The organism is Rhodoferax sp. GW822-FHT04A08, from assembly GCF_058801025.1.
In genome coordinates this window covers 397,843-509,090 of the sequence record NZ_JBXAMW010000003.1, presented here as the reverse complement: position 1 = coordinate 509,090, position 111,248 = coordinate 397,843, and the positions used below count along the sequence as shown (strand labels likewise).

Genomic DNA, 111,248 nt, shown 5'->3' with positions numbered 1-111,248 from the left:
CTAAACTACAAAACACCTGCTGGTCGATTCAGCCAACTTGTTGCATCGACCGGTTGAATCCGCCCGGCATAACTGCAATTGGCCAGCCAAATTGAAAACCAGTCTTTTCAAATGCTAACTTCTCGCACAAATGGACCAATGCACGTATCGAGATCCTCAGCCTCGCACATCAGGAATTTCACACCAGAAGGATGCAGGCGAATGTAGTTCGTTGCAACATGTCCCACCTCCATGAGCTCCCCCATGCAGTCGGGCTTGCCGTTGTCCTTGACGATCTTGTCGACCCACTTGTAAAACCCTTTGACACTTGGCCGCACCGACATCACAAACTCGGACTCCGCTTGCTGCGATCCGCTGGTAACGTACGTGGTGCCATCAGCACGAACACTGTAAATCTCGTGGCAATTGGTACCTGGAACATCGATGCGCCAGCTTCCGACTAGCGGATGATCAGCTGGAATTGGAGTCTTCACAACGGCCTGTGACCACGCCGAGCTAGCCAAAAACAATGCAATGGCGGACATAAAGAAAGCAGTCAAGGCGCGCAATTTGAATCCCTAGTTGTTCAGGTATGCGAAAATTTTCACCCATGCACTGAACTCACACCATCCTCCACTTGGGGGAAATTGTTCCATGTTTAGATGCCCTTCACGCCGCCGAGGTCTGCGTCCCCCGCACCAACGGCAACGTCACCGTAAACAGCGCCCCACCTTGCGGCAAATTCTCTGCACTGAGCTTGCCCCCGTGCTGCTCCACGATGCCGTAGCTGATGGACAGCCCCAGGCCCGTGCCTTTGCCCACGCTCTTGGTGGTGAAGAACGGGTCGAAGATATGCGGCAGGTGTTCGGGCGCAATGCCGCTGCCGTTGTCGGCAAAGGTGATGTGCACCAGCTCGCCATCGCTGTGCATGTGGATGCCGAGCTGGGCGGGTTTGCCACTGCCAGGGGCGCAGGCGTCATACGCGTTCTGGATCAGGTTCATCATCACCTGTAGCAGTTGCCCGGCGTTACCGTGCACATGGCAGTCTTCCCGCTGCTCCCACTGGATATCGAACTGCGGCGCTGTGCCTTTCTTGACCCAGTGGATGGCGCGCTCCACTACGTTGCCCACTTCCACCAGCGTGACCTCTTCGGCCGATCCGGTGGAGAAGCGCTTGAGGCCGTTGACGATGTCGGTGGTGCGTTGTGCGCCCTCGATGGTGCCTTCCATCAGCGAGGGCAGGTCCTGCATCAGGTGGTCTATGCGCAGGTCCTTGCGCAGCTCCTGCACTTCCGGCGGCAGTTCCAGTTCGTGGACGGCTTCCAGGTAGCGCCCCAGGCGGTTGCCGTAGCGCTGCAGCACATGCACATTGCTGAGCACAAAGCTGATGGGGTTGTTGAGTTCATGTGCCACTCCCGCCACCAGCCGGCCCAGCGAGGCCATCTTGGCTGAGTGCATGAGCTGCTGCTGCGCGCGCTTGAGCGCCTCGTGCACTTCGCGCAGCTGGTGGTAGGCGCGCTTGAGTTCACCCAGCGGGCGGCCCACCATCACATGGCCCATCACCTGGCCGCTGCTGCTGTAACGCGGCGTGCAGTTCATGTCCACCGGCACCATCTGGTTGTGCGCATCGCGCAGGTTGATCTCCACCGTGGCGCCTTCGGTGGAGCCGGTGCGGCTGGTGCATTCGCGCCAGCGCGCAGCGCTGGTCTCGTCACCCAGCAGTTGCAGCACCGATGTGCCGCGCAGGCTCTCGTCGCTGCGGCCCACCAGGCGGCAGAAGGCGGCGTTGGTCTCTTCGATCAGGCCGTCCTGGTTGCAGGCAATCAGCACGTCGCTCATGGCGGTGAGCAGGCTCATGATGAACTGCTGCGACTGCTCCAGCTTGGCGTTCTTGCTCTCCAGCTCGATTTCATCGGCCACCAGCTTGGAATAGACCTCGTCCATCTTCTGGATCACGTCCAGCCAGGTGGCCTCGTCCACACCCTCCAGTTCGGCACTGCGGGTGTCCATGAAGGGCGGCGGCACGGAGGTGGACATGGTCTGCAAAGTTTAGTGAACCGTGCACACCATGCAAGGGTCAAACGATCGCACGATGTGTTGCACCGCCACCGGCGTGGTTTCACCCTCCAGCACCGGCGCGCCCACCAGTGCCTGCTCCAGTGCGCCGGGCGTGCCCGTCGCATCGCGCGGCGAGAAGTTCCAGGTGGTGGGGGCCACGATCTGGTAGCTGGCAATGCGCCCGCCTTGCACCGTCATCCAGTGGCCCAGGCTGCCGCGTGCGGCTTCGCTCAGGCCCACACCAGTGCCTTCGTTCGGCAACTGTGCGGGCACGCAAAACGCCTCGCCCGGGCGCAGCTGCATCAACCACTGCTCCATCAGCGGCACCACCCTGGCCAGCTCCAGAAGGCGTGCCACCACGCGGGTGAACACGGTGCCGCCGTAGCTGCCCACCAGTTCGCGGATAAGCGGGTGGTCGCTGGCGAGCTGGCGCGCAATCGCACCGGTCTCCAGCACTTCGCCATCCAGGCGTGGCGCCTTGTTCCAGGTGTAGGCCGCGGGCTTGTCCGGCTCGGGCTGGGTGATGCCCTGCATGGGGTGGCGCGGGCCGCCGCTGTCGGACAGCCAGGCGTGGGTAGCGTCTTCGCGTATGGCCTGTGGGTCCACTGCGTTCAGGGTCTGCGTGGCCGCATGCCACACGCCCGGCGCGAAGGCAAAGCCTGCACCGGGTTGCGGATAAGCGCCGTAGCTCAGGTAGCGGCCCGGGCCTGGGCCCAGGTGGCGTAGCCCGGTGTCCTGCGCCAGCGTGAGGAACATGCGCAGGTCGCCCTTGAGCGGGTCCTCTGCCAGCCAGCGCAGCAGGGCGGCTTCGCTGTCCAGGCTGCTGATGAATTCCAGCGGCGCGGCAAACAGCTGCGACTCCAGAAAGCCACGGAACTCGCGCACCTTGGCCAACAGGCGTATGCGCTCGGCGGCATCGATGGCGCGGGTGGAGCCCCCCGGCTCAATGCACTGGGTGTGCGGCCACTTGCCCGCCAGCGTGCCCAGAAGAGTGAACCAGCGCTGGCGCGCAGCCGTAGCGGCGCGGGTCTGGCTGCCGGTCTGCGGCGCAAAGCGGGCCACCGCTTCAACATGCCAGGCATGCCGCGCATAGCTGGCGTGGGTGAAGTCTGGTATGAAGAACACATAGAAGTGCATCAGGTGGTCTGCCAGGTTCTCGGTGGCCAGAATGAAGTTGGTCACGATCTGCCCGTTGGGTGGCACTTCGATGCCGCCCAGGTCCGCCAGCGCACGCGCCGACGCCACCGACTGCGACACCGAGCAGATGCCGCAGATGCGCGGCACGAACACCAGCGTGTCGTGCGGCTTCTTGTCTTGCAGGATCTGCTCGAAGCCGCGGTACATGGTGGAGTTCACATGCGCGCTGGCCACGCGGCCCTCCTGCACATCCAGTGTGACTTCTAGATCGCCTTCGACGCGATTGAACGGACCGACCAGCAAACGGGGCATGGGCTCTCTACTTCAGGGTGGTTTTGCGCGCGACCGGCTTGACCACCAGGTGGTCGGCCACGGCATTGACTTTGACGCGCTTGGGTGTAGCGGACTTGGACAGCGATGCCAGCGCCACAAACCAGGCCTTGGGCATGTCTGTGGGCAGGCCGATGGGAATGCCGGCGAACTTGGGCGTCTCATGGAACGGGTGGCCGGGTTCCTGAAAGCCCGGCTCGGTACAGGCAATGCAGGCATAGCCCGCGCGGGTGCACGAGCCTTCGCCGTTCCATAGCCGCGTGTTGCAGTCGGCGTGCACCTGCGTGCCCTTGCAGCCCATGTGCTCCATCATGCAGCCCAGGTCGGAAGGCTTCTCGGCGCTGGCCTTGTATTCGTAATACTCGTTGCGGGTGCAGCCGTGGTGCACCAGCTGGTCGGCATAAAAGCGGGGCCGACCCAGACTGTCCAGATCGGCTTCGGTAAAGCCATTGGCGGCCAGCGCCATCAGGCTGTCGAGCACCCAGCTGGGGTGGGTCGGGCACCCCGCGATGTTGATCACCGGCAGGCCGCTGCGCGAGCGGAATGCGGCACCCAGCAAACCGCCGGGCGTGGCGTCCAGGTACTGCAGGCCGCAGGCATCGGTGAGGTTGTCGCCCGCTGCGGTAACACCGCCCCAGGCTGCGCAACTGCCCACGGCAACCACATTGCGTGCCTGCGCGGCGAGCTGCTGCACCCAGTGTGTCATGGGCAGGCCCGTGCCAGCCAGCATGTGGAAGCGCCCGGTGCCATGCGGGCCGCGCAAAAGCGCGCCTTCGATGCACAGCGCATCCAGGCGCAGCTGCCCGTCCACGATGGCCTGCAGCATGTCCACCAGCTCGCGCCCGCTCTGCAGCGAGATAGACGGGTGCCACAGCAGGTTGATGCCAGCTTGCCGCAGTTGGCCATGGAAGTCGGTGGTGTCGGCGCACAGCAGCGACATGCTGCAGCCGCCGCAGCCGCCGGACTGCAGCCACAGCACATTGAACGCGGGCGCTGGGCCGCTCATGCCTTGTCCTCCAGACCGAAGCGCTGCATCTTGCCGCGCAAGCCCACGCGCGAGAGGCCCAGCTCGGCCGCGGCGCGGCTCTTGTTGCCGCGGTGGCGCGCCAGGGTTTCGCGCAGCACCATGACTTCGATGGCGTCCAGACGTTCGGCCAGTGTGCCGCTGTGCGGCAGGTTCTGCGCCGGGCCGTGTGCCACGGCGGCATGTGCGCCTTGCAAATGGGCCAGCAGCACGCGTGACGAGAAGCCGGTGGGTTCCAGGCTGTCGCCCTCACTGAGTGCGATGGCGCGGGCGATTTCGTTGCGCAGTTCGCGCGTGTTGCCGGGCCAGCGGTATTGCCTGAGCACGTCCAGCGCAGCCGCGCTCAGGCGCATATGCGGGCGGCCCAGTTCCAGGCCCACCTCCTGCACCAGGCGGCGCGCAATCGGCTCAATATCGCCAATGCGTTCGCGCAGCGGCGGCAGCGTGATGGTGATGCCGGCCAGGCGGTAATACAGGTCTTCACGGAACAGGCCTTCCCGCACGCGCTGCTCCAGGTCGCGGTGGGTGGCGGCAATTACCCGCACATCCACCGGCACCGAATGCACCGAGCCCACCGGGCGCACCTCGCGCTCCTGCAGCACGCGCAGCAGCCGCACCTGGAACGCGGGCGAGGTCTCGCCGATTTCATCCAGGAACACGGTGCCACCGTTGGCGCGCTGGAACAGGCCCTGGTGGTCTTCATACGCGCCGGTGAAGGCGCCGCGCTTGTGGCCGAACAGCTCGGATTCCAGCAGCGCGTCCGGCATGGCGGCGCAGTTTTCCACCGCAAAGGTTCCACTGGCGCGCGGGCTTGCGTAGTGCACGGCACGGGCCAGCAGTTCCTTGCCGGTACCCGACTCGCCCAGCACCAGCAGGCTCAGGTCATAGCGCGCCACGCGCTGCGCCATGTCGCAGGCGGCGTTGAGTGGGCTGTCGGGCGCGCGTTCGATGCGGTCAAAGTTGAAGGTGGCTTTGGCCTTGGTCAGCTTGCCGGCGGCGCGCTGGCGCAGCACCGGTGTGCTGGTGCGCAGCTCCAGATGCAGGCGGTCGGTGTCGCGTTGCAGCGCCAGCGCCTCCACCGCATTGCGCACCGAAGCCAGCAGGTGGTCGGGCACCCAGGGCTTGAGGATGTACTGGTAGATGCCGGCCTCGTTGATGCCGGCCACGATGTCCTGCGAATCGGTGTAGCCGGAGATGACGATGCGCACCACGTCCGGCCAGCGCTCGCGTACTTCCTTCAGAAAGTCCACACCCGACTGCCCCGGCATGCGCTGGTCGCACAGCACCACGCTGATGGTGTTGTTCTCCAGACAGGTGCGTGCTTCGGCTGCGTCGCTGGCGGTGTGGATGGTGAACTCTTCCTCCAGCGTGCGGCGCATGGCCTCTTGCGAGCGCACCTCGTCGTCCACCACCAGCACTGCGGCTTTGAGACTTGGCTTAGTCATGGTTGGTACGGGGCGCGTGCGGGAAAGAAAAAGGCATGCGCCATTGTGTCAGCAGATGCGCGGCAATTGTTCGCCGCTGAGCCAGTCCACCACGCGGCGGCCGCCAAAGCGGGTGTTCATCTGCACGAAGTGGTGTTCGTCCTCGGTGACCGTGCCGATGATGGTGGCCTGTGTGCCCAAGGGGTGCTGCTGCATGGCGGCCAGCACGGCGGGGGCGGACTCGGAGCTGCAGATGGCAATCAGCTTGCCTTCGTTGGCCACGTACAGCGGGTCCAGTCCCAGCAGTTCGCAGGCGGCATCCACCTGGGCGCGCACCGGAATCGAAGCCTCTTCAAGCTGCATGCCCACGCCGGACTGCGCAGCAATCTCGTTGAGGGTGGTGGCCAGTCCGCCCCGCGTGGGGTCGCGCAGCACGCGTACGCCGCCGGGGGCGGCTGCCAGCATGGCAGCCACCAGCGTGTGCAGGGCGGCAGAGTCGGATTCAATGGTGGTCTCGAACTCCAGCGACTCGCGCTGCGATAGCACGGCCACACCATGGTCGCCTATCGTGCCCGAGAGCAGGATCACGTCACCCGCGCGCGCATTGCGGCCCGAGATGTCCACACCCAGCGGCACCACGCCCACGCCGGTGGTGCCAATGAAGACACCGTCTCCCTTGCCGCGCTCCACCACCTTGGTGTCGCCGGTGATCACGGGCACACCGGCTTCGCGTGAAGCCTTGGCCATGCTGTCCACGATGCGCTTGAGGTCAGCCAGGGCAAAGCCTTCTTCCAGAATGAAGTTGGCCGCCAGGTACAGCGGCGTGGCACCCATCATGGCCACGTCATTGATGGTGCCGTGTACGCTGAGCGAGCCCAGGTCGCCACCGGGGAAGAACAAGGGTGAGACCACATGCCCGTCGGTGGCCATCACCATGCGGCCCCCAACAGGGATGGGGAAGCTCGCGCCATCGTCACCCTGGCGCAGGTAGGGGTTGTCCAGCGCGCTGACAAACAGCTCTTCAATCAACTGCGCCGCGGCACGGCCACCGGCGCCGTGGCCCATGTCCACGCGGCCGTGTTTGATGTCCAGCGGACGCACATAGTTTTTTCTGGTCATGGCAAATGTTCAGTTGGCAGCAGTGGCAGGTTGCACGACCACTGCAATGTCCTTGAAGCGCCCGTAGGCGTAGTGCGCGGCGCAGGCCCCTTCGTTGGATACCATGCACGAGCCTACCGGGTTTTCCGGGGTGCATACGGTGCCGAAGATCTTGCAGTCGGCGGGCTTCTTCACCCCGCGCAGGATCGCGCCGCACTCACACGCCTTGTTGTCGGGAACGGGCTTGTAGGTCAGATCAAAGCGCCGCTCGGCGTCGAAGGTGGCATAGGCCGGGCGAATCTTGAGGGCGCTGTAGGGCACCTCGCCCAGGCCGCGCCACTCAAAGCTGGTGCGTAGCTCGAACACCTTGGACACCATGGCCTGGGCCTGCGCGTTGCCGTCGCGCGTCACGGCGCGGGTGAACTCGTTCTCCACCTCGTGGCGGCCACTGTTGACCTGGCGCACCAGCATCAGGATGGCCTGCATCACGTCCAGCGGTTCGAAGCCGGCAATCACCACCGGCTTGCGGTAGTCCCGCGCAAAGCCCTCGTAGGGGCGAGAGCCAATCACGATGCTCACATGCGCCGGTCCGATGAAGCCGTCCAGCGGTACGGTGCCGTACTGGCGCACCTCGGGCGACTCCAGGATGTGGGTGATGGCCGAGGGCGTGAGCACATGGCTACACAGCACGCTGAAGTTCTGCAGTTCCATGCGCTGCGCCTCCAGAATGGCCAGCGCGGTGGGCGGTGTGGTGGTCTCGAAGCCGATGGCAAAGAACACCACTTCGCGCTCGGGGTTCTGTTGGGCAATGGTCAAAGCGTCGGTGGCCGAATAGACCATGCGGATGTCGCCACCCCGCGCCTTGGCCTTGATCAGTGACAGCCCGTCGGAAGCGGGCACGCGCATGGTGTCGCCATAGGTACAGACGATCACGCCACTCTCCAGCGCCAGACGTATGGCCAAGTCGATGCGGCCAATCGGCAGCACGCACACCGGGCAGCCGGGGCCGTGCACCATGTTCACCTGCTCGGAGACCATGCCGCTGATGCCGTAGCGCGAGATGGCGTGGGTATGGCCGCCGCAAAACTCCATGAAGCTGTAGCGCTTGCCCGGCTGCACTTCGGCGGCAATGCGGTCGGCTATCTTTTGCGCGGTGGCGCCGTCGCGGAATTCGTCGATGTATTTCATGGCTGGGCCTCCTGGGCTTGGGCGTCGGCTTGCATCTGCGCCATCTCGCCGAACAGGGCCAGGGTGCGCTCGGCCTCTTCGGCGTCTATGCAACCGATGGCATGCCCCACATGGACGATGACGTAGTCGCCCACGTTCACGCCGCTGACCAGAGCGATGGAGATTTCCTTGCGGATGCCGCCCAGGTCCACCACGGCGCGATCGTGCGGGCGCAGCTCTACAAGTTTGGCAGGAATGGCTAGGCACATAGGGCAGGTTCCTTGGTGGTGGAATGGAGCTGTTGCGCGGCCACCCAGGCCTGGCCCAGGGCCAGACCAGCGTCGCCGCAGGAGTTGTGTTGGGGCCAGAGCACGCGCAGGCCCTGGGCCTGCAGTCGGGCGATGACGCGGTTTTTCAGCAACTGGTTGAAGAAGCAGCCCCCGCTCAAGCCAACGGTCTGCACCTTGCGCTGCTGCGCGGCGTGTGCGGCCCAATCGGCCAGTGCATCGGACAGTGCGAGGTGGAACCACAGTGCGGCGGCACCGGCCTGCTCGGGCGCCGTATCCAGCAAGCGAGCCAGCAGCGGGCGAATGTCGAGCTGCTGTGCATGGGTGTCTATGCCGTGTGCAACCGGTTCCACTTCATGGGCGGCTTGCCAGTCGGTGGCCAGCCGCTCCAGCGCGATGGCGGCTTCGGCCTCGTGGCTCTGGCGCAGGCTCAAGTACAGGGCGGCGGCAGCGGCGTCGAACCAGCGGCCGGTGCTGGTGGTGGGCGGGCAGTTCAGCCCGCGTTCCAGCATGCGCCGCACCGTGCTTGCTGCAGGTAGGCCTACCTGCTCGGCAAAGAAGGGTTCAATGTCGGCACCTCGTCCCAGGGCATGCAGCGCGGCAGCCGCCATGCGCCAGGGCTCGCGTGCGGCCACGTCGCCACCGGGCAGGCACAGCGGGCTCAGGTGGCCCAGGCGCTGCCAGTCTTCGGGTGTGACCCAGAGCAGTTCACCGCCCCAGGCTTGGCCGTCGGTACCCAGGCCCACGCCATCCAGTGCCAGGCCAACCACAGGTTCGTGCACACCATGTTCGGCCATCACTACAGCCACATGCGCATGGTGGTGCTGCACGGCAATGGCGGGCACTCCGAGTCGCTGGCTTAGTTGAATCGCCAGCCGGGTGCTGAAGAAATCCGGGTGCAGATCGTGCGCCACTGCGTCAATGCGGCCGCCGCTGCTCTGCACCCAGGCGTCCACGCTGGCTTGCAGGTCCTTGCAGGCCTGTGGGTCGCTCAGGTCACCGTGCACGGCCGACCACTGCACGCCCTCGGGCGACAGCAGGCAGGCGGCGTTCTTCAGCCACGCGCCGCAGGCCAGGATGGTGGAGCCGCCGGTTTGCATCAGGCGTGGGTGTGCGTGTGAGCAGCGGTGGCGGATTCGGCCAGGTCGTGCATGGCGTGGTCCAGCCAGTTGAGCCACGCGTCCATGCCCTGGCCGGTGGTGGCCGAGAGCTGCAGGATCTCGATGGTGGGGTTGACCCGGCGCGCCAGCTCGATGCAGCGCTGCACATTGAACTGCACATGCGGCAGCAGGTCGATCTTGTTGAGAACCATGAGTTGCGATGCGGCAAACATGTCAGGGTACTTGAGTGGCTTGTCTTCGCCTTCGGTGACGGAGAGGATGGCCACTTTGGCCGCCTCGCCCAGGTCCCACATGGCCGGGCACACCAGATTGCCCACGTTCTCGATGAACAGCAGGTTGTGGGCGGCATCGTGGTGGTGACTGTCGCCATGGTCATGGCCGTGTGTGTGACCGTGGTCGTGATCGTGGTCATCTGCCGCATGGCTGTGCGTATGTGCGGCATGCTGGTGCAGGCTGGCATAGGCCTGGGCCACCATGGGTGCGTCCAGGTGGCAGCCCTTGCCGGTGTTGACCTGCACGGCAGGTGCACCGGTGGCGCGAATGCGGTCGGCATCGAAGCTGGTCTGCTGGTCGCCTTCGATCACGGCTACGTGCAGTTCGGGGCGGCGCTTGCGCAGGGCTTCTATGGTGGCGCACAGCAGCGTGGTCTTGCCCGAGCCGGGGCTGGACACCAGGTTCAGCGCCGTGGTGCCGTGGGCGGCAAAGTGGTGGCGGTTGCTGGCGGCGATGCGGTTGTTCTCGCCCAGGATGTCTATCTCCAGCCTGATGGCCCGCGCCTGGCTCATGCCGGGCACCGACACGCGCGCCGCGCCCGCGCCAAAGTGCAGGTCACCCCGGGCGTCGGCCACGCCCTGGTTTTGAAGTTCAATGGTCGGGGTATCGGTCCCGGAACATCCGCAGACTACGCACATGGTGTGTTCTCCAGCATGGGTTGGTTCATCAATTCAGGCGTCTTCCACCAGCATATCCACCACACGCAGCTCGGTGCCGGCAGTGGGTTGCAACTGGTAGCTGCCGCACAAGGGACAGGCATCGCCGCGCTGCTGCAGGGCAACGCTGGCAGAGCAGGGCAGGCACCAGGCCTGGCCTGCGGGTTCGTCAATCTCGATCTGTGCGCCTTCCAGGCAGGTGCCGGGCGCAATGGCCTCCAGCGCAAAGCGCAGCGCACGCACCTCCACACCGGCCAGGGAGCCTGCTTCCAGACGTAGCTGGGTCACGCGGGCAAAGTGCTCGCGTTGGGCGGCGTTTTCGACCAGCTGCAATATGCCGCCGGCCAGACTGGCTTCATGCATGGGCATTCTCCAGGTTCAATTCATAGCTCAGACACGGGTCCCAGGCGCTGACCAGTCCATCAATATCGCGCAGCACCTCTGCGTCCACTTCCTGCGGCAAAGTGGCCAGGGCCTGCGCCACGCTGCCGCTGGCATGGAAGTTCCACTCGGTGGGCGCCAGCACGCGGCACGATTGCACGCGCTCGCCGCTGCTGTCAAGGCGCACATGATGCACCAGCAGTCCGCGCGCCATTTCCACCCACGCCAGCGCCGCCTGGGGCCCGGTCGACACGCTGCCCGTGGACAGCCATTGTGCGCCGCTGTAACCCGGTCGGTCCGGCAGTGCCAGCCGCACCAGCTCGGCCAGACGCGCGCCCAGGCGAAGCCAGGGTGTGAGCGCGCCTTCAAAAGTTTCGTGCAGGCGTGACCAACTGCCGGTTTCCGCGCAGCCTGCACGCCATAGCGGACGCAGCACAAAGCCGGGGGACTGTTCCATGCCCATGGCGAGCTGCTGAAGTTCGTCGGTGTGGGCATGCACGCGCAGCATCGCGCTGTGCGCCAGTCGGCGGTGCAGCCGGTCGCGACAACCCTGCAGCAGACGGGGCAGGGGCAAGGCGGTGTGGGCACACCAGTCCGACAGCCAGTCCGCATGCTGACGCTCCCAATGCTGCAGCCAGTGTGCAGGGTTCATGCCCAGCAGATCAGCGGCAAGCCAATGCTGCAAGGCTCCGTTCGCCGATGCGGGCAGCGCGCCGGCCTGCAACAGGGGGCTGTGGCGCAACAGCGCCTGCATGTCGCTTTGCGCATGTGCGGCTTCTACCGGCACGGCCAGTTGGCGCGGCCAGTCCAGGCAGATGCGGCGCAGGTGTTCGCGCAGCGTCTCCTGTTGCAGGGCTACAGCGTCCTGCGCCGGGTTGTCCAGCGATTCGCCGTTCGCCCTTGCCAATGCCATGCGGGCGCACAGCCGGTGCGACTCGCCACACAGGCTGTAGAGGCTGCCCAGGCGCGCGGCCAGATCATGCGCTGGCATCCCCACGGTCAGGCGACTGGCCCAGTCCCTGCGGCTGCTCTGCAAGCCGTACGGGCAAGGCCTGCCCGGCCCAATGCGCAGGCTCCCGGCCAGCTGATCCGCAGAGGTTGCGCTCATGGCGCTGCCGATCCGGCAGGACCGCTGCGGCGCGCCAGGAAGAACGCGCGCCGCGCTGGCATCTCACTGGCAGGCGGGATCACGGCAACGGCCTTGGGTTCGGGCGCAGCGGGAGCCTGTGCGACAGGTTTTGGCGCGCGCAGCGTGGACAACACGGCGTTTGCCGTGGTGACGGCGGTGTTCTGGTCGGGAAACTCGAACATGGGCGAAAACAGCGAGCACGAGGCATAGCTGCCAAACGCATCTTCATGCCCGGTAATGAAATCGAAACTGCGGTCGCCAAACACGAGCGCCTGTTGGCTTCCGGTCTGTACACGTGTTGGCCGGCGCTCCAGGGGGAAGTTCACCAGGTTCATGAACCACGGTGTGATCAGCACGCCTTGCACCTGCTCCTCGACCTGCACAAAGCCCACCGCCTGCACCCTGAGTGCCGGGTTCAGTATGGGCACACCCTGCATGCGGGTGCGCGCCACTTCCTCGAACAGGCGCACCAGAGCCTGCGTGCGTTGCTGCACACGGGCATCTGCTGCGGTGGCGCTGTGTGGGTTTGGCATGGGGCGGAGCGTTACAGGTCCTGCGATGCAGCGGGTTCGTCAGCGAGCACCATGAATTGCTCGGCATCACCGTCGCACACCGGGCAGCGCCAGTGTGCGGGCAGGTCGGCAAAGGCCGTATGCGGCGGAATCTGCCATACCGCATCGCCCTGGGCCGGGTCGTACACGTACCAGCAGATCTTGCATTCCAGCCGCGTGTGGGCAGGCAGGCCGGAGCCGTTGCCCAGAAAGCTGCCTTCGAAGCGCGGACCGCTGGAGGAAATCATGCGTGCTCCACCCACTCCAGCACTTCCTTGAGGCGGGCGCAGGAGTCTTTCAGGTCTTCGGGCGCGGCCAGTGCCACTTCGGGGATCTCGGTCACTTCCACGGTGTTGAGGATGACGGTGTCCTGCGAGTTGTAGTACACCACGCGCCAGCAGTGCGGCGTGCGGGTGTTGAGGATGCGGCAGTTGCCATAGCCGCGCGAGAGGATGAGTACGCGCCCGGTACCCAAGTGGTGGTCCAGAAAGCCGATGTCTTCATCTGACATGGGCAGCAGCGTGAGGTTGATGACGTGTGCGGGCAGTCCCAGGCGCCAGTGGCTCCACTGGTCTTCCAGCTCGGCCAGCAAGGAGGGCGCGTTGTACACATTGGGCGGCAGCTCGCCCTGCCAGCGCGGGATGTGCTCCCACAAATCCTGTTTGGCGGCCTGCACCAGCATGGCGGGAATGGCGCCCAGCTCCAGCGCATCGGACACCACCACACCGTCCACCGACTGGATCACACGCCAGACGCCGGCAAAGACCGACTCCTGCACATTCATCTCGGGCATGTCGGGCCCCGCAGCCTTGACGATGGCGCTGACTTCGCCTTCGCCCAGCACCTGGTTGATCAGGGTACGGTCCTCCTGCGAGAGGTGGTTGAGGTCGATGACGCGGTTGCCGGCGCCTTCGCAGACGGCGCCCAGCTCGGCCAGTGCGGCCCGCAGCGCATTGTGGGCACCGACGCGGGCGGCGATTTCTTCGGGTTCGGGCAGCGAGGGCGCAGTGAACGTGTCCATACCCTGGGGCATGGACATGTATTCCAGGGTGTCTTCTTCAAGCTGGCTGCCAGGGCCTACGCCAACCACGGGGACGGGAAATTCTTTCATGGGATGTTGCCTTGGTGGTGGGTGGAATCAGTGGCAGGACGAGGCGGCATTGCCGTTCACCACCGGGATGCCGATGGTGGGTGCACGCGAGGGGGCCTGCGCCAGAGCGGTTTGCATCTCGCGCACAAAGTCTTCCCAGTCGTGCATGCCGCTGAGCGTGGTGACGTACTGGCCATCGCGCAGAAACATCAGCGTGGGCCAGCGCTGCGAGCCGTAGCGCCGGGCCAGGGCGGCCTCGTTGTCACGCTGCACGGCACCGATGCGGAAATTCTGCTTCAGCGCGCTGCGCAGTTCGGGCAACACCACAGCCACATCCAGGCCCATGGGGAACTGCACCGGGTCGCCCGCAAACAGCACCACGCAGTCACCACCTTGGGCCGACCATTCGGCGATGTTGGTCTCGTCCACCCAGGTGCCGCCATGGTGGGTGACCAGGCGCTCGATCAGTGGCGAGGTGGCGCTCGCGCTCGGTGGCGCTTGCACCGGCAGGCTTACCACGGTGCTGACTTCGTGGGTGGGGGTGGTCTCTGTGCTCATGCGGTCTCCTGCGGTGTGTTGTGGGTGGCGCCGGCCAGCGCGTTGAGTTGTTGCTGGCTCATGGCCGAGGGCAGTACAAAGCCCGGGTCCATGTCGAAGCTCTGGCCGTCCATGGCGGCCTGCACCATGTCCAGCGTGGTGTTGACTTCCTCGGCCCGCGCGGCACTGATGCGTTCGCGGGCACTGTCCATGAAGACCAGCACCCAGTCACCTGGCGCGGCCGCATCGATCAATGCGGTGTTGACGCGGCGCTGCTCGCCACGGCCCAGGCAGATGGCGTAGCCGGGTTCGGTCCTGAGGACCTGCATGGGGACTCCGATACACATGGCGGTCTCCTTCAGGTCGGGTCGGCAGAGGGAAAGAAGCGCTGGTCGCCAATGCGGCTGACCAGTTCACGCGGTGGGCGATTGGCCTCATAGGCCTGCAGGTCCAGCTGTGCAAAGGTCACGGCCTCGCGCTCGGTCAAGGGCGTGGTGCGGGGCACCGGGCGTGCACCCCACTGGCGCAGGGTTTGCACGCCCAGGGCCAGCGCGTCTTCCATGGCATCCTTGACGCGCGGGCGCAGGCTGCCGCCGTAGTCGTCCAGCTCCTCGGGCTGGCAGCCTATGAGCTGCACTTCATGCGGATATTTTTCGGTCAGCAGGGCCAGCATCAGCACTTCCTGAAAGCCAGTCTGGTGCAGACTCATTTTCTTGGCGCCCATGAAGCGGGGTACGTCCTCGTTGTTCACCACCTTGAGGGTGCCGGGCACCAGACCGTAGTCGATGGCGTCGAAGATCAGCAGGCGGGTGGCGTCCTGCACATGCTGCACCAGGTACAGGCCTTGAGTGCCGCCGTCCATGAGGGTGACGTGGTCGGCAAATTCATAGCGGCTTTGCAGCGCTTCGATGCAGCGCACACCAAAGCCTTCGTCGGCCCACAGCACGTTGCCAATACCCATGACGCAAATGGTTTCGGTGCCTTGGGTTCCAGACGGGTTGTCACCACCCTGGTGACAGGTGGAAGTGGGCGAATCGGTGCGCATGGGTGTGTGTTCCGAAAGAGGGGGTTAAGCCCGGACCGGCTTGGCAGCCAGTTGCGGGCGGAGTTGCTTCCAGGCGTGAAAGCCGTTCCAGGAAGCTTGCAGTTCGAGCCAGAAGCGTGCGTCCGAGCGGAACACCAGCGCGCAGCGGATGGCGGTGTCGGGCGTCATGTCGCGCTGTGCGTGGACGAGTTCGTGCAGACGCCGCCTTGACACGCCCAGCAGTCGCGCTGCTTCTGTTTGAGACAGCCCCAGGGGCGTGAGGTAGTTGCGATGCAAAAAATGGCCCGGATGGCAGGGCGCGCGCGGCGGCACGCCGGGGGGCAGTCCCCGGTTGGTCTGTGTGCCCAGTTGGCCGGCGCGCATGCTGCTCAGTCCTTGAAGGTGCGGTGGCCGGAGACCATGGTGCTGATGATGCTGGAGCGTCCCATGATGTCTTCGCGCACGGCGGCATAGACATGCAGGATGACGAAGATCACCAGCGACCACATGCCCAGATGGTGCCAGGTGTGCACATCCTGCGACTGGCCGAACAGCGGAATGACCCAGCCAAACAGACGTTCCTGCCACGAGCCCATCTGCGCGCCTTCGCCGTAGAGCGCAAAGCCGGTGACGACCATGAACAACACCGTGAGCATGAAGCTGAACACCATGGCAAAGCGCGCCAGCGGGTTGTGGCCCACGAAGCGGCCGGGGCGCGGGCTGATGAAGGCGTACCACTTCAGCATGCCCAGCAGTTCGCGCCAATAGGTGGCCTGGAACAGAGGCAGCCAGAACAGCTCGCGCGCATGGTGGTTGCCCACGATGGCCCAATAGATGCGACCGATCAGCCCCACCGCCAGCACGTAGCCTGCGCTGAAGTGGGCAAAGCGGATGTAGCCCATCACGAAATGGTCGCTGGCCTCTCCTGGCATGGTGGGCAGGGGCGAACCGATGAAGTAGCCCGTGACCGCCAGCACCAGAATGGACAGGGCGTTGACCCAGTGCCACAGGCGCACCGGTGCCTCGTAGACGTAAACGGTTTTGACCGAAGTGGCGTGGGCCGCATCGGCCTGTTCGATCTGCGCGAACTTGTCGATGGCGGGGGCTGAGCCTTGCGCGGGGGTGGTACTCATGTCGTCTCCTGTTGTTTGAAACGCTGCGGCTGCGGTATGCGCTGCTTTACAGCTGTGCGAACAGTTGCAGGCCCGCAAAGCCCAGTCCGAGTCCCAGGGCGCTGACCAGCCATGCGGATTGGCGCTGGAAGATGCGCTGGATGGACAGGCCCAGTGCCACACCGCATGCGTGCAGTGCTGCAGTGGTCAACAGAAATCCACCCATGTAGGCGGACAGACCCGTTGCCGGCGCCTCTGCCCCGTGCGCCAGCCCATGCAGGGAAGCCGCCACTGCGATCAGTCCCAGGCCCAGTGCGGGCGATAGCGTCGCGCGGGCGCAGACCAGCATCAGACCGAAGCAGACCACGCTGAGGGCAATGGCATGTTCGAGGTAGGGCGCTGTGACACCGGCTGCACCTGCCAAGGCGCTCAGGGCCAGCACCAGCACAAAGGTAGCAGGCCCCTGCCAGGCTTTGCGCGCGGACAGTGCACTGACCGACCACAGGCCCACGGCCACCATGGCCAGCAAATGGTCCAGGCCGAACGGGTGCATCAGTCCTTCAGAAAAAGTGCTGGCGCCGTGACCGGTGTGTGCCTGCGCCGCACCGGTTGCCAACGCCAGCAAACTGCCGACGGTTATCGAGAGGGTTCTCTTTGAAATTGCTTGCATGACTGTCTCCAGATTTTTTGAAAGATTCAACGCACCTTGACCGTAGCCATTTCCTGACCGTCCGGGCTCATCACATGGGTGGAGCAGGCCAGGCAGGGGTCGAACGAATGCAGCGTGCGCAGGATCTCTACCGGCTGCTCGGGGTTGACCATGGGCGTGTTCATCAGGCTGGCCTCGAAGGCGCCGATCTGGCCCTTGGTGTCACGCGGGCTGCCGTTCCAGGTGGTGGGCACCACGCACTGGTAGTTCTCGATGCGGCCGTCCTTGATCTTGATCCAGTGGCCCAGTGCACCACGCGGTGCGGCCACGGTGCCCACGCCCTTGGCTTCCTTGGGCCAGGTGGCGGGGTCCCACTTCTCCACGTTGGCGGTGGTGGTGTCGCCCGCCTTGATGTTGGCCACCAGTTCCTTGAAGTCCTCGTACATCATTTCGCCGCAGTACTGCGACTCCAGCGCACGCGCCAGCGTGCGGCCAATGGTGGTGGGCAGCAATTGTTTTGCGGTGTATTCGGTGGTGGCAATGCCCAGTGCCTTGGGGATGCCGGTGTTGATCATCGATGCGGCAAAGTCGATCTGTTCCTTGGGGCGCTTGGCGTAGGTGTTGCCCTTGGAGGCGTGGGCATAGGCCAGGATGTAGCGCGACAGCGGGCCCACTTCCACGGCATTGCCGCGCCAGCGCGGTGCCTTGATCCAGGAGTACTTGGCGCTCTCGTCGATCTCCTGGATGTTGGTGCGCGTGCCCTTGGTCTTGTCGCCCAGTGCGTAGTTGGGTTCGGTCACGCCGTCCCAGGGGTGCAGGCCCTTGGTTTCGTCGGCGTACTTGTACCAGCTGTGCGGCACGAATTCCTGCACCTGCTCGGGGTCGCGCGGGTCCACCGGCAACACCTTGTCCCAGTCGCCGTTGATGATGGCGCCACCGGGAAGTTGCTGGGTCTCGTGCTTGCCCATCACTTTTTCATAAGTGCCGTAGTCCATCACGTTGGTGGCCGAGAGGCCACCGCCGTAGAGCCAGCCGGCCTGCTTGTAGAGCGTGCCGATGGCCAGCACGTCGGGGATGTAGACGTTGTTGTTGAAGTCGATCATCTCCTTGATGCGGGCTTCGACAAAGTTCAGGCGCTCCATGTTGATGGGCGCGCCGGCCGCACCGGCATGTTCCAGGTTGATGGCACAGGGTACGCCGCCTACCAGGTAGTTGGGGTGCGGGTTCTTGCCGCCGAAGATGGTGTGGACCTTGACCCATTCCTTCTGCAGGTCCAGCGCTTCCAGGTAGTGGGTGACCGCCATCAGGTTGGCCTCAGCCGGCAGCACATAGGCCTTGGAGCCCCAGTAGCCGTTCATGAAGGGGCCGAGCTGGCCGCTCTCCACAAACTTCTTCAGCCGGTTCTGGATGTCGCGGAAGTAGCCGGGCGAGGACAGCGGGTGCGAAGGGGACACGAGCTGCTGCAACTCGCTGGTCTTCTTGGGGTCGGCCTTGAGGGCAGACACCACGTCCACCCAATCCAGCGCATGCAGGTGGTAGAAGTGCACCACGTGGTCATGCACCTGCAGTGTCTTGGCCATGATCTCGCGGATCAGGTAGGCGTTCTTGGGGATGACGATGCCCAGCGCGTCTTCCACCGCGCGCACCGAGGTGAGCGCATGGCAGCCCGTGCACACGCCGCAGATGCGCTCCACAAAGGCCCAGGCGTCACGTGGGTCGCGGCCCTTGAGGATGACCTCCAGCCCGCGCCACATGGTGCCGGTGGAGACGGCATTGCGGATCACGTTGTTGCTGTCGAGGTTGACCTCGCAGCGCATATGTCCTTCGATGCGTGTGACCGGATCGACCACCACCCGACGCCCCGTGTTGTCTAACTTGAAACCTTGCGTTTCGTAAGCACCCATGATGTTTCCTTGGTTGTCTGTCGGTTGTCTTTAGTGGTCAGCGGGAGCCGTGGGCTTGGCGTCGCTCTTCTGGTTGGCGCGCACGATGGCCGATACCGCGGCATGGGCTGCTGCGGCGGCGCCCACCACGGCGGCGGCGGTGCCCCCGACCTTGTCGGCGTTGGATTCGATGCCGAATTGCGGGATGTTGGTCAGGCGGTCGTAGAACGATCCCTTGTCCCAGAAGCCGTCTTCCGAGCAGCCGATGCAGCCGTGGCCGGCCTGGATGGGGAAGCTGGTGCCCGCGTTCCAGCGGGTGGTGGAGCAGGCGTTGTAGGTGGTCGGGCCCTTGCAGCCGACCTTGTAGAGGCAGTAGCCCTTGCGCGCGGATTCGTCGTCGAAAGCTTCGACAAACTGGCCGGCATCGAAGTGCGGACGGCGGTAGCACTTGTCGTGGATGCGCTGGCTGTAGAACATCTTCGGGCGACCCTGACGGTCCAGCTCGGGGATGCGGTCGAAGGTCAGCATGTAGGTGATGACGCCCGTCATGACCTCGGCAATGGGCGGGCAGCCTGGCACCTTGATGATGGGCTTGTCGAAGATGACCTTGTGGATGGGCGTGGCCTGTGTCGGGTTGGGCTTGGCGGCCTGCACACAGCCCCAGCTGGCGCAGCTGCCCCAGCTGATGATGGCCTTGGCGTCCTTGGCGACGTGCTTGAGCTGGTCGATGAAGGGCTTGCCGCCGATGATGCAGCTCATGCCATCCTGGTTGAGGGGCGGGTTGCCTTCCACGGCCAGGATGTAGTTGCCCTTGTACTTGGTCATGATCTCTTCGAGGATGGCCTCGGCCTGGTGGCCTGCGGCGGCCATCAGCGTGTCGTCGTAGTCCAGCGAGATCATGGACAGCACCACGTCCTTGGCCAGCGGATGCGCGGAGCGGATGAAGGATTCCGAGCAGCAGGTGCACTCCAGGCCATGCAACCAGAGCACCGGGGTGCGGGGCTTCGTTTCCATGGCGTGGGCAATCTGCGGCACAAAGGCTGGCCCTAGGCCCAGTGACGTTGCCGTGAGGGAGCAGTACTTCATGAAACTGCGGCGTGATATGCCCTGGCGACGCATCACCTCGTAAAACGTTTCCATTGTTGGTGTCTCCGGTTGTCTTTTGCTCTTCGCCAGCGTCCGCTCAAGGGGGTTATCGCCAACGACCCAGTTTTCGGCCTGGGCATGGCTATTACGCAATTGACAGGCCACAATTTGGCAACCAAGGGAATACCCCCATCGGCGCTTGCAAGTCGTTGTTTTTATTGGAAGTTTTTGAGCAACAGATTTGAGCTGCCCGGAGTGGTCAACTGTTACTGGAAATAGTTCTTTCAGCTGCGTAATCGCACTGGAAGATTACTTTGCAGTAGCCTTGAGAAAATGTCGGGCCTGCGGTTCCGGTAAAATACGGGCATGAGTACTCCCGTTACCAAATCAAAAATCATGGACGACGGTTTGCGCTACAAGGCCAAAGTCTCTGGTTCACCCTTCGGTGCCACCAACACTTACTCTGGCGCATCCACCATGTCCTGCTTCCTCTGTGGCAAGCACAAACCCCGTGTACAGCTGATGTCCCGCAAATTGCTGGGGCGCGTGCAGAACGTCTGCTCGCCCAAGTGCGAGAAGTAATTTGCGCTGATTGACGCTGGGCGGCGGTGGTTACCGCCCGGGTTCAGACCTGAGTGTTGAGCCCCAGTGCGCCCGGAAATACGCTCAGGACGTTGGCCTGGTTGGCGTCATACAGGGTCAACATCTTCAACGACACCTCCTGGCTCACACCGGCCTGGGCCAATGACGCCGATTCGCTGGCGTAGTTGGTATCGCTGATCTGGCTTTGCGCCGATGCCAGGTTGTCATAGGTGACCGACTGGTTTTGCGCCGCCGCATTCAGGGCGGCCTGCGACGCGCCAATGCTGCCTTGTTGCGATCCCACGCTGGCTAGTGCCTGGTCGATGGCGCCAAGTGCACTGGAAGCATTGCTGCTGCTGGAGACATCGACATTTGCCAGGCCCAACGCTTGCGACGACACACCTCCCAGAGACAGTTGATAGGTATTGCCAGCGTTCGGCCCGGTTTGCAGGCTGGCGTTGAAACTGCCGTCCAGCAGGTTTTGCCCGTTGAATTGCGTCTGCGAAGAAACCTGATCCAGGCTTTGCGACAGCTGCGAAAACTCCTTCTGGATGGCCTGCAGGTCGGAACTGTTGTTGGTTCCGTTGGCCGCCTGTACCGCCAGCTCACGCATGCGCTGCAAGGTGTCATTGGTTTGGCCCAGGGCAGCGCCTGCCACGTCCGTGAGTGAAAGTCCCGCGCTGATATTGCCAGAAGCCTGGCTGGTGGAGCCCATCTGGGTGACCATCTGGCTGGCAATGGCCAGCCCGGCGGCATCATCCTTGGCCGAGTTGATACGCGCGCCAGAACTGAGCCGCACCATCGCCAGCGCCTGTGCGTTGGCTGCCTGGTTGGAACTGTTGAGCAGGGAAAGGGGTGAGCTGGCCATGGCGATGTCCTTTCAAAAAGGAGCGGTGCAGAAGCAGCATTCTGCACCGATCAAGGGGCCAGGTGAAGTGCGGGCAGTCCCGACCACTTTGCAGGCATGCATTTAGCCAGCGTTCAGAAGTGCCAGAGCCTCGTCAAACTGGAAGGCATTCAGGTGCTCCATGACCGCCGAAGTGTTGGTCCCCAGGATAGTCTCCAGAGCCGCTCGATGCTCTTCGAGCATTTCCTGTGCAGCGGGATCGTTGTCCTTCAACGCGCGCAGGAATTTCTCGTAAATACGGCTCGTGTCCGTCGCAACTGCTGGGGCTTGCGCAGGAGTTGCCGCTGTCGCTGTAGGGCCGGGAAAAGGAGCGAGTCTGGATTGGACGTCCGATACAAATCCTTCCAGCAAATCAAGGAGCTTGCGAACTTCGGTTTCGAGGTGCTGGGCTGCAAAGTCTCCCGAGCGCAACAAATCCTCCACATGACCCGCCGCCCCCCTGAGCAGGCGGGCATCCGTCCAAAGCTCTGTTTAGCGTACTTGGTGAACTTCTCGTTATTGCGCTTTGGGTGCCGCGAGAGGTACAGGTCCAGGGCATCCGTGAGACGTGGCCGGGAACTTCCAGCGATCAGCTTTGCAGCCTCGATTTCGTGAGGCTTGAGGTAATCCAAAGGGTCAGCATCTCGGTAGACCTCTTCGTCCCCCCGTGCGAAATCCTCCCGCTTTTGGTCGAGGTGCGAGTGGAACAGGAATGCAGCATCGTCCCCAGCGACGAGGGCCACAGGTGCCAAGTCCCAATCTCTCAAGAGGTCTTCAGCTTGCTGCTTGATGGTCCTGGGGATCAGTTCAGGGGTGGCCCGCATGGCTTTCCACTCTGCTTCTAACCCTCGGTTCAGGATTTCAATTTGACGTGCAGCAGCCCGAATGTTTGAGGTGTCCAGCTTGACCTTGATGAGCTTGCTTGTGTAGCGGTCTCTGAGGTCAGTTGGGACGGGGCGCTGGTAGTAGATAACCTTGCCACGCTGGTACGAATAGGGGAGTGTCACGAGGAGGATGCCAAAGGAGACTTTCACAGGAGGTAGACCACACTTTCTACCACACTAAGTCTCTACATCCACCGACCTAACTTGTTGATTTTCCTTGTGAATCAATCACTTAGAGAGCAAAACAGTGTCAGGTCTGGTGCCCGGGGCCGGAATCGAACCGGCACGCCTTGCGGCGGGGGATTTTGAGTCCCCTGCGTCTACCAATTTCACCACCCGGGCAGGCAGGAAGGAAGTCGTAAATTATGGCACATTTATGCACATGAACTTTCTTACCATTGAAGACGCCGTTGGAAAAACCCCGCTGGTTGCGCTGCAGCGCATAGGCGCACAGACCAACACGCAGAACAACAACGTCGTACTCGGCAAACTAGAGGGCAACAACCCTGCAGGTTCGGTCAAGGACAGGCCGGCCCTGAGCATGATCCGACGGGCGCAGGAGCGTGGAGAGATCAAGCCGGGTGACACACTGATCGAGGCAACTTCCGGCAACACCGGTATTGCTCTGGCAATGGCCGCAGCCATCAAGGGCTACCGCATGGTGCTGATCATGCCGGAGGATCTGTCGATCGAGCGTGCGCAAACCATGAAGGCCTTTGGTGCAGAGCTGATCCTCACGCCCAAGAGCGGTGGCATGGAGTACGCCCGAGACCTCGCCGACAAGATGGAGCGGGAGGGGCAAGGCAAGGTGTTGGACCAGTTTGCCAACGCGGATAACCCGCGCATCCACTACGAAACCACCGGCCCTGAGATCTGGGCTGACACGGACGGCAAGATCACCCACTTCGTCAGTGCCATGGGAACCACCGGCACCATTACCGGCGTGTCCCAGTTCCTCAAGGAAAAGAATCCGGCCATCCGCATCGTGGGCGCACAGCCTTCTGAAGGCTCCCGAATTCCGGGCATACGCAAGTGGCCCGAGGCGTACATGCCGAAGATCTACAACCCAGCCAATGTGGATGAACTGGTCAGTGTGAGTCAGGCGGATGCCGAGCAAATGTGCCGGCGTCTGGCACGCGAGGAAGGCATATTTGGCGGTATTTCTGCGGCGGGAGCCTGCTGGGCGGCCCAACAGATTTCCGAGCGCGAGCGTGACGCAGTCATTGTGTTCGTGGTGTGCGATCGGGGCGACCGCTACCTATCAACCGGCGTTTTTCCGGCTTGAGGCCACTCCGGCTTGGCTGCGCAACCCTACAATGGACACATAGAGGAACCCACCCATGCAGATTGACAAAGAAATTGACACCCGCGGCCTGAATTGCCCTTTGCCCATCCTGAAGGCCAAAAAGGCGCTGGCGGAACTGCAGAGTGGTCAGGTTCTCAAGGTGGTGTCCACCGATGGTGGATCGATCAGGGACTTCCAGGCTTTTGCCAAGCAGACGGGAAACGAATTGCTGGACCAGCAGACTTTGGAAAGCGAATTCATCCACGTGCTGCGTCGCCGCTGACTGACTGGCAGCATCGCTCCATCAGAAGCCACCAAACAGCGCGCCTTGGGCGCGCTGTTTTTTTGGGCGCTTAGCCTAAGCGCGCGAGCTGGTCCCGCACCTTGGACAGGGTGTCGGTAAAGCCTGCCACGCGCTTGCGTTCCTGGTCAATCACTGCAGGCGGCGCCTTGGCCACAAAGGCTTCGTTGGAGAGCTTGGCGGTGGCCTTGGCGATCTCGCCTTCCAGACGGCTGGCTTCCTTGCCCAGGCGCAATTTTTCAGCAGCAACGTCCACTTCCATATGCAGGCAGATGCGGGCATCGCCCACCACGGCCACAGGCGCGGCCTGAGCTGCGGCCTGCCAGGATGCTTCGTCTGCGAACAGCCGAACCTCGTTCAACTTGGCCAACGCCTGCAGGATCGCGGCCGAAGATTGCAGAAACGCGCTTTCCGCTTCGCTCTGAGCCACCACAAACAGCGGCAACCGTGTGGCAGGTGACACATTCATTTCACCACGCAGATTGCGGCAGGCGTCCACCAGTTGCTTGAGTTTTGCGATCTCGGCGATTGCCGCCTCATCGATGCGTTCGGGCTGGCTCACCGGATAGGCAGCGACGCTGACCGAAGCGCCTTCGCGGCCGGCCACGGGTGCCACCTTTTGCCACAGCTCTTCGGTGATGAAGGGTGTGATCGGATGCGCCAGGCGCAGGATGGTTTCCAGCGTGCGGATCAGCGTGCGACGCGTGCCACGCTTCTGAGCGTCATTGCCGGTCTGTATCTGTACCTTGGCGATTTCCAGGTACCAGTCGCAGAACTCGTCCCAGACGAACTGGTAGATCGTGTTGGCCACGTTGTCCAGACGGTATTCTTCAAAGCCTTTGGCCACCTCGGCTTCGGTCTTTTGCAGGAGCGAAACAATCCAGCGATCGGCGCTGCTGAAGGCCAGATAGCCATGGGCCGGGCCGCCGACAGCGCATTGCTCCTTGGTGTGCTCCAGCAGGCCGCAGTCCTGGCCTTCGCAGTTCATCAGCACAAAGCGGGTGGCGTTCCACAGCTTGTTGCAGAAATTGCGGTAACCCTCACAGCGCTTGCTGTCGAAGTTGATGCTGCGGCCCAGCGAGGCCAGCGCGGCAAAGGTGAAGCGCAGTGCGTCGGCGCCATAGGCGGGAATGCCCTCGGGGAACTCCTTTTGCGTGTTCTTGCGCACTTGCGGCGCAGTTTCCGGCTTGCGCAGTCCGGTGGTGCGTTTCTCGAGCAGGGGGTCCAGCGAGATGCCGTCTATCAGGTCCACCGGGTCGAGCACGTTGCCTTCGGACTTGCTCATCTTCTTGCCCTGGGCGTCGCGCACCAGGCCGTGAATGTAGACGTGCCTGAACGGGACTCTGCCGGTGAAGTGCGTGGTCATCATGATCATGCGGGCGACCCAGAAGAAGATGATGTCGTAGCCGGTGACCAGCACGCTGGAGGGTAGGTAGAGGTCGTAGTCCTGTGTCTTCTCGGGCCAGCCCATGGTGCTGAACGGAACCAGCGCGCTGGAGTACCAGGTATCGAGCACGTCTTCATCGCGGCGCAGGGTCTTGCCGGGCACCTTGGCCTGTGCTTCGGCTTCGTTGCGGGCAACAATGACATTGCCCTCTTCGTCGTACCACGCAGGAATCTGGTGGCCCCACCAGAGTTGGCGGCTGATGCACCAGTCCTGGATGTTGTTCATCCACTGGTTGTAGGTGTTGATCCAGTTCTCGGGTACAAAGCGTACTTCGCCGCTCTGCACAGCGTCTATGGCCTTCTGGGCAATGCTCTTGCCCGTGGCGTCGCCCTTGCCCACCTGGTTCATGGCCACGAACCACTGGTCGGTCAGCATGGGTTCAATCACCTGCCCGGTGCGGGCGCAGCGGGGGACCATGAGCTTGTGCCTCTTCACTTCCACCAGGAAGCCGCCAGCTTCCAGGTCGGCCACCACCTTCTTGCGTGCAACAAAGCGGTCCAAGCCCTGGTAGGCAGCGGGTGCCTGGTCGTTGATCTTGGCGTCCAGCGTCAGCACGCAGATCATGGGCAGCTTGTGGCGCTGGCCCACAGCGTAGTCGTTCTGGTCGTGGGCCGGGGTGACTTTCACCACGCCGGTGCCGAAGGCCTTGTCCACGTACTCGTCGGCAATCACCGGAATGTCGCGGTCGCACAGCGGCAGGCGCACCATCTTGCCGATCAGCGCGGTGTAGCGTTCGTCTTCCGGGTGCACCATCACGGCCACGTCGCCCAGCATGGTTTCGGGGCGGGTGGTGGCCACGGTGATATCGCCGGAGCCTTCGGCCAGCGGGTAGCGGATATGCCAGAGAGAGCCGTCTTCCTCTTCGCTTTCCACTTCCAGGTCGCTCACCGCGCTCATCAGTACCGGGTCCCAGTTCACCAGGCGCTTGCCGCGGTAGATCAGACCCTGCTCGTACAGCTGGACGAATGTCTCCGTCACCGTCTTGGACAGCTTAGGGTCCATGGTGAAGTACTCGCGGCTCCAGTCCACGCTGTCGCCCATGCGGCGCATCTGTGTGGTGATGGTGTTGCCCGACTTTTCCTTCCACTCCCAGACCTTTTTCACAAATTCGGGGCGCCCCATGTCGTGGCGGCTGATCTTCTGGTCGGCCAACTGGCGTTCCACCACGATCTGCGTGGCAATGCCCGCGTGGTCGGTGCCAGGAATCCAGGCCGTGTTGAAGCCGCGCATGCGGTGGTAGCGCGTCAGGCTGTCCATGATGGTCTGGTTGAACGCGTGGCCCATGTGCAGCGTGCCGGTCACATTGGGCGGTGGCAGCTGGATGGCAAACGATGCAGCACCGGCCTGTGGTGCCTGCGTTCCACGGTAGCCCGCAACACCGTAGCCGCGCCTTTCCCACTCGGGGCCCCAATGCGCCTCCAGAGCGGCCGGTTCAAACGACTTGGAGAGGGACTGCAAACCGGGTTGTTCGGGCGTGCTGGTGGCAGGTGCGGCGGATGGGGTGCTGGGGGTGGCGTTGTCAGACATAGTCATTCAGTGTAGAGCGAGGGGCGATTTTACCGGCTGGGCTACCATAGCCTGGATGAGCACACCAGCAGCATCCAAACCCCATACCCGCCGCGGCCCGTTTGGCCTGCCGCTGCTGCCCGCGCACTATGCCACGGTGGTGATGCCTTTTTTCCTATCCATCATCATGACGGGAGTCATTTCGCTGGTGAGCACGTTGCGCAGTGTGGGACTGGCTGCAGGCATTCTGTCCTTGTGGTGGGGCTCATGGGCCCTGTCTTGGGTGATTGCATTTCCTACCTTGCTGGTAGTCCTGCCCCTGGTGCGCAAAGCAACCTATGGGGTTGTCCAGATGCCGCATGAGGGAAGTGCGGACCATTCGGGATAATCGCACCATGCTGTTCCTACTTTCCCCCGCCAAATCCCTGGATTACGAGACCCCGCTGAACGGCCAGCCACACACGGCCCCTTTGTTTGTGAAGGGCTCCAAGGTGCTGATCGATGTGCTGCGGACCCAGTCGCCAAAGCAGATTGCCGAGCTGATGGACCTGAGCGACAAGCTCAGCACGCTCAATGTGGCGCGTTACCAAGCCTGGTCCACCCGCGCCACCGAAAAGAATGCCCGCCAGGCGGCCCTGGCCTTTGATGGCGATGTGTACGGTGGTCTGGATGCGCGCAGCCTGGACGCCGACGACTTGGCCTGGGCGCAAGACCATATCTGCATTCTGAGCGGTCTCTATGGCGTGCTGCGTCCACTGGACCTGATGCAGCCTTACCGGCTGGAGATGGGCACGCAAATCGCCAACCCCGGTGGCAAGGACCTGTATGCGTTCTGGGGTTCGCGCATTTCCGAATACCTCAACACCCGCCTGCGCAAGGACACCAGCCCGGTGGTGGTCAACCTGGCATCCAACGAATATTTCAAGGCCGTGGACACCAAGGCGCTCAAGTCCCAGGTGGTGGAGTGCGTGTTCCAGGAGTACAAGGGCGGGCAATACAAGATCGTCAGCTTCTTTGCCAAGCGCGCGCGCGGCCTGATGGCACGCTACGCCACCGTCAACCGGCTGGTGCATGTGGACCAGCTGAAGTCCTTTGATTCCGAAGGCTATGCCTTTGACGCCAAAGTCTCCACCCCCGCCAAGCTCGTGTTCAGGCGCAAGGCATGAAAGTCACTGCCAACGGTCTGCAGATCGAGGTGGAGGACTCTGCCACCGCAGACCCATCCCATCGCCAGCGGCCCGTTGTGCTGCTGATCATGGGCCTGGGCATGCAGCTGATCTCCTGGCCCGACTACTTCGTGCAGCCGCTGGTGTACGCGGGCTACCGCGTGATCCGCTTCGACAACCGGGACAGCGGCCTGAGCACCGCTTTGGACCACTTGGGCAAACCCAACATGGCGTGGACCATGATGAAGTACCAGATGGGCATGGCCTTGCACCCTCCGTATAGCCTGAGCGACATGGCGCAGGACAGCCTGGGCGTGCTGGACGCGCTGGGCATTAGCTGTGCCCACGTGGTGGGCGTCAGCATGGGCGGCATGATCGCTCAGCATCTGGCCATCGAAGCGCCGCAACGGGTGACCAGCCTGACCAGCATCATGAGCAGCAGCGGTGGCAAAGGCTTACCTGGCCCGCAGCCACATGCATTGCGCATCATGATGAGCCGTCCCCGCGACAAGAGCGAGGAATCCATCACCCAGTACGGTCTGCAATTGCTGACGGCCATCGGCAGCCCTGGCTATCCGACGCCCGAAGCTGAGCTGCGCCAGCAGATCGTGCAGGCCTACCGCCGCAGCCAGCAACCGCACGGTACATTGCGACAGACCGTCGCCGTGATGGCCGACAGCACACGCGCTGCCTTGCTGGGGCGCATCCAATGCCCGACCCTTGTGGTTCACGGGCATGCCGATCCGCTGGTTCCCTTTGTCTGCGGTGAGGACACGGCACGTCGCATTCCGCATGCCGTGCTGGTGGGAATAGAAGGCATGGGGCACGACCTGCCTCCCGAGCCGGTGCGGCAGATCCATGAAACCCTGATCCCACGCCTATACATGGCCCAGAAGCACATTGCCGGAGATGCACCGTGAACACCCCTGAACAGTCCCAGTTGGGCAAGGCCTCGGCCTATGTGGATCAGTACGATGCGTCGCTGCTGTTTCCCATTCCCCGCGCCGGCAAGCGTGCCGAGATCGGGGTGACCGGAGCCAGCCCGTTTTTTGGCGCCGACATCTGGACCGCCTACGAGCTGAGCTGGCTCAACACGCGTGGCAAACCGCAGGTGGCGCTGGTGCACTTCACCATCCCCTGCGAATCCGTGAATATCGTGGAGAGCAAGTCCTTCAAGCTCTACCTCAACAGCTACAACAACACCCGTTTTACCGATGCCGCCGAGGTGCTGGCGCGACTGCGTGCCGACATCAACGAAGCCGTATGGCGCGGCGGTGTGGTGCAGTCCTCGGTGGGCGTCAAGATGATTGGCCCCGAGCTGTTTGACCGGGAACCGATTTACGAACTCGATGGCCTGAGCCTGGATCGTCTCGACGTCGAATGCACCCGCTACCAGCCCGCACCCGACTTGCTCACCGCTGCAACCGAAGAGCCGCCGGTCACCGAAGTGCTGGTGAGCAATCTGCTCAAGAGCAATTGCCTGGTCACCGGCCAGCCCGACTGGGGCAGTGTGCAGATCAGCTACACCGGCCCGCAGATCAACCAGGAAGGCTTGCTGCAATACCTGGTGAGCTTTCGCAACCACAACGAGTTCCATGAACAGTGCGTGGAGCGCATCTTCATGGACCTCTGGACGCGCTGCAAGCCGCTCAAGCTCACCGTCTATGCGCGCTACACACGCCGCGGCGGTCTGGACATCAACCCCTTTCGCACCAGCCATCCGCAGGCGCTGCCACTGAACACACGAACGGCACGCCAATAGTGGCCGCCGTCTTTCCCACCATCCACTGGCAAGAGGGCGGCCACGACTGCAGCGCCCGCTGGCGCTCCGAACGTGGCGCCTCCGCACCCAAAAAGGTGGTGCTGGCAGACGACACCATGACGGCAGATGCGGCCTACCGTCTGGCGTGCGAAGGCACTGCGCTGCTCTGGCGCGGTGACTTCCAGAACGCGCGCCAGATGTTGCAGGCGCTGGGGCGCCGCATTGACCAGTCGGCCGCCACCGACAAGCGGGGGCGCAAACGCAAACCGCTGGCTGCGAAGCCCGCTACGTTCAGTGCGGAAGAACACGCTGCGGCGGCTGCCAAAGGCTTTCACCTGCATAGGCAGGCGCAGGCCCAACGCGCCCGCGTACTGAGCATGGTGCTTTTGTCATTCAGCGAGGACTATGGCCTGACCCTGCGCCGCAGTCCCGATGCCCGAATCGCTTGTGCGCAAGCCTGGGGCGACGTGGTGGCGGGCGAGGGTGGAAGTGTGGCGTCCATGCGCGAGCTGCTGGGCTTGATCAGCGCCCATGAGTGGCGCAAGAACGGCGTGGAAATATCCTCACTCGGTGCGGCACCCAACAACCGTATCTACCCGCATTACGGTGTGTTTTCTCCAGTGCGTGGTGAATACGTCGGGCTAGTCAAACTGGCACCTTTGGCTGCGGATACCGCAGCGCTGACCATTTTTGATATTGGCACCGGCACCGGCGTGCTGTCAGCCGTGCTGGCGCGGCGTGGCGTGGGCCACGTGGTGGCTACCGACATGGATGCGCGCGCCTTGCAGTGCGCCCGCAGCAACCTGGAGCAACTGGGCGTGAGCGCCCAGGTTGACGTGCAGCAGGCCAATCTGTTTCCCGCGGGGCTGGCAGACATCATCGTCTGCAATCCGCCCTGGCTACCTGCACGTCCGGGCTCGCCGATCGAGCATGCGGTGTACGACGAAGGTAGCGGCATGCTGCTGGGCTTTCTGAACGGGCTGCTGGCCCATCTAGAGCCGCAAGGTGAGGGCTGGCTGATCCTGTCCGATCTGGCCGAGCATCTGGGGCTGCGTAGCCGTGCAGATTTGCTGGCAGCGTTTGCTGCTGCGGGCCTGGTTGTCGTCGGTCGCCTCGACACCGTGCCTGTGCATGGCAAGGCCAGCGACTCCGCGGATCCTTTGCATGCTGCGCGGTCGGTGGAGGTGACTTCGCTGTGGCGGCTGGCCGATGCCAAGGCCCTCCACTAGGCAGAAGGGGCTCTGGCGCAGTTCACTCAGTGCTGCGTGACAACGATGGGCTCACCCTGGGTGATGATCATGGTGTGCTCGTACTGCGCGGACAAGTTGCCACGCACGCCCACCAGAGTCCATCCATCGGACGTCTCATTCACCACACGGCTCTTGGTGGAAAGAAAGGGTTCAATGGTGATCACCATGCCTTCTTCCAACACGCGGGTATCGGTCGGATCAAAGTAGCCGGCAATATGCTCTGGCGCTTCATGCAATGCACGCCCCACGCCGTGGCTGCCCAGGTTCTCGATGATCTTGAAGCCGTATGCCTTGGCTGTGCGCTGGATGGCCGCACCGATGCCATTGATGGGCTGGCCCGCGCGGGCATGCTTCATGGCGTTTTGCAGGGCCATGCGCGTGGCATGGCACAAGCGCGTCTTCTGCGGGTTGGTCGGGGGCACAACCTTGGTACCTCCGGTATCGGCGAAATAGCCTCCCAGTTCGGCGGAGACGTCCACGTTCAAGACGTCACCCGCTCGGATCACCCGATCACCGGGAATGCCGTGTGCAGCCTCTTCGTTGATGCTGATGCAGGTCGCACCAGGGAAGTTGTAGGTGAGCATGGGCGCAGATCGCGCACCATGGCGCTCCAGCAATTGCCCTCCCAAGGCGTCCAGCTCGCGCGTGGTCATGCCCGGTTCGGCCGCGTCGAGCATCTCCTGCAGCACGCTGGAAACAATTTTGCCGATGCGTTGAAGTGCAGCGACGTCGTCTTGGGTTTCAATGGTCATGGGACCTCCTTGTTGAAATAGGGGAACTGTCCGGTGGCTTTCTCATGCCTGCCAGACACCGAATCCGGCCTCGCGCAAACCGATGCCCAATTCAATCTCCATGTCCACGGCCGCCTTGTAGGACATCGGGTTATAGGCTTCATACAGGTCGGGAACCAATTGAAGGCCATACAGCAGAACGTAGCGATTGTGCTGGATGCCGGCCTTGTGCTTGTCAAACCGCACATCCGGGTCCAAACCGGTCATTCCAACGTAGACACAGGGCTTGCCTTGGACATAGTGCGGATTGGCTTTGAGAAACTTCGCTTCAAGCAACACGTCTTTCGACAGTTCGATGACGTAGACGCTGTAATGGCTGCGCTTTCCCATGGATGCTGTCAGACAGTCTGCACGTGCAGTATCAATCCATCACAGGCGTCTTCCACCAGATCCAGCACCTGGTCAAAGCCCTGCGGACCACCATAGTAGGGGTCGGGCACCACCGGGTCGTCCGATTTCTGGCAGAACTCGGTGAGGCGACGAATCTTGGGCAGATGGTGCGGTGGACACATTTCTTTCACCTCGGCGAGGTTGTCCCAGTCCATCACCAGAATCAGGTCAAAGCGCTCGAAGTCACTTTTCTGTATTTGCCGCGTACGCAGGTCCGACAGGTCATAGCCACGTCTGGCAGCATGCGCTTGTGAGCGCGCATCGGGCGCGCTGCCGGGATGGTAGTTGTGGGTACCTGCGGAATCGATCGCAACCCGATCAGCCATGCTCTGCCTCATGACCTTGTGGCGGAACACACCGTGTGCAGTGGGGCTGCGGCAAATATTGCCCATGCACACAAACAGGATGGAGTAGGGTGTCGTCATGTAGCGCCTGACTTGGCAGCCAGCATGGTCTTTCGCCTTGCCAGACTCTCAGCGGGCCAAACGTGTTCGCGCGCATAGTAGTCTTCAAACGCAACGGCGCCTTCGGGTAGTACAACCCAAGGCTGCTTGGAGGCAGTGAAGATATGGACATCTGGTGGCAGCAGGTCCGGATTGTCCAACGTGCCAACGCGAACGAATTTGACGGCAGCGCCCGATCCGGCGTAGTGGCTCCATACCGCCACCTTGCAGGTCGGGCAGCGTGCAATCTTTTGGCCCAGGCCACTGGCAGAGGGCGTGTCCACCACTTCCGGAGGCACTCCAAGCATGGTGACACGATCCGCTTCTATCATGGCATTGAGCGCAAAGGCAGCACCGGATTCCCTTTGGCACCAGCGGCAGTGGCAGCAGTGCACGACTAATGGCTTGGTTTCCATGCGATAACGAACGGCTTGGCAATCGCAGCCACCTTCGGCAGGAAACGCGTCTTGTGTTGAAACTGACTTGGTCATGTCAACGCGTGCCCCACCGGGCCCCTTGCGCCGCTTTGGCCTTTGCGGCTTCCACTTCCCGGTTGCGCGGGCTGGCATGGGTCGTCAGCGACTGGATCAAGGTGCGTGCGCTGGCGGCTACCTCTTGCACGGCGCGCTCGAAAGCGGCCTCATTGGCCTTGGATGGCACGTTGAAGCCGCTGAGCTTGCGCACAAACTGCAGCGAGGCGTCGCGTATCTCGATTTCCGTGGCGGGGGGATCAAAGTTGAAGAGGGTCTTGATGCTTCGGCACATGGTGCTTTCACTCCAAAATGGCGATGGCACAGAAATTACCATACCGCCAATGACCACACCCGTTCAGCCCACTCTCAAGCGCGTCCACGCCAAGCGACTGCGCGAGGTCTACCGCTCCGCGGGCTGGCCTTGTCTGGACGTGGTGGAGGTGGAGCTGCTAGCGGCCGGCCTGCTGGAGCGCATCCCCAATCCGGGTGGTCTGGAATGCGTACGGGTCACGGATGCCGGCATCCAGTTTCTGGCGGGTGCGGCGCACAGCAACCGCAAGGCGTTTTCGGCGCATGAGGCGCTGGTGGACCAGGTGGCGCAGGCCATGGCGCGTGACGGGCGCCTGGTCTGGAAGGGCTTGAGCCTGCGCGCCATGTTGCCGGCCGCTGACGAAGCGTCGTCCAAGCCGCGCTGGAAGATGTGCAACCCGGACGTGTTTTCCATCCGCAACAGCTCACGCCCGGACTATCTGGAGCCCATCGTGCACGAGATCAAGGTCAGCCGTGCCGACCTGCTGGGCGATCTCAAACAGGTCGACAAGCGCAATGCCTATCTCGATATCGGCGGCCAATGTTGGTACGTGCTCGGCTGCAATGCCAAAGGCCAGGCCATTGGCGAGCCGGAGGAGATTCCCATGGAGTGCGGCGTGATGCTGTATGCCAACGACAAGCTCGAAGTCCTGCGCATGGCTCCCCGGAAAGAAGCCAGAACCTTGTCGTTTTCCGTCTGGATGGCGCTGGCAAAAGCCGCACCGTCGGTCATTGCGCTGGATGCGCAAATGCCGGTCGGCTGAACACCTCGCGCAGCATGGGCTCAAAGTGGCTCAGGGGCTTGGTCGGGTAGGCCGGGTCGAAGGCGGCCTGGTCGTAGCGCTCGCAAAAGCGCTGGCAGGATTCAAACCAGCGGTGGTCCTTGTACGCCAGGTGGCCTTGCGCATCCTTGTCGTAGTGGTGCGCGTAGTACTGCATCTGGAACAGTCCATGCATCTCCACCACCCACGTCACCTCGGGGCGCACAAAGGGCCGCAGAATGCTGGCGGCAAACTGCGAGTGGTTCTCGGGGGCTAGCTCATCGCCCAGGTCGTGCAGCAGGGCTGCCACCACCATCTCGATGTCGGCACCGTCGTCCTCGGCGCGGGTCGCGCTTTGCAGGGAGTGCTCCAGCCGGGAAATCTTGTAACCCTGCAGCGATCCGCCCAGGCGCTCCAGCGCCAGCAGCAGCCGGTCGGGCAGGGCGCGTATGTAATCGTGTTCCAGCTTCTGCAGAAAGGCGTACTCCTCGCGGGTGCCATCTTTCATCTGGGTAAAGGCAACGGTATCCATGTTCAGTTCCTTGATAGGGGGGCGATCAGCCGATTTGACGTTTGAGGACCAGGTACTGGCTGCGCGGGCCGTCGCGGTCCACATAGCAGCCTTGCAACTGGCGGTGTCCTTCCGACGGATCGAAGGCGGTGCGCCCGTGCAGCACGCGGTTGTTGTCAAACATCATCATTTCGCCCGCGTTCAGGCGTATGCGCAGCTCGTACTGCGGGTCTTCAAACAGCACGCCCAGGCGCTTGCGCGCTGCGTGGTAGCGGCGGGTATCTTCCTGCGACATCACCGGGATGTCGTCCAGGCGCGGGCTGTAGTGCACGCCGGTCATGTTGCCCTCGCCGTCGAGCTCGATCATGGGCTTGATGGACACCAGATGCGTGGTCGCATCGCGGAACTCGTAGCGCACCGGAATGCGGCTCAGCAGCGCAAAACCTTCCGGGTCTTCGCGGCGCACCTGCTCGGCCACGGCCAGGCTGTCCACCAGGGTGGACAGGCCGCCCGAGGTTTCGTTCTGCAAGCATTGCAGGATCTGGATGCCCGGCACCGGCGTGCGGTAAGGGTTGTCGGTGTGCGGGCCCAGGGCGACCGGGCGGTAGGCCAGATCGTTGGAGTCGGGGCGGGAATAGACCTCAAAGAAGGCGCCGAAGTTGGTGGTGCGCACAAAGCCGAAGCGATGGGCGATTTCCAGAATCGAGTCGGCCTTGGTGGGTGTCTCATTCACCAGCAGGAAGCCGCGTTCAATGAAGTCCCGCAGGGCGCGGTAGAGCACCGCCTCCTGCTGCAGATCTGCCCAGCGGTAAACCGGGCGTGGCGTCAGGTCCGAGCGCCAGGGCTTGGGTTCGGGGCAGCCGGTGCTGAGCACCGCACCTTGCACCAGTTCCTCCGGGTCAAACTGGCCGGAGAACCCATCGCTGAACGACAGATGCAGCTTGCCCTCCACATGGCGTGCGCCCAGCAGGTACAGATCGTCGGGCAGCAGGTGCGGGTTCATCAGGCGCTGGCCAGTGACCACGTCGCGCTGCGACGGGTCCAGGCTGCGGGCGCGCAGCCACAGGGCGGGGAGCTCGGTTTCCTTGGCGCCCTGGCGCAGCATCACGCGCACGGGCTTGGATTCGGTATGCAGAAGGATTTCAGATTTCACGGTGTTCTTCGCGGGCAGCGACAGGGCAGTGGACGATGGAATGCAGTTTGCTTGACTTCCCTCAATTCTTCAAACGAAAAAACTTTCGTTATAAGATTAGTTTGACTAATGCCTCACTTATGGATGCCCCATGGCCCGACTTCCCCCCTTGAACTGGCTGCGCGCCTTTGAGGCCTCGGCCCGCGCGCTGAGTTTCACCTCTGCGGCGGAGGAGCTGAACATGACCCAAAGCGCCGTGAGCCAGCAGATCAAGAGCCTGGAGAGCGCCTTGGGGCGCAGCCTGTTCCTGCGCCGCGCGCGTGGCCTGGAACTCACCGACGAGGGGCGTGGTTACCTGCCCACGGTTCAGGCGGCATTCGCCATGCTGGAGGAAGGCACCACGGTCCTGCAGGGGCGCAATGACCCGGATGTGTTGGAGCTGCAGGTGAACCTGTCGTTTGCCCTGTTCTGGCTCACGCCGCGTCTGGGCCAGTTCATGGAAGAGAACCCCAGTGTGCAGCTCAACCTGGCCACCTCGGTCTGGAGTGAGGAGCGACCCAACCACGCCGCGTCCATGCAGATCGTGTTTGGCCTGGGCAAAAAGGAGGGCATTGCCGGCAAGCGCCTCACGCGCGACACCTTGTTCCCGGTGTGTTCACCGAAGCTGGCGCGCCAGATCAAATCGCTGGATGACCTGCTGGCGCAGCGCCTGTTTGATCTGCCCGGCACCGCCCAGAGTTGGGGTGCCTGGCTCAAGGCGCATCCCCAGGGCCATAGCCTGGAGGTGCCTGCGGTGCATCGCGCCAGCACCTGGGCCTTGAGCCTGGAGTGGGCGCAGCGTGATCTGGGCGTGGCGCTGGCGCATGAAACCATCGTCAACGACTTGCTGGTATCTGGCCAACTGGTGCGGCCCTTTGCGTTCTCCATCCCCTTGAAGGAGTCTTACTACCTGATTGCGCCGGAAGGCATGCGCACGCGCCATGCCAGCAAGGTGTTCAAGGACTGGTTGCTGCGGGAGATGGCGGTGTTCCAGAGTGTGTCGGGCTGATCACGCTCTGGCCTAGAAAAGCTGCCCTGTCAACTCGTCCACGACAGTGCCATCACTGCGATGGGTGATGGTTTCCGCTGCCCCCGCATCATCCGCCTTCAGCAACGCCCCCACCCTTACTCCCAGCAGGCGCAGACGCTTTTGCAGCGGTGCGCGCTTCAGGCACTGCCCGGCAAACTGGCGTATGGCCTTGGCATCGGCGATGTAGTGGTCTATGGTCTGGTCGCGTGTGACGATCTGGAAGTCGTCGAAGCGCAGCTTGATGCCAATGGTCTTGCCCACGTAACCCTTGCGTTGCAGGTCGCCAGCCACCTGCTCGCACAGCTTGGTGAAGATGGCGCCCAGCTCGGCCTTGTCGCGCACGGCATGCAGGTCGCGGTCGAACGTGGTCTCGCGGCTCATGCTCACCGGCTCACTTTCGGTCACCACCGGACGGTTGTCCTGGCCGTGGGAGGCTGCATGCATCCAGGCGCCCGTGCGTTCGCCAAAGGTGTCCATCAGCCACTGCAAGTCCCGCGCGGCCAACTGGCCTATGGTGGTGATGCCATGGCTCTGGAGTTTGGCATCGGCCTTGGGGCCAATGCCATTGATCTTGCGGCAGGCCAGCGGCCAGATCTTGGACTCCAGGTCTTCTTCCATCACGATGGAAATGCCGTTGGGCTTGTTGAATTCGCTGGCCATCTTGGCCAGCAGTTTGTTGGGCGCCACGCCCACCGAGCAGGTCAGGCCGGTGTCGTCAAAAATGGCCTTTTGTATGAGCCGCGCCAGTACCCGTCCGCCTTCGCGCTGGCCGCCGGGTACGTCGGTGAAGTCGATGTAGACCTCATCCACACCGCGGTCTTCCATGAGTGGCGCAATCTCGGTGATGAGGGCCTTGAAGCGGCGCGAGTAATGCCGGTACTGGTCAAAGTCCACTGGCAGCAATATGGCTTGCGGGCAGAGCTTGGCCGCTTTCATCAGGCCCATGGCCGAACCCACGCCAAACTGCCGTGCCGCGTAGGTGGCGGTGGTGATGACGCCGCGCCCGGTGTAGCCCGCCAGCAGGGGAAAGAAGTCTACCGGGATGCGGTGCAGATGTTCGCTGCTCCACTCCTGGTCCGGATGGGTGGCGCGCAGCCGGCCCAGCAGGTCGTCCTCGCGCCGGCGCCCGCCGCCAATCACTACCGGCAGCCCCTTGAGCTGCGGATAGCGCAGCAGCTCCACGGAGGCGTAAAACGCATCCATGTCCAGGTGCGCAATGCGGCGCAAGGGGGGTGGTGGGGTGGTGGAAGTGGGCGCGGACATAGAGGCACAAGAGAGCTTGCGCACAAGTATAGAGACGCCACTACCCCCGCCGTTTGGCGTTACAGTGCAAGGGCTTTCCACTCCCTTTGAGCACCCTATGCCTCGCACCCTCATCAGTTCCGGCTCCACCTTTGAAGCGCAGATCGGTTACTCCCGTGCCGTTGTCGCAGAGCCCTGGGTCTTTGTATCCGGCACCACGGGTTTTGACTACACCGCCATGACCATTTCGGACAACGTGGTCGAGCAGGCCGCGCAATGCCTGCGCAATATCCAGTCCGCCCTGGAGCAGGCGGGTGCCAGCTTGAAAGATGTGGTGCGGGTAACCTACGTGCTGCCGAACGCTGCGGAGTTCGAGGCCTGCTGGCCGGTGCTACGCCAATACTTTGGCGAGGTGCGGCCCGCCGCCATGATGATTTCGGCGGGCCTGGCCGATCCGCGCATGAAAATTGAAATCGAAGTGACGGCGCTCAAGACCTGATCTCCAGACTTGTTTCATTTGCCGCCGAGACCTGACTGCCTCACTTGCGCCGCGACGACTTGCTCTGCAGCAGTTCGCGAATGGTTTGCAGATGGGGTTCTCGGCTGCGGCCCCGGCGCACCGCCAGCGAGAACTGCGACTGGTAGCCAAACGCCGAAGGCAGCAGCACCTTGAGGCGACCCTGGTCTACCCAGGGCTGCGCATAGTGCTCCGGCAGATAGCCGGTGTAGGCACCGGAGAGGATCAGGATGAGCTGCGCTTCCATGCTCTCCACCGTGGCCACGCTGCGGTTGAAGCCCAGGCGCCCCAGCTCGGTCTGGCTCCAGTAGCGGTGGCGCACCGTGCTGTATTCCGTCACAGCTGATTCCGACACGCGTTTCTGCGCAAACAGGGGGTGCTGGTCGCTGCAATACAGCCACAGCTGCTCGCGGTACAGCGGGTAGTACATCAGGCCGTTGGCGCGAGCCGGGAAAAAGCCCACGGCAAGGTCCAGTTCGTTGGACAGAACCGCATCCTGCAGCTCATAGGGGCTCTTGACGAACAGGCTCAGGTGCACGGACGGGTAGCGCTTGCAGAATTCCCCGATCACCGTGGGCAGGGCCAGGCCCTTGTCGGTGACGGTGGAGTCCAGCACACCCATCTTGAGTGTGCCAGCCATGTCGCCCTTGAGCAACGCGGTATAGGCCTTGAAGCCCTCGATGTCTGCCAGCAGGCGCTGTGCCTCGCCCAGCAGCATCTCGCCTTTCTCAGTGAGCTTGAAGCCGCCGCGCCCGCGCTGGCACAGGGTGAAGCCCACCTGTGTCTCCAGCTGGCTCATATAGGTGCTGATGGCCGAGGTGGTGAGATTGAGCTCCTGCTGCGCCCGGGAGAAGCCCTGGTGGCGTGCAACAGAAACGTAGATGCGAAGCAGTTTGAGGTCGGGCATGGGCGATTCCGGTGTGGGTACTTAGTTTAGGTTTTTCTGAACTGATTATTTCAAATCCCGCATTTTTTATGGATGCAAGTCGCCGGAATAATGGGCCATCAACGACATAGACCCCAAGGAAATTCACGTGTCCAAACAGCTCAACCAACCCCAGGGCGGCAACGAAATGCCACGCTTTGCCGGACTGGCCACCATGATGCGATTGCCCTCTGCCACCTCGCCAGAAGGCCTGGATGTCGCCTTCATGGGTGTGCCGCTGGATATTGGTGCTTCCCTGCGGGCGGGCACCCGTTTCGGCCCGCGCAGCATCCGTGCGGAATCCGTGATGATTCGCCCCTACAACATGGCCACCGGAGCCGCGCCGTTCGACACCCTGCAGGTGGCCGACCTGGGCGATGTGGCCATCAACACCTTCAACCTGTTGGACTCGGTGCGCATCATTGAAGAGGCCTACACCCGGCTCAATGCCTTCCCCGTGATTCCGCTCACCTTGGGAGGTGACCACACCATCACCTTGCCCATTCTGCGGGCTTTGACCAAGAAGCACGGGCCGGTGGGGCTGATCCATGTGGATGCCCATACCGACACCAACGACGATATGTTTGGAGAAAAGATAACCCATGGCAGCACCTTCCGCCGCGCCGTGGAGGAAGGTCTGCTTGACTGCAAGCGCGTGGTGCAGATCGGCCAGCGCGCCCAGGGCTATACCAGCGGCGACTTCCAATGGGGTGTGGACCAGGGCTTCAGGCTCTTTACCGCCGAGCAGTGCTGGTACAAGTCGCTCACCCCGCTGATGGCCGACGTGCGCGCCATCATGGGCGACGGCCCGGTGTATCTCAGCTTTGACATCGACGGCATTGACCCGGCCTGGGCGCCCGGCACCGGCACGCCTGAGGTGGGCGGCCTGACTTCCATCCAGGGCCTGGAAATCGTGCGTGGCTGCAAGGGTCTCAATCTGATCGGTGGTGACCTAGTGGAGGTTTCCCCACCGTATGACCTCAGCGGCAATACCGCGCAGCTGGGCGCCAACCTGTTGTACGAAATGCTGTGCGTGTTGCCCGGCGTGCAGTCTCGCTGAAGGACGCGCCGTGAAGCTGGACGTATTCAAGACGCTGTGGGGCTGGCAGGGCGACTGGAGCCAGTGCGCAGCCCAGGTGCGCCAGATGGGCGGCGTGGGCGTGGAGGCCCGCATGCCGACCGACCCTTTTGCGGTGCGTACCCTGGCCAGTGCGTTGCAGCAGGAAGGGCTGGCTTACATCGCCATCGTCTTTACCGGTGGAGATGTGATACCCAACCAGTCCTGGACCGCACAGCAGCATCTCGATCGCCTGCAGCTTGCGCTGGACAACGCAGCCCAGCTGCAACCCCGCTTTCTGAACCTGCTGGCTGGCAACGACCGCTGGCCCCTGGCCCAGCAGGTGGAGTTCTTCGGGCGGGCACAGGCGCTGGCTGATGCGGCGGGCGTGGTGTGCAGCTTTGAGACGCACCGCGCCACCTCGCTCTACAGCCCCTGGCTCACGCTGGAGCTGATCGCGCAACTGCCGCAGTTGCGCTTCACCGCCGACATCAGCCACTGGGTGGTGGTGAGTGAGCGGCTGCTGTGTGACCCTGTCGATGAGCTGACGCCTTTTGTGGAGCGTGTGCACCATGTGCAGGCACGCGTGGGCTATGACCAGGGTCCGCAGGTTCCCCATCCGGCAGCGCCCGAATACGCCCGCGAACTGGCATTCCACCAGGGTGTGTGGGAGGCCGTCTGGGCCTCACAGGTGCAGCGTGGCTACACCACCACCACGCTCACGCCGGAGTGCGGCCCCGATGGCTATACGCACCTGCTGCCTTTTACCCGCGCCCCCATTGCCGACACTGCCGAGCTCAACCGCTGGATGGCACATACCGAGCAAGCACACTTCTTGCGTTGGTCGTCTGCCAGGTCCGGTGCATCGAACTGAACGCTTTCCCTTGACCCTACCTTCATCCTGCCAGACCACCATATGAGTACATCCAAATACAGCGCACGGGGCGACTTCTCTGCGCTACCGATCATCAACATCAAAGGCCTGTTCAGCGACCGGCTGGAAGACCGCAAGGCGGTGGCCGACGAAATTGGCGACGCTGCCCGCAACGTCGGCTTCTTCTACATCAGCGGCCATGGCATTGCTGCCAGCCAGATTGCCGCATTGCGTGCCGCTGCGGCCCAGCTCTATGCCAAGGAACTGGAGTGGAAGATGGGCTACCACATCGGCCTGGGGCGCGGCCACAAGGGCTTTGTGCCCGAAGGCGAAGAGATCTATGCTCAGGGGCGCCCTGACCACAAGGAGGCCTACGACATCGGCTTTGAGGCCGCCGACGACCATCCCATGGTGAAGGCCAACCTGCCACTGATCGGTGGCAACAAATGGCCAGACCTGCCCGGTTTCAAAGAGGCGGTGCAGGCCTACTACGCCGCCGTGTTCAATCTGGGTCAGCGCCTGATGCATGCCTTTGCACTGGCCCTGGGCCAGCCCGAGGACGCCTTCGATGCCTACGTCACCTGCCCGCCGTCCAAGTTGCGCCTGATCCACTACCCGGTGGACCCCAGCGCGGAAGATGTGCCCGGCATTGGCGCACATACCGACTACGAGTGCTTCACGCTGCTGCTGGCCGACCAGCCCGGGTTGGAAGTGCTCAACGACAAGGGCCAATGGATCGATGCGCCCCCGGTCACGGTGGATGGCGAAGAGGCCTACGTCATCAATGTGGGCGACATGCTGGAAGTCTGGACCGCAGGCGCCTTTGTGGCCACCAGCCACCGCGTGCGCAAGGTCAAGCACGAGCGCTACTCCTTCCCGCTGTTCTTCGCCTGTGACTACAACACCAAGGTGCGGCCCTTGCCCCAGTTCCTAGAAGAGGGCGCAGAGACCTCCTACGAGGAAATCACCATCGGCGAACACATGTGGAGCATGGCGCTGCAGACCTACAGCTACCTGCGTGCAAAGGTGGCAGCAGGCGAACTGCAACTGCCCCACGGTGCGCGCAAACCGTCGAGCTTCGGCAACTTCAAGAAGACCGAAACCACGCCTGCTTGATTCCCCGTTTCACTTTTTTCCTTACCCTGTTTTTCTGTTCCCAACCTAGGAGTTTTTCACCATGACCAAAGCATCTTCCCTGTCCCGCAAAATGAAGCTGGGCTTCGCCGCCGCACTTGTTCTGGTTGGCGCGTCCGCCGTACAGGCGCAAACCCTCGCCCCCGGCGTATTGAAGGTGGCGATGGAAATTTCCTACCCACCCTTCGAGTCGTACGACGGTGACAAGGTGGTGGGTTTTGACCCCGAAGTGTCGGCCCTGCTGGCACGTGAAATGAAGCTCAAGCCCCAGTTTGCCGACACCAAGTTCGCCAACCTGGTGTTGGGCCTCAACGGCGGTCAGCACGACGTGGTGATCTCCGGCCTGTACGTTACGGCCGAGCGCACCGCCATTGCCGACGCCATTCCCTACGCAACCACCGGTGCGCTGATCATGGTGCCCAAGGACAGCCCCGCCCAACCCAAGACCGAGAAAGACCTGTGCGGCCTGAAGGTGGGTCTGGAAGCCGGCACCAGCTGGGTCAAGGCGCTCAAGATCTTGTCCACCGAATACTGCGCACCCAACGGCAAGCCTGCCGTGGAAGTGAGCGAGTTCCCCACGGCGCCTGAAGTCTCCCAGGCCCTGTTGTCCAAGAACGTGCAGGCCCAACTGGAAATTGCCGGTGCGGCCAAGACCTTTGTGGAACGCAGCAAGGGCCGCCTGGCCATCAGCTCGCCCGCCATCGTCTATCCCCAGACCCTGGGCATCTATGTGAAGAAGGGCAACACGGCTGTTTTCCAAGGACTGGAAAGCGCGCTGGCCGCAGTGCGCAAGAGCGGTGAATTCGGCGCGTTGCTCAAGAAGTATGAGCTGACACCCGTCGCCTCCAAGTAAACCGACCGCTTCTACACCACGGCACGCAGAGGATTCCCATGGAGTTGGACTGGACCTATTTTTTCTCACTCTTTTCCATGGGGATGTTCTGGCGTGCCTGTGTCACGGTCATCGAGCTGGGCTCGCTGTCCTGGATCATCGGCATGGTGCTGGGCTTTGTGGTGGCGAGCGCCGAGCTCTCCACCATGGCCGGGCTGCGCGCCCTGGCCAAGGTCTATGTCTGGTTCTTTCGCAGCGTGCCCTTGCTGGTGCTGCTGGTGTTTGTTTTCAATATGCCCCAGATCTTTCCTGCCAGCGGACCGGTGCTCTCGATTCCGTTCGTGTCGGGGCTGGTTTCGCTGGTCCTGACCGAAACCGCCTACATGGCCGAAATCCACCGCGGCGGCCTGCTGTCGGTGTCGCGCGGCCAGCGTGAGGCCGGGCATGCGCTGGGCCTGGGTTTTCTGGGCGTGCAGTCCCGCATCGTGGTGCCGCAGGCGCTGCGCATTGCGCTGCCTACCTTGGTGAACGAATACGTCACCGTCATCAAGCTGACCTCGCTGGTTTCCGTCATCTCTTTGCAAGAGTTGCTGATGACGGGGCAGCGCCTGTACAGCCAGAACTTCCTGGTCATGGAAACCCTGCTGGCCGTGGCGGTGTATTACGTGCTGATCGTGTCGCTGTTCGGCTCGGCCTTTCACTGGGTGGAGCGCAAGCTGGACCTGCAGCGCCGCCAGCCACCCACGCTGGATGATGCTACCTGTGCCCAGTGGCTGCAGGCGCTGGGCCCCGTGCCCGCGGCCAACGTGTCGGTGCATGTGCCCGGCCAGCCGCTGACGCTGGAGATGCGTGGCATCCACAAAAGCTATGGCACGCACAAGGTGCTGGGTGGAGTGGACCTGTGCGTGGCCGCAGGCGATGTGCTCAGCGTGATCGGTCCTTCGGGCTCCGGCAAGACCTCGCTGATCCGCACCATCAATGCCCTGGAAAAAATCGACGCGGGCGAGATCATTCTGTTTGGCGAAAGCTACATCCAGGCTGGCGACAAGCCCGACAGTGCGCGCGTGCGCAAAGGCATACGCCGTATCGGCATGGTGTTCCAGAGCTTCAACCTGTTTCCCCACCTCACCGTGCTGGGCAACATCCTGATGGCCCCGCACTACCACGGCAGCACAGACACGCAAATGGACCGCGCGGTAGCCCTGCGCCTGCTCGACAAGGTGGGGTTGCTGGCCCACGCTGAAAAATACCCGCACCAGCTCTCCGGCGGTCAGCAACAGCGTGTGGCGATTGCGCGGGCGCTGGCCCTGCAGCCCGACATCATGCTGTTCGACGAACCCACCTCGGCGCTGGACCCCGAGCTGGTGGGCGATGTGCTCAAGGTCATCCAGAGCCTGGCCAAGGAAGGCATGACCATGCTGATCGTGACGCACGAAATGGACTTTGCCCTGCAGATCTCGGACCGCATCGTCTTCATGGAAGGCGGCCGATTGCAGCTGGATATTTCCCCCGAACAACTGCGCAACCAGACCGAGCCCGATGAAACCCTGCTGCGCGTGCGCAAGTTCATGGGGCTGGACAACACAGCCAACACACCACTATGACCACTTCCCTTACCGCAACACAAGAAACCGCCCTGCGTCGCGATCTGGCAGCCGCCTACCGGCTGGCCGCGCGCTTTGGCTGGGAAGACACCATCTACACCCACTTCTCGGTGCGTCTGCCCTCAGCGGGGGGCGAAGAGCGCTTTTTGCTTAACCCCTTTGGCCTGATGTTTGGCGAGGTGCGCGCCAGCGACCTGATCGTGGTGGACGTCAAGGGCAAGATTGTTGATGGCGACGCCAAATACAACCCGGCCGGCTTCACCATCCACAGCGCGGTGCATACCGCGCGTGACGATGCACACTGCGTCATCCACACCCACACGCTGGCCGGCATGGCGGTGGCCGCCAGCGAGCGCGGTCTGCTGCAGCTCAACCAGATTTCCACCGAGTTCTACCAGGGCATTGGCTACCACCCTTACGAGGGCGTGGCCTTCAACTTGGAAGAGCGCAGCCGCATCCAGCAGGCACTGGGCAACAACATGGGCCTGATCCTGCGCCACCATGGGCTGCTCAGCGTGGGCCCTACGGTGGCCGACGCCTTCTGCGTGATGTACTACCTCAACCGTGCCTGCGAAATCCAGCTGGCCGCAGCGCAAATGGCCTGTCTGGGTGGCGGCGTGACCGAGCTGCCCGCGCACCTGAGCGCGCATGCCAGCCAGCAGTTCAAGGGCGTGCAACATGAGCGCCACGTCGTCTGGGCCGCCTGGCTGCGCCAGCTCGAACGCACCGAACCCGACTACAAGAACTAAGGCACCCATGGCTACCTTGCTTGTCTGCAGCGCGACAGACGATCTGCACACGCTGCAAACCGCCCTGGCACAGGCCGCAGCACCGGTCATGCCGGACCTGCAGGTGCGCCTCTGGCCCGAAGCGGCAGATGCCGCTGACGTGCTGGCGGTGGCCGCCTGGCATCCGCCCGCCGGCTTGCTCAACACCTTGCCGCAGTTGCAGCTCATTGCCTCCATAGGTGCCGGGGTGGAGCACATCCTGCGCCTGAGCGATCTGCCGCCGGAGGTGCCCATCAGCCGCATCGTGGATAGCCAGCAGGCACGCGGCATGGCGGAGTTCATCCTGTGGGCCACGCTGCACTTTCACCGCCAGATGGACCTGGTGCTGCAGCAGCACGCGCAGCGCATCTGGCGCATGCCGCCACAACGCGCAGCAGCCGAATGCCGCGTGGGCATCATGGGGTTGGGCGCCATGGGCGAGCAGGCTGCGCGCTGCCTGCGGGACAACGGATTCACGGTGAGCGGCTGGTCGCGCAGCAAACATGGCATTGCCGGCGTGGACACCTATGCCGGCGACGCCGAACTGAAACCCTTTCTGGCGCCGCTGGATGTGGTGGTGTGCCTGTTGCCGCTCACTGCATCCACCCACGGTATCTGCAACGCTGCGTTCTTCTCCCAGCTCAAGCCGGGTGCCGCGCTGATCAATGCGGGGCGGGGCGAGCATGTGGTCACAGGAGACTTGCTATCCGCACTCGACAGCGGCCGCCTGCGCGGCGCGGTGCTCGATACCTTTGCGCAGGAGCCCCTGTCGCCCGAAGACCCGCTGTGGAACCACCCGGCCATTCTGGTCACGCCGCACATGGCATCGGCCGCGTCAGAGTCCGAGATTGCCCGCCAGATCGTGGACAACCTGCTGCGCATCCGCAGCGGCAAAAGTCCGTTGCACACCATAGACCGCGAGCGGCGCTACTAGGCCACAGCAGCTGCGTCAGGAGCGGGGCAATTTGTCCAGCTCCTCGCGCACCAGGCGCACCACCAGCTTGTCCAGGGTCTGCACCGAGTAGTTGCGCACGTCGTGCACCGTCTCGCGACCGGGCCCGCTGGCCGGGTTGCTGGCATCGGCATAGGTCAGGAAGATGAAGCGTCCGCCGGTGTACTGCGCCATCTGGCGCTGGATGTATTCGCCCTGCTTGTTCAGCCCGCTGGCGCCCACGCTCATGATTTTGATGCCCTTGCCCAGGGCCGCCATCATGTCGTCGTCGTACTGCGGTCCGCCGTAGTCCAGGTGTGGCGGCGCATCGGCCACCAGCACCAGCAGCCGGGTGGTCTGCTCGCCGCGCCAACTGATGTGGTGCACTGCCTCGTTCAGTGCCTCGTTCATGGCTTCGGGCTCATCGCCACCACCGCCTGCCTGCAGCGCGTTGAGCACACCCTGAAAGGCGTTGACGTCGTTGGTCAGGTCGTGGCTGCGCACAAAGAATTCATCGCCCCGGTCGCGGTAGGCCACCAGGCCCAGGCACAGGTCGGGGTGGCTGGGCAGGCGGCTTACCTCGTCGATGATGCTGCGCAGGCTGCTCTTGAGCTTGTCGATCTCGTCTCCCATGGAGCCGGTGGCATCCACCAGGAACACCAGGTCCAGCCGCGCCGGCGCGGGTTGGCGAGCCTGGGTCAGGTGCACCTCGACGGCGCTTTTCTGGCCGCGCTGCAGGGTGGCCGTGGTCAGCATGCCGCCCTGGCGCACGGTGACGTCGTAGAAGCGGCTGTGGCCGGGGTCGAAGGCATCCGGGTGAATCCAGCCCTTGCCCCCGGCATCGGTGCGCAGCCAGGTGGTGGCGCCGTTGGCCGATTGCACCGCCACTTCGGCATCCGGCAAACCACGGCCTTGCGTGTCGGTCACTTCCAGCAGGTAGCGATCCCGCACATCCCGCTCCCGATGCGCTACCTGGGTGCGCTTGCGAAACGCCAGGTACTCGGCGAAGGCGGCGTTGTCATCCACCATGCCGGCGGTCACCGGGGCCGTGTTTTGTTGTACAGACTGGGCCGGCGCCACGCGCGGCTCAGCGCCAAAGAAAGGTGCTGCAGGGGCGTCCATAGCCTTACTCTCACTGCGCGCCGCGGCACCCGCGGGAGCGGCAGCCAGCGGCGCGGGGCGCGGCGTGCGCAAGGCGTCGCTCTCTGTTGCCCGCTCGGGGGCCATTTCCTTGCGCAGCATGGGGCCCATGGCAAAGGGCACGGGGCGGGGCAGGCCGTCTGACACTTCACGCGTTTCAATGCCGCGCTGGCAATGGTTGGCCGAAGGCGCTTCAAAGTTGGGGCGCATGGTGATGTGCGGTGCCTGCTGCGCCGCGGGGCGGGGCTGTGGACTGGGTGTGGGCCAGACGATGCTGGCAGCCAGGGTCAGCTGCGTGCCGACCAGGGCTTGTATCAGCAGACCGCAGACGGTTTTCTTCCAAAGTGTGTGCATGGTGTACCTCGTGGTGTGGTGGTTGAGACCAAGCTGATACGGACCAGCCGGCAGAACGGGGTTAAACAAATGCAAAATATTTTTTACATTCTTGACCCCGGCCGACTGGGCCGCGCGTACAAGCTGGTACAAACCGACCATGCAAGCGCGCCACCAGACCATGAGTGATGAGGAACTGATGCAGGCCTACTGCCGAGGCGACGCACAGGCTTTTGACGCGCTCTACGCCCGCCACGAGTCGGCGCTGTACCGCTTTGTGCGGCGCGTGCTGGGCCAGGCGCTGGCGGCGCAGGCCGATGAGGTGTTCCAGGACTGCTGGCTGCGGCTGGTCCATTCCCGCAGCAGCTTCTCAGCAGACGCCGGCAAGTGGAAGACCTGGGCCTACACCATCGCCCACAACCTGGCACTGGACCGATTGCGCACTTCGGGGCGCGAGCTCAGTGTGGATGCCGATGAAGACCTGGGCAACGACCGCCTGGAGTGGCTGCAGCACAAGCTGGACATGCACCACAGCAGCGCCGAAGACACGGCTTTCTGGCGTGCTGCCGGGCGGCAGCTGCTGCAATGCCTGGAGGCGCTGCCGCCCGCGCAGCGCGCCGTATTCCTGCAACACCATGAGGACGGCGCCACGGTGGAGGAACTGGCCCGCGCCCTCAACGCCGGCTTCGAGACGGTCAAGAGCCGGCTGCGCTATGCGCTGGCCAAGCTGCGCGGCTGCATGCAAGGCTATCTGCAGGCCTGGGAGGCGCCATGACCGAACTGCGCGACGCCCGCTTTCAAAAGGCTCTGCAATCGGCCCCGGATGCAGAGGATCGCCCAGGAGAGCAGATTGCCGAATCCATACGCGCTGCCGCTCGCAATGCCGTGGCGCAACCCACAGCCGCTGTGCCCGCGCAGGAGGCATGGTGGCGACAGGTCTGGACCGCTCTGGGCAGCCCGCGTTCACCCTGGAGCGCTGCACTGGCCACCGTGGTGCTGGGCGTGCTGATCACTGCCATGTGGGTGCACGAACCGGTGCCTGATGCCCGGCCCCCGGTCGCCCCCGCGCCCGCTCCGGCACCTGCAGTGGCACCCGCAGCAAAACCCATGGCGGCGCCCACGCCGGACTCCGCATCGGTGACAGCGACTGCACCTGCACTGCCCGCTGCAGCGGAGCCACCCGCACGTGCAGCGAAGGCGGCTCCCCCGGCGAAACCCAATGCCGAGTCGCAAGCGCCCACGTCCAACGATGCCCCGGCGCAGCAGGCGGCGTCCCGCGCGCCCGAACCCGCTGCGGCACCTGCTCCTGCCCCCGCCACCGCGCCCGTAGATGTTGCCCGCAAGGAAGCTGCGGCCGATAGCGCCAGCCGCCCGGCCGCAAACGAATCTCCCCAGGGGGCTGTGGCAGCGCGTCCCTCCGCACCCGCAGCGGCACTGTCGCAAGCGCCAGCCTCCAGGTTCGCTGCACCCGAGTCGGGCCTGGGGCCGTGGACGGCGGTAGACGTGTTGGTGGATGGCCGCAGCGCAACGCTGGATGCGCAGCAGGCCCAGGCATTGGTGCGTCAGGTGCAGAGTCTGGAAGGACGCCTGCAGCCCGAGACTTCATCATCACCAGCCACGCCGAGCTCCGCGTCCGATCTGCAGCTCACCATGCGTGTCCAGGACCGGGTCATTGCCTCCCTGACGCTGCGGGGCAACACTATGCGCTGGCAGCGCGAGCGCCGCCTGACGCTTGCTGGCACGCTGGAAGAAGCACAGGTCCAACAACTCTTGCAACTGGCCCGCGAAGCGCAGGCTGGTACCACCAACCCGAGGAGTTCCCCATGACCATTCGCGTCGTCCGCCTGGGAAGTGCACGCCACCCCGACGAGGGCACCCGTATTGGCACCGTGCGGCGCCCGCCGCGCGGCGTTCCCAAGAGTGAATTTGCAAGCCAGAACTGGTACGACGTGTGGTTCCCCAACTTGGCACCCACGCCCGAAACCATGAAGCTGGGCCAGGAAGCCGACACGCCAGCCAAATGGGCTGCTTTCGGAAAGAAGTACCGCGCCGAAATGGCAACCCCCGACGCAAGCCACGCCCTGGAACTGCTGGCGGCGCTGTCAAAGACCAGCAACTTCTCGGTAGGCTGCTATTGCGAAGACGAGCAACACTGCCACAGATCTTTCCTGCGCGTGTTGCTACAAGAGAGAGGCGCAGACGTACTGTAGGAGCTTGAGCGGGATTGCGTTTTGCGCAGGTAAAGGAGGAGCCCGCTTCAGCGGGCGGGGGACACGGAGCAAAGCGCAATCCCGCTCAGGCTCCGGTGCCCACCAGACAGGCGGCTACTTGAAGTCGTAAGTCCCAGGCAACAGGATGTTGGTATTCACGTTCTGGATGTTGGTGTGGCCGCAGAACGCCATGGTGATGTCCAGCTCCTTGTGGATGATCTGCAGCGCCTTGAGCACGCCCGCCTCACCCATGGCACCCAGCCCGTAGACCATGGCGCGGCCGATCATGGTGCCACGCGCACCCAGGGCCCAGGCCTTGAGCACGTCCTGCCCGCTGCGGATGCCGCCGTCCATCCAGACTTCGACCTTGTCGCCCACGCCCTGTGCAATTTCCGGCAGGGCCGAGATGCTGCTGGGTGCGCCGTCGAGCTGGCGGCCACCGTGGTTGCTCACCACGATGGCGTCGGCGCCGCTGGCCACCGCCAGGTGCGCATCTTCCAGGTCCTGGATGCCCTTGAGAATGAGCTTGCCGCCCCATTGCTCCTTGACCCACTTCACATCGTCCCAGGACAGGGTGGGGTCGAACTGCTCGTTGGTCCAGGAGGCCAGCGAGTTCATGTTGGTCACTTCCTTCACATGGCCCACCAGGTTGCCAAAAGTGTGGCGGCGCGTGCCTGCCATGCCTAAGCACCAGCGCGGCTTGGTCATCAGGTTGATGATGTTGGCAATGGTGGGGCGGGGCGGGGCGGTCAGGCCGTTCTTCAGGTCCTTGTGGCGCTGGCCGATCACCTGCAGATCCAGCGTGAGCACCAGGGCGCTGCAACGCGCAGCCTTGGCGCGGCCAATCATCTTCTTCATGGCTTCGCGGTCGCGCATCATGTAGAGCTGGAACCAGAACGGGCTGGACGTGTTCCGGGCAATGTCCTCGATGGAGCAGATGCTCATGGTGGACAGGGTGAAGGGAATGCCAAACTTCTCGGAGGCCTTGGCCGCCTTGATTTCACCGTCGGCGCTCTGCATGCCGCACAGGCCCACGGGCGCGATACAGACGGGCATCTTGGCGTCCACGCCTACCATCTTGGTGGCGGTGGTGCGGTTTTCCATGTTCACCGCCACGCGCTGGCGCAGCTTGATTTGCTGGAAGTCGGACTCGTTGGCGCGGTAGGTCGATTCGGTCCACGAGCCCGAGTCTGCGTAGTCGTAGAACATGCGCGGCACGCGCTTTTCTGCCAGTACGCGCAGGTCTTCAATGGTAGTGATAACGGTCATGTCAGGTTCTCTGAAAGTTCAAACTGGGCGTGATGTTACGGGGCGGCGGAGGCGATTGCCTTGAAATCCGCCTTTGGGGTGCTGAAATTAATTTGCTTGCCAGCGGTGCCACGCACTCCGGCGCCCCGCACTTCGAGCCGGATGGAGTCCAACAGGTCTCCGCGGGCGTTCACCAGTTGCACCACATGGCGCCCTGGCCAGGGCAGCCACTGCACCGATGGCCCCTGGGCAAATTCCTTGCCATCCATGCGCCAGCGCAATGCCTGCCCTTCGGCGCTGAAGGTCAGCCGCTGCCGGTTGGGCGGAATGTCGGGGTCCAGTGCGATGATGGTGCCATTGGTGGGGGCGGTAATGCGCCCACCCGTGGCCGCCTTGCCCTGCTCGGGCGACGTGCGCATGGCAAACAGGCTTTGCTGGGTGCCCTGCAAGAACCATTCGCTGCGTGGCGCTTCTGTGGCGGACGATGCACCCGCAGCCGCTGCAAAGCGCACCGCCTGCTGCACCACACCCACAGGCGCGCGGGGCGCGTGGCTGGGCAGCGTCTGGTGCAGATAGGCCATTACCGCAGCCCAGACCGGCGCAGCGCCTGTGGTGCCGCTCACGTCCCACATCGGCGCACCACTGGCATTGCCCACCCATACGCCCACGGTGTAGCGCTCTGAGTAGCCCACGGCCCAGTTGTCGCGCATGTCCTTGCTGGTGCCGGTCTTGACTGCCGTCCAGAAGCGCGTGGCCAGCACGCTGTCGGTGCCAAAGGTGCGGGCACGCGCATTGGTGTCGGAGAGGATGTCGCCCACGATGAAGGCGGCACGCGCATCCAGCACGGTGCGCGAGGGCGGCGGCGTGGTGGATGCAGTGAGTGTGGTGGGGCCGAAGCGCCCGCCATTGGCCAGTGTGCGGTAGGCGTTGGTCAGCTGCAGCAGCGAGACTTCGGCACTGCCCAGTGCCAGGCTGTAGCCGTAGTAGTCCCCGGTTTCCTTGAGCGCAAAGCCCAGCGCCTTGAGCTGCTGGTGAAACGCATCAGGCGACACCATCACCAGCGTGCGTACGGCGGGCACGTTGAGCGACGCGCCCAGTGCGGTGCGCACCGACACCCAGCCTTTGAAGTGATGGTCATAGTTCTGCGGAATATAGAGCCCGCCAGACGTCTGTATCTGCGTGCCCGAATCTTCCAGCAGCGACGCCGCCGTGATGCGTTGCTCGGCCAGTGCTTGCGCGTACAGGAAGGGTTTGAGCGTAGAGCCGGGCTGGCGCAGGGCGGTCACACCGTCGACCTCCGCCGCATTGCTGAGTTCACCCGAGGAGCCGACCCAGGCCAACACGTCGCCGCTGGCGTTGTCCAACACCACGATGGCACCGTCCTCCACATGGCGCCCCTGCAGCTCGCGCAACTGGCGCTGCAAGGTCTGCACGGCAAAGCGCTGCAACGATGCGCTCAGTGTGGTGGTGATGCGCGTGGGCGTACCTGTGGACCTGCCACTGAGCTGGCGCAGTGCCACCTGCGCCGCGTGCGGTGCCACGCCCGCGCTGGCGGCAAAGTCGCGCCGTTGCAGCGCAGCCTGGGCATAGATATCCATGCCTTCACAGTCGCTGCTCTTGGCAGAGGTTTCGATCAGCTGCAGCACATTGCAGGCACGCTGCGCCACCTGGGCCGGCTTGGCATTGGGCGCACGCACCAGGGCGGCGGCCACTGCCGCTTCGCGGTTGTCCAGGCCGTGCGGCGCCTTGCCGAACAGGGTTTGGCTCAGCGCATCCAGCCCGACGAGTTCGCCGCGGAAGGGCACGAGGTTGAGGTAGGCCTCCAGCACTTGGTCCTTGCGCCAGCGGGTTTCCAGCATTTGGGCGGAAACGGTCTGCCCGATCTTCTGCACCACGCTGCGCCCGCCCGCACCGCGCTTGAGGTCGTCGTCGAGCAGGCCGGCCAGCTGCATGGTGATGGTGGAGGCACCGCGCGTTTTGTTGTTCCACAGATTGCCCCAAGCCGCCGCCGACACGGCCTTCCAGTCCACGCCGCTGTGTTCGTAGAATCGTTTGTCCTCGCTCAGGACCAGTGCGGTGCGCAGGGCCGGGGAGACGTCCTGCAGCGCGGTCCATTGGCCTTTGCGCACGGTGGTGTCGGTACGCATGCGTTGCAGTACTTCGCCGTGGCGGTCCAGGATCAGGGTGTCGGAGGGGCGGTAGGACTGTTTCACCTCGTCGAAGGTGGGGAGGGCGTGGGCTGGGGTTGCTGTTTTGAGTAGTGCCAATGCCACTAGCGCTATGGGCCAAACCGTGGTGGGGACGTGATGGGCAAGGCACCGGGCCTCATCTGTCCTGCGGCCAGAAAATCGGCCCAATGCCTTGCCCATCACGCCCCTGCCAACAGTGCTGGCACGCGACATAAGGCGATCCAACAGCGCTGGAAGGACGCGGGGTGGGTGGGGGTTGCAGCCGATTTTCTGGCCGCAGGACAGATGAGGCCGCAGCCCCCACCCACCCCACGTCCCACCACCACCCAAGAGCGCCACGGTCACTTTCCGGCCCCCACCACAACCCGCGCATTCGGAAACTCGCCAAACATCTCCGGCGCATACATGGCCTCCACGCGCGATGGCGGCAGCGCGAAGTTGCCGGCGTTGTTCAGCCGCACCGTGTATTCCATCTTCACCACGCCCTTGGGCAGGTACTGGTAGTAACTGCGGAAGGACTCGAAGCTGCGCTCCTCGAAGGCGGCCCAGCCGTAGCCCTGACGCTTCTCACCTTGCGTGGCAATCTCGGAATCACGGCCCAGGCCGCTGCCCAGGATGGTGGCGCCGCCCGGTACCGGGTCGGTGATGGCGACCCAGGTCATGTCGGCGGAGGCGTTCACTTCCAGTGTGATGCGCAGCACGTCGCCACGGGTGTAGCTGCCCGGCGGCAGGCTCTTGTCGGCCTGCTCGATGGGGGTGATGGTCTTCTTGATCTGGTAGCCCGCGTTGAACAGTTCCTTGAGTTGCACTGCCGCCAGCGACTGCAGCGTGAGCCAGGGTTTGCCGGCGCCCTGGTGGGTCACGCTGAGCGTGTCCTTGCCGGCCTTGCTCCAGGGCAGGAACATGCTGTTGTTACGCAGGTTGCCCGGCGCAGCAGGCGCGCCGAAGAAGGTGGTCTGGTGCGCGGCGCCGGAGGCGTCGGTGGTCTTGATGCGCTCCACCTTGCTCCAGTCCACTGCCGCGCTGTTGCCACCCATGCTGGCGCGGGTGCTACCCGCCACGGGTGTGGCCTCGAACTTGGCCGAGAACTTCTCCAGTGCCAGGCCGCCCCACAGGTTGGCGGTGGTGGTGTGCCATGCGCCGCTTTGCTGGCGGCTGATGAAGCCGTTGGCCAGGCGGCCCATGTCGTCCTTCCAGGCCGGGTTGTCCATCACGGCCAGGATCAGGCGGGCGCTGTTGACGTCGCCGTTCTGCATCAGCCACCACCAGTAGTCGTCGCGCTCGGAGCTGAAGACCATCTTGGTGCCCTGGTAGCTGATGCGGCTGCGCAGAATCTGCGTGGCTTCTGCGATGCGCTTGTCGCGCTCGGGCACGTCCTGCACGCGGGTCAGGATGTTGAGCCAGTCAATCACCGCATGCGTGGGCCATTGGTTGGGCGCGATGGTGATGCTGCCCAGCAGCTTGCCCTGGGCGCGGCCATAGCGCGAGAGGGCCTCGATGGCGGCGAGCTTGCGGATGTCCAGGTCCTTGCGCGGGCTCCAGAAGTCGCGCTGGATGCGTCCTTCCACAAACGCGATCAGGCCGCGCTCCATGGGGGCGCGTTGCTCATCGCTCAGGGCGAAGGCCGGGTTGATGCCCGAGGCTTCGTGCGTGGCGGCCAGCACGTAGGCAGTGAGCGTGTCGCTGCCGTGGTTGCTTTCGCCTTCACGCGGCGGGAAGTAGTTGGCCAGGCCGTCGCTGTCAAGGTGGCTGGGAATCTGCGCGGCCACGCTCTGCCACAGCTTGCCGTCGCGCAGGCCTATCGCCTTGCTGGTCTTCTGCTCCAGGCAGAGGAAGGGGTAGTTGGCAAACCAGTCGCGCACGCCCGGCAGGCCTTCGGCCAGCTTAGGCTGCAGAGCCATCTTCAGTCCGCCGCGGCCGGGCAGGGCATCAGCAGGCGGGTTGACCTCCAGGCTGAGTGGGCCGTCGAGCTGCACCAGTGTGGCCTGCTGCACCGTCAGCGGCACGGCGGGAACGATGCGCTGGCTGGCCTTGAGCGCGTCGCGTGCGCCGCTGATCGTGTCCTTGGCTTCGATCTCCCACAGGATGGACTCGAACCGGCTGAGTGCGAGCTGCGCGGGGGCCGTTACGTTCCAGGCGACTTCGCGCGCGTCGCCCGCGGGGATGTCCACGGTTTGCGGTGGCAATGTGAGCAGCGTGGCGCGCGGCGTCACCACCACTTTCATGGCCTGCTTGGTGGTGTTGCGCAGGGTGAGCTGGGCGCGGTACTGGTCGTCCGCGCGCACCAGGGGCGGCAGGCCGCTGATGATCTGCAGGTCCTGCGTGGCGCGTATGGAAGTGGAGCCGGTGCCAAACAGCCCGGTGGACGCATCGGCCACGGCCACGATCTTGAAGCTGGTGAGCGCGTCGTTCAGCGGCACGGTCACGCTGGCACTGCCGTTGGCGTCGAGCTGCACGCGCGGGTTCCACAGCAGCAGCGTGTCCAGCAGTTCACGCGCACCGCTGTGGCCGCCACCACCGCCTGCTGGAACGGCCTTGCGGCCATAGTGCCTGCGGCCAATGATTTCCATCTGGGCGGTGGACGTCTCCACGCCCCAGGCGCGGCGCTGCAGCATGGCGTCGAGCAGGTTCCAGCTGTCATTGGGCATGAGCTCCAGCAAGGCCTGGTCCACGGCTGCCAGTGCCACTTCGGCATTGGCAGCCGGTTGGCCGTTGGGCAGTTTGACCTGGATCTGCACCTGCGCCTTGCCGCGCACCGGGTAGCTCTCCTTGTCGGCCTTGACGCTCGCATCCAGCTGGTGCCCCTTGGTGCCCACGCGGATTTCGGCCACGCCCAGGCGGAAGGCGGGCTTGCTCAGGTCCACCAGGGCGGTGGGGGCCACGTATTCGCGGCCCTCGTACCAGAAGGAGGTCCACCACTCGCGCGGCGCCTTGTAGCCCCAACTGAAGAAGCTGTACCACGGCACTTCGCGCAGGCGACCGCGCAGGGCCAGCACGCTCACGTACACATTGGGGCCCCAGCCTTCCTGCACCTTGAGCTGCACGGTCGGGTCCTGGCCGTTGAGCTGCACCACCTGCGTATCGAGCACGCCCTCGCGCTCCACCGTCAGCAGCGCGGTGGCAAAGCGGAAGGGCATGCGCACCTGGAACGTGGCGGTTTCGCCGGGCTGGTAGCTTTTCTTCTCGGGCAGCAGGTCGATGCGGTCGTTGTTTTCGCCGCCAAACCAGAGCTCGCCTTGCTTGGTGACATACACCGAGCTGGCGGCCTGGATGCTGTTGCCGCTGCTGTCCTTGGCGGTGACAACCAGCTCCACTTCACCGGGCTCGTTCAGCGCGGTGTCGCACAGCAGCAGGCCACGGTTGTCGCTCTTGCCTGAGCACACGGTGCCCAGTTCCTTCACGCTGGTCTTGTTGTCGTAGGTGTAGAAGCCACCCACCATGCGCTTGCGTGTGGTGGTGACGATGCGCGCCGTGGCCTTCACGTCCAGTGGCACGCCTTCCTTGGGTTTGCCGGCCAAGTCCAGCGCCAGGGCCTGGAACTTGATGGTCTTGCCACTCGACACCCAGCCCTCGGTCTTGATGCCAGCCACCACCGCCGCGGGCCAGATCGTGCGGGTGCTGCGTAGGGTCTGCACTTCGCCGTTGGGGTCTGAGTAGGTGGCTTCCAGCAGCAGGTCTTGCGGCTGTTTGCTCAAGGGCACATCGGGCACGGTGGTCTTGCCCGTGCCGTTCGTGTCCAGGGTGAGCGGCAGCTTGTCGGCGATCACGCGCGAGTCGGTGTTGCTGCTCTCGGTCTCTTCGTCCCCTGCGGACACGGCTTCGGTCTTGCCGCGCGGCGGCTGGAAGCTGAAGGCGTCAAAGTCCGGAAAGTTCAGCCACTTGCTGCGCACCAGGGCCGACACGCGCACCGGCAAGCGGGCAGCTGGGCCACCGGACACGTAATTGACCTGCACGTCCACTGGCACGCTCTGGGTGTGCACCAGCTGCTCCTTGCTGCTGGGGCTAATGCGCCCCTCCAGCACCGGCAGGCGGAACTCCTCCACGCGGAACTGGCCGGTGTAGAAGCTACGGTCGTTGCCGGTGGCGCGCAGCTCGACGCTGTACACGCCCAGCTTGGCCGCCTGCGGAATGGCAAAGCTGCTCTCGGCACTCAGCCCGCCGGTAGCGGTCTTGCGCCAGGTCAGGGGCTGGGTGTATTGCTGGCCACTGCCTTCGTGGGTGATGACCAGGGTGCTGGGCTGGCGCTCGGGCAGGCCAAAGCCCTTGCCGGTTTCGGTGCGCAGGATGTGCTTCATGGACACGGTCTCGCCCGCGCGCAGCAGGCTGCGGTCCAGGATGCTGTGGGCGCGCTCATCCGGGCGCGGATCGCGGTTGGTGGGCAGGTTGAAGCGCCAGGGCTCTATGCCACGGTTCCAGTCGCTCCAGGTGAAGGCGAGGTCTTGCACCGTGCCCTTGCCATCGCCCGACGGCTGCACTGCGCGGGCGCTGATGAAAAAGGCCTGGCTGTAGCTGTCATCGCTATGGCAGCCGGGCGCTACCGAAGGAACACCTGCAAGCTGGGCCACGCCTTGCGCGTCGGTAGTGCCGCTGGCGACTTCGCGCCCTCTGCAGTCGGACACGCGCACGGTGGCGTTGACCACGGGCTTGCCCTTGTCCAGGGTGGTGACCCAGGCCAGCGCGTTCTCGCGCCCCAGCTTGAAGTGCACACCCAGATTGGTCACCAATACCGAGGTGCGGACATACATGGTGCGGCCATTGCCATAGCGCTCGTCCAGCAGCGACGTGCCCAGCTTCTGCGAAGCAATCTCCACCACATGGAAGCCCGCGTCCAGCGGAATGCCCACCACCTCGAACGGGCGCGGGTCGTTGCTGGCGCTCTTGGGCAGGTCCAGCGTCTTCACCTGGCTGTGGCCTTGCAGCAGCGAGACCATGCGCGTCTGCACCCAGCCGCGGTCGGTGTCACTGATGGAGGGCGCCAAGGGAAGTTTGGAGTCGGCAGCGGCCATGGAGCGCGGCACCATGGCGTTGTCATAGCGTTGGATCTTCTGGTACCAGGCGATGATTTCTGCGTCGGTGCCAGGCTTGTAGTCACTGACCTTGCCCTTGCTCTTTTCTTGCACGGCCTTGGGCGAAGGTGCCAGCTGCGCCGCATCCAGCCCTTGCACTTTCAGCGCCGCCTCCACATTGCGCAGGGTCACCGGCAGCATCGCCACACCATCGGGTTCGGCAAAGCGCTCCACGATGCCAAAGGGCGCTGCCGCAAACTTGGCCAGCGGCGGCATGGCACCCGTGGCCACCTTCAGCGGAAAGTTCGCTGCATTGCGCAGGCTGCGCCCGCTGGCGTCCTTGAACTCTTTGGGCAGCTCCAGGCTGAACTGCGTGAGCTCGGGCAACACGCCACCAAAGCGGATGCTGCTCACCACATGCTCGTCGCCTTCGTCTCCGTTGTCGTTGTCGAACTGCGGCTTGAGCGTTTCCTTGGCTGAGACCAGGCGAATGCCCTCCAGCAGCTTCTTGGGCACGGGCGCATTGAAGCTCAGCGTCATGGGGCGGATCGGCAGGCAGGCACTCTGGGCGCTTTCGCGCTCGCAACTGAAGCTGGCGTCAAACGGCTCGCGCACCTGGAAGGTGAAGCGCTTCTCCACGCTATTGGCAATGCCGCTGGGTGTGGCCACGCCTTTCTCATACACCAGTTGCACAGAGGCGCCCGAACTGAAACGGCGGTTGCAGGCCAGGGCCACAAAGGACAGCGGGCTCTTCTTGGCCGCCTGCTCCCAACCCTGCGCCTTGAGCAGGGCGTCGCGGTCCTTGCCGTCCAGCAGCCGTACGGCCACGCGCTCCCCCAGGCCATCCACCCTGCAGCTGACATGCGCCTGCACGCTGGCAGTGGTGGCTTCGCCTGAGAGGCGCAAGGCGAAGAACTGTTCCTCATCGATGCGCGCGCCCTCGTACGGGCGCATGGCCTGCACAAACGGACCGCCGGTATTGAAGCGGTAGCTGGCAGGCCCAGTTAGCGTTGTGCCCTTGGCCGACTTGAGGTCTGACTTGACCTGCACCGTGCAGGACACGCCGGGCGGCAAGTCATTCTCGAATTCAAAAGCCCAGGACCGGTCGGTCACCCAACGCCCCGTGCCCTTGCTGGCCTGCGCGTCGCTGCACCGCAGCGTCAGCGGCGCCTCTGCCTTGGGGTCTCCAAAGGCTGCGGCGCTTTCGTCAAACTGGGCCACCACCTGACGTACCCGCGCAATTTCGCCTTGCGGCGAGAGGCTGGTGATCTGGAAGGCGTGGGCGGTGAGGGCGGCCAGTGCCAGGCCGCAGCTGAGGAGGGTGGTTTTTGTTGTCATGGCTGGGCGGTGTAAAAGCCAATTTATAAACCAGCGACCGTGGCGTGCCTATGACTTGGGCCATCGGTTCGTCAATCTATGGGCAGTGCTTGACTTCTCGAAGGGTTTTCCACCACAAGGTCACTTGCATGACTTCAGCGGGGGCCACCGCTGTATCCAGCGTTCCAGTCACTTCATACAGTCGGCGCTTTGTGTTTGTACCAATGGGGACCTCGGGTCTGGGCATGATCTGGATTTTTCGGAGGGAACTTTGCTCCGAACCGTATTGGACCTTCACAATTTTTTTCAGGACCACAAACCATGCGTCAAATTTGCTGTCATGGCGAGGGTCTTCACCGAAATTGGGTGGGCCCCAATGGCGTTCCTTGAGAAGCGTGCCACACAGGCTGATCGACGCCACACCATCTGCAACGATCGGTGTGGCTTCAGCGCTGGTGCCTAAGGCTGTAGCTACCAAAATGGAGGCTATTGCCGCATTGATTCGTGACATTCGCGTTGTTCCTACTTCTTGGGTATCTGAACTACCGTCCCGACGATCCAGCCTTCCTGGCGCCTGATGGCCGAGCCTACAGCGGTCAACTGCGACGCGGTAAGGTCCTTCAGGTTTGTCTTGGAATCAATGCCAGTCCACTCGGTGATGCGTTTTGAATAGGTCACTGGATCATTGCTGTCGGACGCCGGTGCCCAGGCATCAATTGCTTTTGCAACTGAAAGCGCTTGGTATCTCTCTGTTTTTAAATTTGCAAGTAGCGCTTCAAAGCCGAATTTTTCGCTCTTGAACACTGCGAATCCTCCGCTGCTACCTATGGCGGGATAGCCGTCAATTCCAGCACGCATATTGCCAGGATTGTTGTTGCGCCAAGCCATGCTGCCACCCTTGCGTACTTCCTTGTGACCGTCAGCATAAGTAATTGTCACCTGTCCATGTTCACTGGAAGCGGAAATGCCTTCAACGTCGACTTGAGGCCTCGCAGGAGGAACTTCTCCGCGGGTTTCCACATCATCGTCAGCCCAGGCACTTGGCTTGCTTGTCGTAACCGCCTTGGCAACAAGCGTGGGCGGAACGGGGCAGTTGCACAGCACGATGTCGCCTTCCAGTGCAACTTCTTGGCCACGGTAATTCAGGCGACTGGGGCCACCCGCCTTGGCGATAGCGCCCGTGCTGTTGCAGGTGTCGCAGTGCACCTTGCCATTGATGTAGGCAAAGGACACGCCTTTGCGCGTGTCCAGATTGTGGTTGTGGGGTAGTACAGCGCCTCCGGTGCTAAGTGGGTCGCCAACGACGACCAAGTTGCGCCTTGCCATATCAAGCGCTCCAACGGGAGTTGAACGAGGTGTGCGCGTACCGCAAGCTCGCCGACTTTTTGTCTATATCAAACACAAGACTCTCCTGAAAAGTGAAAGAGGCATGACTGTGCCGGTGAATCGTTGATGAGACGGTTTTAATTGTTTGAGGGTGGACTGTCTGGCCTATTTGCTGGATGTGCGCTGCAAGACGCTCGCTTCGCGTAGCGCTTGCTTATGCGTGGTTGGTGTTCATGCTGTTCGTTGAACAACGTGGACAAGTACGCGCTGTGAAGGGGGTTACAAGGGGAAAGAACTGCGCAATCGGGCCGATTTGCTGCAAACTGCAGGGATGAACAACCAAAACCTGATTCTCAAACAACGCAACGCGCAAGGCGTGGTGCGCGCTAGTGAGAATCAGGTTTTCCACAGCCTCGTTAGGCTGTTATAGAAAGGACTTTTTTGAATGACTTTATTCCGTGGTGGTTGTCTATGTGGGGCAGTGCGATATGAAACGACCTCTGAACCTTTGAATCAGAGGGTATGTCACTGCAGGGTTTGTCAAAAAGCTATTGGCGCTGCTTTCAATGCTCGCGTACTTATGCGCATCGAACATGTGGAAATCTCTGGCCCCATCAGCACATTCCACTCTTCAGAAACGCTAGAGCGCGGCTCTTGTTCGCGTTGCGGCACCAGCGTTTTCTCGCGGCGTGTTTCTGCTGGAGTCATGGGCCTGACAGCCGGTAGCCTGGACGATCCGTCACAGTTCAAACCTGACATGCATTTTTGGGTATCTTCAAAACAACCTTGGCTAGAAATCACAGACGACCTGCCTCAGTATCCAGAAGGCCCGCCAACTTCAGGGTATACGCCATGAGTATTTTCGGTAGTTGGTCCAACCATACATCCGACCTCGATTGGTCCGAGCTTGAGACGCTGTACCGGCTGACGCCGCTTGGCAACAAGAACGCGGAGATGCTGAAGACGGTGTTTGAGAACAGCCGATTCAAGTGGCTGGTGCGCGATCAGGGAAGACTTGTTGCAGCTGGCCGGGCTTTGGCTGATGGCGCCGACTGTTCCTACATCTGCGATGTGGCCGTGCTTCCTGCGTACCAGGGAACCGGGCTTGGCAAGGAGGTCGTCTCCCGTCTGGTTGAAGACTCCAGGCAGCACAAGAAAATCATCCTTTACTCGGTCCCGGGCAAGGAAGGTTTCTATCGCAAGCTGGGGTTTCTGCGCCTGCTGACTGCGATGGCCATCTTTCAGGACCGAGACGCCGCCATCCAGCGTGGACATCTTGGTGAGGTGTAATCCCGTGGCCCGCTAGGGCTGGAGGCTTTTGCTCAAGCCAGCCGCGCCAGGTGCCGCGCAATCTGCGCCCGCACCTGGGCCGGTGCCGTACCACCCAGAATATTGCGCGCATTGAGCGAGCCGCGCAGGCTCAACACCTCGAACACATCGGCCTCAATCTTGGGGTTGAACGCCTGCAGTTCTGCCAATGACAGCGCCGACAAGTCCACGCCCTTGCCAATGGCCGTCTTGACGGCATGGGCCACCACCTCGTGCGCGTCGCGGAAGGGCAGGCCCTTCTTGACCATGTAGTCGGCCAGATCGGTGGCCGTGGCGTAGCCGCGCAGGGCGGCGCGCTCCATGGCTTCGGGCTTGACGGTGATGCCACCCACCATCTCGGCGAAGATGCGCAGCGTGTCCTTCAGGGTGTCCACCGTGTCGAACAGCGGCTCCTTGTCTTCCTGGTTGTCTTTGTTGTAGGCCAGGGGCTGGCCCTTCATCAGGGTGATCAGGCCCATGAGGTGGCCGACCACACGGCCGGTCTTGCCGCGGGCCAGTTCGGGCACGTCGGGGTTCTTCTTCTGCGGCATGATGGAGCTGCCGGTGCAGAAGCGGTCGGCGATGTCGATGAAGCCAAAGCTCTGGCTCATCCACAAAATCAGCTCTTCCGACAGGCGGCTGATGTGCACCATGGCCAATGAGGCAGCGGCGGTGAACTCGATGGCGAAGTCGCGGTCGCTCACGGCGTCCAGGCTGTTCTGGCACACGCCTTCCATGCCCAGGGTGACGGCCACGCGCTCGCGGTCCAGCGGGTAGCTGGTGCCGGCCAGTGCGGCGGCGCCCAGCGGCAGGCGGTTGACGCGGCGGCGCACGTCCTGCATGCGCTCGGCATCGCGGCTGAACATTTCCACGTACGCCAGCATGTGGTGGCCAAAGCTCACCGGTTGTGCCACCTGCAGATGGGTGAAGCCGGGCAGGATTACGTCCACGTTCTTTTCGGCCAGGGCCAGCAGCGACTTCTGTAATGCGATCAGCAAATCACCAATCAGGTCGATCTCGCCGCGCAGCCACAGGCGCACGTCGGTGGCGACCTGGTCGTTGCGGCTGCGGCCGGTGTGCAGGCGCTTGCCGGCATCGCCCACCAGCTGGGTCAGGCGCGCCTCGATGTTGAGGTGCACGTCCTCCAGGTCCAGCTTCCATTCAAATTCACCGGCTTCGATCTCGCCGCGTATGGTAGCCATGCCGTCCTGGATGGAGGCCAGATCCGCCACACTGATGATGCCTTGGGCGGCCAGCATGTCCGCGTGGGCCAGGCTGCCCGTGATGTCGGCCAGCCACAGGCGCTTGTCAAAAAACACGCTGGAGGTGTAGCGCTTGACCAGATCGCTCATGGGTTCGGAGAACAGCGCCGACCAGGCTTGGGATTTGTTGTCGAGTTGGTTATCAGACGGAGCGGAGGAGGGCTTGGAAGACATAGGCAAGGCAGTTTGGTGGGGCGCCCAAAAGGCGTCAGAATCCAGTGAAACATGGAAGATACCCAAATATTATCGACGCTCCCGGAACAGGGCCCTGCCAACGAGCGTTCGGCATCTGCGCCCGTGCTGGTTTTTGATGCCTGCCAGATCGGTGTGGTGCTGCGCGCCTTGCTGTTTGTGGAGGCGGCCATCGGCGTGGTAACGCTGTACGGCAGCCCGGATGCGCTGGCCTGGCTATCGCAGCTGTCGCTGGTGACAGGGGGCGCCTTGCCGGCGGTGTTGGCCTGGCTGCTGCTGACCTGCATGGCCAAGCGTCTGCTGGCCCGCATACCCATCTTTTTGCAATACACGCTGGCCACTCTGCTGGGCGGTGTGGTGGCCTTGTATGGCTGCGGCCTGCTGGCCTTCACGGGTCTGGTGGCCAATCCGCCGTGGCTGGCGTCCTTTGCCAGTGGCGTGTTCCTGTCCGGCGTGGTGGTGGGAGGGCTGGTGTTGCGTGCCAAGGGGCGCACGCCAGCACACACGGCCGCACGGCTGGCCGAATTGCAGTCGCGCATCCAGCCGCACTTTCTGTTCAACACACTCAACAGCGCCATCGCTCTGGTGCGGGCCGAGCCCGCCAAGGCCGAAGCGCTACTGGAAGACCTGAGCGACCTGTTCCGCCATGCCCTGATGGACCGGACGGAGTCGGTGACATTGGCGGACGAGATTGCACTGGCGCGCCGGTACCTGGACATTGAGCAGGTGCGCTTCGGTGACCGGCTGCAACTGGGGTGGAATCTGGACCCCCAGGCCGATGGCGCGCGTCTGCCTCCGCTCTTGCTACAGCCCCTGGTGGAAAACGCGGTACGCCACGGGGTGGAGCCCAGCGACACGGGCGCCATGGTGCGTATCTCCACGCAGCGCCGTGGTTCCGTGGTGGTCATCAAGGTTAGCAACACGGTGCCTGCCGGCCCTGGCCGTGCGGGTGCGGGAGAGGCCTTGCGCAATGTGCGTGAACGGCTGGCCCTGCTGCATGATGTGCAGGGCCGTTTCAGCAGCGGCATGCGCGACGGCGTGTTTCAGGTTCGTATGGAGGTTCCGGTATGAGTGGTTCACAGGCAGCAGAACCTGTGTTGCGCGTTTTGGTGGTGGATGATGAGAGCTTGGCGCGTGCGCGGCTCAGGACCTTACTGGAAGACTGTCGCCATCCGCCCGCAGTGATGCAGGCGCAAGCTGCCAATGCGGTCCAGGCGATGGAGTGTCTGCAGCATCAGCCCTTTGACGTGGTGCTGCTGGATATCCATATGCCCGGTGCCGATGGGTTGTCACTGGCGCAGGTCATCAAGGCGCTGCCGCAACCGCCCGCACTGATCTTTGTGACGGCGCATGCCGAGCACGCCGTGCAGGCCTTCGAGCTGGACGCCACCGACTACCTGACCAAGCCGGTGCGGCTGGAGCGCCTGGAGGCCGCACTGCAAAAGGCCGTGCGCTTCAACCAGGCCCGCGGAGCATTACCGCCTGCGCAAAATGTCCAGGACGTGCTGATCATCCAGGACCGCAACCGCACCGAGCGCGTCCCCTTGGGTGAGGTCGTCTACTTCAAGGCCGAGCTGAAGTACGTCACCGTGCGCACCCGGTCGCGCAACTTCATCCTGGACGGCTCGCTCAACGAGCTGGAAGAAAAATACCGCGACCAGTTCCTGCGCATCCACCGCAACGCACTCATTGCCAAGCACGCAGCGCGCGCGCTGGAAAAGCACCACGACCCCGAAGAGGGCGAAGGCTGGGCCGTGCGTATGGATGGAGTGAGCGAACTGCTGTTCGTGTCACGGCGGCAGCTGGCGGCGGTGAAAGAAATGCTGGCGCGGGGCTAAGGCAGACCTGGCCTAGGCATGCCCATCGAAAACACCTGATTCAACCCCAACTGGAGACCCCATGGCTGACGCCTACGTAATCGTGGATATGCAGATTTCCGACCCGGAGCAATACAAGCAGTACATGGCCGATGCCCCAACCACTGTGAAGGCCGCGGGCGGCGAGTACTTGGCTCGCGGAGGCCGCTTTGAGACACTGGAGGGCGATTGGCAGCCCGCACGGCTGGCAATGCTGAAATTCCCAAGCTACGAGGCAGCCAAGGCCTGGTACAACGGCGAAAACTACCGCCTGGCTCGCGCCAAGCGGCAGGGGGCGACGGTGTATTTCAATATGGTGCTGGTGGAAGGGGTGGCGGCACCGGTTTAAGTAGCATTATCAATTTTTAGGGAGTTCGTGAATGTTAAATAAAGCTGTTTCATTCTTGCTATTGGCTTTTGTTGTTGCGGGAACCCATGCAACAGAGCTGTATCCAGAAGGCAATCTTCGGGAGATCAAGGCGGGTGACTACATCCAACCCGGCGATTTGGTTGGTGGATATCCAATAATCCAAAATGATGGAAACTGGAAATTTACAAGTGGAAAGGCCTATACATCAAATGGTGGCACCGATCCCATAAAGATGGGATATGTGCAACTGGATTACTACTCCGGCGGATATCTTCTTGCCAGACAGTATGTTGGGGTAAACACGGGGCCTGGAAGCAATTCCTCCTGGACCGGCACTCCTTGCGCCCCGGGGCATTTAGTGATGCGTGACAAGGGGCGTGGCCGACAAGACAACTGCATGACGATTGATGCGCAGACAGTCAATGCGGGAACTACTCCAATTACATTTCTGAATGTTGTATTGACCAACTCTGGAAGTGGGGGGCGATACTACCGAATTGTTCTGGGCATCAACGCGGATGTACTCGGTATCAGAGGAACTGGCACCGGTGATTGGACGCCAGAAGAACTCAAGGCTAAGCCATACAAAAAAGTCGCAATCGATAAGTTGGCAGCTTGGGCGGAACAAATTCAAGACAGTTCAATAAGGGCATTTGATTTCAGTAAGCCCGTGGATGTTTATGAAAAGATTCCAACCTTCATGAGCCTCCTGCCGGTACCCGATGACCTCGTTGGACAAAAGCGATCCATCAGCTTTGTGAGTGCGGTGGAGCATTTGCGTCATGTTGATTCCATGAAATCCATAGCGTATGCGTCATATGGGGATTACAAAGGGGCGTGGGGTTTTGTGACGGACCAGCCATCACAGGATGCTGCAGATATTGCTGCTATCGCAAAGTGTGAAAACTTCCGCTTGGTAAATAGGCCCGATACACCTAAGTGCGAGGTGTATCGGATCACCGATGCAAAGCGCGTTTCGGATACCTACGATATCAGTAAGATGAAATAGGAAAAGGTGATGCGCCTAGAAATTGTGGCGACCTTTTATTCTTAAGTTGAACAAGCCAAGGGTTTGATGGCGCTGTAGATATTCTTGCGCAGCTTGCTTGGTGTCGTTCAGTAGTTCGGCGCATTGCGAGGCCAGGGGCAGATCGCCAATGCGGTGCAGGCCATGTGGTTATTGCAGCACCAGTCGTTTGATGTTGTGCTGGTGTAGTGCGTTGCATGCAGTATTTCTTCAAGTTGCATCCATTGGGGTAGGATGTGGTAGGCACCGAAACAGTGCCCCCGAGGAGATTCGGATGCAAGAACATCATTGGGCTGAGGAGCTGCTGCGATCCCATCCGGATGGGATCATGCTGATGAACGACGCCTACGTTTTGCAATTCGTGAACCAGCACTACTTGCAGATGTGGGGATTTACCGAGCAGAGTGTCTACGGGATGACCTCCAGTGAGCGGTTTGCATACCAGGCCAGTTTGCTTGCCAACCCGGAGGATGATGCCTTTGCGTTGCGTCTTCTCAAGCTCGGCCTGGACGAGCCCAAGCCGCGCTACTTCAAACTCAAGGACGGACGCTGGCTGGAGCGCATTGCCTATCGCTACATGCCGTTCGGAACAAGCGCTGGAATCGTGTCGCAGTGGCGGGATGTGACGGGAAAATATCTGCAGGAAATGGCTATCCAATACGAACGCGATTTGATGCATTCCATGATGGACAGCGTGCCCGATCAGATATTTTTCAAGGACCGCGAGAGTCGCTTCATTCGCATCAATGCCAGCTTGGCTAAGCGATATGGGCTGGATAGCCCTGAGCAAGCTGTTGGTAAGTCGGATGCTGATTTCTACTCAGCGGAGCACGCCGCGCAAACGCGTCGCGAAGAGTTGGAAATCATGCGCACTGGCACGCCGGTATTCAATCAGCTCCATCACGAAGTCTGGAGTGATGGCACCGAGGCTTGGAACGTCTCTATGAAAATGCCGCTTCGTGACGCCACGGGGAGGACTATTGGTACCTACGGCGTTGCCCATGACATCACCGAGCATAAGAAAACGGAAGCTCTCATCTGGCAGCAAGCCAACTTCGACGCGCTCACCGGGCTCCCCAACCGCCGCATGCTGCGTGACCGCTGGGAACAAGCGGTCAACAGCCATAAGCGCAGTGGCCATGGGCTTGCATTGCTGATACTGGACCTGGATCACTTCAAGGAAGTCAATGACACCCTGGGACACTCCGTGGGAGACCAGTTGTTGGTCGCCGCGTCCAAGCGCATTGCCGGTTGCCTGCGCACATCGGACACCCTGGCACGCATGGGAGGCGATGAATTCGCCATCATCCTGACCGACCAGATGTCAGTCACCTACGTAGGTGACATCGTCCATAAGATCGTCTGTTGCATGGACGACGCCTTTGATCTGCTTGATCAGTGCGTTTTTGTCTCGGTCAGCGTCGGAGTGACCTTGTATCCGCAGAACGGAGAGTCTTTTGACGAATTGCTGAAGTTGTCGGATCAGGCGATGTATGAGGCAAAAAAGAAAGGCAGAAACCGCTTTTGCTTTTTTACACCTGCACTGCAGGAGCGTTCAAGCAACCGCCTGCGCATGGCCCATGACCTCCATATTGCGGTTCGCGAGCAGCAATTTCACTTGGTGTACCAGCCGATCGTAAACCTTCGATCGGGTGCCATTCAGAAGGCAGAGGCGCTGATCCGATGGAATCACCCGCAGCAAGGGCTGATCCCTCCCAGCGAATTCATCCCTCTGGCTGAATCCATCGGCCTGATTGAGGAAATTGGCGAATGGGTTTTTCGCTCAGCTGCGCACATGGTTCGCCATTGGCGCAATGAGGTGGACGCATCGATGCAGATTTCGGTCAACAAATCGCCCCTTCAGTTTCAAAGCAAGCGCCCTCAGGGTTCTGACTGGTCGGAATACCTGCACTCCATCGATGTGGCGCAAGAGGCCATCGTTGTCGAAATTACCGAAGGCTTGCTGCTGGATGCCTCCGAATGGGTGCAGCAGCAGTTGCAGACTACGCGCCAATCGGGCCTGAGCCTGTCGTTGGATGACTTTGGCACTGGTTATTCATCGCTGTCCTACTTGCATCGCTATGACATTGACTTCTTGAAAATAGACCAATCCTTCATGCGGGAATTGCGTCAGGGTTCCAAGAACCTCACCTTGTGCAAGGCCATCATCCGAATGGGCCATGAGTTGGGTATACAAATCATCGCAGAGGGCATAGAAAGCACACTGCAGCGAGACCTTCTGATGGAAGCCGACTGCGACTTTGCCCAAGGTTACCTTTTTGCCAAACCGATGTTGCCGAACGAGTTTCTGGAGTTCGTCCGCAGCAGAGCAGGGGCCATCACCCCGTATTGCGCAACCCCGCCGCAATCCCGTTGATCGAGATATGGATACCGCGCTGCACGCGTTCGTCGGCAATGCCGGCGCGGTAACGGCGTACCAGTTCCACCTGCAGGTGGTGCAGGGGGTCGATGTAGGGGAAGCGGTGCTTGATGGAACGCTGCAGGGCTGCGTTGTTGGCCAGGCGTTGCTTCTCGCCGGTGATCTGCACCAGGGCCTGGGCCGTGGCGTGCCATTCGGATTCGATGGCGCTGAAGATCTTCTTGCGCAGCTTGGCGTCATTTACCAGTTCGGCATAGCGTGAGGCCAGGGCCAGGTCGCTCTTGGCCATCACCATGTCCATGTTGGACAGCAGTGTCTTGAAGAAAGGCCACTGCTTGTACATGCGTTGCAGCAGGGCCATGCGTTCCTTGGACTTGGCCGGGGTTTCGGCTTGCACGAAAGTCGCTACCGCAGAACCAAAGCCGAACCAGCCGGGCAGCGTCAGGCGGCACTGGCCCCAGCTGAAGCCCCAGGGAATGGCGCGCAGGTCTTCAATGCGTTGAGACGCCTTGCGCGATGCCGGGCGCGAGCCGATGTTGAGTTCGGCAATTTCGCGCAAGGGCGTGGAGCTGAAGAAGTATTCGGTGAACCCGGGTGTCTCGTAGACCAGCGCACGGTAGGCCGACATGCTGTTGTGCGACAGTTCCGCAGCGGCATCCAGGAACGCCTTGGTGGCGGACTTGGTGGGTTGCAGCAGCGTGGCTTCCAGGGTCGCGGCGACTAGGGTTTCCAAGTTGCGCCGGCCGATTTCGGGGTTGGCGTATTTGGAGCCAATGACTTCGCCCTGTTCGGTCAGGCGGATCTGGCCGCGCACCGTGCCAGGGGGCTGGGCCAGGATGGCCTGGTAGCTGGGGCCGCCGCCGCGACCCACCGTGCCGCCACGGCCATGGAACATGCGCAACTTGATCTGGTGCGCTTTGGCAAGTTCGTCAAAAAGCTCCACCAGGGCAATCTCGGCGCGGTACAGCTCCCAGTTGCTGGTGAAGATGCCTCCGTCCTTGTTGCTGTCAGAGTAGCCCAGCATGATGTCCTGCTCGCGGCCGCTGCGCTTGATCAGTTCGGTCACGCCCGGCAGCGCGTAGAAGTCGCGCATGATGGGTGCGGCATTGCGCAGGTCTTCAATGGTTTCGAACAAGGGCACGACGATGAGGTCGTTCTTGCCTTGCGCGTCCAGCGTTCCTTGCATCAGTCCCACTTCTTTTTGCAGCAGCAGCACTTCCAGCAGGTCGCTCACCGTCTCGGTGTGGCTGATGATGTAGTGGCGGATGGCCTCGTGGCCAAAGCGCTGGCGCATCTCGCGGGCCATCGAGAAGATGGCCAGCTCGGCCACAGTGTGGGCCGAATACTCGGCACCCAGCACGCGCAAGGGGCGGGCGTCATTGAGCAGCTTGAGCAGCAGCGTGCGCTTGGTGTACTCGTCCAGCGCCGAATAGGCGTGCTCGATGCGGGCGGTGGCCAGCAGTTCGGAGACCACTTCTTCGTGTTTGTCGGAACTCTGGCGCAGGTCCACGGTGGCCAGATGGAAGCCAAACACTTCCACCGCACGGATCAGGGGGCGCAGACGCTGGGCAATCAGGGCGGCGCCATGGTTGGCATTGAGAGATGCCTCAATCACGCGCAGGTCGGCCACAAACTCTTCGGCCGTGACGTAGGCGTTTTGCGGTGCCACCGCATGGCGCGCAGCGCTGGTGCCGGTGAGGTTGTGCAGTGTGGCTGCCAGACGCGCATACATACCGGTCAGCGCGCGGCGGTAGGGTTCGTCCTTGCGGTGTTCGTTGGTGTCGGGTGACCGCTCGGCCAGTGCCTGCATCTCGGGCGTGGTGTCGCACAGGATGGCCGAAATGGACAGCTCGCCACCCAGGTAATGCACTTCGGTGAGGTAGTGGCGCAGGGCCACTTCACTTTGGCGGCGCAGGGCGTATTCCAGGGTATGGGCGCTGACATTGGGGTTGCCGTCGCGGTCGCCGCCAATCCACTGGCCCATGCGCAGGAAGGTGTGCACCGGCTGGGTGGTGAGAAGCTCCTCCAGCTCGGCATAAAGCTTGGGGATCTCGCGCAGAAAGGTGGATTCGTAGTAGCTCAGCGCGTTTTCGATCTCATCGGCCACGGTGAGCTTGCTGTAGCGCAGCAAGCGGGTTTGCCAGAGCTGCATCACGCGGGAGCGCATCTGGGCTTCGTTGGCATCCAGCTCGCGCGGGGAGAGTGCGTCCTTGCGGCCCTCAAAGGCAATGGCGCGCTGCTTGATGTCGTCCCGCGCGGTGAGCAACTGGGCGATATCGCGCTCGGCGTCCAGAATGCTCTTGCGTTGCACTTCGGTCGGGTGTGCGGTCAGCACGGGGGCCACGTAGCTCTGTTCCAGCGTCTGGGAAATCACCCGTGGCGAGATGCCGGCCCAACGCAGGCGGGACATGGCGACCTCAATGCTGCCTTCCTGGGTTTCACCAGCGCGCTCGTGGACGGCGCGGCGGCGAATGTGGTGGCGGTCTTCGGCCAGATTTGCCAGGTGACTGAAATAGGTGAAGGCGCGGATCACGCTCACTGTCTGGTCGCCACTCAGGCTTTTGAGCAGCTTCTTGAGCGCCTTGTCGGCTTCATGGTCGGCGTCGCGGCGGAAAGCGACCGACAGTTTGCGGATCTGCTCGATCAACTCGTAGGCCTCCACGCCCTCCTGTTCTCTGATCACATCCCCCAGAATCCGGCCCAATAACCGAATGTCTTCGACCAGGGGACGTTCGTTGTCTTTGTTGCGCTTGTTTGCAGTGACAGACGAGGCGGCGGCAGGGGGTGGGGGGGAGGGATTCTTCATGGATGAACATGCTAGCATTGGCAGGGAACTTCCCGTTACAAACAGGTTACCGCAGTGCAACATTTCACCATCGCCACCCGAGAAAGCCGTCTGGCTCTGTGGCAAGCAAACCACGTTAAGGCGCTGTTGGAACAGCAAGGCCACCAGGTCACGCTGTTGGGCATGACCACCCAGGGCGACCAAATTCTGGATCGATCGCTGAGCAAAGTCGGCGGCAAAGGCCTGTTTGTCAAGGAGCTGGAAACTGCGCTCGAGCAAGGCAAGGCGGATCTGGCTGTGCACTCGCTCAAGGACGTGCCGATGGAGCTTCCCCCCGGATTTGAGCTCGCTTGTGTGATGGAGCGCGAAGATCCGCGGGACGCCTGGGTATCTTCCCGCTACGCCACGCTGCAGGACTTGCCCCAAGGTGCCGTGGTGGGCACTTCCAGCCTGCGCCGCATGGCACTGGTGCGTGCCCTCAGGCCCGATTTGAAGATAGAGCCGCTGCGCGGCAACCTCGATACCCGCTTGCGCAAGCTCGACGACGGCCTGTACGACGGCATTGTGCTGGCGGCGGCCGGTCTGAAGCGGCTGGAGCTGGGTGCGCGCATTCGCACCATTTTTGAAACCCAGGAGATGCTGCCTGCCGCGGGCCAAGGGGCGCTGGGCATTGAAGTGCGTACCGGGCGCGACGACGTGGTGCGCGCCCTGTCACATCTGATGGACAACCGGACCTGGTTGACGGTGACGGCCGAGCGCGCCGTCAGCCGTGTCATGGGCGGAAGCTGTTCCATGCCCTTGGCAGCGCACGGCGTATTTCAAGGCAATGTCCTCGATATCCGTGCCGCCTGGGGCGACCCTGACGGCAAGCACGCTCTGGTGACCGTGCAGGAGCAGGCAACGGTTACCGATGCTGGCAGTGCGCTGCGCCTGGGCGAAGCTGTCGCACACAAGCTGCAGGTGGCGGTTCAGGCCATCCAAGCCGCAACCTGATGCGCGTCATCGTCACCCGTCCCGGACCACAAGCCGGAAAGTGGGTGAAGGCCTTGCGCGATGCGGGTCTGGACGCGCTGGCGTTACCCCTGATTGAAATCCGTCCGGCTGCGGACAGCCAAGGCGTGGTTGCCGTTTGGCAGAAGGTCACCACCTTCAATGCGCTGATGTTTGTCAGTGCCAATGCAGTGGAGCATTTTTTCGCCGTCCGGCCGCAAGGCTCGGCCCAACCGGATCTGCTGCCGGAACAACGCTTCTGGGCTACGGGACCTGGCACGGTCGCGGCCTTGCGGGCCGCCGGTATTGCGCCCCAGTGCATTGATGCGCCGGACGCTGGCGCTTCGCAGTTTGACTCCGAGGCCCTCTGGCAGGTGGTGCGGCAGCGCGTGCAAACCGGTTGGCGGGTACTGGTGGTGCGCGGCAGCACCGAAGCCGAACCGCTCGACACAGAGGATATGGGCAAGGGCGTGGGGCGCGACTGGCTGGCACAGCGACTGGTAGAGAAGGGAGCCGCGGTGGATTTTGTCGTGGCCTATGAACGCTGCGCACCAGTGCTCAAACCCGGCGCGGTGGCGCTGGTTCAACTGGCCGCTGCGGACCGCAGTGTCTGGCTGTTCAGCAGTTCCGAAGCCATCGCCAACCTGCGTGCCGCGGCCGCCGGTGTGAACTGGCGCGCGGCACGTGCCGTGGCAACCCACCCGCGCATTGCGGCAGCGGCGCGGGAGGCTGGTTTTGGTGTTGTGTGCGAGTCACGTCCAGAAATATCTGATTTGATTGCCTCGATAGAATCGCTGGCATGAGCACCCCATCCGCCAACCCTGAAACGACTGATCGGGCGGAGCCTGTCTCCGTGCCAGCGGCAACCGAACCTTCGTCCGTGCAGGCGCCTTCTTCTGCTTCCCGTCGTCTGCTGTTTGCGGTTGCCCTGGTGGCCGTGGCCGGCGTAGTGGGCAGCATTCTGGTTTGGCAGAAGCTGAGCAATATCCAACAACAGCTCGCGCGCCAAAGCGCCGATGCCGGTTCGCAAGCCATGGAGGCCCGCGCCACGGCCAAACAGGCGCAGGAAATGGCACTGGATACGGCGGCCAAGATGGCTGTGACCGAGGCCAAGTTGGCAGAAGTTTCCTTGCAGCGCACCCAGCTGGAAGAACTTATGCAGAGCTTGTCGCGCTCGCGCGATGAAAATCTGGTGGTGGACATTGATTCCGCCATCCGTCTGGCACAGCAGCAGTCCCAGCTCACGGGCAGCATTGAGCCCTTGCTGGCTGCCCTCAAGAGCGCGGATCTGCGCGTTACCCGAGCCGCGCAACCGCGTCTGACACCCCTGCAGCGCGCCATCGCGCGCGACGTGGCCCGCATCAAGGCCACAGCGCTGGCGGACACGCCTTCGCTACTGGTCAAGCTTGATGAACTGGTGGTGCTGGCGGACGACCTTCCCATCGCCAATGCGGTGGGCAATGCTTCAGCGCCGACTTCCGGCAGCAAGGCTGCCGATGGTGGCAAGCGTAAGGCCGACGAGCCGCCTCCCCAATGGTGGGTACGGCTGGGAAGCGTGGCATTGGATGAGTTTCGCAATCTGGTTCGCGTCAGCCGTGTGGAAGACCCCGATGCGGCGCTGTTGTCGCCCGAACAGTCATTCTTTCTGCGGGAAAACCTCAAACTGCGTTTGCTCAATGCCCGTCTGGGGTTGCTGTCACGCCAAGCCGAATCTGCGCGTGCCGATCTGGCGACGGCAGCCACCGCCATGACGCACTACTTCGACGCAGGCTCCCGCAAGACGCAGACTGCCCAGGCGCTTCTGCAACAGGTACAAGGGCAGATGCGATCCCTGGAGATCCCCCGTATTGACGATACTTTGGCCGCGCTGTCCACCGCCGCCGCAGGACGCTGACCATGCGCAGTGCCTTGTGGTTGATGGGACTCTTTGCGGTGGCAGCTGCGCTGGCGCTGTTCGCTGGCAACAACCCCGGAACGGTCACCCTGTTCTGGCCGCCTTACCGGGTTGATGTTTCCCTGAATCTGTTCCTTCTGGGGCTGGCACTGGTGTTTGTGACATTGCATCTGGCCTTGCGCACGCTGTCTGCTTTTTTCGGCATCCCCCAGCAGGCCCGGCGTTGGCGTCTGCAACAAAAGGAACGTGCCATTCAGACTGCTTTGCTGGACTCCTTCTCGCATCTGATCAGCGGCCGCTATATCCGGGCACGCAAGGCAGCAGAGTTGGTGGTGTCCTTGGAAGAGTCGGTGACGCTTACCGGGGAACCGCTGTCCTACGCGGATCGCCTGCGGGCATTGGCCTGCCTGCTGGCTGCCGAGAGTGCCCATGCGCTGAATGACCGTACCTTGCGCGAAAAATACCTGAACCAGGCGCTGGATCACGCCATGGCCCTCAACGCGCAGGAACTGCGGGACGGCGTGCACTTGCGTGCAGCGCGCTGGGCGCTGGATGACCGCGAGGCGGTCAAATCGCTGGAGTGGCTGGACCTGATGCCGCAGGGCGCCTCCCGCCGTACCTTGGCCTTGCGCCTGCGCTTCAAGGCAGCCCGTATGGCTGGCAGACCACTGCAGGCTCTGGAAATGGCCAGGTTGTTGACCAAACACCGCGCCTTTACCGAGGTGGCTGGACGCAGCATTTCGCAAGGACTCGCCATTGAGCATTTGAATACGGCGCATGACTCGGTGCAATTGCAACGCGCATGGGATGGCCTGGAGCAGGTGGAGCGGGTGCTGCCGGATGTTGCCTTGCGGGCGGCGCAGCGCCTGCTGGATCAAGGTGGCGAACCGGCTATGTCGCGCGACTGGTTGCTGCCCGTGTGGAACGCCATGCTGGAGCGGCCCGATAGCTTGAATGAAGGCCAGAAGATCCGTTTGGTCCGTCTGCTTGAGTCGGGTTTTTCGGTTCAATCGCAGTCGCCGGATGCGCAGTGGCTGTCACGCATTGAATCCGCCCAGATAGCCAATCCGCGCGATGCCGCCTTGCAGTACCTTGCCGGGATGGTTTGTATGCGTCTGAGTCTGTGGGGCAAGGCGCAGCAGTTGCTCAAACAGTCGCTGGCGCTGCAACAGGATGCGGCGCTCAAGCGCGATGCGTGGAGCGCGCTGGCGGAAATTGCCGAGCAGCGCCAAGACGCCGAGGCGGCAACACAGGCCTACCGCCAGGCCCTCAAAGAAGCGGCCAGAAACTGAGCCAGGCGGGTGTTTCGGCAGTATTTGCCAGGGTGACGTGCGCAGCTTTCAGGGCTATCATGTTCCGATGGGAACACTAGTCCAACACATCATCAAACTCACCGACCACAGAGACAGGGATTTGCTGGAATTGACGCTGTCAAAAGCGCTCATTGACCTGCTGCCTTTGCAACGGGTCGTAGTGGCAAAAGTCATCAGCGAGGAGGGAGTCCGGCGATGGATGCAGATCGCTACGCTGGACGCCCGGGGTGGCGGCATGGTGGCAGACCCTCTGCGTGTGGATTTTGAAAAACTCCCCTTGTTGGAAGATGAAATCCAGCGCCTGCGTTGCATCGAAACGCATGAAAACATCGAAGTCGCATTGGCCGGTGACGCGGGCCCCCGAATCACCTATATCCCGACCTTTGAGAGTTCACGCTCGGAGGTGGATGGCGTGCTCGAAATCCATTCGCCCAAGGCGCTGACGGAATCCGAGCTGCAGACGATTGACATATTGCTGCACGTGTTTCGCAACATGTTCCATCTGCTGGCCTTCAGTGACCGCGATGGCCTGACCGGCCTGCTCAATCGCAAGGCGTTGGATGACACGTTTTACAGCGCGGTGCTGGAAGAGTTGGACGAAGTGGCGGGCGCCATCAGCCCGCAGCGCGACGCCAAGGTTGCGCCGGGTCAAGAGCGTCGCCATCGTGTGCCCCCCAATTACTGGCTGGGCACTATCAGCGTGGACCACTTCAATGCCGTGGGCGAGAAGCATGGCCACTTGATCGCCGAGGAAGTGCTGCTGCTGGTGGCGCGCATTCTCAACAACACGTTCCGCACCTATGACCGCATCTATCGCCTGGGCGGCGAGCAGTTTGCGGTGCTGATGCATTGCCCGGAAGAGCCGCTGGTGCTGGCCGCTTTCGAGCGTTGCCGTGCCAACATTGAGAAGTTCAATTTTCCCCAGGCCGGGCACCTCACGGCCTGTGGCGGCTTTACCCGCATCACGGCGGACGATTCACCCAGCACCGCCCTGGAGCGTGCGGAACGCGGCGTTGACTACGGTCAGCACTCCGGCGGTAATCAGGTCTTCAGCTATGGGGATCTGGTGCGCAGGGGCTTGCTGGGCGACACGGTCAACGTAGGAGCAGTGGACATTTTCTAGCGCGGTTGCGTGCAGAGGCATCCGGGCTCGGGTGCGTATCGGCCATAAAAAAAGGGCACTCGCGTGCCCTTTTTTCGTTGCGCGGCTTCTTATGCCTGCGTGGTTTCTTCGAACGGCAACGTCAGGTTGCGCAGATCGCGTTTGGTTTCCACCAGGATCAATGGACCCTCGTCAAGCACCACGGGAGCGGGGCGCTCGCGTGGCACATGCACAGGCTGGGGCTCTGCCGCAATGGCGGCCTGCACCTGGGCAACACGCTCCGGGTCGGAGTTCACCCATTGCAGTCCCGAACTTTGGGCGACCTGGATCAACTCGTCCTTGGGCAGCGCATAGGCCGTCACCTTGGGCATGGCGCTTTCCGTTGCAACGGCTGCCACACTACTGGTCTCGGGCACTGCGGCAGCGGCTGGTGCTACAGGCGCAGCAACCGGCGACGGCGCGACTACGACTGCGGGCGCAGCTTCCGCAACAGCGGCTGGCGCGGCAACGACAGCTGCCGGGGCCTCTGGTGTGGAAAAGTAACTGCCTTGCACCTCATTTGCTGGCTGCTGGTCGGCATTTTCCTGGCGCGGAGCGCGTTCGCCACGGGGACCGCGGTCACGGCCATAACGGTCGCGTGAGCGCTTTTCGCGTGGTTCTCCGGTGCTATTACGGCGCTCACCGGATTCCGCATCCATAGCGGCATTTCCTTCGACCGGTGCCACGGCTGTTGGCTCGCCTTGGCCTTCAACGGGCGCGTTTGCCGCATCAGGACGGGGGCCGCGGTCGCCACCACGGCCACGTCCGCCGCGACCACCACGGTTGCCGCGACCTTCACCGCGAGCGCCTTCAGCTCCTTCGCCAGCCTCGTTGCGGTTGCCGTCGCGATTCTCTTCACGTTCGCCGTTACGGGCGTCGGCTTCTACAGGTTCCGCGCGTTCGGGGCGGTTGTTGCGGTTGCCACGGTCGCCACGCTCGTTGCGGGGCGTACGTTCGGGGCGTGGCTCCCTGTTGCCGTTTTCCTGGTTCGCAGCCGCACTGGCTTGTTCCAGGCCCACGCCTTCCACGACTACCGGTTTGCCTTCGGCATCGAAGCGCTCGCGTTGTGCGCCGCCGGAACGCTCGTTGCGTCCACCGCGTCCGCCACGGTTGCGGCCTTCACCGCGTCCGCCTTCTCCACGGCCCTCATTGCGTTGACCTTCCGGGCGATCACTGCGGCCTTCGCCGCGTGGTCCGCCATTGCGTCCACCTCGGGCACCGTCACGTGGATTGCGTGGCTCGCGCTTTTCCTCCGGTTTGGCGACGGGAGCTGCAACCGGCGCAGCAGGTGCAGGTGCGTCAGCACCGAACAGGGACTTGATCCAGCCGAAGAAACCGGCAGGTGCCGGTGCTGCCACGGGGGCCACCGGTTTGACGGCTTCCACCGGTGCCTTGGGCACTTCGGGCTTGGGTGGCGCAACAGGAGCCGGCGCATCGGGCAGCACGCCCTTGATCACCGGGGTCTGCTTGTTGGTGGGCTCTTGCGAGCGACGGGTGACGCCCGTGGGGTCTTCCATCTCGTCGGCCATCTTGTAGCTGGCTTCGATGTTGTCCAGACGGGGGTCGTCGTGCTTGAGGCGCTCGAGCTTGTAGTTGGGGGTTTCCAGCGTCTTGTTGGGAACCATCAGCACGTTGATGCGTTGCTTGAGCTCGATTTTGGCGATCTCGGTGCGCTTCTCGTTGAGCAGGAAGGAAGCTACGTCCACAGGCACCTGGCACAGCACGGATGCGGTGTTGTCCTTGAGCGACTCCTCCTGGATGATGCGCAGGATCTGCAGGGCGCTGGATTCGGTATCGCGGATATGGCCGGAACCGCCGCAGCGCGGGCAGGGAATCGAAGCACCTTCCGACAGGGCGGGGCGCAGACGCTGGCGGCTCATTTCCATCAGGCCGAATTTGCTGATGGTGCCGAACTGCACACGGGCGCGGTCCTGACGCAGCGCATCGCGCAAGCGGTTTTCCACTTCGCGGCGGTTGCGGGACTCTTCCATGTCGATAAAGTCGATCACGATCAGGCCACCCAAGTCACGCAAGCGCATCTGGCGGGCTACTTCGTCAGCAGCTTCCAGGTTGGTACGTGTTGCGGTTTCCTCGATGTCGCCGCCCTTGATGGCGCGGGCCGAGTTCACGTCCACCGAAACCAAAGCCTCGGTATGGTCGATCACGATGGCACCGCCGGAGGGCAGTTGCACCGTGCGGGCGTAGGCGGATTCGATCTGGTGTTCGATCTGGAAGCGGCTGAACAGCGGGGCATCATCACGGTAGCGCTTCACGCGGGCTGCGTGTTCGGGCATGACGTGGGCCATGAACTGCTGGGCCTGTTCGTACACGTCATCGGTGTCGATCAGGATGTCGCCGATGTCGTGGTTGAAGTAGTCGCGGATGGCGCGGATCACCAGGCTGGACTCCTGGTAAATCAGGAACGCGCCCTTGGCGCCCTTGGCGGCGCCATCGATGGCGGACCAGAGTTTGAGCAGGTAGTTCAGGTCCCATTGCAATTCAGGGGCGCTGCGGCCGATGCCGGCGGTGCGCGCGATGATGCTCATGCCGTTGGGGTATTCGAGCTGGTCCAGTGCTTCCTTGAGTTCGGCACGGTCATCGCCCTCGATGCGGCGCGATACGCCACCACCACGGGGGTTGTTGGGCATCAGCACCACATAGCGGCCGGCCAAGCTGATGAAGGTGGTGAGGGCGGCACCCTTGTTGCCGCGTTCTTCCTTTTCCACCTGGACCAGCAGTTCCTGGCCTTCGCGGATGGCGTCCTGGATGCGGGCATTGCCTGCGGACACGCCTTGTTGGAAGAATTGTTTGGAGATTTCCTTGAAGGGCAGAAAGCCGTGGCGGTCTTCGCCGTAGTCCACAAAGCAGGCTTCCAGGGAAGGCTCTACGCGGGTGACCACCGCTTTGTAGATATTGCCCTTGCGCTGCTCGCGCCCTTCGATTTCGATTTCGTAGTCGAGGAGTTTTTGTCCATCGACAATGGCCAGGCGGCGTTCTTCAGCCTGCGTGGCGTTGATAAGCATCCGTTTCATGGAGTGCGTCCTTCTTCAGTTTCAACATGCCCAAAATGGGCTAACGATGCCTGGCAGACGAACTGAAGTGAGGAGGAATTGCCGGAGAACTTCGATTTACACGAGGTGTCGAAGCGTAGGCGCGTGGATGGGAACGAGGGGGTGCGTCTGTGCATATGCTTTCGGACGGAAAGCAGATGACTCCATCTTCAGGGGGGCTGGGATCCGACGCATGGTTTCCCTCGGTGCGAAAACGCACCGCAGGCACATGCACAACAGTCTCCACAACACAAACATCTCGTTTTTATCCGTTTGCAAACCGTGGGCTTGCAAACTTGGGGTATTCCGTATCAGGGTTTCAATTCGTCGGATTGACCGCTTTGCAGACTGCCATCACACGCAGGTGGCGGATGATTTACAGGCTGGCCAAGGCGGCGGCATCGACCTTCCAGCGCTACTGAAAATGGGGTCTGGACTAAACTCCAGCTAAATCAACCACTTACAGCGCGTCGCTAGTGAAACACATTATAGGGGGCAAACCGGATTCTTCCGCCCCCCAATCCAAAACACTGACCGTGGACGAAGATTCCGCGGGCCAACGCCTGGATAACTTCCTGATGCGCCAGCTCAAGGGCGTGCCCAAGACCCACGTGTACCGCATCATCCGCAGTGGCGAAGTGCGTATCAACAAAGGGCGTGTGGCCGCAGACTCGCGCGTCCAGACCGGTGACCTGGTGCGGATTCCGCCGATCCGGCTGTCGGAGCGTGCCGAAGAAAAAGCCCAGGCCATGGCGTCTACAGCCGGCAAGGGCGGGGGCTTTGTGCCGGCCAAGGACTTTCCGGTGCTGTTCGAAGACGACTACTTTCTGGCGATCAACAAGCCTGCCGGGGTCGCGGTACACGGCGGCTCGGGGGTGAGCTTTGGCGTGATCGAGCAGCTGCGCATGGCCAGACCGCAGGCCCGGTTTCTGGAGCTGGTACACCGCCTGGACCGGGAAACCTCGGGAATATTGCTGATTGCCAAGAAACGTAGCGCCTTGAAAAACCTGCAAGACCAGTTCCGTGACCGTGAGACCGGCAAGACCTACCTGGCCATGGTGCTGGGTATCTGGCCAGAGCGCCTCAAGGTGTTGGACAAACCGCTGCACAAGTACCTGCTGGCGGCAAAAGACGGCGCCGCGGAAGGGGAACGCCGCGTCAAGGTTGTGGCCAAGGACGATCCGGACGGCATGCCTTCGCTGTCATTGGTCAAGGTGCGTGCCACCACGGAACCGCAAGCTGCACATGCCTATTCCCTGCTGGAGGTCACCATCAAGACCGGGCGCACGCATCAGATCCGAGTGCACCTGGCCTCCGAAGGTATGCCCATTCTGGGAGACGACAAATACGGCAACTTTGAGGTCAACAAGGAACTGGCGCGCGGCAATGGCCCTGGAAGTCTGAAGCGCATGTTCCTGCATGCCTGGCGTTTTGCGTGCAATCACCCCGCCAGCGGCGAGCGCTTGGAATTGCGGGCAGAATTGCCAGCTGACCTTTCCGCCTTTGTGCGGCAGGTACTCCCGCCAACCGCCTAGCGCCAGATTCCCATGACCCAAGCAGTATCCGCCAGACGGCGCCAATTCGACCTGATTGCCTTCGACTGGGACGGCACCTTGTTCGACTCCACTGCCATCATCACCCGCTGCATTCAGGCCGCGGTGCGGGACGTGGGCGGAACGGTGCCCAGCGACACGGACGCGTCCTACGTCATCGGCATGGGCCTGATGGCCGCCTTGGCACATGCTGCCCCCGATGTTGCCCCGGAGAAGTACCCTTTGCTGGGTGAGCGTTACAAATTCCATTACACCGCCCGTCAGCATGACATCAGCCTGTTCGAGGGCGTGATTCCCATGCTGCACGCGCTCAAGCAACGCCAACATTTTCTGGCGGTGGCCACAGGCAAAAGCCGGCGTGGTCTGGATGAAGCATTGGCACGGGACGAATTAAAAGGCCTTTTTGATGCCTCCCGTACGGCGGACGAGACTGCGGGCAAACCGCATCCGCTGATGTTGCAGGAGTTGATGGCCGAGTTGGATGTAGCGCCTGAGCGTACCCTGATGGTGGGCGACACCACCCACGACCTGCAGCTCGCCTTGAATGCAGGCTGCGCCAGCGTGGGCGTGAGTTACGGTGCCCATGACCATTCGGCGTTTGAGCCACTTGCGCCACGTTTTGTCGCGCACTCGGTGGCAGAACTGCGGCAATGGCTGCTGACGCACGCCTGAGGTAACTAAGGCCATGGCTGATACTTTTGAACCGCAGGTGATCCCGCTATGCAACTCGCAGGATCTGGTCAACAGTGGCGAGGCCGTGCCTTTTGACGTGGTGTATTGCGGGCAGACCTGTCTGGCGTTTGCCATCCGCTATGACGCGCAGGTATACGCCTACCTCAACCGCTGTTCCCACGTACCCATGGAAATGGATTACCAGCCCAACCGTTTTTTCGATCTGACCGGCCACTGGCTCATTTGCGCCACCCACGGTGCCACCTACAGCCCCCGGACCGGCGCCTGCCAAGGCGGGCCTTGCCGGGGTGGACTGGTCAAGATTGAGGTCTCCGAGCGTGATGGCGTGGTGCACTGGCATACTGCACCTCAACTACACCCCGTGAATTTCTGACATGACCGAGCCAAATCTCCCCAGCGGCAACGATACAGACACCAACTCCAGCGCAATCCCGGGCACGGCTGCGGCCTGGGAGCGTGCCACCCTGGAAAGGCTGGCGATGGCGACGCTGATAGAGCAGCGCCAGGCTCGCAGATGGCGCAACGGCATTCGCATTGCATGGCTGGTCTTTGTCGCTGCGGTGGCGTGGTTTGGCTGGGAGCGTGGTGCAGCACCTGCGGATGTGTCTAAACCCCATACCGCAGTCATTGAGATCAAGGGTGAAATTGCGGCAGGTGGAGATGCCAGCGCGGAGCAGGTGGTGTCCTCCATGCGTAGTGCCTTTGAAGATTCGGGGACCCAGGCGGTGGTGCTGTTGATCAACTCGCCTGGTGGAAGCCCGGTGCAGGCGGGCATCATCAACGACGAAATCCACCGCCTCAAGGCCAAATACCACAAGCCCGTGTATGCAGTGGTGGAGGAGATGTGTGCCTCTGCGGCTTACTACATTGCATCAGGAGCCGACAAGATTTTTGTGGACAAGGCCAGCATCGTGGGCAGCATCGGGGTGCTCATGGATGGCTTTGGTTTTACCGGTCTGATGGACAAGCTCGGCGTCGAGCGTCGACTGATGACCGCCGGTGAAAACAAGGGTTTTCTGGACCCGTTCAGCCCGCAAACCGAAAAGCAGCGCGCCTACGCCCAGACCATGCTGGACCAGATTCACCAGCAGTTCATCGGCGTGGTCAAGGCGGGACGAGGCAATCGCCTGAAGGAAACGCCGGAAACCTTCAGCGGTCTGTTCTGGACAGGTCAGCAGGCCGTGGAAATGGGGCTGGTCGATCAGTTGGGCAATCTGGATTACGTGGCCCGTGAGGTGGTCAAGGCAGAGGACCTGGTCGATTACACCCGCCGCGACAACGTTGCAGAACGTTTGGTCAAACGCTTTGGTGCCTCCATTGGTGAAGGTTCGGTACACGCCCTGAAACTGACGCCGTCGTTGCGCTGACGCTCAGCGCCCGATCGCAAATACCGTCGGGATGCTGTTGTCCAGCGCCCACGGTTTGTTTTTCCAGTTTTTCACTAAATCACTGTGGCAGTGCGCGCCGGGCAGCGTAAGGCCGCTTGCCGTAGCTAGGCGTGTGTTGTGCTGGAGGCTCTGCAACAAGGTTTGCAGCAGCGCGGCATTGCGGTAGGGCGTTTCAATGAAGATTTGGGTCTGACCGGTTTTGAGCGCCAGCGACTCCAGCTCCCGAATTTTTTGTGCCCGCTCTGCGGGTGTAGCTGGCACATAGCCCACGAAGGCAAAACTTTGGCCGTTGAGTCCACTGGCCGCCAGTGCCAGCAGCAGCGACACGGGCCCCACCAGCGGCACGACGGGAATTCCCAGATCGTGTGCGGCCCGCACCACGGATGAGCCCGGGTCTGCAATGGCAGGCATACCGGCTTCGCTGACCAGGCCCATGGCATTGCCGGTCAGCGCAGGTTGCAGCATATGGCGGGCATCAAAGCCGCCGCCGTGGTCCCCCTTCTTGTGCACTTCGCGCGGCAGTTCCTGCAGTTGCATGGACTGAAGCGGCAGGCACAGGGGGTGTGTTTCGTGAATGCGTTTGAGGTAGGCACGCGTGGATTTGGCGTTTTCGCAAATCCAGTGGCTGATGCCGGATGCTACTTGCAAGGTTCCTGCAGGCATGGACGCGCCTAGGGCCACGATTTCGTCGCAACCAAAGTCAAGCGGTGCCGGGACCAGATAGAGCGTGCCGGTGTGTTGCTGGGCGCCGGTTGCCGGATTTGGGGAGTTCATGGGGTCGGGGCCGGTCAAGCCAGCAAATCCAGGCCTGCCGCACGCAACATGGTCGCGGTGCGGATCAGTGGCAGCCCCACCAGGGCTGTGGGGTCATCATTCTCAATGCTTTCAAGCAGGGCGATCCCCAGCCCTTCGCTCTTGGCACTGCCTGCACAGTCATAAGGCTCCTCCGCACGCAGATAGTTTTCAATTTCCGACGCACTGAGGTTGCGGAACTTCACCCGCACCGCTGCAAGCGACTGTTGCTGGAAACCGCTTTCCTTGCAGACAACCGCGACCGCCGTTTGGAATACCACCACCTTGCCGGACATCTGTTGCAATTGCAGGACGGCGCGCTCATGGGTACCCGGTTTGCCCAGTGGCAATCCGTCCAGATCGGCCACCTGGTCGGAGCCGATCACAATGGCCTGCGCAAACCGGTCGGCAACCGCCATGGCCTTGGCCAGAGCCAGTCTTTGCGCCAGTGAGGCCGGGTTTTCACCGGCCAATGGTGTCTCATCGACATGGGGCGATTCCACGGTAAATGGAACGTGCAGGCGTTCGAGGAGCTCGCGTCGATAGGCCGATGTGGAGCCCAGAATGAGTTTTCTGTTCTTGGAAGGTTGCATTCCCCGATTCTCTTACACTGACCCCATGAAACATGAATTTGCACCACAGCACTTGCACATTGCCGCCTTCGCAAAGGCTGCAGGTACCTTGGCTGGTGAAGAACAACTGAGCCATTTCGAACGTTTGATGGATCAGAGTCAGGGCGTGGGAGGTGAAACATTTGTCACCTACTCAGCGCGCGGGGAAGTGCGTACGGACGCAGCAGGTCTGGATGAGCCTTGGGTGCATTTGTCGGCACAGGCCTCACTGGCTTTGGTGTGCCAGCGCTGTCTGGGGCCGGTGGATATGCCGGTGGAATTCGAGCGGGATTTCCGCTTTGTGGCGTCCGAACATCTGGCCGAAGTGGAAGATGAGGAGTCCGAAGAGGATGTGCTGGTGCTGAGCAAGTCCTTCAACCTGCTGGAACTGATTGAAGACGAGTTGCTGTTGGCCACGCCGTTGGTTCCCATGCATGAAGTGTGTCCGGAACCCGTCAAATTGCAGGCTGCGGACCCCGACTTCGAGGAGCCGCCCGAGGAAAAGCCCAGTCCATTTGCCGTGCTGCAGCAACTCAAGAAAAAGGATGCTGGCTGAAAGCACAGGAATAGGCTATAATCTGAAGCTTCGCGTGCGGAACCAGCCGCGTTTTTACCAACCTCAAAGTGTTGCAACCTGTGCAGCACCCATTGCCCAGGAGCCGAAAATGGCCGTTCAACAAAACAAGAAATCTCCTTCCAAGCGCGGTATGCACCGTTCGCACAACGCTCTGGTTGTGCCCGGAATCGCCGTTGAGCCGACCACTGGCGAAACTCACCTGCGTCACCACATCAGCCCCACCGGTTTCTACCGTGGTCGCAAGGTGTTGAAGACCAAATCCGAAGCCTGATCCCAGCGCTTCCAGCGAAGCCCGAAGCTACACACCTGTAGCGACGGGCTTTTTTTATGGCGAATTTCGCCGGCTAATGAGACCTATTTGAGACATCTCCGTGATAACCATAGCTGTTGACTGCATGGGTGGCGACCATGGCCCCAAGGTGACGCTGCCGGCCTGCACCCAGTTTCTGGATGCGCATCCGCAAGCCCGCTTGGTGATGGTCGGTTTGCCCGAGGCACTCTCGGGGTTTTCGCATCCACGCGCTACTGTTGTCGCTGCCAGTGAAGTGGTTACCATGGATGACCCGCTGGAAATTGCCTTGCGCCGCAAGAAGGACTCGTCCATGCGCATTGCGGTCCAGCAAGTCAAGGATGGTGCCGCCCAGGCTGCCGTTTCGGCAGGCAACACGGGCGCATTGATGGCCATATCGCGCTACGTGCTGAAAACGCTGGACGGCATCGAGCGCCCCGCGATTGCGGGCCAGATTCCCAATGCCACCGGTGGTGCGACCACGGTGCTGGACCTGGGGGCCAACGTGGACTGCAGCGCCGAGCACCTGCTGCAGTTCGCCGTGATGGGGTCGGCCTTGGTGTCGGTCTTGAACGACGTAGAGTCGCCCTCTGTTGGTTTGCTCAACATCGGCGAAGAGGCAATCAAGGGCAATGAAGTGATCAAGCGCGCAGGCGAATTGCTGCGGTCCGCCGGCAATTCTGGCGATCTCAATTTTTACGGCAACGTTGAAGGCAACGACATCTTCAAGGGTGTGGTGGACATCGTGGTTTGCGACGGCTTTGTTGGAAACGTGGCGCTCAAGACCAGCGAAGGTCTGGCTTCAATGATTTCGGGGTTTCTGAAGGCCGAATTTTCCAAGAATATTTTTACCAAATTGGCAGCAGTTGCTGCTTATTCGGTGCTGAGTGCGCTGAAAAGACGTGTGGATCACCGCCGTTACAACGGCGCTGCGCTGCTAGGATTGCGCGGGCTGGTTTTCAAAAGCCACGGGTCGGCAGACCAATTGGCCTTCGTGAATGCGTTGAACCGCGCGTATGATGCTGCCCGAAACAACTTGTTGGACCGCGTTCAGGTTCGTATAGCCAAAGCAGCGGCGCTTTTGACGGCGCCCGTGGCCACATCGTGATTTGAACGGAAGTCTTTCCACATACCCATGACACGATATTCGCGAATTACAGGCACCGGCAGCTATCTGCCTCCCCGCCGACTGACCAATGCGGATCTGGTGGCCGAATTGGCCGCCAAGGGCGTTGAGTCCTCGGATGAATGGATTGTCGAGCGCACCGGAATTCGGGCACGCCATTTTGCGGCGGACGGCGTGTTCAGCAGCGATCTGGCTTTGGAAGCTGCCAAGAGCGCCTTGGCCGCGGCGGGCCGAACCGCCCAGGAGATCGATCTGATCATCGTGGCTACCAGCACGCCGGATATGGTGTTTCCCTCCACGGCTTGCATATTGCAGAACAAGCTGGGTGCGGCAGGTGGTGCAGCGTTTGATCTGCAGGCCGTGTGCTGTGGATTTGTGTACGCCCTGAGCGTGGCCGACTCCATGATTCGCACAGGTGCTGCCACCAAGGCATTGGTCATTGGTGCGGAAGTGTTCTCCCGCATTCTGGATTTCACCGACCGCACGACCTGTGTGCTGTTTGGCGATGGCGCTGGTGCTGTGGTTCTCGAAGCTTCAGACACGCCAGGCATCTTGGCCAGCGACCTGCATGCTGATGGCAAGCACGTCGGCATTCTGTGTGTCCCCGGGCACGTTTCTGGTGGCCATATCCTGGGTGACCCTCTGCTGAAGATGGACGGTCAGGCGGTTTTCAAATTGGCCGTCGGCGTGCTGGAAGACACAGCGCGCGCCGCTTTGGCCAAGGCGGAGCTATCGGGTGCCGATGTCGACTGGCTGATTCCCCATCAGGCCAATATCCGCATCATGCAAAGTACCGCCCGCAAGCTCAGGGTGCCTTTGGACAAAGTGGTTGTGACTGTGGACCAGCATGGCAACACATCGGCTGCGTCCATCCCGCTGGCTTTGGACAGCGCGGTACGTTCGGGTCAGGTCAAGCCTGGTCAAACCCTTCTGCTGGAAGGCGTTGGAGGCGGCTTCACCTGGGGCGCTGTGGTTCTGAAGTTCTGAGCTTCTTCGTCAATGCCCGGCGCTGACCGGGCCATCATTTTTGAATTGCCATGAAGAAATTTGCATTTGTTTTTCCCGGTCAAGGTTCGCAGTCGGTGGGCATGCTCGATGGATGGGGTGACCATCCTGTGGTTGCAAGCACATTGCAGGAGGCCTCAGATGCGCTGGGAGAAGATGTGCCCAAGCTAATACACGAAGGTCCCAAGGAGGCGCTGGCACTCACCACCAACACCCAGCCGGTGATGCTGGTCGCGGCGGTGGCGGCGTACCGCGTATGGATGACCGAAATCGGAGTGCAGCCCGATGTGGTGGCTGGACATTCGCTGGGCGAGTATTCGGCTTTGGTTGCGGCAGGTTCTCTGACCCTGTCGCAGGCCGCCCCTCTGGTGCGCCTGCGTGCCCAAGCCATGCAGGATGCCGTGCCGGTAGGCACCGGCGCCATGGCGGCCATCCTGGGTATGGATGCTGCGCGTGTTGCATCCGGTTGCGCCGAAGTTACCGCGTCCTTTGGAGCGGGCTCTGCCGAAGTTGTACAGGCGGTGAATTTCAATGATCCGGCACAAACCGTGATTGCTGGCAGCAAGGCTGCCGTGGAAAAGGCTTGTGAAGTGCTCAAGGCCAACGGCGCCAAGCGCGCTTTGCCGCTGCCGGTGTCTGCCCCTTTTCACTCCAGCCTGATGAAGCCAGCCGCAGAAAAATTGCGCGTCCGTCTGGCAGAAATCGAAATCCTCGAGCCGAAAATCGCGCTGATCAACAACATTGACGTTGCAGTGCAAACCCAGCCGGATGCAATCCGTGACGCACTGTACCGCCAGGCCTTTGGTCCGGTACGGTGGGTGGAATGTGTTCAGACCATCAAGGCGCGTGGCATCAGCCATGTGGTGGAATGTGGGCCCGGCAAGGTGCTGGCAGGCATGGTCAAGCGTATCGACGCGGAAATGACCGGTGCAGCGCTGTTTGATCCGGCAACCTTGGAAGAAGCAAAAGGAGTCTTGGCATGAGCGATGCCCAAGTAGGAGCGCAAGTTGCGCTGGTGACGGGTGCGTCCCGAGGCATTGGTGCTGCAATAGCGCTGGAACTGGCACGCAAGGGATTCAAGGTCGTTGGTACCGCGACGACCGATGCAGGCGCTGCCGCCATTCGTGAGGCCTTGTCCGGATTTGCGGGATGCGATGGCCGCACGCTGAATGTGACGGATGGTGCCGCAGGCGACGCGCTGGTGGATGCCGTGACGAAGGAGCTGGGCGGTCTGCACGTGCTGGTGAACAACGCCGGCATCACCCGAGACACGCTGGCCATGCGCATGAAGGACGAAGACTGGGATGCGGTGCTGGACACCAATCTCAAGGGCGTGTTCCGCATGAGTCGCGCCGTGATGCGCACCATGATGAAGCAGCGCTACGGGCGCATCGTTAACATCACCTCGGTGGTGGGGGCTTCCGGAAACGCGGGGCAAGCCAATTACGCTGCTGCCAAGGCGGGTGTAGCCGGGATGACCCGTGCATTGGCCAAGGAGCTGGGTTCACGCAACATCACGGTTAACTGTGTGGCGCCTGGCTTCATTGAAACCGATATGACGGCAGGTCTGGGCAAAGAACAGCACAAGGCCTTGCTGACCCAGATTGCTGTCGGGCATCTGGGTAAACCTTCCGACATTGCCCATGCAGTGTGTTACCTTGCTTCGCCTGAAGCCGCTTACGTTACCGGGCAGGAATTGCACGTTAACGGCGGCATGTATATGTAGTATTTTCATAAGCCGATTAGTCCGTTCGGCAGCCCGGTTGGGGAACCATCCCCGACGGGGTAAAATCTCGGATTCTTTTACAACCCTCAGAGGGAACACATGAGCGATATCGAAGTACGCGTCAAAAAAATCATTGCCGAGCAACTCGGTGTTGAAGAATCTCAAGTCACCAACGAAAAGGCATTCGTGGCCGATCTGGGTGCCGATTCTCTGGACACAGTGGAACTGGTGATGGCTTTGGAAGACGAGTTTGGAATTGAAATTCCCGACGAAGACGCTGAAAAAATCACGACCGTGCAAAACGCCATCGACTACGCCAATACGCACAAGAAGGCCTGATAGGTCTCTTGCTGCGGCGTTAGCGCATGGGCCTGAAGATCTGGTGAAACCATCAGACGGTCGGGCCCATTTCTTTTGCACCTTTGCCCGCCGTCAGGCGGAGTTTCTTTGACAAACTGCTGAAACCTGATTTCTATGGCCCGTCGTCGCGTTGTTGTCACTGGTTTGGGATGCATCAGTCCCGTAGGTAATACGGTTCCTGAGGCCTGGGCCAATCTGCTTGCTGGCAAGTCCGGCATTGGCACGATTTCCAAGTTCGATGCATCTGCCTTTTCCTGCCAGATCGCTGGCGAGGTGCGTAACTTCGACTTGGACTCGTACATGAACTCCAAGGAGGCGCGAACGATGGATACCTTTATCCATTACGGTATCGCCGCCGCCGTTCAGGCCGTTAACGATGCGGGCTTGCCCACTGGCGACGCTCTGGGCGAAGAAGAGGCAACCCGAATCGGTTGTGTGATTGGCTCCGGCATCGGTGGCTTACCTCTTATCGAGAGCACGCATGCCGAATACACGGCACGTGGACCTCGCCGTATTTCCCCCTTCTTTGTTCCTGCCTCCATCATCAACATGACCTCCGGTCATGTATCGATGCGTTTCGGCTTCAAGGGACCCAACATTGCCATCGTCACCGCTTGCACGACCGGCCTGCACTGCATTGGTGAAGCTGGTCGGATGATTGAGTATGGTGACGCCGATGTGATGATTGCAGGCGGTTCCGAAGCCACGGTGTCTCCTCTGGGAGTGGGCGGCTTCGCATCCATGCGCGCACTCAGCACCCGCAACGATGATCCGGCCACTGCTTCGCGTCCCTGGGACAAGGACCGTGATGGTTTTGTCCTGGGTGAAGGCGGTGGCGTTGTGGTTCTGGAAGAGTACGAGCATGCCAAGGCACGTGGCGCGCGCATCTACGCAGAATTGGCAGGCTTCGGCATGAGTGCGGATGCCGGCCACATGACTGCTCCCAATATGGATGGTCCGCGCCGCGCGATGGTCAACGCCATGCGCAATGCTGGCGTGAACGGCGACCAGATCGACTATCTCAACGCCCATGGAACTTCCACGCCGTTGGGCGACATCAACGAGAGCAACGCCATCAAGGCCGCTTTGGGTGATGCGGCCAAGAAGGTCGTGGTGAACTCCACGAAGTCCATGACAGGCCACTTGCTGGGTGGTGCCGGCGGACTGGAGTCAGTCGTGACGATCCTGTCCATCTACCATCAGAAGAGCCCGCCAACGATCAACCTGTTCAATCAGGACCCTGAGTGCGACCTGGACTACTGCGCCAATACAGCGCGGGACATGCGTATCGACGTGGCACTGAAGAACAACTTCGGCTTTGGCGGAACCAACGGTTCCCTGGTCTTCAAGCGCATCTAGATCACTATTGCGCAAGGCCCATGCATCGGGCTCCTGCTGTCAGTTGGAACGTCGGGCCCGCGGCCTGGCGTTTGCATTTTCTGGTCCTTTGGATCGCGTGCGGCGGGCTTGTGGTGACCCTTTATCTCGTATTGCAGCCTTGGGGCATTCGCGCTGCGACCTTAATGCTGGTCTTTCTGGGAAGTGTGCTGTATGCCGTTGTGGTCCAACGCAAAGGCAGATCTGGCATGCTGCGCTGGGACGGTGAGCATTGGTATTGGTCCGGTTTTGAAGACCAGAAGGTTAGGCACGTGACCTGCGTGCTGGATTTGCAGCGTCGGGTATTGCTGCGTATGCAAGACACGACCGGTAAAGTCCACTGGTTGTGGCTACAGTCGCAGGCGATGGATTCTCGTTGGCTTGCGTTTCGAAGAGCTGTTGTCTGCGACAGGTCTGGTAGAGGTCAGGACGCCGCTGAATCACTTCGGTAATCGTTTTGTAAAGGCTCTTGCAGACAATCCATGCAACCCTACATAAGGCTGTATTTGCGGGCATTCGCCTTTTTTCTCAAGATTGGAAATACACAATGAACATTCGGATTTTGGGCACGTTGCGAACAGTCTTGGCGGCAATGGGTATTGCTGCTTCATTCTCGGTTATGGTACTTCCGGTGCAGTCGGCCCAGGCGCAGTCGCGCACCCTGCCAGACTTCACGGACCTGGTGGAGCAGGTCGGCCCGTCCGTGGTGAATATCAGAACCACGGAAAAGGTAGCCATTCGCTCACAGCAAGGCGCTCCAGGTGAGGAGGAGATGCTGGAATTCTTCCGTCGTTTTGGTCTGCCGCTCCCCAACATTCCCAAACAGGCGCCAAAGAAGAGCCAGCCGCAACAGCCTCAGGAAGAGGATCAGCCCAAGGGCGTTGGTTCGGGCTTCATTCTCTCAACGGACGGCCTGATCATGACCAATGCCCACGTGGTGGATGGGGCCGATGAGGTGCTGGTTACGTTGACTGACAAGCGTGAGTTCAAGGCCAAGATCATCGGTGCCGATGCGCGCTCCGATGTGGCCTTGGTGAAAATCGAGGCGACCGGCTTGCCCGCCGTGAAGGTAGGCGACGTGGGCCGTTTGCGGGTAGGGGAGTGGGTGATGGCCATTGGCTCTCCGTTCGGGCTGGAGAACACCGTGACCGCGGGCATTGTGAGTGCCAAGTCGCGTGATACGGGCGACTACCTGCCTTTCATCCAGACCGATGTCGCCATCAATCCTGGCAATTCGGGCGGTCCCCTGATCAACATGCGCGGTGAAGTGATTGGCATCAATAGCCAGATCTATTCGCGCTCTGGCGGCTTTATGGGCATTTCCTTCGCCATCCCCATGGATGAAGCCATTCGCGTGAGCGATCAACTGCGCGCGACCGGGCGGGTGTCCCGTGGCCGTATTGGCGTTCAGATCGATCAGGTCAGCAAAGAGGTTGCCGAGTCCATCGGTCTTGGCAAGCCCATTGGTGCTCTGGTGCGTAGCGTAGAGCCCGGCGCTCCGGCAGACAAAGGTGGTATCGAGGCTGGCGACATCATCACCAAGTTTGATGGCAAGCAGATCGACAAATCCAGTGACCTGCCGCGTATCGTTGGCGGCACCAAGCCAGGCTCCAGGAGCACCGTCACGGTATTTCGCCGCGGTGCCACGCGCGATCTGAGTGTTGTGGTTGCTGAAGTGGAAGCAGACAAGCCGATTGCCAAGGCGTTGCCTGGCAAGGAAGAAAAACCCAAGGCCTCCACCGCGGCGCAGTCCTTTGGCTTGACCGTCGTGGAACTGACCGATGCGCAAAAGAAGGAGCTCTCCGTCAAGGGTGGAGTGCGGGTGGACTCCGTTTCCGACGCTGCAGCCCGCGCAGGATTGCGTGAAGGAGATGTCATTCTTGCTGCTGCCAATGTGGAGGTATTGAGCGTCAAGGACTTTGATGCGGTGATCTCCAAGTTCGACAAATCCAAGCCCTTGAGCATCCTGTTCCGTCGTGGTGACTGGACGCAGTATGCGATCTTGAAGGCTGTCAAATAAGGTGACGTCACGGTGACACGACCCCATGCCCAAGCGGGGTATGGGGTTGTTTTTTTGCCCCAGGAACAGAATTTTTACGCGGGGCCTGCCGCCATCAGCTATGTAGGCAAACGCTAACTTAACAAGGTGGTTAGCCCGTTTTGGTTAGAATGGAGCACTAAACAAGGATGGTTTGGCTATAAAGAGGACCTGAAAGTCCATGATATGGGATGTTTTTCAGGATCCCACAGGCGATCCACAGTTCGCCCACATGTTGTCCTTTAAGCACCGCCCTGTTTTGTGAATAACTTGTGCATAAGATTTATGTTGTGGACTCACAACTCTGTTTTTCTTCGAATTTTTTGGCTGTGAATCCCGGACTTTTTGCCTACAATGAAGTTCCAACTTTCGCAGTTGCCAAAAGATTGTTGGTTCAGGGCGCGTCCAAACCGGACGCGCCCTTTTTTCTTGTCTGACCGTTTTAATTCAATCACTTGAAGCTCTCCCTTGATGAATCACATCAGAAATTTCTCGATCATTGCGCATATTGATCACGGCAAATCCACGTTGGCAGACCGCTTGATACAGCGTTGTGGTGGACTTGAAGATCGGCAAATGGAAGCCCAGGTTCTGGACTCGATGGATATCGAAAAAGAGCGTGGGATAACCATCAAGGCGCAGACAGCAGCGCTTAAATACAAGGCACGTGATGGCAAGGTCTACAACCTCAATCTGATCGACACGCCGGGACATGTGGACTTCTCGTATGAAGTGAGTCGCTCACTGTCTGCATGCGAAGGTGCACTACTGGTCGTCGATGCAAGCCAGGGTGTGGAGGCGCAGACCGTTGCAAACTGCTACACCGCACTCGACCTGGGTGTGGAAGTGCTGCCGGTGTTGAACAAGATGGATTTGCCGCAGGCAGATCCGGAGGCAGCGAAGTCCGAGATCGAAGACGTAATCGGCATCGATGCCAGTGAGGCAATTCCATGCTCCGCAAAAAGCGGGATGGGTGTGGATGAAATTCTTGAAGCCATCGTTGCCAAGATCCCTGCACCCCGCGGAAATCCGGATGGCCCCCTGCGCGCCATGATCATCGATAGCTGGTTCGACAGCTACGTGGGTGTGGTGATGCTGGTGCGGGTGGTCGATGGACGTCTGGCCAAGGGCGAGCGCATCAAGATGATGGCCTCCGGTGCGACCTACAACGCGGATAACCTGGGCGTGTTCACTCCCGCCAACCAACCACGCGAATCGCTGGAGGCGGGCGAGGTGGGTTACATCATTGCCGGCATCAAGGAACTGCAAGCTGCCAAGGTGGGCGATACCGTCACCTTGATCAAGGGGGGTACCGGTGGTGCGGCGTTTACCGCTACCGAACCACTGCCCGGCTTCAAGGAAATTCAGCCGCAGGTGTTTGCCGGTTTGTATCCGACGGAGGCCAGTGAATACGACTCGCTGCGTGATGCCCTGGAAAAGCTCAAGCTCAACGATGCATCCCTGCACTACGAGCCGGAAGTGTCACAGGCCTTGGGTTTTGGATTCCGCTGCGGCTTCCTCGGGCTCTTGCACATGGAGATCGTGCAGGAACGTCTGGAGCGCGAGTTTGATCAGGACCTGATCACCACCGCCCCCAGCGTGGTGTACCAGGTCATGAAGAGTGACGGCGAAGTCATCATGGTGGAGAACCCGTCCAAGATGCCCGATGTCGGCAAGACGGCTGAAATCCGCGAACCCATCGTGACCGTACACCTGTACATGCCGCAGGAGTATGTGGGCGTGGTGATGACGCTGGCCAACCAGAAGCGCGGAGTGCAGCTGAACATGGCCTACAAGGGCCGTCAGGTGGTGCTCACCTATGAGATGCCCTTGGGTGAAATCGTGCTGGACTTCTTTGACAAGCTCAAATCAGTCAGCCGCGGTTACGCGTCCATGGACTACGAGTTCAAGGAGTACCGCGCGTCTGATGTGGTCAAGGTCGACATCCTGCTCAACGGCGACAAGGTGGATGCCCTGTCCATCATCGTGCACCGTTCGCAGTCGCAGTATCGCGGCCGCGCGGTGGTGGCCAAGATGCGCGAGATCATTTCGCGTCAGATGTACGATGTCGCCATCCAGGCGGCCATTGGTGCCAACATCATTGCCCGTGAGACAATCAAGGCGTTGCGCAAGAATGTGCTCGCCAAGTGCTATGGCGGCGACATTTCCCGCAAGCGCAAGCTCCTTGAAAAACAAAAAGCAGGCAAGAAACGCATGAAGCAAATTGGTTCGGTTGAAGTTCCCCAGGAAGCGTTCCTGGCCATTCTGCAGGTGGAAGATTGATGCAAGCCTTGACCTCCGCCATTCTGGGCGCCTTTGTGCTGTATGCCGCATCCTGGTACTTTGGCCTTGTTGACGGCAACTTTGCGCTGCTCCTATTTCTTGCATCGCTGGTAACCGGAGCCTACTGGCTGGCCGAGCGCTTCTATTTCCTGCCCCTTCGCAAAGCCGCAGTGGCAGCTTTGGAGGCCAATGATGCACAGCGTCGGGCCGAGCTCGCCAAGATGGGCATTGCCCAGGTGGATGGCGATGTGTCGGAAGCCAAAGTGCGTTTGCTGATGCAGCCCTGGTGGCTGGATTGGACGGCAGGACTGTTCCCAGTGATCATCACGGTGTTCCTGTTGCGCTCTTTCCTGTTTGAGCCATTCAAGATTCCTTCGGGTTCCATGATTCCGACCCTGCTGGTGGGTGACCTGATTCTGGTGAACAAGTTCACTTATGGTCTGCGCCTGCCGGTACTCAACAAGAAGATCACCGAGGGCAACAAGCCACAACGCGGTGATGTCATGGTGTTTCGCTATCCGCCAAAGCCCAGTCTGGATTACATCAAGCGGGTGGTGGGCGTTCCGGGCGACACGGTGGCCTATCTGAACAAGCGGCTCACCATCAACGGTGTGGTGCAACCCACCGCTGCGATCCCCGAGTTCTTCGACGAGGACTCCATGCGGTACTTCAAGCACTACGAGGAAGTGCTGGGGGGTGTAAAACACCGCATCCTCAACGACGACGACCGGCCCGCGTTTGTTCCGGGTGCAGATCAGTTTGCCGGACGTGAGGGATGCAGCTATACCATTGAGGGCGTGACCTGCAAGGTGCCACCGGGACAGTACTTCATGATGGGCGACAATCGCGACAATTCCATGGATTCGCGCTATTGGGGGTTTGTACCCGATGAAAATATTGTGGGTAAGGCCATATTCATATGGATGAACTTCAGCCATCCCAAGCGGATTGGTTTCTTCAATTGATATTGCGGGGAAAGATAAATGTCTGAACAGCTTCCGTCCAAGCAACGTGGTATTTCCTTCATCGGTCTGCTCTTTGTAGCCGCGGTACTGGCAATGGCCGGCGTGGTCATTGCGCAGGTATTCCCTACGGCCATTGAATACATGAATGTGCAGAAAGCGGCGCAGAAGGCCGCGACGGACGGCTCGACGCCTGCCGAAATCCGCATGATTTTCGACAAGAATGCCGATATCAACGACATCAAGTCCATCCGCGGCAAGGATCTGGACATCAGCAAACAAGGCGACAAGGTCGTGGTGGCGTTCAGCTACCAACGGGAGATTCATCTGGTTGGGCCGGCCTTTCTGACCATGAAGTACGAAGGTCAATCCAAATAAGGTGGCTGATAGTCTTCAGGAGTTGCAGCGGCGCTTGCAACATCAATTTGCCAATCCGTCCCTGCTTTCCCGTGCGTTGACGCACCGCAGCTTTTCGTCTGATCACTACGAGCGTCTGGAGTTTCTGGGCGACTCGGTCCTGGGACTGGCGATTTCGGCCCTGCTGTATTCCCGTCTGGACAAGCTTGCCGAGGGTGACTTGTCCCGCGTGAGGGCCAATCTCGTCAAGCAAGAGACCTTGCATCAACTGGCCGTGGAGTTGGGGCTTCCCGACCTGCTGCGCCTGGGGGAAGGCGAGGTCCGTTCCGGTGGGCAGAAGCGCCCCTCCATCCTCGCGGATGCACTGGAAGCCATCATCGGCGCGGTCTATCTCGATGCCGGTTACGGCAAGGCGCAGGAACTGGTCTATCGCCTCTTCAACGCGGTAGAAATCAACCCACAGATGGACGCCATTGGCAAGGATGCCAAGACGGCCTTGCAGGAATGGCTGCAAGGGCGCAAGATGAAACTGCCGGTGTACAAGGTCGTAGGCACCTTGGGCGCCGCGCATAAACAAACCTTTGACGTGGAGTGCGAAATACCTGAACTCCGACTGTCTGAACGCGGTATTGGCGGCTCACGCCGTGCCGGGGAGCAGGCTGCTGCCACAGCCATGTTGCAAACACTTCAAACCAAATACCCAACATGAACGCTCCCAAGAAACCATCCACCAAGTCCGCCACCAAAGCACCAGCAAAGGCAGCTGTCAGCGAGGCGCCCACCATCGAAGAGGTGGACCAGCCTGATCTGGATGCCATGCTGCAGGGCCTGCTGAAGAGCACGCCCAAGCTGGCCGAGCCCGGCACGGACGGCGGTGGACAGCGCTGCGGCCTGGTGGCCATCGTCGGCAAACCCAACGTGGGCAAGTCCACTCTGCTCAACGCCCTGGTAGGGCAAAAGATCAGCATCACCTCGCGCAAGGCACAGACCACGCGGCACCGCATCACCGGCATGCGCACGCAGGGCCAGACCCAGTTTGTGTTTGTGGACACGCCCGGCTTTCAGACCTTGCATGGCAACGCGCTCAACAAGTCACTCAACAAGACAGTGCAAGGCGCAGTCTCGGACGTGGATCTGATCCTGCTCGTGGTGGAGGCGGGCAGCTTCACTCCGGCGGACGCCCGGGTACTGTCCTTGCTGGGCAAAGACATCCCAACCATTCTGGTTGCCAACAAGCTCGACAACGTGCACCGCCGTGGCGACATCGCTCCCTGGCTGCAGGAGATGCAAAAGAAGCACGCGTTTGCTGAGTTCGTTCCCATGTCGGCCAAGAACCCCAAGGACGTGGAACGCCTGCTTGGCATTTGCGAAGGATTTCTGCCCGAGCAGGCCTGGTGGTACGGCGAGGACGAACTGACCGACCGCAGTGAAAAGTTTCTGGCCAGCGAACTGGTGCGTGAAAAACTCTTTCGCCTGACGGGTGACGAGTTGCCTTACACCTCCACCGTCGTCATCGACAAGTTCGAAGAAGAGCCGCCGCAGCGCAAGGGCCAGAAGCGACTGTTGCGCATCGCTGCCACCATTGTGGTGGAACGCGATGGTCACAAGGCCATGGTGATCGGTGACAAGGGCGAGCGCATCAAACGCATCGGCATGGAAACCCGGGTGGAGCTGGAGAAGCTGGCGGACGCCAAGGTGTTTCTGGAGCTGTGGGTGAAGGTGCGCTCTGGCTGGGCCGATGACGAAGCGCGGGTGCGCAGTTTTGGCTACGAATAAGCGTATTTCTGATGAGCCAGCCTTTGTGCTGCATCGCTACGACTGGAGCGAGTCCAGTCTGATCCTGGAAGTATTCACCCGCAACCACGGGCGCATTGCCTTGGTGGCCAAAGGCGCCAAGCGACCCACTTCCAGTTTTCGCCCCATTCTCATGCCCTTGCAGCCGCTGCACGTGGCCTATGGCGGTGACGCGGAGATCCGCACGCTCAAGAGTGCTGAGTGGCAGGGCGGTCATGTCATGCCCACGGGTGATGCCTTGCTGTCGGGCTATTACCTCAATGAGCTGTTGCTGACGCTGCTGGCGCGGGACGATCCGCATCCCCGGCTGTTTGATATCTACGCCCGTGTGGTGCAGATCATTGCCAGCGAGCATGGCGAAGTGCTGCAGGCGGCCCTGCGCACCTGGGAGTTGCTGCTGTTGCGTGAAATCGGCCTGTTGCCGCAACTCGACCTGCAGACCATGACCTTGGGCATACTGGAAGACGAAACCCGCTACACCCTGGTTCCCGAAGGCGGCCTGCGCCAGGCACAGGCGGAGGAGCGTGGCGCGCTCAACGGGTTGCAATGGAAGCGCGTGCAAGCTGCATTGCAAGACGATGCGCCCTTTACCACCACGCTGCGCGCCTGCGCCGAAATGATGGCCGAACTCAAACCGCAGCTGCGCCAACTGCTGCACTACCATTGCGGGGTCAGGACACTGCGCACCCGGCAAATGATGATGGACATACAAGCCCTATGAAATCCCCTACCACCGCTCTATCGGTCAACCTCAACAAGGTGGCGCTGGTGCGCAATACGCGCCACCTGGGTATTCCCAGCGTGACCCGTGCCGCCACGCTGTGCCTGCAGGCAGGCGCCTCGGGCATCACCGTGCACCCCCGGCCGGACGCCCGCCACATCCGTGCAGAGGATGTGACGGACCTGGCTGCGTTGCTGCAGGCATGGCCCGACCGTGAATTCAATGTGGAAGGCAACCCGTTTCACAACCTGATGGACTGCGTGGCCGATTTGCGCGCGCGCCATCTGCCGGTGCATCAGGTGACCTTTGTGCCGGACAGCGAAGGCCAGTTCACCAGCGACCACGGCTGGAACTTCCCGGCGGATGCAGACCGGTTGCGACCTGTGATTGCGCAAGCCCACGCCCTGGGCCTGCGTGTAAGTCTGTTCATGGACGCCGACCCCGCCGCGATGGCAGCGGCAAAAGCCGTAGGCGCGGATCGCATCGAGTTGTACACCGAGCCTTTTGCGGCAGCTTGGGGTACCGAGGAGCAGGGCGCGCAATTGCAGCGCTTTGCCGCAGCTGCCCAGGCCGCTCTGGATGCCGGGCTGGGTGTGAACGCGGGGCACGACCTCAACCTCCACAACCTGGCCGCCTTTGTGCAGCAGGTGCCCGGTGTGCAGGAAGTCTCCATCGGACACGCCCTAATTTCCGATGCCTTGGAGCTGGGCTACGAGGCCACCATCCAGGCCTATCTGCGTTGCCTGCAAGCATGATTTACGGCATCGGCACGGACATCTGCGATGTACGCCGCATCCGCGCCAGCCTGGAGCGCCATGGTGACCGTTTTGCACTCAAGATCCTGAGCGACCTGGAATTCAAGACCTGGAAGGCGCGCAGCGCGCGCTGGCCGGAGCGCGGTGTGCGCTACCTGGCAACCCGATTCAGTGCCAAGGAGGCCTTCAGCAAGGCCATCGGCCTCGGTATGCGCATGCCCATGACCTGGCGCTTGTGCGAAATTGGCAAGGAGCTCAGTGGCAAGCCGGTCATCGTGTTGCATGGCGAACTGAAAGAATGGTTTGATTCCCAGGGTCTGCGCGCCCATGTCAGCGTGACCGATGAATCGGATTACGCCGCCAGCTTTTGCGTGGTGGAGACAGCCTGAGCGTCCCACCCGAACCTACCCACCCAACTTCCCCGACCGAAATGACACCTCACGCACCCCTCATCATCGATATTGCCGGTTTGACACTCTCCAAGGTGGACCGCGAACGCCTTCAGCATCCGCTGGTGGGCGGCATGATCCTGTTCGCCCGCAACTGGAAAGATCGTGCCCAATTGACCGCGCTGTGCCGCAGCATCAAGAAGATTCGTCCCGATCTGCTGATTTGTGTGGACCATGAGGGTGGCCGGGTGCAACGCTTCAAGACCGACGGCTTTACCCATTTGCCACCCATGCGGGCCTTGGGCGAGATGTGGATGGCCGAGCCCAAAGGTCAGAGCAAAGCGGGCCCACTGGATGCCACCAACGCCGCTACGGCCTGCGGCTATGTGCTGGGTGCCGAGCTGCGTGCCTGCGGTGTGGACATGAGCTTCACCCCGGTGCTGGACCTGGACTATGGCTCCAGCGGCGTGATCGGCGACCGTGCCTTTGCACGCGATCCACGTGTGGTCAGTCTGCTGGCCAAAAGCGTGATGCACGGGCTGTTGCAAAGCGGCATGGCCAACTGCGGCAAACACTTTCCGGGCCATGGATTTGTCAAGGCGGATTCCCATACCGATGTGCCGGTGGACCGCCGCAGCCTCAAGGCCATTCTGGCCGATGATGCAGCGCCGTACCGCTGGCTCAGCACCAGCATGAACAGCGTCATGCCCGCCCACGTCATCTACCCCAAGGTGGACAGCCGCCCGGCCGGATTCTCGGAGAAATGGCTGGGCGAAATTCTGCGCGGCCAGATGGGCTTTACCGGCGCCATCTTCAGTGATGACTTGTCCATGGCCGGCGCCCGTGTGCTGGACGGCCAGCAACTGAGCTATACCGAGGCTGCTGTAGCCGCACTGCAGGCAGGCTGCGACATGGTGCTGTTGTGCAACCAGTCCGTGCCGGACAGTGAGGGCGGCGGCAAGGCGGTTGACGAGCTGATCGATGGATTGACCGAGGCCCAGGTCAAAGGTGTCTGGGAGCCCCGTGAGGCCAGCGAAGAGCGCCGTGTGTCATTGTTACCACGCCAGGGTGCAGTCGAATGGGATGAACTGATGGTTCACCCGGCTTACATGCATGCATTGGACTGGATTGCCTGATGCCCATGCTAGGATGCCCCTGGGTTTTTTAGGCCCTTTTCAATATTTGGAGCGAACGATGAAATTGAAGTCCCTGATTGTTGCCGCGATGATGCTCGCCTTTGCCGGTGCCACCATGGCACAGACCGCCGAGCCAGCCAAGAAGCCGGCCCACAAAAAGGCACATGTGGTGAAGAAGCATGTCAAGGCCAAACACCACAAGGTCAAGCACAAGAAGGCGGCTGCAGCCCAGTAAGCATGCGTCTGCGCACATGAACAAGGCCTCATTCGAGGCCTTTTTTCCGTCCCTTTGCAGCCAGCGACTCAGGGCGAGCGATGCAAGCGTGGAGAAGACAGGGTCACGATCATGTCACTGGTGGCGTCGTCCACATTGGGGTGCCGCGCCAGCGCTGCCCCCAGGAGCTTGCGCAGTTGCTGCAGGTCTTTCACGCTGGGCGCCACTTTGATTTGCGCGAGCGCTGCGGCTTCGTTGCCGCCCTGGATCAGGCTGGCGACTTTGGTGGCCCAAGGGCTTTGGCGGGTCATGGTGTGTGCAATGGCAGGCAGTGGCAGATGTGCCATTATGACCAGAGCGGTCCGGCATCGGTATCCAGATAGGTCAGGTACACACGCACCTCGAACTCCAGCTGGTGATAGGCGGGCTCCATGTAGCAGCACAGCTTGTAGAAATTCTTGTCGTGGTCGCGCTCGCGCAAGTGGGCCAGTTCGTGCACGGCAATCATGCGCAGGAACTCCAGTGGCGTGTCCTTGAACAGCGAGGCAATGCGGATCTCGCGCTTGGCCTTGAGCTGCGAACCTTGCACGCGCGCGATGTTGGTGTGCGTGCCCAAGGCGTTCAGCACCAATTGCAGCTTGTTGTCGTACAGCACCTTGCTCACCATATGCGCGCCGCGCAGATATTCCTGCTTGAGCTCCTGCACATAGGCAAACAGCGAGCGGTCATCGCGCATGCCGTGTGCGCCGGGGTACTTCTTCTGCAGCCAGGAGCCCAGCTTGCCGGCCTGCAACAGGCCTTCCACCTGGGCCACGGTTTCTGAGGGATAACCGCGTAAATAGGGACTGCTCATTTCCGGGACAGACGCATGGCAATCAATCCCGCAATGCCGATCACCATGGCGCCCACAAAGGTCGTGAACTTGGGCACTTCGCCAAAGAACAAAAAGCCCCACAAAGGCGCCCACAGAATTCCGGTGTATTCAAAGGGTGTCACCGTGCTGCTTTTGGCGACCCGGTAAGCCGTGGTCAGGAACAGCGTGCCAGCTGCCGCCACGACGCCGCACACGCTGATCAGCAATGCATCACCCAGAGTGGGCATTACCCACGGGCGCACCAGAAACACCAGGCTGGGATGGGTGGCATGCTCCAGCCCCGCAACCGAGAGCAAGGCGGCACCCAGGGCAGAACCCAGAAGAAAAAAACCGTTCTGGTAGAACGCCATCACCGAGGTGGGTAATTGGTTGCCGAATTTGCGGGCCATCAGCATCGCGCTCCCGTACATCGCGGCCGATAGCAGCGACAGCAGCGCAGCCGGTTCAAACAGGCCGGAGCCCGGTTGCAGCATCACCAGCACGCCACCAAAGCCCAGCGTGACGGCTGCCCATACCTTCCAGCCTATGTGTTCGCCCAGCACCGGCCCAGCAAGCCCGGTCACAAACAAGGGCACCGTGAAATACAGCGCCACGGCATCGGCCAGCGGCAGCGCCGGAAATGCCATGTAGTAGGCGGTATAGGCGCCCAGCATGATCAAACCGCGCGCAGCCAAAGGCAGCCAGTGCACTTGCAACAGGGTGGCCCAGCCGACTTCCTTGCGCATCAGAAACCAAAGAATGGGTAGCCCGACCAGGGAGCGCATGCACACCACCTGCGTGAGCGCGTAGCCACCGCTGACCTGCTTGATGATGGCGTCCTGCAAGGAGAAGACCAGCACGCCAAGGCACAGGTACAAAATGCCGCGGGTTGATTGGTTTTGCATGGGGTGTTGATTGCGGACGGTTGGGTAGAGACAGGGCTAGAGCGGAACACGGGCAAACGGAAATGAGTCTCGCAAAGCCTGCGCCACATTGGCGATCACAGTTGCCCAATCATCGTCGCTGCTTTGGCGGAACAGTCGCATGGATTGCGGATACCAGACGGAGGTGTTTCCTTCTGCGCCCCAGCGCCAGTCCGTCATGTACCAGGGCAGTAGCAGCCAGCATGGCTTGCCCAGGGCGCCAGCCAGGTGTGCCATTGCGGTGTCCACCGCAATCACCAGATCCAGCTGGTCGATGATCGCAGCGGCGTCGGCGAAGTCCTGCATGGCGCTGCCCAGGTGAACCAGGGGCTGCTCGGTGGCGCAGGCTGGTACCTCGTCTTCGCCCATGCCTTTTTGCAGGCTCACGTACTGCACATCGGGTATCTGCCACAACGGGCTCAGCATGTCCAGGTGCGCCAATGACCGGTCGCGGTCATTCTCGAACTTCGGGTTGCCTTTCCAGACCAGTCCTATGCGGCGCCCGGCATGTTTGGGCAAATGCCGCGCCCAATAGGCACGTTTGTCGGGGGCGGTCTGCAGGTAGCGCGCGGGTGCCGGAACATTGTCCGGACGCGTATGGAAGTGCAAGGGCGCACTCAGCAATGGCATCCAATAGTCGAACGTTGCTTGCGGCAGCGCGCCATCGAATGGGTGAACGGCATCCACGCCCTCCACGGTTTGCAGCAGTGTGGTGAGGGCAGGGTGACAAAGAAGCTCCACCCGATGTGCACCGCGCGCCTTGAGCAAAGGGATGTAGCGCACCAGGTGGATCATGTCGCCATGCCCGGCCTCGTAACACGCCAACAGCGTCTTAGCTGTCAGGTCCTGCCCATGCCAACGGGCAAAGGGCAGCCGTTGCGCCAGGGCCCGGTACCAGTCACGCGATTCGAACAGTTGCCAGCCTTCTTCCCAGTTGCCACGGCGCAGTTGCAGATAGGCCAGATTGAAGCGGGCGTTGGCATTCTCGGCAGAGAGGGTGATGGCGTGGCGCAGGCAGGCTTCCGCAGTTTCCTCACGCTGCAGGCTGAGGTTGAGCGCGCCCAGGTTGGACCAGACCGCGCTGGATTCAGGCTCCAGCGCCAAGGCCGCAGCGTAGCTTGCTTCGGCTTCACCGTGCCGCTTTTGCCGGGCCAGCAACGCGCCCAGATTCAGATGGATGGTGGCAATGGTGGGGTTGCGCACGATGGACGCGCGGTAGCAAGCCTCGGCCTGTTCCTTGTCACCTTGCTGGTCCAGCACAAAGCCCAGGTTGCCATGGGCTTCGGCAAACGAATCAGCCAGGGCGATGGCTTGCCGGTAGCAACGCTCTGCGTCGCCCCAATGGCCGGTTTGCTGCAGCTGCAGGCCCTGCTGAAACAGCGCCGTGGCCTGGGCTTCGACGCTTTCCTCCATGGGCTGCCAAAGCGCCTCAGGCTTCGCGACGCAGGGCCGGGAACAAGATGATGTCGCGGATGCTGGCGCTGTCGGTGAGCAGCATCATCAGGCGGTCAATGCCGATGCCGCAGCCGCCGGTCGGGGGCATGCCGTACTCCAGCGCCCGCACGAAGTCATGGTCAAAGTACATGGCTTCATCGTCACCGGCTTCCTTGGCGGCAACTTGCGCGTGGAAGCGCGCGGCCTGGTCTTCGGCATCGTTAAGTTCGCTGAAACCGTTGCCGAATTCGCGGCCAGTGATGTAGAGCTCAAACCGCTCGGTCACGCCGGGTTTGGTATCACTCTCGCGCGCCAGTGGGGAGATTTCCACCGGGTGCTCGCAGATGAAGGTCGGATTCCAGAGCTTGTCTTCCACCGTCTCTTCGAAATACATCACCTGCAGGCTGGCCAGGCTGCGTGTGGAGAGGTGGTGCTTGGCTTCGGTGTGTCCCAACTTGCGCAGTGCATTGATCAGCCATTGCGTATCAAACACGTTCTCACCGGCTTCGGTGTATTTCTGGATAGCCTGCACAATCGTTAGCCGCTCGAATGGTTGTGACAGGTCGACTGGCTTGCCGCCATAGGTCAGGTGCAGTGAGTCACCAGCCTTGATGGCGGCGTCACGCACCAGCTGCTCGGTGAAGCTCATCAGGTCCTGGTAGTTCCAGTACGCTGCATAGAACTCCATCATGGTGAACTCGGGGTTGTGGCGCACCGAGATGCCTTCGTTGCGGAAGTTGCGGTTGATCTCAAACACGCGATCAAAGCCGCCCACGATCAGGCGCTTGAGGTACAGCTCGGGCGCAATGCGCAGGAACATCTGCTGGTCCAGGGCATTGTGGTGGGTAACAAAAGGCTTGGCATTGGCCCCACCGGGAATGGGGTGCAGCATGGGTGTTTCCACTTCCAGAAAGCCATGTTGCACCATGAACTCGCGGATGCCGCTCACTGCCTTGCTGCGCGCCACAAAGCGCTTGCGCGATTCCTCATCGGTCATTAGGTCCACATAGCGCTGGCGGTACTTCACTTCCTGGTCGTTGATGCCGTGGAACTTGTCGGGCATGGGGCGCAGGCTCTTGGTCAAGAGACGCACGCTGGTGGCGTGGATGGAGAGTTCACCGGTACGGGTCTTGAACACGGTGCCTTCGGCAGCCACGATGTCACCCAGGTCCCAGTGCTTGAACGCGGCGTACAGGTCGGCACCCACATCTTCGCCCTTGACGTAAATCTGGATGCGGCCACCACTGGGGCCAAACGAAGCATCCTGCAAGGTGCAGAAGCTGGCCTTGCCCATGACGCGCTTGAGCATCATGCGACCAGCCACCTTGGCCTGCACATTCATGCCAGCCAGAATTTCGGTGGAGTGCGGGTCGAACTCTGCAAACAGCTGTTCGGCCTTGTGGGTGGGCTGAAAGTCGTTGGGGAAGGCCACGCCCTTGCCATCTTGCTGCGCCAGGCGCAGGGCCTTGAGTTTTTCACGGCGCTCCAGGATCAGCTGGTTTTCGTCTTGGGGAGCGGGTGCGGCGGTATTTTGTTCGGACATGGATGGCTTGCTTGTTGGTAGGGAGCGTAACCCTCGATTCTAAGAGGGTGGCTCGGGCTATGATTCCCTGGTACCAAACTCCCACCCGCCATGCTGTACCAAATCGTTTCGCTTTTGCTGGAAGTCGTTGCCGGACTCTTGACCGGTGTGTGCCTGCTGCGCCTCTATATGCAGCACCAGCGCATTCCCATGTCGGCGCGTTCCGGCAACCCGATTGGCCCGTTCATCTTTGCCGTAACCGACTGGCTGGTGCTGCCGCTGCGCCGCGTGCTGCCTGCGTTGGGGCGTTGGGATACAGCCAGTCTGGTGGCCGCCTTCCTGGCGCAACTGGCGCTGTTTGGCGCGCAGTGGCTGATGCTGGGTGGCGGTGCCGGCTGGATCGGCGTGCTGGTGCTGGCGCTGTTCGGTGTGGCCCGCATGGCCATCTCGTCGCTCACCGGGCTGGTGATCGTCTACGCGGTGCTTTCCTGGGTGCAGACTCAGTCGTACCTATCGGATCTGATGGAGCGCCTAGTCGCCCCAGCGCTCACGCCCATACGCCGCATCATTCCGCTGGTAGGCGGCGTGGACTTGTCGCCGCTGGCCTTGCTGGTACTGCTGCAGATTGCAGCCATCGTATTGGGCACGCTGCAGGCCAGCGTGCTGGGAATGGCGCTTTAGATCACCGCATCGGCCGGCTGGCGCTGCAGCATGGCCAGCGTCTCGGCGATGGTCTTGCGCAGTTCGCGGCGGTCACAGATGAAATCGATGGCGCCTTTGGTCTGCAGGAACTCGGCGCGCTGAAAGCCTTCTGGCAGCGTCACGCGCACGGTGGACTCGATCACGCGCGGGCCGGCAAAGCCGATCAACGCCTTGGGTTCGGCAATCACCACGTCACCCAGGAAGGCAAATCCGGCACTTACGCCGCCCATGGTCGGGTCTGTCAGCACGCTGATGTAGGGCAGGCCTTTCTTGGCCAGGCGGGTGAGGGACGCATTGGTCTTGGCCATCTGCATCAGGCTGAGCAAGCCTTCTTGCATGCGGGCACCACCGGTCGCGGTAAAGCAGACAAAGGGCACTTTTTGTTCAATGGCGGTTTCCACGCCACGCACAAAACGCTCACCCACGACCGAGCCCATGCTGCCACCCATGAATTCGAACTCAAAGCAAGCAGCCACCAGGCTCACGCCGTGCACAGCGCCGCCCATGACCACCAGGGCATCGGTCTCGCCGGTGTTTTCCAGGGCTTCCTTGAGGCGTTCGGGGTACTTGCGGCTGTCCTTGAACTTGAGCGCGTCCACCGGCAGCACTTCCTGGCCGATCTCGAAGCGGCCTTCGTTGTCCAGAAAGGTGTTGAGGCGGGCACGGGCGCCGATGCGGTGGTGGTGACCGCAACCGGGGCAGACGTTCTGGTTTTGCTCCAGGTCGGTCTTGTAGAGAACAGCCTCACAGCTGGGGCATTTGATCCACAGGCCTTCGGGCACGCTGCGACGCTCGGTGGGGTCGGTGTGCTGAATTTTCGGGGGCAATAGTTTCTCAAGCCAGCTCATGGGCAGTTCTCCTGTGCGGTATCCAACGGGTGTCCGATTGGGCGTAATTATGAATCCAAAGCCTGACGGATCCCCGCCAGGAAAGTTTGGGCGGTAGCGCCCACCTTCTCGCGGGGCTGGTCTTCCAACAGCTGGATGATCTTGCTGCCGATCACTACGGCGTCGGCCACGCGCGAAATGGTACGGGCCGTCGCGGCATCACGGATGCCAAAACCCACGCCAACCGGCACGCTGATATGCGAGCGGATGCGCGGCAGCATGGCCTCCACGGCGTCGGTATCCAGCGCGCCGGAACCGGTGACGCCCTTGAGCGACACGTAGTACACATAGCCGCTGGCCACGCGGGCCACCTGTTGCATGCGCTCGTCCGTGCTGGTGGGCGCCAGCAGGAAGATCAAGTCCAGGTCGTGCGCTCGCAAGTCGGCGGCAAAGGCCTCGCATTCCTCTGGCGGATAGTCCACGATCAGCACGCCATCCACGCCAGCGGCTGCAGCGTCGCGCACAAAGGCGCTGGCGGTGGAGTCTGCGGGCATGCTCGCGGCATGCTTCTGGTCGTAGCGCTCCACCGGGTTGGCGTAGCCCATGAGTACCACCGGCGTCTTGTTGTTGTCCTTGCGGAACGCGCGCACCATCTCCAGCACCTGTGTCAGGCCAATGCCGAAGGCGAGTGCCTTGTCGCCAGCCTTTTGGATGACCGGGCCGTCGGCGCTGGGGTCAGAGAACGGGACGCCCAGCTCGATGATGTCGGCACCACCGGCCACCATCGCGTGCATCAGTTCGGGCGTGACATCCGCATACGGATAGCCTGCGGTGACGAAGGGAATCAGGGCCTTGCGGTTCTGCGCTTGCAGGGCGGACAGGGTAGGGGTGATACGGCTCATTTCGAGGCTCCTTTCACCACGGACACGACTTGCTCCTGTGCCATGCCACCTCCTTTGACCGATTGGCCCTTGCAACTGGGGCGGCAATAGAAATCGGCATTGCTCAGGTCGGCCACCGTGCCGATATCCTTGTCTCCACGTCCCGACAGATTCACCAGAATCGACTGGTCGGGCCGCATGGTCTTGGCAAGCTTCATGGCATACGCCACCGCGTGGCTGGACTCCAGGGCCGGGATGATGCCCTCGGTGCGGCACAGGTAGTGGAATGCCTCCAGCGCCTCGGTGTCGGTAATGCCCACGTACTCGGCGCGGCCAATATCGTTCAGGAAGGCATGTTCCGGACCCACGCCGGGATAGTCCAGACCGGCGCTGATGCTGTGCGTTTCGGTCACCTGGCCATTGTCATCCTGCAGCACATAGGTGCGGTTGCCGTGCAGCACGCCGGGGCTGCCGCGCTGGATGCTGGCGGAATGTTTGCCGCTGTCCATGCCCTCGCCAGCCGCTTCCACGCCGATGAGGCGGGTACCTTCTTCCTTGATGTAGGGGTAGAAGATGCCCATGGCATTGGAGCCGCCGCCTACGCAGGCAACCACTGCATCCGGCTGGGGTTTTTTGCAGCCGGCAGCGGCCAGCATTTCGGGCATCTGCACCAGGCATTCTTCGCCAATGACGCTCTGGAAGTCCCGCACCATCATCGGGTAGGGGTGGGGGCCGGCGACGGTGCCGATGATGTAGAAGGTGTTGTCCACGTTGGCGACCCAGTCGCGCATGGCTT

112 protein-coding genes and 1 tRNA gene (1 of these 113 running past the window's edge) are annotated in these 111,248 nt (G+C 61.9%); 57 read left to right on the top strand and 56 right to left on the bottom strand.

Annotated features, from left to right (window positions below; translation table 11 throughout):
- Positions 1-107: 107 nt before the first annotated feature.
- The 23 genes from AC1RMF_RS09635 to AC1RMF_RS09525 form a co-directional block, all read right to left on the bottom strand.
- Positions 108-548 (bottom strand): hypothetical protein, encoded by a 441-nt coding sequence (locus tag AC1RMF_RS09635; protein ID WP_493141277.1) that lies wholly within the window; start codon positions 546-548, stop codon positions 108-110.
- Between the two features lie 100 nt (positions 549-648).
- Positions 649-2,016, bottom strand: a complete 1,368-nt coding sequence (locus AC1RMF_RS09630) for a PAS domain-containing sensor histidine kinase (RefSeq protein ID WP_493141276.1) — start codon at positions 2,014-2,016, stop codon at positions 649-651.
- A gap of 12 nt (positions 2,017-2,028) precedes the next feature.
- The gene (locus AC1RMF_RS09625; RefSeq protein ID WP_493141275.1) at positions 2,029-3,486 is read right to left on the bottom strand and encodes a nickel-dependent hydrogenase large subunit; all 1,458 of its coding nucleotides are present in this window, start codon (positions 3,484-3,486) and stop codon (positions 2,029-2,031) included.
- Between the two features lie 7 nt (positions 3,487-3,493).
- Positions 3,494-4,510 (bottom strand): NADH-quinone oxidoreductase subunit B family protein, encoded by a 1,017-nt coding sequence (locus tag AC1RMF_RS09620; protein ID WP_493141274.1) that lies wholly within the window; start codon positions 4,508-4,510, stop codon positions 3,494-3,496.
- The gene (locus AC1RMF_RS09615; RefSeq protein WP_493141273.1) at positions 4,507-5,973 is read right to left on the bottom strand and encodes a sigma-54-dependent transcriptional regulator; all 1,467 of its coding nucleotides are present in this window, start codon (positions 5,971-5,973) and stop codon (positions 4,507-4,509) included. Before AC1RMF_RS09615 ends, AC1RMF_RS09620 begins: the two co-directional genes overlap by 4 nt.
- Before the next feature lie 48 nt (positions 5,974-6,021).
- Positions 6,022-7,071, bottom strand: a complete 1,050-nt coding sequence (gene hypE, locus AC1RMF_RS09610; protein ID WP_493141272.1) for a hydrogenase expression/formation protein HypE — start codon at positions 7,069-7,071, stop codon at positions 6,022-6,024.
- A 9-nt stretch (positions 7,072-7,080) separates the two neighbouring features.
- Entirely contained in the window at positions 7,081-8,238 is a 1,158-nt protein-coding gene (hypD, locus tag AC1RMF_RS09605; RefSeq protein WP_493141271.1) for a hydrogenase formation protein HypD, read from the bottom strand.
- Positions 8,235-8,486, bottom strand: coding sequence for a HypC/HybG/HupF family hydrogenase formation chaperone (locus tag AC1RMF_RS09600; protein WP_342616675.1), 252 nt, complete (start codon positions 8,484-8,486; stop codon positions 8,235-8,237). The genes hypD and AC1RMF_RS09600 overlap by 4 nt, the downstream gene beginning before the upstream one ends.
- Positions 8,477-9,604, bottom strand: a complete 1,128-nt coding sequence (locus tag AC1RMF_RS09595; protein ID WP_493141270.1) for a Kae1-like domain-containing protein — start codon at positions 9,602-9,604, stop codon at positions 8,477-8,479. The genes AC1RMF_RS09600 and AC1RMF_RS09595 overlap by 10 nt, the downstream gene beginning before the upstream one ends.
- Positions 9,604-10,536: a hydrogenase nickel incorporation protein HypB gene (gene hypB / locus AC1RMF_RS09590; RefSeq protein ID WP_493141269.1), complete on the bottom strand. Its 933-nt coding sequence runs from the start codon at positions 10,534-10,536 to the stop codon at positions 9,604-9,606. Before hypB ends, AC1RMF_RS09595 begins: the two co-directional genes overlap by 1 nt.
- A 33-nt stretch (positions 10,537-10,569) precedes the next feature.
- Positions 10,570-10,917, bottom strand: a complete 348-nt coding sequence (locus AC1RMF_RS09585; RefSeq protein WP_342616678.1) for a hydrogenase maturation nickel metallochaperone HypA/HybF — start codon at positions 10,915-10,917, stop codon at positions 10,570-10,572.
- A complete protein-coding gene (locus AC1RMF_RS09580) occupies positions 10,910-12,043 on the bottom strand; it encodes a hypothetical protein (RefSeq protein ID WP_493141268.1) in 1,134 nt (377 codons plus the stop codon). The genes AC1RMF_RS09585 and AC1RMF_RS09580 overlap by 8 nt, the downstream gene beginning before the upstream one ends.
- On the bottom strand, positions 12,040-12,597 hold the full coding sequence (gene hybE, locus AC1RMF_RS09575) for a [NiFe]-hydrogenase assembly chaperone HybE (protein WP_493141267.1): 558 nt from the start codon (positions 12,595-12,597) through the stop codon (positions 12,040-12,042). Before hybE ends, AC1RMF_RS09580 begins: the two co-directional genes overlap by 4 nt.
- Before the next feature lie 11 nt (positions 12,598-12,608).
- Entirely contained in the window at positions 12,609-12,863 is a 255-nt protein-coding gene (locus tag AC1RMF_RS09570; RefSeq protein WP_493141266.1) for a rubredoxin, read from the bottom strand.
- Positions 12,860-13,726, bottom strand: a complete 867-nt coding sequence (locus AC1RMF_RS09565; protein WP_493141265.1) for a hydrogenase expression/formation protein — start codon at positions 13,724-13,726, stop codon at positions 12,860-12,862. The genes AC1RMF_RS09570 and AC1RMF_RS09565 overlap by 4 nt, the downstream gene beginning before the upstream one ends.
- Before the next feature lie 27 nt (positions 13,727-13,753).
- Positions 13,754-14,263, bottom strand: coding sequence for a thioredoxin domain-containing protein (locus AC1RMF_RS09560; protein WP_493141264.1), 510 nt, complete (start codon positions 14,261-14,263; stop codon positions 13,754-13,756).
- A complete protein-coding gene (locus AC1RMF_RS09555; RefSeq protein ID WP_493141263.1) occupies positions 14,260-14,589 on the bottom strand; it encodes a HypC/HybG/HupF family hydrogenase formation chaperone in 330 nt (109 codons plus the stop codon). Before AC1RMF_RS09555 ends, AC1RMF_RS09560 begins: the two co-directional genes overlap by 4 nt.
- An 11-nt stretch (positions 14,590-14,600) precedes the next feature.
- Positions 14,601-15,287 (bottom strand): HyaD/HybD family hydrogenase maturation endopeptidase, encoded by a 687-nt coding sequence (locus AC1RMF_RS09550; RefSeq protein WP_493141262.1) that lies wholly within the window; start codon positions 15,285-15,287, stop codon positions 14,601-14,603.
- A 24-nt stretch (positions 15,288-15,311) separates the two neighbouring features.
- Positions 15,312-15,650 carry a HigA family addiction module antitoxin gene (locus AC1RMF_RS09545; protein ID WP_493141261.1) on the bottom strand — a complete coding sequence of 113 codons (339 nt, stop codon included), beginning with the start codon at positions 15,648-15,650 and terminating at the stop codon, positions 15,312-15,314.
- Positions 15,651-15,655: 5 nt separating this feature from the next.
- Positions 15,656-16,399, bottom strand: coding sequence for a Ni/Fe-hydrogenase, b-type cytochrome subunit (gene cybH, locus AC1RMF_RS09540; protein ID WP_493141260.1), 744 nt, complete (start codon positions 16,397-16,399; stop codon positions 15,656-15,658).
- A 46-nt stretch (positions 16,400-16,445) separates the two neighbouring features.
- A complete protein-coding gene (locus AC1RMF_RS09535) occupies positions 16,446-17,048 on the bottom strand; it encodes a HupE/UreJ family protein (protein ID WP_493141259.1) in 603 nt (200 codons plus the stop codon).
- Between the two features lie 26 nt (positions 17,049-17,074).
- Positions 17,075-18,931, bottom strand: a complete 1,857-nt coding sequence (locus AC1RMF_RS09530; protein ID WP_493141258.1) for a nickel-dependent hydrogenase large subunit — start codon at positions 18,929-18,931, stop codon at positions 17,075-17,077.
- Positions 18,932-18,961: 30 nt separating this feature from the next.
- Positions 18,962-20,050, bottom strand: coding sequence for a hydrogenase small subunit (locus AC1RMF_RS09525; RefSeq protein WP_493141257.1), 1,089 nt, complete (start codon positions 20,048-20,050; stop codon positions 18,962-18,964).
- Between the two features lie 312 nt (positions 20,051-20,362).
- Here AC1RMF_RS09525 and AC1RMF_RS09520 point away from each other — a divergent pair, with 312 nt between their 5' ends.
- On the top strand, positions 20,363-20,578 hold the full coding sequence (locus AC1RMF_RS09520; protein ID WP_342616691.1) for a hypothetical protein: 216 nt from the start codon (positions 20,363-20,365) through the stop codon (positions 20,576-20,578).
- Between the two features lie 43 nt (positions 20,579-20,621).
- Here the strand turns inward: AC1RMF_RS09520 and AC1RMF_RS09515 are convergent, their stop codons facing one another.
- The 4 genes from AC1RMF_RS09515 to AC1RMF_RS09500 all read right to left on the bottom strand — a co-directional run bounded on the left by AC1RMF_RS09515 (position 20,622) and on the right by AC1RMF_RS09500 (position 22,690).
- Positions 20,622-21,446 carry a flagellin N-terminal helical domain-containing protein gene (locus AC1RMF_RS09515; protein ID WP_493141256.1) on the bottom strand — a complete coding sequence of 275 codons (825 nt, stop codon included), beginning with the start codon at positions 21,444-21,446 and terminating at the stop codon, positions 20,622-20,624.
- Positions 21,447-21,548: 102 nt separating this feature from the next.
- On the bottom strand, positions 21,549-21,698 hold the full coding sequence (locus AC1RMF_RS09510) for a hypothetical protein (RefSeq protein ID WP_493141255.1): 150 nt from the start codon (positions 21,696-21,698) through the stop codon (positions 21,549-21,551).
- Positions 21,695-22,498 (bottom strand): DUF6538 domain-containing protein, encoded by an 804-nt coding sequence (locus tag AC1RMF_RS09505; RefSeq protein ID WP_493141254.1) that lies wholly within the window; start codon positions 22,496-22,498, stop codon positions 21,695-21,697. The genes AC1RMF_RS09510 and AC1RMF_RS09505 overlap by 4 nt, the downstream gene beginning before the upstream one ends.
- A 107-nt stretch (positions 22,499-22,605) precedes the next feature.
- A tRNA-Leu gene (locus tag AC1RMF_RS09500) sits at positions 22,606-22,690 on the bottom strand.
- 40 nt (positions 22,691-22,730) lie between these two features.
- Between AC1RMF_RS09500 and cysM the strand changes: the two genes are divergently transcribed.
- Together cysM and AC1RMF_RS09490 are read left to right on the top strand one after the other, a co-directional pair.
- Entirely contained in the window at positions 22,731-23,633 is a 903-nt protein-coding gene (gene cysM, locus AC1RMF_RS09495; RefSeq protein WP_493141253.1) for a cysteine synthase CysM, read from the top strand.
- A gap of 55 nt (positions 23,634-23,688) precedes the next feature.
- Positions 23,689-23,916, top strand: a complete 228-nt coding sequence (locus tag AC1RMF_RS09490) for a sulfurtransferase TusA family protein (RefSeq protein WP_342616814.1) — start codon at positions 23,689-23,691, stop codon at positions 23,914-23,916.
- A 70-nt stretch (positions 23,917-23,986) separates the two neighbouring features.
- Here the strand turns inward: AC1RMF_RS09490 and AC1RMF_RS09485 are convergent, their stop codons facing one another.
- Complete coding sequence (locus AC1RMF_RS09485; protein WP_493141252.1) at positions 23,987-26,908, bottom strand: valine--tRNA ligase; 2,922 nt, start codon at positions 26,906-26,908, stop codon at positions 23,987-23,989.
- Positions 26,909-26,963: 55 nt separating this feature from the next.
- Between AC1RMF_RS09485 and AC1RMF_RS09480 the strand changes: the two genes are divergently transcribed.
- From AC1RMF_RS09480 to AC1RMF_RS09460, 5 genes are read left to right on the top strand one after another with little or no spacing between them, the layout of a single operon-like run.
- Entirely contained in the window at positions 26,964-27,275 is a 312-nt protein-coding gene (locus tag AC1RMF_RS09480) for a DUF2798 domain-containing protein (RefSeq protein WP_493141251.1), read from the top strand.
- A 7-nt stretch (positions 27,276-27,282) separates the two neighbouring features.
- Entirely contained in the window at positions 27,283-28,053 is a 771-nt protein-coding gene (gene yaaA, locus AC1RMF_RS09475; protein ID WP_493141250.1) for a peroxide stress protein YaaA, read from the top strand.
- A complete protein-coding gene (locus AC1RMF_RS09470) occupies positions 28,050-28,973 on the top strand; it encodes an alpha/beta fold hydrolase (RefSeq protein ID WP_493141249.1) in 924 nt (307 codons plus the stop codon). Before yaaA ends, AC1RMF_RS09470 begins: the two co-directional genes overlap by 4 nt.
- Positions 28,970-29,815, top strand: a complete 846-nt coding sequence (gene queF / locus AC1RMF_RS09465; protein WP_342616819.1) for an NADPH-dependent 7-cyano-7-deazaguanine reductase QueF — start codon at positions 28,970-28,972, stop codon at positions 29,813-29,815. Before AC1RMF_RS09470 ends, queF begins: the two co-directional genes overlap by 4 nt.
- Entirely contained in the window at positions 29,815-31,044 is a 1,230-nt protein-coding gene (locus tag AC1RMF_RS09460; RefSeq protein ID WP_493141248.1) for a methyltransferase, read from the top strand. Before queF ends, AC1RMF_RS09460 begins: the two co-directional genes overlap by 1 nt.
- Positions 31,045-31,070: 26 nt before the next feature.
- On the opposite strand, the gene map is transcribed toward AC1RMF_RS09460, so the two are convergent.
- From map to AC1RMF_RS09435, 5 genes are read right to left on the bottom strand one after another with little or no spacing between them, the layout of a single operon-like run.
- A complete protein-coding gene (gene map, locus AC1RMF_RS09455) occupies positions 31,071-31,817 on the bottom strand; it encodes a type I methionyl aminopeptidase (protein ID WP_493141247.1) in 747 nt (248 codons plus the stop codon).
- A 42-nt stretch (positions 31,818-31,859) separates the two neighbouring features.
- Positions 31,860-32,186, bottom strand: coding sequence for a hypothetical protein (locus AC1RMF_RS09450; protein WP_342616823.1), 327 nt, complete (start codon positions 32,184-32,186; stop codon positions 31,860-31,862).
- Between the two features lie 8 nt (positions 32,187-32,194).
- Positions 32,195-32,671, bottom strand: a complete 477-nt coding sequence (locus AC1RMF_RS09445; protein ID WP_493141246.1) for a low molecular weight protein-tyrosine-phosphatase — start codon at positions 32,669-32,671, stop codon at positions 32,195-32,197.
- Positions 32,668-33,180 (bottom strand): GFA family protein, encoded by a 513-nt coding sequence (locus AC1RMF_RS09440; protein WP_342616825.1) that lies wholly within the window; start codon positions 33,178-33,180, stop codon positions 32,668-32,670. Before AC1RMF_RS09440 ends, AC1RMF_RS09445 begins: the two co-directional genes overlap by 4 nt.
- A 1-nt stretch (position 33,181) precedes the next feature.
- Positions 33,182-33,454 (bottom strand): DUF2277 domain-containing protein, encoded by a 273-nt coding sequence (locus AC1RMF_RS09435; RefSeq protein WP_342616826.1) that lies wholly within the window; start codon positions 33,452-33,454, stop codon positions 33,182-33,184.
- A gap of 49 nt (positions 33,455-33,503) precedes the next feature.
- Between AC1RMF_RS09435 and AC1RMF_RS09430 the strand changes: the two genes are divergently transcribed.
- Entirely contained in the window at positions 33,504-34,235 is a 732-nt protein-coding gene (locus tag AC1RMF_RS09430; RefSeq protein ID WP_342616827.1) for a hypothetical protein, read from the top strand.
- Here the strand turns inward: AC1RMF_RS09430 and AC1RMF_RS09425 are convergent.
- Entirely contained in the window at positions 34,201-34,764 is a 564-nt protein-coding gene (locus AC1RMF_RS09425) for an HD domain-containing protein (RefSeq protein WP_493141245.1), read from the bottom strand. The two genes, AC1RMF_RS09430 and AC1RMF_RS09425, sit on opposite strands and share 35 nt — an antisense overlap.
- Positions 34,765-34,789: 25 nt before the next feature.
- Positions 34,790-35,896, bottom strand: coding sequence for a clavaminate synthase family protein (locus tag AC1RMF_RS09420; RefSeq protein ID WP_493141244.1), 1,107 nt, complete (start codon positions 35,894-35,896; stop codon positions 34,790-34,792).
- Between the two features lie 130 nt (positions 35,897-36,026).
- Here AC1RMF_RS09420 and AC1RMF_RS09415 point away from each other — a divergent pair, with 130 nt between their 5' ends.
- Positions 36,027-36,923 (top strand): LysR family transcriptional regulator, encoded by an 897-nt coding sequence (locus AC1RMF_RS09415; RefSeq protein ID WP_493141243.1) that lies wholly within the window; start codon positions 36,027-36,029, stop codon positions 36,921-36,923.
- A gap of 12 nt (positions 36,924-36,935) precedes the next feature.
- On the opposite strand, the gene dinB is transcribed toward AC1RMF_RS09415, so the two are convergent.
- Entirely contained in the window at positions 36,936-38,207 is a 1,272-nt protein-coding gene (dinB, locus tag AC1RMF_RS09410) for a DNA polymerase IV (RefSeq protein WP_493141242.1), read from the bottom strand.
- A 97-nt stretch (positions 38,208-38,304) separates the two neighbouring features.
- Between dinB and AC1RMF_RS09405 the strand changes: the two genes are divergently transcribed.
- Entirely contained in the window at positions 38,305-38,685 is a 381-nt protein-coding gene (locus tag AC1RMF_RS09405; RefSeq protein WP_493141241.1) for a RidA family protein, read from the top strand.
- Between the two features lie 40 nt (positions 38,686-38,725).
- Here the strand turns inward: AC1RMF_RS09405 and AC1RMF_RS09400 are convergent, their stop codons facing one another.
- The gene (locus tag AC1RMF_RS09400) at positions 38,726-39,610 is read right to left on the bottom strand and encodes a LysR family transcriptional regulator (protein WP_342616831.1); all 885 of its coding nucleotides are present in this window, start codon (positions 39,608-39,610) and stop codon (positions 38,726-38,728) included.
- Between the two features lie 166 nt (positions 39,611-39,776).
- Between AC1RMF_RS09400 and speB the strand changes: the two genes are divergently transcribed.
- The 7 genes from speB (at position 39,777) to AC1RMF_RS09365 (ending at position 46,830) form a co-directional block, all read left to right on the top strand.
- On the top strand, positions 39,777-40,688 hold the full coding sequence (speB, locus tag AC1RMF_RS09395; RefSeq protein ID WP_493141289.1) for an agmatinase: 912 nt from the start codon (positions 39,777-39,779) through the stop codon (positions 40,686-40,688).
- A gap of 10 nt (positions 40,689-40,698) precedes the next feature.
- Positions 40,699-41,559 carry a sugar phosphate isomerase/epimerase family protein gene (locus AC1RMF_RS09390; protein WP_493141240.1) on the top strand — a complete coding sequence of 287 codons (861 nt, stop codon included), beginning with the start codon at positions 40,699-40,701 and terminating at the stop codon, positions 41,557-41,559.
- A 42-nt stretch (positions 41,560-41,601) separates the two neighbouring features.
- Positions 41,602-42,675 carry an isopenicillin N synthase family dioxygenase gene (locus AC1RMF_RS09385; protein ID WP_342616834.1) on the top strand — a complete coding sequence of 358 codons (1,074 nt, stop codon included), beginning with the start codon at positions 41,602-41,604 and terminating at the stop codon, positions 42,673-42,675.
- 61 nt (positions 42,676-42,736) lie between these two features.
- Complete coding sequence (locus tag AC1RMF_RS09380) at positions 42,737-43,546, top strand: transporter substrate-binding domain-containing protein (protein WP_493141239.1); 810 nt, start codon at positions 42,737-42,739, stop codon at positions 43,544-43,546.
- A 38-nt stretch (positions 43,547-43,584) separates the two neighbouring features.
- Positions 43,585-45,129 (top strand): amino acid ABC transporter permease/ATP-binding protein, encoded by a 1,545-nt coding sequence (locus AC1RMF_RS09375; RefSeq protein ID WP_493141238.1) that lies wholly within the window; start codon positions 43,585-43,587, stop codon positions 45,127-45,129.
- A complete protein-coding gene (locus AC1RMF_RS09370; protein ID WP_493141237.1) occupies positions 45,126-45,878 on the top strand; it encodes a class II aldolase/adducin family protein in 753 nt (250 codons plus the stop codon). Before AC1RMF_RS09375 ends, AC1RMF_RS09370 begins: the two co-directional genes overlap by 4 nt.
- Positions 45,879-45,885: 7 nt before the next feature.
- Positions 45,886-46,830, top strand: a complete 945-nt coding sequence (locus AC1RMF_RS09365; protein WP_493141236.1) for a 2-hydroxyacid dehydrogenase — start codon at positions 45,886-45,888, stop codon at positions 46,828-46,830.
- A 15-nt stretch (positions 46,831-46,845) separates the two neighbouring features.
- Here AC1RMF_RS09365 and AC1RMF_RS09360 read toward each other — a convergent pair whose 3' ends face one another.
- Complete coding sequence (locus tag AC1RMF_RS09360) at positions 46,846-48,321, bottom strand: vWA domain-containing protein (RefSeq protein ID WP_493141235.1); 1,476 nt, start codon at positions 48,319-48,321, stop codon at positions 46,846-46,848.
- Positions 48,322-48,460: 139 nt separating this feature from the next.
- On the opposite strand from AC1RMF_RS09360, the gene AC1RMF_RS09355 reads away from it, so the two are divergent.
- Genes AC1RMF_RS09355 through AC1RMF_RS09345 form a run of 3 tightly spaced genes read left to right on the top strand, consistent with a single transcriptional unit; the run spans position 48,461 to position 50,510 of the window.
- Positions 48,461-49,075, top strand: a complete 615-nt coding sequence (locus AC1RMF_RS09355; protein WP_493141234.1) for a sigma-70 family RNA polymerase sigma factor — start codon at positions 48,461-48,463, stop codon at positions 49,073-49,075.
- Entirely contained in the window at positions 49,072-50,127 is a 1,056-nt protein-coding gene (locus tag AC1RMF_RS09350) for a hypothetical protein (RefSeq protein WP_493141233.1), read from the top strand. The genes AC1RMF_RS09355 and AC1RMF_RS09350 overlap by 4 nt, the downstream gene beginning before the upstream one ends.
- Positions 50,124-50,510, top strand: coding sequence for a DUF488 domain-containing protein (locus AC1RMF_RS09345; RefSeq protein WP_493141232.1), 387 nt, complete (start codon positions 50,124-50,126; stop codon positions 50,508-50,510). Before AC1RMF_RS09350 ends, AC1RMF_RS09345 begins: the two co-directional genes overlap by 4 nt.
- Before the next feature lie 114 nt (positions 50,511-50,624).
- Here AC1RMF_RS09345 and AC1RMF_RS09340 read toward each other — a convergent pair whose 3' ends face one another.
- The 5 genes from AC1RMF_RS09340 to AC1RMF_RS09320 form a co-directional block, all read right to left on the bottom strand.
- Positions 50,625-51,779, bottom strand: a complete 1,155-nt coding sequence (locus AC1RMF_RS09340) for an alpha-hydroxy acid oxidase (protein WP_493141231.1) — start codon at positions 51,777-51,779, stop codon at positions 50,625-50,627.
- Positions 51,780-51,814: 35 nt separating this feature from the next.
- A complete protein-coding gene (gene pbpC, locus AC1RMF_RS09335; RefSeq protein WP_493141230.1) occupies positions 51,815-53,971 on the bottom strand; it encodes a penicillin-binding protein 1C in 2,157 nt (718 codons plus the stop codon).
- 317 nt (positions 53,972-54,288) lie between these two features.
- Entirely contained in the window at positions 54,289-60,291 is a 6,003-nt protein-coding gene (locus AC1RMF_RS09330) for an alpha-2-macroglobulin family protein (RefSeq protein WP_493141229.1), read from the bottom strand.
- Positions 60,292-60,367: 76 nt separating this feature from the next.
- The gene (locus tag AC1RMF_RS09325) at positions 60,368-60,781 is read right to left on the bottom strand and encodes a hypothetical protein (RefSeq protein WP_342616845.1); all 414 of its coding nucleotides are present in this window, start codon (positions 60,779-60,781) and stop codon (positions 60,368-60,370) included.
- An 11-nt stretch (positions 60,782-60,792) separates the two neighbouring features.
- Positions 60,793-61,596, bottom strand: coding sequence for a PAAR domain-containing protein (locus AC1RMF_RS09320; RefSeq protein WP_493141228.1), 804 nt, complete (start codon positions 61,594-61,596; stop codon positions 60,793-60,795).
- Between the two features lie 445 nt (positions 61,597-62,041).
- On the opposite strand from AC1RMF_RS09320, the gene AC1RMF_RS09315 reads away from it, so the two are divergent.
- The gene (locus tag AC1RMF_RS09315; protein ID WP_446737911.1) at positions 62,042-62,452 is read left to right on the top strand and encodes a GFA family protein; all 411 of its coding nucleotides are present in this window, start codon (positions 62,042-62,044) and stop codon (positions 62,450-62,452) included.
- Positions 62,449-62,886, top strand: coding sequence for a GNAT family N-acetyltransferase (locus AC1RMF_RS09310; protein ID WP_342616847.1), 438 nt, complete (start codon positions 62,449-62,451; stop codon positions 62,884-62,886). The genes AC1RMF_RS09315 and AC1RMF_RS09310 overlap by 4 nt, the downstream gene beginning before the upstream one ends.
- Positions 62,887-62,918: 32 nt before the next feature.
- Here AC1RMF_RS09310 and argH read toward each other — a convergent pair whose 3' ends face one another.
- On the bottom strand, positions 62,919-64,340 hold the full coding sequence (gene argH / locus AC1RMF_RS09305; RefSeq protein WP_493141227.1) for an argininosuccinate lyase: 1,422 nt from the start codon (positions 64,338-64,340) through the stop codon (positions 62,919-62,921).
- 51 nt (positions 64,341-64,391) lie between these two features.
- Here argH and AC1RMF_RS09300 point away from each other — a divergent pair, with 51 nt between their 5' ends.
- The 5 genes from AC1RMF_RS09300 to AC1RMF_RS09280 all read left to right on the top strand — a co-directional run bounded on the left by AC1RMF_RS09300 (position 64,392) and on the right by AC1RMF_RS09280 (position 69,988).
- Complete coding sequence (locus tag AC1RMF_RS09300; RefSeq protein WP_493141226.1) at positions 64,392-65,429, top strand: sensor histidine kinase; 1,038 nt, start codon at positions 64,392-64,394, stop codon at positions 65,427-65,429.
- Positions 65,426-66,196 (top strand): LytR/AlgR family response regulator transcription factor, encoded by a 771-nt coding sequence (locus AC1RMF_RS09295; RefSeq protein WP_493141225.1) that lies wholly within the window; start codon positions 65,426-65,428, stop codon positions 66,194-66,196. Before AC1RMF_RS09300 ends, AC1RMF_RS09295 begins: the two co-directional genes overlap by 4 nt.
- Positions 66,197-66,257: 61 nt before the next feature.
- Positions 66,258-66,563, top strand: coding sequence for a DUF1330 domain-containing protein (locus AC1RMF_RS09290; protein WP_342616851.1), 306 nt, complete (start codon positions 66,258-66,260; stop codon positions 66,561-66,563).
- 31 nt (positions 66,564-66,594) lie between these two features.
- The gene (locus tag AC1RMF_RS09285; RefSeq protein ID WP_493141224.1) at positions 66,595-67,593 is read left to right on the top strand and encodes a hypothetical protein; all 999 of its coding nucleotides are present in this window, start codon (positions 66,595-66,597) and stop codon (positions 67,591-67,593) included.
- Between the two features lie 292 nt (positions 67,594-67,885).
- Entirely contained in the window at positions 67,886-69,988 is a 2,103-nt protein-coding gene (locus tag AC1RMF_RS09280) for a putative bifunctional diguanylate cyclase/phosphodiesterase (RefSeq protein ID WP_493141223.1), read from the top strand.
- Here AC1RMF_RS09280 and ppc read toward each other — a convergent pair.
- Positions 69,951-72,797, bottom strand: a complete 2,847-nt coding sequence (ppc, locus tag AC1RMF_RS09275) for a phosphoenolpyruvate carboxylase (protein ID WP_493141222.1) — start codon at positions 72,795-72,797, stop codon at positions 69,951-69,953. The genes AC1RMF_RS09280 and ppc overlap by 38 nt on opposite strands.
- A 54-nt stretch (positions 72,798-72,851) precedes the next feature.
- Between ppc and hemC the strand changes: the two genes are divergently transcribed.
- From hemC to AC1RMF_RS09250, 5 genes are all read left to right on the top strand, one after another.
- Positions 72,852-73,769: a hydroxymethylbilane synthase gene (gene hemC / locus AC1RMF_RS09270; RefSeq protein ID WP_493141221.1), complete on the top strand. Its 918-nt coding sequence runs from the start codon at positions 72,852-72,854 to the stop codon at positions 73,767-73,769.
- On the top strand, positions 73,769-74,569 hold the full coding sequence (locus tag AC1RMF_RS09265; RefSeq protein WP_493141220.1) for a uroporphyrinogen-III synthase: 801 nt from the start codon (positions 73,769-73,771) through the stop codon (positions 74,567-74,569). The genes hemC and AC1RMF_RS09265 overlap by 1 nt, the downstream gene beginning before the upstream one ends.
- Positions 74,566-75,660, top strand: a complete 1,095-nt coding sequence (locus AC1RMF_RS09260; RefSeq protein ID WP_493141219.1) for a uroporphyrinogen-III C-methyltransferase — start codon at positions 74,566-74,568, stop codon at positions 75,658-75,660. Before AC1RMF_RS09265 ends, AC1RMF_RS09260 begins: the two co-directional genes overlap by 4 nt.
- A gap of 2 nt (positions 75,661-75,662) precedes the next feature.
- Complete coding sequence (locus AC1RMF_RS09255; RefSeq protein ID WP_493141218.1) at positions 75,663-76,952, top strand: heme biosynthesis HemY N-terminal domain-containing protein; 1,290 nt, start codon at positions 75,663-75,665, stop codon at positions 76,950-76,952.
- Positions 76,953-77,019: 67 nt separating this feature from the next.
- Positions 77,020-78,096: a GGDEF domain-containing protein gene (locus tag AC1RMF_RS09250; RefSeq protein WP_493141217.1), complete on the top strand. Its 1,077-nt coding sequence runs from the start codon at positions 77,020-77,022 to the stop codon at positions 78,094-78,096.
- Positions 78,097-78,185: 89 nt separating this feature from the next.
- On the opposite strand, the gene AC1RMF_RS09245 is transcribed toward AC1RMF_RS09250, so the two are convergent.
- Positions 78,186-81,146: an Rne/Rng family ribonuclease gene (locus tag AC1RMF_RS09245; RefSeq protein WP_493141216.1), complete on the bottom strand. Its 2,961-nt coding sequence runs from the start codon at positions 81,144-81,146 to the stop codon at positions 78,186-78,188.
- A gap of 554 nt (positions 81,147-81,700) precedes the next feature.
- On the opposite strand from AC1RMF_RS09245, the gene AC1RMF_RS09240 reads away from it, so the two are divergent.
- The 4 genes from AC1RMF_RS09240 to AC1RMF_RS09225 are packed head-to-tail and all read left to right on the top strand — an operon-like array spanning position 81,701 to position 84,777.
- Positions 81,701-82,699: an RluA family pseudouridine synthase gene (locus AC1RMF_RS09240; protein ID WP_493141215.1), complete on the top strand. Its 999-nt coding sequence runs from the start codon at positions 81,701-81,703 to the stop codon at positions 82,697-82,699.
- Positions 82,700-82,711: 12 nt separating this feature from the next.
- Positions 82,712-83,389, top strand: a complete 678-nt coding sequence (locus AC1RMF_RS09235; protein ID WP_342616862.1) for an HAD family hydrolase — start codon at positions 82,712-82,714, stop codon at positions 83,387-83,389.
- Positions 83,390-83,402: 13 nt separating this feature from the next.
- Entirely contained in the window at positions 83,403-83,783 is a 381-nt protein-coding gene (locus AC1RMF_RS09230; protein WP_342616863.1) for a Rieske (2Fe-2S) protein, read from the top strand.
- Between the two features lies 1 nt (position 83,784).
- Positions 83,785-84,777 carry a S49 family peptidase gene (locus AC1RMF_RS09225; protein WP_493141214.1) on the top strand — a complete coding sequence of 331 codons (993 nt, stop codon included), beginning with the start codon at positions 83,785-83,787 and terminating at the stop codon, positions 84,775-84,777.
- 3 nt (positions 84,778-84,780) lie between these two features.
- Here AC1RMF_RS09225 and AC1RMF_RS09220 read toward each other — a convergent pair whose 3' ends face one another.
- Positions 84,781-85,572 carry an SAM-dependent methyltransferase gene (locus AC1RMF_RS09220; RefSeq protein WP_493141213.1) on the bottom strand — a complete coding sequence of 264 codons (792 nt, stop codon included), beginning with the start codon at positions 85,570-85,572 and terminating at the stop codon, positions 84,781-84,783.
- Between the two features lie 14 nt (positions 85,573-85,586).
- Positions 85,587-86,183, bottom strand: a complete 597-nt coding sequence (locus tag AC1RMF_RS09215) for a Maf family nucleotide pyrophosphatase (RefSeq protein ID WP_493141212.1) — start codon at positions 86,181-86,183, stop codon at positions 85,587-85,589.
- Between the two features lie 25 nt (positions 86,184-86,208).
- On the opposite strand from AC1RMF_RS09215, the gene AC1RMF_RS09210 reads away from it, so the two are divergent.
- The 19 genes from AC1RMF_RS09210 to AC1RMF_RS09120 all read left to right on the top strand — a co-directional run bounded on the left by AC1RMF_RS09210 (position 86,209) and on the right by AC1RMF_RS09120 (position 103,331).
- Complete coding sequence (locus AC1RMF_RS09210) at positions 86,209-86,757, top strand: YceD family protein (protein WP_342616867.1); 549 nt, start codon at positions 86,209-86,211, stop codon at positions 86,755-86,757.
- 109 nt (positions 86,758-86,866) lie between these two features.
- Positions 86,867-87,049: a 50S ribosomal protein L32 gene (gene rpmF, locus AC1RMF_RS09205; RefSeq protein ID WP_301019432.1), complete on the top strand. Its 183-nt coding sequence runs from the start codon at positions 86,867-86,869 to the stop codon at positions 87,047-87,049.
- A gap of 100 nt (positions 87,050-87,149) precedes the next feature.
- Positions 87,150-88,175 carry a phosphate acyltransferase PlsX gene (plsX, locus tag AC1RMF_RS09200; RefSeq protein ID WP_342616868.1) on the top strand — a complete coding sequence of 342 codons (1,026 nt, stop codon included), beginning with the start codon at positions 87,150-87,152 and terminating at the stop codon, positions 88,173-88,175.
- A gap of 27 nt (positions 88,176-88,202) precedes the next feature.
- Positions 88,203-89,180 carry a beta-ketoacyl-ACP synthase III gene (locus tag AC1RMF_RS09195; RefSeq protein ID WP_342616869.1) on the top strand — a complete coding sequence of 326 codons (978 nt, stop codon included), beginning with the start codon at positions 88,203-88,205 and terminating at the stop codon, positions 89,178-89,180.
- A gap of 50 nt (positions 89,181-89,230) precedes the next feature.
- A complete protein-coding gene (fabD, locus tag AC1RMF_RS09190) occupies positions 89,231-90,181 on the top strand; it encodes an ACP S-malonyltransferase (protein WP_493141211.1) in 951 nt (316 codons plus the stop codon).
- Entirely contained in the window at positions 90,178-90,924 is a 747-nt protein-coding gene (gene fabG / locus AC1RMF_RS09185; RefSeq protein WP_493141210.1) for a 3-oxoacyl-ACP reductase FabG, read from the top strand. The genes fabD and fabG overlap by 4 nt, the downstream gene beginning before the upstream one ends.
- Positions 90,925-91,023: 99 nt before the next feature.
- Positions 91,024-91,263, top strand: coding sequence for an acyl carrier protein (acpP, locus tag AC1RMF_RS09180; protein WP_087496857.1), 240 nt, complete (start codon positions 91,024-91,026; stop codon positions 91,261-91,263).
- Positions 91,264-91,398: 135 nt separating this feature from the next.
- A complete protein-coding gene (fabF, locus tag AC1RMF_RS09175; RefSeq protein WP_342616872.1) occupies positions 91,399-92,643 on the top strand; it encodes a beta-ketoacyl-ACP synthase II in 1,245 nt (414 codons plus the stop codon).
- Positions 92,644-93,208: 565 nt separating this feature from the next.
- The gene (locus AC1RMF_RS09170; protein ID WP_493141209.1) at positions 93,209-94,681 is read left to right on the top strand and encodes a DegQ family serine endoprotease; all 1,473 of its coding nucleotides are present in this window, start codon (positions 93,209-93,211) and stop codon (positions 94,679-94,681) included.
- Positions 94,682-95,170: 489 nt separating this feature from the next.
- Positions 95,171-96,982: a translation elongation factor 4 gene (lepA, locus tag AC1RMF_RS09165; RefSeq protein WP_493141208.1), complete on the top strand. Its 1,812-nt coding sequence runs from the start codon at positions 95,171-95,173 to the stop codon at positions 96,980-96,982.
- Positions 96,982-97,947 carry a signal peptidase I gene (gene lepB, locus AC1RMF_RS09160; RefSeq protein ID WP_493141207.1) on the top strand — a complete coding sequence of 322 codons (966 nt, stop codon included), beginning with the start codon at positions 96,982-96,984 and terminating at the stop codon, positions 97,945-97,947. The genes lepA and lepB overlap by 1 nt, the downstream gene beginning before the upstream one ends.
- An 18-nt stretch (positions 97,948-97,965) precedes the next feature.
- Complete coding sequence (locus AC1RMF_RS09155) at positions 97,966-98,322, top strand: DUF4845 domain-containing protein (RefSeq protein ID WP_342616876.1); 357 nt, start codon at positions 97,966-97,968, stop codon at positions 98,320-98,322.
- Between the two features lie 34 nt (positions 98,323-98,356).
- Entirely contained in the window at positions 98,357-99,010 is a 654-nt protein-coding gene (gene rnc, locus AC1RMF_RS09150) for a ribonuclease III (protein ID WP_446737913.1), read from the top strand.
- Positions 99,011-99,117: 107 nt separating this feature from the next.
- Entirely contained in the window at positions 99,118-100,077 is a 960-nt protein-coding gene (gene era, locus AC1RMF_RS09145) for a GTPase Era (protein ID WP_493141288.1), read from the top strand.
- A complete protein-coding gene (gene recO, locus AC1RMF_RS09140) occupies positions 100,064-100,816 on the top strand; it encodes a DNA repair protein RecO (RefSeq protein WP_493141206.1) in 753 nt (250 codons plus the stop codon). Before era ends, recO begins: the two co-directional genes overlap by 14 nt.
- The gene (locus AC1RMF_RS09135; protein ID WP_493141205.1) at positions 100,813-101,571 is read left to right on the top strand and encodes a pyridoxine 5'-phosphate synthase; all 759 of its coding nucleotides are present in this window, start codon (positions 100,813-100,815) and stop codon (positions 101,569-101,571) included. The genes recO and AC1RMF_RS09135 overlap by 4 nt, the downstream gene beginning before the upstream one ends.
- Positions 101,568-101,960: a holo-ACP synthase gene (gene acpS / locus AC1RMF_RS09130; RefSeq protein WP_493141204.1), complete on the top strand. Its 393-nt coding sequence runs from the start codon at positions 101,568-101,570 to the stop codon at positions 101,958-101,960. Before AC1RMF_RS09135 ends, acpS begins: the two co-directional genes overlap by 4 nt.
- Before the next feature lie 41 nt (positions 101,961-102,001).
- Positions 102,002-103,096 (top strand): beta-N-acetylhexosaminidase, encoded by a 1,095-nt coding sequence (gene nagZ / locus AC1RMF_RS09125; protein ID WP_493141203.1) that lies wholly within the window; start codon positions 102,002-102,004, stop codon positions 103,094-103,096.
- 58 nt (positions 103,097-103,154) lie between these two features.
- The gene (locus AC1RMF_RS09120) at positions 103,155-103,331 is read left to right on the top strand and encodes a hypothetical protein (protein WP_342616882.1); all 177 of its coding nucleotides are present in this window, start codon (positions 103,155-103,157) and stop codon (positions 103,329-103,331) included.
- Between the two features lie 68 nt (positions 103,332-103,399).
- Here the strand turns inward: AC1RMF_RS09120 and AC1RMF_RS09115 are convergent, their stop codons facing one another.
- From AC1RMF_RS09115 to lysS, 5 genes are read right to left on the bottom strand one after another with little or no spacing between them, the layout of a single operon-like run.
- Complete coding sequence (locus tag AC1RMF_RS09115; protein WP_493141202.1) at positions 103,400-103,621, bottom strand: hypothetical protein; 222 nt, start codon at positions 103,619-103,621, stop codon at positions 103,400-103,402.
- Positions 103,622-103,656: 35 nt separating this feature from the next.
- Positions 103,657-104,163: a YgjP-like metallopeptidase domain-containing protein gene (locus AC1RMF_RS09110; RefSeq protein ID WP_493141201.1), complete on the bottom strand. Its 507-nt coding sequence runs from the start codon at positions 104,161-104,163 to the stop codon at positions 103,657-103,659.
- The gene (locus AC1RMF_RS09105; RefSeq protein WP_493141200.1) at positions 104,160-105,068 is read right to left on the bottom strand and encodes a DMT family transporter; all 909 of its coding nucleotides are present in this window, start codon (positions 105,066-105,068) and stop codon (positions 104,160-104,162) included. Before AC1RMF_RS09105 ends, AC1RMF_RS09110 begins: the two co-directional genes overlap by 4 nt.
- Positions 105,069-105,104: 36 nt before the next feature.
- Positions 105,105-106,499, bottom strand: a complete 1,395-nt coding sequence (locus tag AC1RMF_RS09100; RefSeq protein ID WP_493141199.1) for a tetratricopeptide repeat protein — start codon at positions 106,497-106,499, stop codon at positions 105,105-105,107.
- Between the two features lie 16 nt (positions 106,500-106,515).
- Complete coding sequence (gene lysS, locus AC1RMF_RS09095) at positions 106,516-108,063, bottom strand: lysine--tRNA ligase (RefSeq protein ID WP_493141198.1); 1,548 nt, start codon at positions 108,061-108,063, stop codon at positions 106,516-106,518.
- A gap of 90 nt (positions 108,064-108,153) precedes the next feature.
- On the opposite strand from lysS, the gene AC1RMF_RS09090 reads away from it, so the two are divergent.
- On the top strand, positions 108,154-108,723 hold the full coding sequence (locus AC1RMF_RS09090; RefSeq protein ID WP_342616888.1) for a YggT family protein: 570 nt from the start codon (positions 108,154-108,156) through the stop codon (positions 108,721-108,723).
- Here AC1RMF_RS09090 and accD read toward each other — a convergent pair.
- The 3 genes in view from accD to trpB are tightly spaced (at most 47 nt apart) and all read right to left on the bottom strand, a layout consistent with a single transcriptional unit that may run on beyond the window.
- Entirely contained in the window at positions 108,720-109,592 is an 873-nt protein-coding gene (accD, locus tag AC1RMF_RS09085; RefSeq protein WP_342616889.1) for an acetyl-CoA carboxylase, carboxyltransferase subunit beta, read from the bottom strand. The two genes, AC1RMF_RS09090 and accD, sit on opposite strands and share 4 nt — an antisense overlap.
- Before the next feature lie 47 nt (positions 109,593-109,639).
- Positions 109,640-110,473 (bottom strand): tryptophan synthase subunit alpha, encoded by an 834-nt coding sequence (trpA, locus tag AC1RMF_RS09080; protein WP_493141197.1) that lies wholly within the window; start codon positions 110,471-110,473, stop codon positions 109,640-109,642.
- Positions 110,470-111,248: the 3' portion of a tryptophan synthase subunit beta gene (gene trpB, locus AC1RMF_RS09075; protein WP_493141196.1), read on the bottom strand. The gene runs 529 nt beyond the window's last position; the window shows 779 of its 1,308 coding nt (coding positions 530-1,308); its start codon lies beyond the right edge, outside the window; the stop codon is at positions 110,470-110,472. Before trpB ends, trpA begins: the two co-directional genes overlap by 4 nt.

Excerpts from the sequence above, each read along its gene's own strand:
- AC1RMF_RS09235 (WP_342616862.1), top strand. The coding sequence starts at position 82,712 with ATGACCCAAGCAGTATCCGCCAGACGGCGCCAATTCGACCTGATTGCC.
- AC1RMF_RS09300 (WP_493141226.1), top strand. The coding sequence starts at position 64,392 with ATGGAAGATACCCAAATATTATCGACGCTCCCGGAACAGGGCCCTGCC.
- AC1RMF_RS09490 (WP_342616814.1), top strand. The coding sequence starts at position 23,689 with ATGCAGATTGACAAAGAAATTGACACCCGCGGCCTGAATTGCCCTTTG.
- AC1RMF_RS09260 (WP_493141219.1), top strand. The coding sequence starts at position 74,566 with ATGAGCACCCCATCCGCCAACCCTGAAACGACTGATCGGGCGGAGCCT.
- AC1RMF_RS09545 (WP_493141261.1), bottom strand. The coding sequence starts at position 15,650 with ATGCGCGCCGGCCAACTGGGCACACAGACCAACCGGGGACTGCCCCCC.
- AC1RMF_RS09155 (WP_342616876.1), top strand. The coding sequence starts at position 97,966 with ATGTCTGAACAGCTTCCGTCCAAGCAACGTGGTATTTCCTTCATCGGT.
- AC1RMF_RS09210 (WP_342616867.1), top strand. The coding sequence starts at position 86,209 with ATGAAACATGAATTTGCACCACAGCACTTGCACATTGCCGCCTTCGCA.
- AC1RMF_RS09315 (WP_446737911.1), top strand. The coding sequence starts at position 62,042 with ATGACTTTATTCCGTGGTGGTTGTCTATGTGGGGCAGTGCGATATGAA.
- AC1RMF_RS09195 (WP_342616869.1), top strand. The coding sequence starts at position 88,203 with ATGACACGATATTCGCGAATTACAGGCACCGGCAGCTATCTGCCTCCC.
- AC1RMF_RS09330 (WP_493141229.1), bottom strand. The coding sequence starts at position 60,291 with ATGACAACAAAAACCACCCTCCTCAGCTGCGGCCTGGCACTGGCCGCC.
- dinB (WP_493141242.1), bottom strand. The coding sequence starts at position 38,207 with ATGTCCGCGCCCACTTCCACCACCCCACCACCCCCCTTGCGCCGCATT.
- lepA (WP_493141208.1), top strand. The coding sequence starts at position 95,171 with ATGAATCACATCAGAAATTTCTCGATCATTGCGCATATTGATCACGGC.
- hypB (WP_493141269.1), bottom strand. The coding sequence starts at position 10,536 with ATGTGCGTAGTCTGCGGATGTTCCGGGACCGATACCCCGACCATTGAA.
- AC1RMF_RS09450 (WP_342616823.1), bottom strand. The coding sequence starts at position 32,186 with ATGGGAAAGCGCAGCCATTACAGCGTCTACGTCATCGAACTGTCGAAA.
- AC1RMF_RS09265 (WP_493141220.1), top strand. The coding sequence starts at position 73,769 with ATGCGCGTCATCGTCACCCGTCCCGGACCACAAGCCGGAAAGTGGGTG.
- AC1RMF_RS09515 (WP_493141256.1), bottom strand. The coding sequence starts at position 21,446 with ATGGCCAGCTCACCCCTTTCCCTGCTCAACAGTTCCAACCAGGCAGCC.
- rpmF (WP_301019432.1), top strand. The coding sequence starts at position 86,867 with ATGGCCGTTCAACAAAACAAGAAATCTCCTTCCAAGCGCGGTATGCAC.
- AC1RMF_RS09255 (WP_493141218.1), top strand. The coding sequence starts at position 75,663 with ATGCGCAGTGCCTTGTGGTTGATGGGACTCTTTGCGGTGGCAGCTGCG.
- AC1RMF_RS09170 (WP_493141209.1), top strand. The coding sequence starts at position 93,209 with ATGAACATTCGGATTTTGGGCACGTTGCGAACAGTCTTGGCGGCAATG.
- trpA (WP_493141197.1), bottom strand. The coding sequence starts at position 110,473 with ATGAGCCGTATCACCCCTACCCTGTCCGCCCTGCAAGCGCAGAACCGC.
- AC1RMF_RS09445 (WP_493141246.1), bottom strand. The coding sequence starts at position 32,671 with ATGACGACACCCTACTCCATCCTGTTTGTGTGCATGGGCAATATTTGC.
- AC1RMF_RS09295 (WP_493141225.1), top strand. The coding sequence starts at position 65,426 with ATGAGTGGTTCACAGGCAGCAGAACCTGTGTTGCGCGTTTTGGTGGTG.
- AC1RMF_RS09135 (WP_493141205.1), top strand. The coding sequence starts at position 100,813 with ATGAAATCCCCTACCACCGCTCTATCGGTCAACCTCAACAAGGTGGCG.
- AC1RMF_RS09480 (WP_493141251.1), top strand. The coding sequence starts at position 26,964 with ATGAGCACACCAGCAGCATCCAAACCCCATACCCGCCGCGGCCCGTTT.
- acpP (WP_087496857.1), top strand. The coding sequence starts at position 91,024 with ATGAGCGATATCGAAGTACGCGTCAAAAAAATCATTGCCGAGCAACTC.
- AC1RMF_RS09470 (WP_493141249.1), top strand. The coding sequence starts at position 28,050 with ATGAAAGTCACTGCCAACGGTCTGCAGATCGAGGTGGAGGACTCTGCC.
- AC1RMF_RS09440 (WP_342616825.1), bottom strand. The coding sequence starts at position 33,180 with ATGACCAAGTCAGTTTCAACACAAGACGCGTTTCCTGCCGAAGGTGGC.
- AC1RMF_RS09560 (WP_493141264.1), bottom strand. The coding sequence starts at position 14,263 with ATGAGCACAGAGACCACCCCCACCCACGAAGTCAGCACCGTGGTAAGC.
- AC1RMF_RS09400 (WP_342616831.1), bottom strand. The coding sequence starts at position 39,610 with ATGCCCGACCTCAAACTGCTTCGCATCTACGTTTCTGTTGCACGCCAC.
- nagZ (WP_493141203.1), top strand. The coding sequence starts at position 102,002 with ATGACACCTCACGCACCCCTCATCATCGATATTGCCGGTTTGACACTC.
- AC1RMF_RS09615 (WP_493141273.1), bottom strand. The coding sequence starts at position 5,973 with ATGACTAAGCCAAGTCTCAAAGCCGCAGTGCTGGTGGTGGACGACGAG.
- AC1RMF_RS09110 (WP_493141201.1), bottom strand. The coding sequence starts at position 104,163 with ATGAGCAGTCCCTATTTACGCGGTTATCCCTCAGAAACCGTGGCCCAG.
- AC1RMF_RS09580 (WP_493141268.1), bottom strand. The coding sequence starts at position 12,043 with ATGAGCGCAACCTCTGCGGATCAGCTGGCCGGGAGCCTGCGCATTGGG.
- AC1RMF_RS09630 (WP_493141276.1), bottom strand. The coding sequence starts at position 2,016 with ATGTCCACCTCCGTGCCGCCGCCCTTCATGGACACCCGCAGTGCCGAA.
- AC1RMF_RS09585 (WP_342616678.1), bottom strand. The coding sequence starts at position 10,917 with ATGCATGAAGCCAGTCTGGCCGGCGGCATATTGCAGCTGGTCGAAAAC.
- AC1RMF_RS09535 (WP_493141259.1), bottom strand. The coding sequence starts at position 17,048 with ATGCAAGCAATTTCAAAGAGAACCCTCTCGATAACCGTCGGCAGTTTG.
- AC1RMF_RS09325 (WP_342616845.1), bottom strand. The coding sequence starts at position 60,781 with ATGTCACGAATCAATGCGGCAATAGCCTCCATTTTGGTAGCTACAGCC.
- AC1RMF_RS09485 (WP_493141252.1), bottom strand. The coding sequence starts at position 26,908 with ATGTCTGACAACGCCACCCCCAGCACCCCATCCGCCGCACCTGCCACC.
- AC1RMF_RS09285 (WP_493141224.1), top strand. The coding sequence starts at position 66,595 with ATGTTAAATAAAGCTGTTTCATTCTTGCTATTGGCTTTTGTTGTTGCG.
- fabF (WP_342616872.1), top strand. The coding sequence starts at position 91,399 with ATGGCCCGTCGTCGCGTTGTTGTCACTGGTTTGGGATGCATCAGTCCC.
- AC1RMF_RS09115 (WP_493141202.1), bottom strand. The coding sequence starts at position 103,621 with ATGACCCGCCAAAGCCCTTGGGCCACCAAAGTCGCCAGCCTGATCCAG.
- AC1RMF_RS09090 (WP_342616888.1), top strand. The coding sequence starts at position 108,154 with ATGCTGTACCAAATCGTTTCGCTTTTGCTGGAAGTCGTTGCCGGACTC.
- AC1RMF_RS09365 (WP_493141236.1), top strand. The coding sequence starts at position 45,886 with ATGGCTACCTTGCTTGTCTGCAGCGCGACAGACGATCTGCACACGCTG.
- AC1RMF_RS09280 (WP_493141223.1), top strand. The coding sequence starts at position 67,886 with ATGCAAGAACATCATTGGGCTGAGGAGCTGCTGCGATCCCATCCGGAT.
- fabD (WP_493141211.1), top strand. The coding sequence starts at position 89,231 with ATGAAGAAATTTGCATTTGTTTTTCCCGGTCAAGGTTCGCAGTCGGTG.
- AC1RMF_RS09355 (WP_493141234.1), top strand. The coding sequence starts at position 48,461 with ATGCAAGCGCGCCACCAGACCATGAGTGATGAGGAACTGATGCAGGCC.
- fabG (WP_493141210.1), top strand. The coding sequence starts at position 90,178 with ATGAGCGATGCCCAAGTAGGAGCGCAAGTTGCGCTGGTGACGGGTGCG.
- AC1RMF_RS09100 (WP_493141199.1), bottom strand. The coding sequence starts at position 106,499 with ATGGAGGAAAGCGTCGAAGCCCAGGCCACGGCGCTGTTTCAGCAGGGC.
- cysM (WP_493141253.1), top strand. The coding sequence starts at position 22,731 with ATGAACTTTCTTACCATTGAAGACGCCGTTGGAAAAACCCCGCTGGTT.
- AC1RMF_RS09525 (WP_493141257.1), bottom strand. The coding sequence starts at position 20,050 with ATGGAAACGTTTTACGAGGTGATGCGTCGCCAGGGCATATCACGCCGC.
- AC1RMF_RS09430 (WP_342616827.1), top strand. The coding sequence starts at position 33,504 with ATGACCACACCCGTTCAGCCCACTCTCAAGCGCGTCCACGCCAAGCGA.
- AC1RMF_RS09340 (WP_493141231.1), bottom strand. The coding sequence starts at position 51,779 with ATGACCGTTATCACTACCATTGAAGACCTGCGCGTACTGGCAGAAAAG.
- AC1RMF_RS09215 (WP_493141212.1), bottom strand. The coding sequence starts at position 86,183 with ATGCAACCTTCCAAGAACAGAAAACTCATTCTGGGCTCCACATCGGCC.
- AC1RMF_RS09550 (WP_493141262.1), bottom strand. The coding sequence starts at position 15,287 with ATGCGCACCGATTCGCCCACTTCCACCTGTCACCAGGGTGGTGACAAC.
- AC1RMF_RS09565 (WP_493141265.1), bottom strand. The coding sequence starts at position 13,726 with ATGAAAGAATTTCCCGTCCCCGTGGTTGGCGTAGGCCCTGGCAGCCAG.
- AC1RMF_RS09620 (WP_493141274.1), bottom strand. The coding sequence starts at position 4,510 with ATGAGCGGCCCAGCGCCCGCGTTCAATGTGCTGTGGCTGCAGTCCGGC.
- AC1RMF_RS09415 (WP_493141243.1), top strand. The coding sequence starts at position 36,027 with ATGGCCCGACTTCCCCCCTTGAACTGGCTGCGCGCCTTTGAGGCCTCG.
- AC1RMF_RS09555 (WP_493141263.1), bottom strand. The coding sequence starts at position 14,589 with ATGTGTATCGGAGTCCCCATGCAGGTCCTCAGGACCGAACCCGGCTAC.
- era (WP_493141288.1), top strand. The coding sequence starts at position 99,118 with ATGCTGCAGGGCCTGCTGAAGAGCACGCCCAAGCTGGCCGAGCCCGGC.
- hypE (WP_493141272.1), bottom strand. The coding sequence starts at position 7,071 with ATGACCAGAAAAAACTATGTGCGTCCGCTGGACATCAAACACGGCCGC.
- AC1RMF_RS09105 (WP_493141200.1), bottom strand. The coding sequence starts at position 105,068 with ATGCAAAACCAATCAACCCGCGGCATTTTGTACCTGTGCCTTGGCGTG.
- AC1RMF_RS09405 (WP_493141241.1), top strand. The coding sequence starts at position 38,305 with ATGCCTCGCACCCTCATCAGTTCCGGCTCCACCTTTGAAGCGCAGATC.
- AC1RMF_RS09380 (WP_493141239.1), top strand. The coding sequence starts at position 42,737 with ATGACCAAAGCATCTTCCCTGTCCCGCAAAATGAAGCTGGGCTTCGCC.
- lepB (WP_493141207.1), top strand. The coding sequence starts at position 96,982 with ATGCAAGCCTTGACCTCCGCCATTCTGGGCGCCTTTGTGCTGTATGCC.
- map (WP_493141247.1), bottom strand. The coding sequence starts at position 31,817 with ATGACCATTGAAACCCAAGACGACGTCGCTGCACTTCAACGCATCGGC.
- AC1RMF_RS09250 (WP_493141217.1), top strand. The coding sequence starts at position 77,020 with ATGGGAACACTAGTCCAACACATCATCAAACTCACCGACCACAGAGAC.
- AC1RMF_RS09520 (WP_342616691.1), top strand. The coding sequence starts at position 20,363 with ATGAGTACTCCCGTTACCAAATCAAAAATCATGGACGACGGTTTGCGC.
- ppc (WP_493141222.1), bottom strand. The coding sequence starts at position 72,797 with ATGAAGAATCCCTCCCCCCCACCCCCTGCCGCCGCCTCGTCTGTCACT.
- yaaA (WP_493141250.1), top strand. The coding sequence starts at position 27,283 with ATGCTGTTCCTACTTTCCCCCGCCAAATCCCTGGATTACGAGACCCCG.
- AC1RMF_RS09375 (WP_493141238.1), top strand. The coding sequence starts at position 43,585 with ATGGAGTTGGACTGGACCTATTTTTTCTCACTCTTTTCCATGGGGATG.
- AC1RMF_RS09600 (WP_342616675.1), bottom strand. The coding sequence starts at position 8,486 with ATGTGCCTAGCCATTCCTGCCAAACTTGTAGAGCTGCGCCCGCACGAT.
- AC1RMF_RS09435 (WP_342616826.1), bottom strand. The coding sequence starts at position 33,454 with ATGTGCCGAAGCATCAAGACCCTCTTCAACTTTGATCCCCCCGCCACG.
- AC1RMF_RS09225 (WP_493141214.1), top strand. The coding sequence starts at position 83,785 with ATGACCGAGCCAAATCTCCCCAGCGGCAACGATACAGACACCAACTCC.
- AC1RMF_RS09320 (WP_493141228.1), bottom strand. The coding sequence starts at position 61,596 with ATGGCAAGGCGCAACTTGGTCGTCGTTGGCGACCCACTTAGCACCGGA.
- AC1RMF_RS09530 (WP_493141258.1), bottom strand. The coding sequence starts at position 18,931 with ATGGGTGCTTACGAAACGCAAGGTTTCAAGTTAGACAACACGGGGCGT.
- speB (WP_493141289.1), top strand. The coding sequence starts at position 39,777 with ATGCCACGCTTTGCCGGACTGGCCACCATGATGCGATTGCCCTCTGCC.
- accD (WP_342616889.1), bottom strand. The coding sequence starts at position 109,592 with ATGAGCTGGCTTGAGAAACTATTGCCCCCGAAAATTCAGCACACCGAC.
- AC1RMF_RS09625 (WP_493141275.1), bottom strand. The coding sequence starts at position 3,486 with ATGCCCCGTTTGCTGGTCGGTCCGTTCAATCGCGTCGAAGGCGATCTA.
- AC1RMF_RS09385 (WP_342616834.1), top strand. The coding sequence starts at position 41,602 with ATGAGTACATCCAAATACAGCGCACGGGGCGACTTCTCTGCGCTACCG.
- lysS (WP_493141198.1), bottom strand. The coding sequence starts at position 108,063 with ATGTCCGAACAAAATACCGCCGCACCCGCTCCCCAAGACGAAAACCAG.
- hybE (WP_493141267.1), bottom strand. The coding sequence starts at position 12,597 with ATGCCAAACCCACACAGCGCCACCGCAGCAGATGCCCGTGTGCAGCAA.
- AC1RMF_RS09230 (WP_342616863.1), top strand. The coding sequence starts at position 83,403 with ATGGCTGATACTTTTGAACCGCAGGTGATCCCGCTATGCAACTCGCAG.
- hypD (WP_493141271.1), bottom strand. The coding sequence starts at position 8,238 with ATGAAATACATCGACGAATTCCGCGACGGCGCCACCGCGCAAAAGATA.
- cybH (WP_493141260.1), bottom strand. The coding sequence starts at position 16,399 with ATGAGTACCACCCCCGCGCAAGGCTCAGCCCCCGCCATCGACAAGTTC.
- AC1RMF_RS09425 (WP_493141245.1), bottom strand. The coding sequence starts at position 34,764 with ATGGATACCGTTGCCTTTACCCAGATGAAAGATGGCACCCGCGAGGAG.
- acpS (WP_493141204.1), top strand. The coding sequence starts at position 101,568 with ATGATTTACGGCATCGGCACGGACATCTGCGATGTACGCCGCATCCGC.
- AC1RMF_RS09290 (WP_342616851.1), top strand. The coding sequence starts at position 66,258 with ATGGCTGACGCCTACGTAATCGTGGATATGCAGATTTCCGACCCGGAG.
- AC1RMF_RS09120 (WP_342616882.1), top strand. The coding sequence starts at position 103,155 with ATGAAATTGAAGTCCCTGATTGTTGCCGCGATGATGCTCGCCTTTGCC.
- AC1RMF_RS09570 (WP_493141266.1), bottom strand. The coding sequence starts at position 12,863 with ATGATTTCCTCCAGCGGTCCGCGCTTCGAAGGCAGCTTTCTGGGCAAC.
- AC1RMF_RS09370 (WP_493141237.1), top strand. The coding sequence starts at position 45,126 with ATGACCACTTCCCTTACCGCAACACAAGAAACCGCCCTGCGTCGCGAT.
- AC1RMF_RS09345 (WP_493141232.1), top strand. The coding sequence starts at position 50,124 with ATGACCATTCGCGTCGTCCGCCTGGGAAGTGCACGCCACCCCGACGAG.
- AC1RMF_RS09350 (WP_493141233.1), top strand. The coding sequence starts at position 49,072 with ATGACCGAACTGCGCGACGCCCGCTTTCAAAAGGCTCTGCAATCGGCC.
- AC1RMF_RS09245 (WP_493141216.1), bottom strand. The coding sequence starts at position 81,146 with ATGAAACGGATGCTTATCAACGCCACGCAGGCTGAAGAACGCCGCCTG.
- AC1RMF_RS09595 (WP_493141270.1), bottom strand. The coding sequence starts at position 9,604 with ATGCAAACCGGCGGCTCCACCATCCTGGCCTGCGGCGCGTGGCTGAAG.
- AC1RMF_RS09310 (WP_342616847.1), top strand. The coding sequence starts at position 62,449 with ATGAGTATTTTCGGTAGTTGGTCCAACCATACATCCGACCTCGATTGG.
- AC1RMF_RS09220 (WP_493141213.1), bottom strand. The coding sequence starts at position 85,572 with ATGAACTCCCCAAATCCGGCAACCGGCGCCCAGCAACACACCGGCACG.
- AC1RMF_RS09360 (WP_493141235.1), bottom strand. The coding sequence starts at position 48,321 with ATGCACACACTTTGGAAGAAAACCGTCTGCGGTCTGCTGATACAAGCC.
- argH (WP_493141227.1), bottom strand. The coding sequence starts at position 64,340 with ATGTCTTCCAAGCCCTCCTCCGCTCCGTCTGATAACCAACTCGACAAC.